The sequence below is a fragment of the Pseudomonas sp. TWP3-2 genome, assembly GCF_049897765.1.
Classification (GTDB): domain Bacteria; phylum Pseudomonadota; class Gammaproteobacteria; order Pseudomonadales; family Pseudomonadaceae; genus Aquipseudomonas.
Genome location: NZ_JAFCWW010000008.1, coordinates 1 through 113317 on the forward strand (window position 1 = coordinate 1; position 113317 = coordinate 113317).

The 113317-nt window shown below is 59.3% G+C and carries 106 protein-coding genes and 4 tRNA genes (1 of these 110 cut by a window edge); 49 read left to right on the forward strand and 61 right to left on the reverse strand.

Annotated elements, in window-relative coordinates:
* The first annotated feature begins 204 nt into the window (after nt 1-204).
* The 5 genes from acs to ACP7EE_RS13750 all read left to right on the forward strand — a co-directional run bounded on the left by acs (nt 205) and on the right by ACP7EE_RS13750 (nt 7491).
* Entirely contained in the window at nt 205-2142 is a 1938-nt protein-coding gene (acs, locus tag ACP7EE_RS13730) for an acetate--CoA ligase (RefSeq protein ID WP_426234913.1), read from the forward strand.
* A 51-nt stretch (nt 2143-2193) separates the two neighbouring features.
* Complete coding sequence (locus ACP7EE_RS13735) at nt 2194-3063, forward strand: oxygenase MpaB family protein (protein WP_426206715.1); 870 nt, start codon at nt 2194-2196, stop codon at nt 3061-3063.
* A 54-nt stretch (nt 3064-3117) separates the two neighbouring features.
* The gene (locus ACP7EE_RS13740) at nt 3118-4134 is read left to right on the forward strand and encodes a class I SAM-dependent rRNA methyltransferase (RefSeq protein ID WP_426234914.1); all 1017 of its coding nucleotides are present in this window, start codon (nt 3118-3120) and stop codon (nt 4132-4134) included.
* 109 nt (nt 4135-4243) lie between these two features.
* Entirely contained in the window at nt 4244-7195 is a 2952-nt protein-coding gene (locus tag ACP7EE_RS13745) for a DUF748 domain-containing protein (RefSeq protein WP_426234915.1), read from the forward strand.
* Nucleotides 7195-7491 carry a DUF2845 domain-containing protein gene (locus ACP7EE_RS13750; RefSeq protein ID WP_426234916.1) on the forward strand — a complete coding sequence of 99 codons (297 nt, stop codon included), beginning with the start codon at nt 7195-7197 and terminating at the stop codon, nt 7489-7491. Before ACP7EE_RS13745 ends, ACP7EE_RS13750 begins: the two co-directional genes overlap by 1 nt.
* Before the next feature lie 179 nt (nt 7492-7670).
* Here the strand turns inward: ACP7EE_RS13750 and ACP7EE_RS13755 are convergent, their stop codons facing one another.
* Both ACP7EE_RS13755 and ACP7EE_RS13760 read right to left on the reverse strand, forming a co-directional pair.
* Entirely contained in the window at nt 7671-8024 is a 354-nt protein-coding gene (locus ACP7EE_RS13755) for a BON domain-containing protein (protein WP_420648417.1), read from the reverse strand.
* Nucleotides 8025-8322: 298 nt separating this feature from the next.
* Nucleotides 8323-8763, reverse strand: a complete 441-nt coding sequence (locus ACP7EE_RS13760; RefSeq protein WP_420648418.1) for a pilin — start codon at nt 8761-8763, stop codon at nt 8323-8325.
* Nucleotides 8764-8991: 228 nt separating this feature from the next.
* Here ACP7EE_RS13760 and pilB point away from each other — a divergent pair, with 228 nt between their 5' ends.
* Genes pilB through yacG form a run of 5 tightly spaced genes read left to right on the forward strand, consistent with a single transcriptional unit; the run spans nt 8992 to nt 13603 of the window.
* Nucleotides 8992-10692 carry a type IV-A pilus assembly ATPase PilB gene (gene pilB / locus ACP7EE_RS13765; RefSeq protein WP_426234917.1) on the forward strand — a complete coding sequence of 567 codons (1701 nt, stop codon included), beginning with the start codon at nt 8992-8994 and terminating at the stop codon, nt 10690-10692.
* 2 nt (nt 10693-10694) lie between these two features.
* Nucleotides 10695-11912: a type II secretion system F family protein gene (locus ACP7EE_RS13770; RefSeq protein ID WP_426234918.1), complete on the forward strand. Its 1218-nt coding sequence runs from the start codon at nt 10695-10697 to the stop codon at nt 11910-11912.
* A 1-nt stretch (nt 11913) separates the two neighbouring features.
* A complete protein-coding gene (locus tag ACP7EE_RS13775) occupies nt 11914-12786 on the forward strand; it encodes a prepilin peptidase (protein WP_426234919.1) in 873 nt (290 codons plus the stop codon).
* Complete coding sequence (gene coaE, locus ACP7EE_RS13780; RefSeq protein ID WP_426234920.1) at nt 12783-13406, forward strand: dephospho-CoA kinase; 624 nt, start codon at nt 12783-12785, stop codon at nt 13404-13406. The genes ACP7EE_RS13775 and coaE overlap by 4 nt, the downstream gene beginning before the upstream one ends.
* On the forward strand, nt 13403-13603 hold the full coding sequence (gene yacG / locus ACP7EE_RS13785) for a DNA gyrase inhibitor YacG (protein ID WP_420648423.1): 201 nt from the start codon (nt 13403-13405) through the stop codon (nt 13601-13603). The genes coaE and yacG overlap by 4 nt, the downstream gene beginning before the upstream one ends.
* A 7-nt stretch (nt 13604-13610) precedes the next feature.
* On the opposite strand, the gene ACP7EE_RS13790 is transcribed toward yacG, so the two are convergent.
* Nucleotides 13611-14300: an energy-coupling factor ABC transporter permease gene (locus ACP7EE_RS13790; protein ID WP_426234921.1), complete on the reverse strand. Its 690-nt coding sequence runs from the start codon at nt 14298-14300 to the stop codon at nt 13611-13613.
* 133 nt (nt 14301-14433) lie between these two features.
* Here ACP7EE_RS13790 and ACP7EE_RS13795 point away from each other — a divergent pair, with 133 nt between their 5' ends.
* The 4 genes from ACP7EE_RS13795 to ACP7EE_RS13810 all read left to right on the forward strand — a co-directional run bounded on the left by ACP7EE_RS13795 (nt 14434) and on the right by ACP7EE_RS13810 (nt 17171).
* A complete protein-coding gene (locus ACP7EE_RS13795; protein WP_007909887.1) occupies nt 14434-15060 on the forward strand; it encodes a DUF1780 domain-containing protein in 627 nt (208 codons plus the stop codon).
* Nucleotides 15057-15584, forward strand: coding sequence for an MOSC domain-containing protein (locus ACP7EE_RS13800; protein ID WP_426206703.1), 528 nt, complete (start codon nt 15057-15059; stop codon nt 15582-15584). Before ACP7EE_RS13795 ends, ACP7EE_RS13800 begins: the two co-directional genes overlap by 4 nt.
* Nucleotides 15585-15635: 51 nt before the next feature.
* Nucleotides 15636-15809 (forward strand): DUF3094 domain-containing protein, encoded by a 174-nt coding sequence (locus ACP7EE_RS13805; RefSeq protein ID WP_060543358.1) that lies wholly within the window; start codon nt 15636-15638, stop codon nt 15807-15809.
* 63 nt (nt 15810-15872) lie between these two features.
* A complete protein-coding gene (locus ACP7EE_RS13810; RefSeq protein ID WP_420648426.1) occupies nt 15873-17171 on the forward strand; it encodes an NAD(P)/FAD-dependent oxidoreductase in 1299 nt (432 codons plus the stop codon).
* 142 nt (nt 17172-17313) lie between these two features.
* On the opposite strand, the gene ACP7EE_RS13815 is transcribed toward ACP7EE_RS13810, so the two are convergent.
* The 7 genes from ACP7EE_RS13815 to rluD all read right to left on the reverse strand — a co-directional run bounded on the left by ACP7EE_RS13815 (nt 17314) and on the right by rluD (nt 22403).
* Nucleotides 17314-17390: transfer RNA gene (locus ACP7EE_RS13815), tRNA-Pro, on the reverse strand.
* A 94-nt stretch (nt 17391-17484) separates the two neighbouring features.
* A tRNA-Lys gene (locus ACP7EE_RS13820) sits at nt 17485-17560 on the reverse strand.
* 5 nt (nt 17561-17565) lie between these two features.
* Nucleotides 17566-17642: transfer RNA gene (locus ACP7EE_RS13825), tRNA-Pro, on the reverse strand.
* Nucleotides 17643-17651: 9 nt separating this feature from the next.
* Nucleotides 17652-17727 (reverse strand) — tRNA-Asn (locus ACP7EE_RS13830).
* Between the two features lie 298 nt (nt 17728-18025).
* Nucleotides 18026-20590 (reverse strand): ATP-dependent chaperone ClpB, encoded by a 2565-nt coding sequence (gene clpB / locus ACP7EE_RS13835; protein ID WP_426234922.1) that lies wholly within the window; start codon nt 20588-20590, stop codon nt 18026-18028.
* Between the two features lie 131 nt (nt 20591-20721).
* On the reverse strand, nt 20722-21444 hold the full coding sequence (gene pgeF / locus ACP7EE_RS13840; RefSeq protein ID WP_426234923.1) for a peptidoglycan editing factor PgeF: 723 nt from the start codon (nt 21442-21444) through the stop codon (nt 20722-20724).
* A complete protein-coding gene (gene rluD / locus ACP7EE_RS13845) occupies nt 21441-22403 on the reverse strand; it encodes a 23S rRNA pseudouridine(1911/1915/1917) synthase RluD (RefSeq protein ID WP_420648429.1) in 963 nt (320 codons plus the stop codon). The genes pgeF and rluD overlap by 4 nt, the downstream gene beginning before the upstream one ends.
* 151 nt (nt 22404-22554) lie before the next feature.
* Between rluD and ACP7EE_RS13850 the strand changes: the two genes are divergently transcribed.
* From ACP7EE_RS13850 to ACP7EE_RS13865, 4 genes are all read left to right on the forward strand, one after another.
* The gene (locus ACP7EE_RS13850; protein ID WP_420648430.1) at nt 22555-23571 is read left to right on the forward strand and encodes an outer membrane protein assembly factor BamD; all 1017 of its coding nucleotides are present in this window, start codon (nt 22555-22557) and stop codon (nt 23569-23571) included.
* Between the two features lie 126 nt (nt 23572-23697).
* Entirely contained in the window at nt 23698-23931 is a 234-nt protein-coding gene (locus ACP7EE_RS13855) for a PP0621 family protein (protein WP_420648431.1), read from the forward strand.
* A complete protein-coding gene (locus ACP7EE_RS13860) occupies nt 23921-25510 on the forward strand; it encodes a sensor histidine kinase (protein ID WP_426235044.1) in 1590 nt (529 codons plus the stop codon). Before ACP7EE_RS13855 ends, ACP7EE_RS13860 begins: the two co-directional genes overlap by 11 nt.
* Complete coding sequence (locus ACP7EE_RS13865; RefSeq protein WP_426234924.1) at nt 25507-26853, forward strand: sigma-54-dependent transcriptional regulator; 1347 nt, start codon at nt 25507-25509, stop codon at nt 26851-26853. The genes ACP7EE_RS13860 and ACP7EE_RS13865 overlap by 4 nt, the downstream gene beginning before the upstream one ends.
* Before the next feature lie 112 nt (nt 26854-26965).
* Here the strand turns inward: ACP7EE_RS13865 and thiO are convergent, their stop codons facing one another.
* The 7 genes from thiO to ACP7EE_RS13900 are packed head-to-tail and all read right to left on the reverse strand — an operon-like array spanning nt 26966 to nt 33743.
* The gene (gene thiO, locus ACP7EE_RS13870; RefSeq protein ID WP_426234925.1) at nt 26966-28066 is read right to left on the reverse strand and encodes a glycine oxidase ThiO; all 1101 of its coding nucleotides are present in this window, start codon (nt 28064-28066) and stop codon (nt 26966-26968) included.
* A 56-nt stretch (nt 28067-28122) separates the two neighbouring features.
* Nucleotides 28123-28524: a type IV pilin protein gene (locus ACP7EE_RS13875; protein ID WP_420648434.1), complete on the reverse strand. Its 402-nt coding sequence runs from the start codon at nt 28522-28524 to the stop codon at nt 28123-28125.
* A gap of 14 nt (nt 28525-28538) precedes the next feature.
* Nucleotides 28539-31637, reverse strand: coding sequence for a pilus assembly protein (locus ACP7EE_RS13880; protein WP_426234926.1), 3099 nt, complete (start codon nt 31635-31637; stop codon nt 28539-28541).
* Entirely contained in the window at nt 31624-32103 is a 480-nt protein-coding gene (locus tag ACP7EE_RS13885; RefSeq protein ID WP_426234927.1) for a pilus assembly PilX family protein, read from the reverse strand. Before ACP7EE_RS13885 ends, ACP7EE_RS13880 begins: the two co-directional genes overlap by 14 nt.
* A 10-nt stretch (nt 32104-32113) precedes the next feature.
* Entirely contained in the window at nt 32114-32827 is a 714-nt protein-coding gene (locus ACP7EE_RS13890; protein ID WP_426234928.1) for a PilW family protein, read from the reverse strand.
* A complete protein-coding gene (gene pilV, locus ACP7EE_RS13895; protein WP_426234929.1) occupies nt 32824-33273 on the reverse strand; it encodes a type IV pilus modification protein PilV in 450 nt (149 codons plus the stop codon). The genes ACP7EE_RS13890 and pilV overlap by 4 nt, the downstream gene beginning before the upstream one ends.
* Nucleotides 33270-33743, reverse strand: coding sequence for a GspH/FimT family pseudopilin (locus ACP7EE_RS13900; protein ID WP_426234930.1), 474 nt, complete (start codon nt 33741-33743; stop codon nt 33270-33272). Before ACP7EE_RS13900 ends, pilV begins: the two co-directional genes overlap by 4 nt.
* Nucleotides 33744-33873: 130 nt before the next feature.
* On the opposite strand from ACP7EE_RS13900, the gene ACP7EE_RS13905 reads away from it, so the two are divergent.
* Nucleotides 33874-34431 (forward strand): GspH/FimT family pseudopilin, encoded by a 558-nt coding sequence (locus tag ACP7EE_RS13905; RefSeq protein ID WP_426234931.1) that lies wholly within the window; start codon nt 33874-33876, stop codon nt 34429-34431.
* Here the strand turns inward: ACP7EE_RS13905 and ispH are convergent.
* The 6 genes from ispH to murJ form a co-directional block, all read right to left on the reverse strand.
* On the reverse strand, nt 34400-35347 hold the full coding sequence (gene ispH, locus ACP7EE_RS13910) for a 4-hydroxy-3-methylbut-2-enyl diphosphate reductase (RefSeq protein ID WP_426234932.1): 948 nt from the start codon (nt 35345-35347) through the stop codon (nt 34400-34402). The genes ACP7EE_RS13905 and ispH overlap by 32 nt on opposite strands.
* A 94-nt stretch (nt 35348-35441) precedes the next feature.
* A complete protein-coding gene (gene fkpB, locus ACP7EE_RS13915; RefSeq protein WP_191627789.1) occupies nt 35442-35879 on the reverse strand; it encodes an FKBP-type peptidyl-prolyl cis-trans isomerase in 438 nt (145 codons plus the stop codon).
* Nucleotides 35880-35886: 7 nt separating this feature from the next.
* Complete coding sequence (gene lspA, locus ACP7EE_RS13920; RefSeq protein WP_426234933.1) at nt 35887-36399, reverse strand: signal peptidase II; 513 nt, start codon at nt 36397-36399, stop codon at nt 35887-35889.
* Nucleotides 36392-39223 carry an isoleucine--tRNA ligase gene (gene ileS, locus ACP7EE_RS13925; RefSeq protein ID WP_426234934.1) on the reverse strand — a complete coding sequence of 944 codons (2832 nt, stop codon included), beginning with the start codon at nt 39221-39223 and terminating at the stop codon, nt 36392-36394. Before ileS ends, lspA begins: the two co-directional genes overlap by 8 nt.
* A gap of 13 nt (nt 39224-39236) precedes the next feature.
* A complete protein-coding gene (gene ribF, locus ACP7EE_RS13930; RefSeq protein ID WP_420648444.1) occupies nt 39237-40175 on the reverse strand; it encodes a bifunctional riboflavin kinase/FAD synthetase in 939 nt (312 codons plus the stop codon).
* A 129-nt stretch (nt 40176-40304) separates the two neighbouring features.
* Nucleotides 40305-41843, reverse strand: coding sequence for a murein biosynthesis integral membrane protein MurJ (gene murJ / locus ACP7EE_RS13935; protein ID WP_426204556.1), 1539 nt, complete (start codon nt 41841-41843; stop codon nt 40305-40307).
* 252 nt (nt 41844-42095) lie between these two features.
* Here murJ and rpsT point away from each other — a divergent pair, with 252 nt between their 5' ends.
* Nucleotides 42096-42374 (forward strand): 30S ribosomal protein S20, encoded by a 279-nt coding sequence (gene rpsT / locus ACP7EE_RS13940; protein WP_003185593.1) that lies wholly within the window; start codon nt 42096-42098, stop codon nt 42372-42374.
* 113 nt (nt 42375-42487) lie between these two features.
* On the opposite strand, the gene ACP7EE_RS13945 is transcribed toward rpsT, so the two are convergent.
* The 5 genes from ACP7EE_RS13945 to rplU form a co-directional block, all read right to left on the reverse strand.
* The gene (locus ACP7EE_RS13945) at nt 42488-42952 is read right to left on the reverse strand and encodes a CreA family protein (RefSeq protein ID WP_426234935.1); all 465 of its coding nucleotides are present in this window, start codon (nt 42950-42952) and stop codon (nt 42488-42490) included.
* Between the two features lie 10 nt (nt 42953-42962).
* Nucleotides 42963-44081 (reverse strand): glutamate 5-kinase, encoded by a 1119-nt coding sequence (gene proB, locus ACP7EE_RS13950; RefSeq protein WP_420648621.1) that lies wholly within the window; start codon nt 44079-44081, stop codon nt 42963-42965.
* 137 nt (nt 44082-44218) lie between these two features.
* Nucleotides 44219-45442 carry an Obg family GTPase CgtA gene (cgtA, locus tag ACP7EE_RS13955; RefSeq protein ID WP_420648447.1) on the reverse strand — a complete coding sequence of 408 codons (1224 nt, stop codon included), beginning with the start codon at nt 45440-45442 and terminating at the stop codon, nt 44219-44221.
* A gap of 193 nt (nt 45443-45635) precedes the next feature.
* Nucleotides 45636-45893: a 50S ribosomal protein L27 gene (gene rpmA / locus ACP7EE_RS13960; RefSeq protein WP_003176049.1), complete on the reverse strand. Its 258-nt coding sequence runs from the start codon at nt 45891-45893 to the stop codon at nt 45636-45638.
* Nucleotides 45894-45926: 33 nt separating this feature from the next.
* On the reverse strand, nt 45927-46241 hold the full coding sequence (rplU, locus tag ACP7EE_RS13965; protein WP_003176051.1) for a 50S ribosomal protein L21: 315 nt from the start codon (nt 46239-46241) through the stop codon (nt 45927-45929).
* A gap of 239 nt (nt 46242-46480) precedes the next feature.
* Here rplU and ACP7EE_RS13970 point away from each other — a divergent pair, with 239 nt between their 5' ends.
* The 3 genes from ACP7EE_RS13970 to ACP7EE_RS13980 all read left to right on the forward strand — a co-directional run bounded on the left by ACP7EE_RS13970 (nt 46481) and on the right by ACP7EE_RS13980 (nt 48376).
* The gene (locus ACP7EE_RS13970; RefSeq protein WP_426204561.1) at nt 46481-47449 is read left to right on the forward strand and encodes a polyprenyl synthetase family protein; all 969 of its coding nucleotides are present in this window, start codon (nt 46481-46483) and stop codon (nt 47447-47449) included.
* A gap of 122 nt (nt 47450-47571) precedes the next feature.
* The gene (locus ACP7EE_RS13975) at nt 47572-47913 is read left to right on the forward strand and encodes a zinc ribbon domain-containing protein YjdM (RefSeq protein WP_426234936.1); all 342 of its coding nucleotides are present in this window, start codon (nt 47572-47574) and stop codon (nt 47911-47913) included.
* A 205-nt stretch (nt 47914-48118) separates the two neighbouring features.
* Nucleotides 48119-48376, forward strand: a complete 258-nt coding sequence (locus ACP7EE_RS13980; RefSeq protein ID WP_420648450.1) for a hypothetical protein — start codon at nt 48119-48121, stop codon at nt 48374-48376.
* Nucleotides 48377-48425: 49 nt separating this feature from the next.
* On the opposite strand, the gene ACP7EE_RS13985 is transcribed toward ACP7EE_RS13980, so the two are convergent.
* The 3 genes from ACP7EE_RS13985 to ACP7EE_RS13995 form a co-directional block, all read right to left on the reverse strand.
* Nucleotides 48426-49043, reverse strand: a complete 618-nt coding sequence (locus ACP7EE_RS13985; protein WP_420648451.1) for an FKBP-type peptidyl-prolyl cis-trans isomerase — start codon at nt 49041-49043, stop codon at nt 48426-48428.
* Between the two features lie 126 nt (nt 49044-49169).
* Complete coding sequence (locus tag ACP7EE_RS13990) at nt 49170-49475, reverse strand: DUF6482 family protein (protein WP_426204564.1); 306 nt, start codon at nt 49473-49475, stop codon at nt 49170-49172.
* A 185-nt stretch (nt 49476-49660) separates the two neighbouring features.
* Complete coding sequence (locus tag ACP7EE_RS13995; RefSeq protein WP_420648453.1) at nt 49661-50149, reverse strand: TIGR00645 family protein; 489 nt, start codon at nt 50147-50149, stop codon at nt 49661-49663.
* 160 nt (nt 50150-50309) lie between these two features.
* Here ACP7EE_RS13995 and ACP7EE_RS14000 point away from each other — a divergent pair, with 160 nt between their 5' ends.
* A complete protein-coding gene (locus tag ACP7EE_RS14000; protein WP_426234937.1) occupies nt 50310-52139 on the forward strand; it encodes a hypothetical protein in 1830 nt (609 codons plus the stop codon).
* A 6-nt stretch (nt 52140-52145) separates the two neighbouring features.
* On the opposite strand, the gene ACP7EE_RS14005 is transcribed toward ACP7EE_RS14000, so the two are convergent.
* Together ACP7EE_RS14005 and ACP7EE_RS14010 are read right to left on the reverse strand one after the other, a co-directional pair.
* Entirely contained in the window at nt 52146-52475 is a 330-nt protein-coding gene (locus ACP7EE_RS14005; RefSeq protein ID WP_420648455.1) for a hypothetical protein, read from the reverse strand.
* Between the two features lie 312 nt (nt 52476-52787).
* Complete coding sequence (locus tag ACP7EE_RS14010) at nt 52788-55226, reverse strand: Lon protease family protein (RefSeq protein ID WP_426234938.1); 2439 nt, start codon at nt 55224-55226, stop codon at nt 52788-52790.
* Nucleotides 55227-55505: 279 nt separating this feature from the next.
* Here ACP7EE_RS14010 and ACP7EE_RS14015 point away from each other — a divergent pair, with 279 nt between their 5' ends.
* The 4 genes from ACP7EE_RS14015 to ACP7EE_RS14030 all read left to right on the forward strand — a co-directional run bounded on the left by ACP7EE_RS14015 (nt 55506) and on the right by ACP7EE_RS14030 (nt 58948).
* Nucleotides 55506-55994, forward strand: a complete 489-nt coding sequence (locus ACP7EE_RS14015; protein ID WP_420648457.1) for a DUF3015 domain-containing protein — start codon at nt 55506-55508, stop codon at nt 55992-55994.
* Between the two features lie 94 nt (nt 55995-56088).
* The gene (locus tag ACP7EE_RS14020; RefSeq protein ID WP_426234939.1) at nt 56089-57942 is read left to right on the forward strand and encodes a DUF4105 domain-containing protein; all 1854 of its coding nucleotides are present in this window, start codon (nt 56089-56091) and stop codon (nt 57940-57942) included.
* An 84-nt stretch (nt 57943-58026) separates the two neighbouring features.
* Nucleotides 58027-58383, forward strand: coding sequence for a hypothetical protein (locus ACP7EE_RS14025; protein ID WP_426204572.1), 357 nt, complete (start codon nt 58027-58029; stop codon nt 58381-58383).
* A 70-nt stretch (nt 58384-58453) separates the two neighbouring features.
* On the forward strand, nt 58454-58948 hold the full coding sequence (locus ACP7EE_RS14030) for a GreA/GreB family elongation factor (RefSeq protein ID WP_426234940.1): 495 nt from the start codon (nt 58454-58456) through the stop codon (nt 58946-58948).
* On the opposite strand, the gene gdhA is transcribed toward ACP7EE_RS14030, so the two are convergent.
* Nucleotides 58945-60282: an NADP-specific glutamate dehydrogenase gene (gene gdhA, locus ACP7EE_RS14035; RefSeq protein WP_426234941.1), complete on the reverse strand. Its 1338-nt coding sequence runs from the start codon at nt 60280-60282 to the stop codon at nt 58945-58947. The two genes, ACP7EE_RS14030 and gdhA, sit on opposite strands and share 4 nt — an antisense overlap.
* 362 nt (nt 60283-60644) lie before the next feature.
* Nucleotides 60645-62309 carry an energy-dependent translational throttle protein EttA gene (gene ettA, locus ACP7EE_RS14040; protein WP_187679258.1) on the reverse strand — a complete coding sequence of 555 codons (1665 nt, stop codon included), beginning with the start codon at nt 62307-62309 and terminating at the stop codon, nt 60645-60647.
* Nucleotides 62310-62593: 284 nt separating this feature from the next.
* On the opposite strand from ettA, the gene ACP7EE_RS14045 reads away from it, so the two are divergent.
* The 5 genes from ACP7EE_RS14045 to ACP7EE_RS14065 all read left to right on the forward strand — a co-directional run bounded on the left by ACP7EE_RS14045 (nt 62594) and on the right by ACP7EE_RS14065 (nt 71436).
* Nucleotides 62594-66442 (forward strand): sensor domain-containing protein, encoded by a 3849-nt coding sequence (locus ACP7EE_RS14045; RefSeq protein WP_426204575.1) that lies wholly within the window; start codon nt 62594-62596, stop codon nt 66440-66442.
* 703 nt (nt 66443-67145) lie between these two features.
* Nucleotides 67146-68399 (forward strand): serine hydroxymethyltransferase, encoded by a 1254-nt coding sequence (gene glyA, locus ACP7EE_RS14050; RefSeq protein WP_426234942.1) that lies wholly within the window; start codon nt 67146-67148, stop codon nt 68397-68399.
* A gap of 233 nt (nt 68400-68632) precedes the next feature.
* Nucleotides 68633-69946 carry a C4-dicarboxylate transporter DctA gene (locus ACP7EE_RS14055; RefSeq protein ID WP_426234943.1) on the forward strand — a complete coding sequence of 438 codons (1314 nt, stop codon included), beginning with the start codon at nt 68633-68635 and terminating at the stop codon, nt 69944-69946.
* Nucleotides 69947-69995: 49 nt separating this feature from the next.
* The gene (locus ACP7EE_RS14060) at nt 69996-70700 is read left to right on the forward strand and encodes a FadR/GntR family transcriptional regulator (protein ID WP_426234944.1); all 705 of its coding nucleotides are present in this window, start codon (nt 69996-69998) and stop codon (nt 70698-70700) included.
* A 25-nt stretch (nt 70701-70725) separates the two neighbouring features.
* Nucleotides 70726-71436: a GntR family transcriptional regulator gene (locus ACP7EE_RS14065; RefSeq protein ID WP_426234945.1), complete on the forward strand. Its 711-nt coding sequence runs from the start codon at nt 70726-70728 to the stop codon at nt 71434-71436.
* A gap of 124 nt (nt 71437-71560) precedes the next feature.
* Here ACP7EE_RS14065 and yjiA read toward each other — a convergent pair whose 3' ends face one another.
* From yjiA to ACP7EE_RS14080, 3 genes are all read right to left on the reverse strand, one after another.
* Complete coding sequence (yjiA, locus tag ACP7EE_RS14070; RefSeq protein ID WP_426234946.1) at nt 71561-72532, reverse strand: GTPase; 972 nt, start codon at nt 72530-72532, stop codon at nt 71561-71563.
* Nucleotides 72533-72622: 90 nt separating this feature from the next.
* Nucleotides 72623-72820 (reverse strand): YbdD/YjiX family protein, encoded by a 198-nt coding sequence (locus ACP7EE_RS14075; RefSeq protein ID WP_042561171.1) that lies wholly within the window; start codon nt 72818-72820, stop codon nt 72623-72625.
* Between the two features lie 15 nt (nt 72821-72835).
* Nucleotides 72836-74902 (reverse strand): carbon starvation CstA family protein, encoded by a 2067-nt coding sequence (locus ACP7EE_RS14080; protein ID WP_426234947.1) that lies wholly within the window; start codon nt 74900-74902, stop codon nt 72836-72838.
* Nucleotides 74903-75042: 140 nt separating this feature from the next.
* Here ACP7EE_RS14080 and ACP7EE_RS14085 point away from each other — a divergent pair, with 140 nt between their 5' ends.
* Nucleotides 75043-75411, forward strand: coding sequence for a PilZ domain-containing protein (locus ACP7EE_RS14085; protein ID WP_426204581.1), 369 nt, complete (start codon nt 75043-75045; stop codon nt 75409-75411).
* Nucleotides 75412-75418: 7 nt separating this feature from the next.
* Here the strand turns inward: ACP7EE_RS14085 and radA are convergent, their stop codons facing one another.
* Together radA and ACP7EE_RS14095 are read right to left on the reverse strand one after the other, a co-directional pair.
* Nucleotides 75419-76786: a DNA repair protein RadA gene (gene radA / locus ACP7EE_RS14090; RefSeq protein WP_420648470.1), complete on the reverse strand. Its 1368-nt coding sequence runs from the start codon at nt 76784-76786 to the stop codon at nt 75419-75421.
* Between the two features lie 105 nt (nt 76787-76891).
* Nucleotides 76892-78433: a catalase gene (locus ACP7EE_RS14095; protein ID WP_426234948.1), complete on the reverse strand. Its 1542-nt coding sequence runs from the start codon at nt 78431-78433 to the stop codon at nt 76892-76894.
* Between the two features lie 283 nt (nt 78434-78716).
* On the opposite strand from ACP7EE_RS14095, the gene mscL reads away from it, so the two are divergent.
* Nucleotides 78717-79142, forward strand: coding sequence for a large-conductance mechanosensitive channel protein MscL (mscL, locus tag ACP7EE_RS14100; RefSeq protein WP_426204585.1), 426 nt, complete (start codon nt 78717-78719; stop codon nt 79140-79142).
* A gap of 32 nt (nt 79143-79174) precedes the next feature.
* Here the strand turns inward: mscL and ACP7EE_RS14105 are convergent, their stop codons facing one another.
* Nucleotides 79175-79951: a ferredoxin--NADP reductase gene (locus ACP7EE_RS14105; protein ID WP_426234949.1), complete on the reverse strand. Its 777-nt coding sequence runs from the start codon at nt 79949-79951 to the stop codon at nt 79175-79177.
* A gap of 300 nt (nt 79952-80251) precedes the next feature.
* Between ACP7EE_RS14105 and ACP7EE_RS14110 the strand changes: the two genes are divergently transcribed.
* Together ACP7EE_RS14110 and ACP7EE_RS14115 are read left to right on the forward strand one after the other, a co-directional pair.
* Nucleotides 80252-80962: a helix-turn-helix transcriptional regulator gene (locus ACP7EE_RS14110; RefSeq protein ID WP_426234950.1), complete on the forward strand. Its 711-nt coding sequence runs from the start codon at nt 80252-80254 to the stop codon at nt 80960-80962.
* Nucleotides 80963-81132: 170 nt separating this feature from the next.
* Nucleotides 81133-82257 carry a methyltransferase gene (locus tag ACP7EE_RS14115; protein WP_426234951.1) on the forward strand — a complete coding sequence of 375 codons (1125 nt, stop codon included), beginning with the start codon at nt 81133-81135 and terminating at the stop codon, nt 82255-82257.
* Nucleotides 82258-82296: 39 nt separating this feature from the next.
* On the opposite strand, the gene ACP7EE_RS14120 is transcribed toward ACP7EE_RS14115, so the two are convergent.
* From ACP7EE_RS14120 to ACP7EE_RS14130, 3 genes are all read right to left on the reverse strand, one after another.
* Complete coding sequence (locus ACP7EE_RS14120; protein WP_420648476.1) at nt 82297-82464, reverse strand: DUF2474 domain-containing protein; 168 nt, start codon at nt 82462-82464, stop codon at nt 82297-82299.
* 75 nt (nt 82465-82539) lie between these two features.
* Nucleotides 82540-83547: a cytochrome d ubiquinol oxidase subunit II gene (gene cydB, locus ACP7EE_RS14125; RefSeq protein ID WP_420648477.1), complete on the reverse strand. Its 1008-nt coding sequence runs from the start codon at nt 83545-83547 to the stop codon at nt 82540-82542.
* Nucleotides 83548-83550: 3 nt separating this feature from the next.
* A complete protein-coding gene (locus tag ACP7EE_RS14130) occupies nt 83551-84993 on the reverse strand; it encodes a cytochrome ubiquinol oxidase subunit I (protein ID WP_420648478.1) in 1443 nt (480 codons plus the stop codon).
* 405 nt (nt 84994-85398) lie between these two features.
* On the opposite strand from ACP7EE_RS14130, the gene ACP7EE_RS14135 reads away from it, so the two are divergent.
* Nucleotides 85399-86637, forward strand: coding sequence for an MFS transporter (locus ACP7EE_RS14135; RefSeq protein ID WP_426234952.1), 1239 nt, complete (start codon nt 85399-85401; stop codon nt 86635-86637).
* A gap of 5 nt (nt 86638-86642) precedes the next feature.
* On the opposite strand, the gene ACP7EE_RS14140 is transcribed toward ACP7EE_RS14135, so the two are convergent.
* Nucleotides 86643-87194: a DJ-1 family glyoxalase III gene (locus ACP7EE_RS14140; protein ID WP_426234953.1), complete on the reverse strand. Its 552-nt coding sequence runs from the start codon at nt 87192-87194 to the stop codon at nt 86643-86645.
* A gap of 67 nt (nt 87195-87261) precedes the next feature.
* Nucleotides 87262-87711: a DUF4879 domain-containing protein gene (locus tag ACP7EE_RS14145; RefSeq protein WP_426234954.1), complete on the reverse strand. Its 450-nt coding sequence runs from the start codon at nt 87709-87711 to the stop codon at nt 87262-87264.
* Nucleotides 87712-87931: 220 nt separating this feature from the next.
* Between ACP7EE_RS14145 and ACP7EE_RS14150 the strand changes: the two genes are divergently transcribed.
* Both ACP7EE_RS14150 and trmA read left to right on the forward strand, forming a co-directional pair.
* On the forward strand, nt 87932-89227 hold the full coding sequence (locus tag ACP7EE_RS14150; RefSeq protein ID WP_426234955.1) for an NCS2 family permease: 1296 nt from the start codon (nt 87932-87934) through the stop codon (nt 89225-89227).
* Nucleotides 89224-90303: a tRNA (uridine(54)-C5)-methyltransferase TrmA gene (trmA, locus tag ACP7EE_RS14155; RefSeq protein ID WP_426234956.1), complete on the forward strand. Its 1080-nt coding sequence runs from the start codon at nt 89224-89226 to the stop codon at nt 90301-90303. The genes ACP7EE_RS14150 and trmA overlap by 4 nt, the downstream gene beginning before the upstream one ends.
* A gap of 53 nt (nt 90304-90356) precedes the next feature.
* Here trmA and ACP7EE_RS14160 read toward each other — a convergent pair whose 3' ends face one another.
* Both ACP7EE_RS14160 and ACP7EE_RS14165 read right to left on the reverse strand, forming a co-directional pair.
* Nucleotides 90357-90803, reverse strand: coding sequence for a DUF2442 domain-containing protein (locus ACP7EE_RS14160; protein WP_426234957.1), 447 nt, complete (start codon nt 90801-90803; stop codon nt 90357-90359).
* Nucleotides 90800-91228 (reverse strand): DUF4160 domain-containing protein, encoded by a 429-nt coding sequence (locus ACP7EE_RS14165; protein WP_420648485.1) that lies wholly within the window; start codon nt 91226-91228, stop codon nt 90800-90802. Before ACP7EE_RS14165 ends, ACP7EE_RS14160 begins: the two co-directional genes overlap by 4 nt.
* Nucleotides 91229-91521: 293 nt before the next feature.
* Here ACP7EE_RS14165 and aroQ point away from each other — a divergent pair, with 293 nt between their 5' ends.
* Together aroQ and ACP7EE_RS14175 are read left to right on the forward strand one after the other, a co-directional pair.
* Nucleotides 91522-91971 (forward strand): type II 3-dehydroquinate dehydratase, encoded by a 450-nt coding sequence (gene aroQ / locus ACP7EE_RS14170; protein WP_426234958.1) that lies wholly within the window; start codon nt 91522-91524, stop codon nt 91969-91971.
* A complete protein-coding gene (locus ACP7EE_RS14175; RefSeq protein WP_426234959.1) occupies nt 91968-92822 on the forward strand; it encodes a shikimate dehydrogenase in 855 nt (284 codons plus the stop codon). The genes aroQ and ACP7EE_RS14175 overlap by 4 nt, the downstream gene beginning before the upstream one ends.
* A 37-nt stretch (nt 92823-92859) precedes the next feature.
* Here ACP7EE_RS14175 and ACP7EE_RS14180 read toward each other — a convergent pair whose 3' ends face one another.
* On the reverse strand, nt 92860-93546 hold the full coding sequence (locus ACP7EE_RS14180) for a TetR family transcriptional regulator (protein ID WP_426204612.1): 687 nt from the start codon (nt 93544-93546) through the stop codon (nt 92860-92862).
* A gap of 102 nt (nt 93547-93648) precedes the next feature.
* Complete coding sequence (gene quiC, locus ACP7EE_RS14185; protein WP_426234960.1) at nt 93649-95550, reverse strand: 3-dehydroshikimate dehydratase QuiC; 1902 nt, start codon at nt 95548-95550, stop codon at nt 93649-93651.
* A gap of 273 nt (nt 95551-95823) precedes the next feature.
* Between quiC and ACP7EE_RS14190 the strand changes: the two genes are divergently transcribed.
* A complete protein-coding gene (locus ACP7EE_RS14190) occupies nt 95824-97161 on the forward strand; it encodes an MFS transporter (RefSeq protein ID WP_420648490.1) in 1338 nt (445 codons plus the stop codon).
* Nucleotides 97162-97221: 60 nt separating this feature from the next.
* On the opposite strand, the gene ACP7EE_RS14195 is transcribed toward ACP7EE_RS14190, so the two are convergent.
* Nucleotides 97222-98100: a DMT family transporter gene (locus ACP7EE_RS14195; RefSeq protein ID WP_426234961.1), complete on the reverse strand. Its 879-nt coding sequence runs from the start codon at nt 98098-98100 to the stop codon at nt 97222-97224.
* Nucleotides 98101-98425: 325 nt separating this feature from the next.
* Here ACP7EE_RS14195 and ypfJ point away from each other — a divergent pair, with 325 nt between their 5' ends.
* Together ypfJ and ACP7EE_RS14205 are read left to right on the forward strand one after the other, a co-directional pair.
* Entirely contained in the window at nt 98426-99313 is an 888-nt protein-coding gene (gene ypfJ, locus ACP7EE_RS14200) for a KPN_02809 family neutral zinc metallopeptidase (protein WP_420648492.1), read from the forward strand.
* On the forward strand, nt 99314-100261 hold the full coding sequence (locus ACP7EE_RS14205; protein ID WP_426234962.1) for an alpha/beta fold hydrolase: 948 nt from the start codon (nt 99314-99316) through the stop codon (nt 100259-100261).
* A 148-nt stretch (nt 100262-100409) separates the two neighbouring features.
* Here the strand turns inward: ACP7EE_RS14205 and ACP7EE_RS14210 are convergent, their stop codons facing one another.
* The 3 genes from ACP7EE_RS14210 to ACP7EE_RS14220 all read right to left on the reverse strand — a co-directional run bounded on the left by ACP7EE_RS14210 (nt 100410) and on the right by ACP7EE_RS14220 (nt 102548).
* On the reverse strand, nt 100410-101003 hold the full coding sequence (locus tag ACP7EE_RS14210) for an HAD family hydrolase (RefSeq protein ID WP_426234963.1): 594 nt from the start codon (nt 101001-101003) through the stop codon (nt 100410-100412).
* Complete coding sequence (gene tesB, locus ACP7EE_RS14215) at nt 101000-101869, reverse strand: acyl-CoA thioesterase II (protein WP_420648495.1); 870 nt, start codon at nt 101867-101869, stop codon at nt 101000-101002. Before tesB ends, ACP7EE_RS14210 begins: the two co-directional genes overlap by 4 nt.
* A gap of 109 nt (nt 101870-101978) precedes the next feature.
* The gene (locus ACP7EE_RS14220; protein ID WP_420648496.1) at nt 101979-102548 is read right to left on the reverse strand and encodes a GNAT family N-acetyltransferase; all 570 of its coding nucleotides are present in this window, start codon (nt 102546-102548) and stop codon (nt 101979-101981) included.
* Between the two features lie 83 nt (nt 102549-102631).
* Here ACP7EE_RS14220 and ACP7EE_RS14225 point away from each other — a divergent pair, with 83 nt between their 5' ends.
* Together ACP7EE_RS14225 and ACP7EE_RS14230 are read left to right on the forward strand one after the other, a co-directional pair.
* Nucleotides 102632-103552 carry a histone deacetylase family protein gene (locus ACP7EE_RS14225; protein ID WP_426234964.1) on the forward strand — a complete coding sequence of 307 codons (921 nt, stop codon included), beginning with the start codon at nt 102632-102634 and terminating at the stop codon, nt 103550-103552.
* 175 nt (nt 103553-103727) lie between these two features.
* Nucleotides 103728-104969, forward strand: coding sequence for a TIGR03862 family flavoprotein (locus ACP7EE_RS14230; RefSeq protein WP_426234965.1), 1242 nt, complete (start codon nt 103728-103730; stop codon nt 104967-104969).
* Nucleotides 104970-105181: 212 nt separating this feature from the next.
* Here the strand turns inward: ACP7EE_RS14230 and ACP7EE_RS14235 are convergent, their stop codons facing one another.
* Together ACP7EE_RS14235 and yedA are read right to left on the reverse strand one after the other, a co-directional pair.
* Nucleotides 105182-106516 carry a DEAD/DEAH box helicase gene (locus ACP7EE_RS14235; RefSeq protein WP_420648500.1) on the reverse strand — a complete coding sequence of 445 codons (1335 nt, stop codon included), beginning with the start codon at nt 106514-106516 and terminating at the stop codon, nt 105182-105184.
* Between the two features lie 65 nt (nt 106517-106581).
* Nucleotides 106582-107520: a drug/metabolite exporter YedA gene (gene yedA, locus ACP7EE_RS14240; RefSeq protein ID WP_426234966.1), complete on the reverse strand. Its 939-nt coding sequence runs from the start codon at nt 107518-107520 to the stop codon at nt 106582-106584.
* A gap of 162 nt (nt 107521-107682) precedes the next feature.
* Here yedA and ACP7EE_RS14245 point away from each other — a divergent pair, with 162 nt between their 5' ends.
* Nucleotides 107683-108123, forward strand: coding sequence for an Lrp/AsnC family transcriptional regulator (locus ACP7EE_RS14245; RefSeq protein ID WP_426234967.1), 441 nt, complete (start codon nt 107683-107685; stop codon nt 108121-108123).
* Nucleotides 108124-108188: 65 nt separating this feature from the next.
* Here the strand turns inward: ACP7EE_RS14245 and ACP7EE_RS14250 are convergent, their stop codons facing one another.
* The 5 genes from ACP7EE_RS14250 to ACP7EE_RS14270 form a co-directional block, all read right to left on the reverse strand.
* Nucleotides 108189-108830: a hypothetical protein gene (locus tag ACP7EE_RS14250; RefSeq protein WP_426234968.1), complete on the reverse strand. Its 642-nt coding sequence runs from the start codon at nt 108828-108830 to the stop codon at nt 108189-108191.
* A gap of 18 nt (nt 108831-108848) precedes the next feature.
* Nucleotides 108849-110231 carry an AAA family ATPase gene (locus ACP7EE_RS14255; protein WP_426234969.1) on the reverse strand — a complete coding sequence of 461 codons (1383 nt, stop codon included), beginning with the start codon at nt 110229-110231 and terminating at the stop codon, nt 108849-108851.
* 145 nt (nt 110232-110376) lie between these two features.
* Nucleotides 110377-110991, reverse strand: a complete 615-nt coding sequence (locus ACP7EE_RS14260; protein WP_426234970.1) for a 3'-5' exonuclease — start codon at nt 110989-110991, stop codon at nt 110377-110379.
* A gap of 18 nt (nt 110992-111009) precedes the next feature.
* A complete protein-coding gene (locus ACP7EE_RS14265) occupies nt 111010-111489 on the reverse strand; it encodes an NYN domain-containing protein (RefSeq protein WP_042561201.1) in 480 nt (159 codons plus the stop codon).
* 275 nt (nt 111490-111764) lie between these two features.
* Nucleotides 111765-112493 carry a DUF2076 domain-containing protein gene (locus tag ACP7EE_RS14270; RefSeq protein WP_426234971.1) on the reverse strand — a complete coding sequence of 243 codons (729 nt, stop codon included), beginning with the start codon at nt 112491-112493 and terminating at the stop codon, nt 111765-111767.
* A gap of 177 nt (nt 112494-112670) precedes the next feature.
* On the opposite strand from ACP7EE_RS14270, the gene ACP7EE_RS14275 reads away from it, so the two are divergent.
* On the forward strand, nt 112671-113317 hold the 5' portion of the coding sequence (locus tag ACP7EE_RS14275) for a YciC family protein (protein ID WP_420648505.1). Its footprint extends 28 nt past the window's final position; only the first 647 of its 675 coding nucleotides appear in the window; the start codon lies at nt 112671-112673; its stop codon lies off the right edge, out of view.

Here is a 113317-nt window from a genome sequence, read left to right on the forward strand (position 1 = left end):
GGGTTTTACAACAACGAACGGCTGCACTCGAAACTGGGATATCTGCCACCGACCGTTTATGAGCGGGCGATGGCGTCAAAACCACCTATCGAGGTGCCCGGAATTAGTTGACCACTGCAGCTCTTGGCTTTGCTGCAGCGCTTGAACCCTTTCCTTCATCGGCGCATCTTTGTCCTTGTCGCAAAACAAGAATAAGGAACCGTCATGTTCGATATCAGCACGTTCCCGCAAGCCGATGCCGTCCGCCGGGCTGCGCAGTTGAGTCAGGACGACTACCGGCGTCTGTACCGCCAATCGATCGAGCACCCCACTGAATTCTGGGCCGAGCAGGCCACGCGTTTTCTCGCCTGGAGCGCACCATGGAAAACCGTCCAGCGCTATGACCTGAAAACCGGTGAAGCCGCATGGTTTGCCGGGGGCAAGCTGAACGTCAGCTACAACTGCATCGACCGCCACCTCGAACAGCGCGGCGATCAGACTGCCTTCATCTGGGAAGGCGACGACCCCGCCGAATCGGCGCAAATCACCTACAAAAAACTCCATCACCACGTCTGCCGTCTGGCCAACGTGCTGAAAAGCCGTGGTGTGAAGAAAGGCGACCGGGTGTGCATCTACATGCCGATGATTCCCGAAGCCGCCTACGCCATGCTCGCCTGCGCGCGAATCGGGGCGATTCATTCGGTGGTGTTCGGCGGTTTCTCTCCGGACTCGTTACGCGACCGGATTCTCGATGCCGACTGCCGCACCGTGATCACCGCTGACCAAGGCGTGCGCGGCGGCAAGTTCGTGCCACTGAAACAGAATGTCGACAAAGCGCTGCAAAGTTGCCCGGACGTCAGCACGGTGGTGGTAGTCGAGCGCACGCAAGGCGAGGTTGATTGGGTCGAGGGCCGCGACCTCTGGTATCACCAGGCCGTGCGCGATGTCAGCGACGATTGCCCGCCGGAACCGATGGACGCCGAAGACCCGCTGTTCATCCTTTACACCTCCGGCAGCACTGGCAAACCCAAAGGCGTGCTGCACACCACCGGCGGCTACTTGCTGCAAGCGGCGATGACTTTCAAATACGTACTCGATTACCGCGACGGTGAAGTGTTCTGGTGCACCGCCGACGTCGGCTGGGTCACCGGCCACAGCTACATCGTTTACGGGCCGCTGGCGAATGGCGCGACCACGCTGATGTTTGAGGGTGTGCCGAGCTATCCGAGTTCGTCGCGCTTCTGGGAGGTGATCGATAAACACAAGGTCAACATCTTCTACACGGCACCGACCGCCCTGCGCGCGCTGATGCGCGAAGGTCCTGGACCGTTGCAGGAAACGTCCCGACAAAGCCTCAGATTGCTCGGCAGCGTCGGTGAGCCGATCAACCCGGAAGCGTGGGAATGGTATTTCAACGTGGTCGGCGAGCAGCGTTGCCCGATTGTCGATACGTGGTGGCAGACCGAAACCGGCGGCATCATGCTCAGCCCTTTGGTCAGCGCCCAGCGGATCAAACCGGGCTGCGCCACGCAACCGATGTTCGGCGTGCAACCAGTGTTGCTCGATGAACAGGGCAAGGAAATCAAAGGCGCCGGCAGCGGCGTACTGGCGATCAAGTCCAGTTGGCCGGCGCAGATCCGCAGCGTCTACGGCGATCCGCAACGAATGATCGATACCTATTTCAAACCCTACCCCGGCTACTACTTCACCGGTGACGGCGCACGCCGCGACGAGGACGGCGATTACTGGATTACCGGGCGCATCGACGACGTGATCAATGTCTCCGGCCACCGCATCGGCACCGCCGAAGTGGAAAGCGCGCTGGTGCTGCACGACAGCATCGCCGAGGCCGCCGTGGTCGGTTACCCGCACGACGTCAAAGGTCAGGGTATCTATGCTTTCGTCACCCCCATGAACGGCGCCGAACCAAACGACGCCCTGAAAAAACAACTGCTCGAACACGTCAGCAAGGAAATCGGCAGCTTCGCCAAACCGGATCTGATCCAGTGGGCGCCGGCCTTGCCGAAAACCCGTTCAGGCAAGATCATGCGCCGCATCCTGCGCAAGATTGCCTGCAATGAACTCGACAGCCTTGGCGACACTTCGACCCTGGCCGATCCGAGCGTGGTTCAAGGGCTGATCGACACGCGCCTCAACCAGTAAACTGCCCGGCGCGGTCATCCGGCCGCGCCCGCCCTTCACCAATGAGTGGTCATGGAATTCATCCGCAGCCGTATCGAAAACCAACTCATGAGCCTGACCGGTCTGTCTCTCGGTCAGCTCGACCTGGAAAACCCCAAGGGCGATCCGGGCCTGTTCGGCCCGGACTCGATCAGTTGGCAAGTGCACGGCGACTTCAGCAGCATGTTGATTGGCGGCATCAGTGCCTTGCTGCTGCAAGCCTTGCATCCGCTGGCATTGGCCGGGGTCTGGGATCACTCGAATTTCCGTCAGGACATGCTCGGGCGTTTGCGCCGCACCAGTCAGTTCGTATCCGGCACCACGTTCGGCTCGCGCCGCGACGCCGACTGGCTGATCGAGAAAGTGCGCACCATTCACCTGCAAGTGGTCGGCACTGCGCCAGACGGCCGCGCGTATGCGGCCAGCGACCCGGATCTGCTGACCTGGGTGCATGTGGCTGAAGTCAGCAACTTTCTCGCCGCTCATTTGCGCTATCGCAACCCGCAGTTGTCGCTGACGGATCAGGATCGCTATTACGCGGAGATTGCCGTCATCGCCGAACGCCTGGGTGCGCGCGATGTGCCGAAATCCCGCCAGGAAGTCGCCGACTATCTGCAACGCATGCGCCCGCAATTGCTGTGCGACGAACGCAGTCGCGAAGTGCTGCGGCTGTTGCTCGATGCGCCGGCGCCGAGCCGGATGGCGCGGCCGTTTGGCGACTTGATGATGAAGGCCGGCATCGACCTCTTGCCGGACTGGGCCAGCGACATGCTCGATGTGCGCCAGAACCCGTTGCAGCGGCAACTGATCCGCGCCAGCGTCAAGCGCAGTGCGCCAATGCTGCGCTGGGCGATGCGCAATGGCTCAGTGCAGCGGGCCAAGCGGCGGATGGGGCTGAGCTGAGGCGCAGTAACTGCTAAACTCCCGCGCCCCGATTCCCACCAGCAAGGCGCAAGCATGTCTTCCCTGAATCAGGCGCTGCGCGCCGCCCTCGATCAACGCCAGGATCTGCTCGCCGAGCTGCACAGCCAGGGCACCGATTGCTATCGGCTGTTCCATGGCAGCCAGGAAGGCGCCGGTGGCCTGACCATCGACCGTTACGGCCCGCAATTGCTGGTGCAAAGTTTCCACCAGACGCTGGAGCTCGCCGACCTGCTGCAACTCCACGCGACGGTGAATGACGTGTTGGGGCTGCAAACCCTGCTGGTTTACAACGACCGCTCGCGTGGCAATTCGCGCATCGACCGTGAAGACAGCGTCTACCGCGCCGAAGATGCCGCACTGGTGGATATGGTCGGGCACGAATGGGGCTTGAACTATCGTGTACGCGGACGGCATGCCGGGCAGGATCCGTTGCTGTTCCTTGATCTGCGCAACACCCGCGGCTGGGTCAAGGACCACGCCAAAGGCAAAAGCGTGCTCAACCTGTTTGCCTATACCTGCGGCGTTGGCCTGAGCGCTGCGGCCGGCGGCGCCAGCGAGGTGTGCAACCTGGATTTCGCCGAGGGCAATCTGGCGGTCGGCCGTGAGAACGGTCTGCTCAACCCGCAACTGCCGAGCATGCAATTCGTGCAGTCCGACTACTTCCCGGCGATTCGCCAACTGGCCGGCCTGCCGATCAGCCAGCGCCGCGGGCAGAAACTGCCGAGCTATCCGCGCCTCGAACAGCGCCAATATGATCTGGTGCTGCTCGACCCACCGGCCTGGGCCAAGAGCGCGTTCGGCACCGTCGATTTGCTGCGCGACTATCAAAGCCTGCTCAAACCCGCCCTGCTGAGCACCGCCGACAACGGCGTGCTGATTTGCTGCAACAATCTGGCGAAAGTCAGCATGGACGATTGGCGCGATCAGGTGCTGCGCTGCGCGGAGAAGGCCGGGCGCCCGGTGCGTGAGTGCAGCGTGATGACGCCGGGACGCGACTTCCCCTCGCTGGATCAGCAGCCGCCGCTGAAAACCCTGATCCTGCAGCTCTGAGGCAGATCCCGGAACTTTGCGACCGAACAATCTGAACAATCCTGTCTACCGTCGGGTACTTCGGAACCGGAATGGCGTGCCATACTCCAAGGCACTCCGATTCAGACAGATGAAGCCGCACATGCCCAAAGGATTGATTCGCGCGATTGGCGCACTGTTGACCGCTCTGGCCCTCTACAGCCTGCTGGGGTTTCTGATTTTGCCGGGCATTGCACTACGGGTGGCCAACCAGCAATTGGCCAACTACGCCACGGTACCTGCGCATATCCAGCGCATCGAACTCAACCCGTTCAGCCTTGAGGTCACCCTCTGGGGGCTGGTCATCGGCGAGCCGGGCAAGGAACAGGTCGGCTTCGAACGCCTGTACGCCAACCTGCAACTCGACAGCCTGTGGACCAAAGCGCTGCACCTGTCCGATATCGAACTGGACAAACCCAAGACCGAAATTCTCTTCGCCAAAGACGGCAAGCTCAACCTGCTGGGGCTGTTCAAGATCCCGGCGAGCGAGCCGACCCCGGTTGACCCGAACGCCAAACCGTTCCCGCTGCGCATCGAGCGCATCAAGCTGACCAGCGGCAACGTGCATTTCCAGGACGCGCGTCCGAGCGAACCGATCGAATTTCTCTACGACAAACTCGACTTCGAGCTGAAAAACCTCAGCACCCTGCCCGATGACAACGCCGACATGACGCTGGTCGCCGCCGGCCCCGCTGGCGGCCAGATCGACTGGACCGGCAATTTCAGCCTGATCCCGATCGCCTCCGAAGGTAAGTTGAAAATCACCGACGGCCAGATGAAAGTCTGGTGGCCGTACGTCCGCGACTCGCTGCCGCTGGTGCTGGAAAACGGCGTGCTGAACCTGAGTACCGACTACAAGCTCAACCTGTCGAAACAAACCGAACTGCTGCTGAGCAATGTCGCGGTCAGCGTCGCGCCGTTTGCGATTAAAGCTCCGGACGGTCGGAAGTTGGCGAAGCTTGAGCGCCTCGACATCAGTGAAACCTCGATCGATCTGGCCAAGCAGCAAGTGGTGGTCGGCAAGATCCGCAGCCAGAAACTCGAAACCTGGGCTGCGCTGGAGGCCGACGGCCAACTCGACTGGCAGAAACTGTTCGCCAGCCAGCCGTCGAAGCCTGCCGCCAAAGCCGCCGCCGAACCCAAGAGCACGCCAGCCGCCGCCGACTCGCCGAAGCCCGAGCCAACTGCACCGAGCAAACCGTGGCAAGTGCTGCTCAAGGACGTGCAACTGCGCAATTACCAAGTGCACCTCGCCGACCGCAAGGCACAGCCGCCGGTAGCGTTGGAAGTCGGTCCACTGAACGTCGATCTGCAGAATTTCGACAACCTCAATGGCTCGCCTTTCAACCTCAAGCTCGATACGGGCCTGGGCAAGCAAGGCAAGATCAGCGCCGACGGCGTGGTCAATCTGGCGCCAGTGACTGCTCAGCTCAATGTGAAAACCCAAGACATCGACCTGCGTGTCGCCCAGTCCTACATCAACCCGTTCATCAAACTCGAACTGCGCAGCGGCATGCTCGGCAGTGACTTGAAGGTCAATCTGAAAAGCACCGATCCGCTGGCACTCAGCGTCACCGGCCGCGCGCAGATCGATCAACTGCACACCCTCGACACCCTGAAGACCCGTGACTTCCTCAAATGGCAGCAAGTGGTGCTCGAAGGCTTGAATTATCAACATGGCGACAGCCTGTCGATCGACAAGGTCAACCTGTTCCAGCCCTACGTGCGCTTCATGATCAACGACGACCGCAGCACCAACGTCGACGATCTGCTGATCCCGCAGCCTGCGGATTCCGCAGTGAAACCGGCGGCAGCGAAAACCGCCAGCAATGAAAAACCACTGGGCATCCATATCGGTGGAGTCGCGATCAATGACGGCTCGGCGAACTTCGCCGACTTCAGCCTGACGCCGAATTTCGCCACTGCGGTTCAGCAGCTCAACGGCCAGATCGGCACCATCGACAGCCGCCAGGTGAAACCGGCCACTGTCGATATCAAAGGCAAGGTTGACCGTTATGCGCCGGTGACCATCAAAGGTGCGGTGAACCCGTTCGACCCGATGGCCAGCCTCGACATCACCACCAGTTTCAAACGAGTAGAGCTGACCACGTTGACGCCCTACTCCGGCAAATTCGCCGGGTATCGCATCCGCAAGGGCCGGCTCAATCTCGATCTGCATTACCTGATCACCAAGGGTCAGCTCAAGGCCGAAAACAAAGTGGTGGTCGAGCAACTGCAACTGGGTGAGAGAGTCGACAGCCCGGATGCCGTGAGCCTGCCGCTGAAACTTGCAGTCGCCTTGCTCAAGGACGTCGATGGCAAGATTTCCATCGAGCTGCCGGTCACGGGTGACCTGAACAACCCGCAGTTCAGCGTGATGCCGATTGTCTGGCAGACCCTGCGCAACTTGATCGTCAAAGCTGCCGCCGCACCGTTCAAGATGATTGGCGGGCTGGTCAGTGGTGGCGGTTCGCAAGACCTCGGCACCGTCTCGTTTGCACCGGGTTCAAGTGACCTGAGCAAAGACGCCGAAGCGGCGCTGGTGAAGCTCTCGCAAGCACTGAAGGAACGTCCGGCCCTGCGTCTGGAAATTGAAGGCACCGCAGCGAAAAGCAGCGATGGCCCCTTGCTCGCCGAACAGCGTCTGGAACGCGAATACCAGTACAACTATTACAAAATGCTCCAGCGCCGTGGCGACAAGGTACCGGCGCAGGCTTCGTTGATTGAGGTGCCGGACGGCGAGAAAGGTCCGCTGCTCGAAGGCATCTACCGCACTCGCCTGAAAACCCAGCCTCCGGCAGAATGGAAGGACCTGGGCAAGGAAGAACGTACCGCCAAGATGCGCGCCGGGATCATCGAGTTCTGGAGTTCCAGCGAAGTATTGCTGCGCCAACTCGGCCAGGATCGCGCCAGCAGCATCAAAGACTATCTGGTCGACAAAGGCCAGTTGGCGGACGACCGCGTGTATTTCATCGACACCACACTCGGCGAAGCTGAAAGCGACGGTCGGGTGGTCACGCAAATGCATCTGGATGCCGAGTGATGAATTGCAAATGGTTGGCTGCAATGGCGCTGACACTGGCTACAGGCGAGGCGTCGGCGTCAGATACCTTGCGTTGCGGCAGTCAACTGGTAAGCCTCGGCGACCGCTCCAGTGAAGTGCTGCAGAAATGCGGGGAGCCGGTCAGCCGCGATCCGCTTGGCTACAAGCGCAGTGCCAATCGGCGTGAGGAATTTCAGGTCGAGGAATGGACCTACGGCCCGAACAACGGCATGTACCAATACTTGCGCTTCGAAGGTAATCGTCTGCGACAGATCAACAGCAAACGCGGAAATTGAAAAAAGCTCGCAGGCTGCGAGCTTTTTTGTTTCGCCAATAGAACAGGCCCCGACACAAGTGTCGGGGCCTGCAATGACCACATTCCATGTGGCCGTTCGCATGAACTCTAAAGGTGCGACAGACGTATTGCTCGGCCCGGCTGTCGCGTCTTCTCCCGGTTCAGGCGAGAAGTCTTGCCTTACTCGGCTTTCAGGCCGTCAGCGGCGACCGCTTTAACGCCTTTGATTTTCTTGGCGATAGCTACAGCCACGTCTTTCTGCGATTCAGTGACAGCAGTAGTCGAGGAGAGCGAAACAACGCCTTTGTTGGTTTCTACTTTGATGTCGGTACCAGGAATGCCTTTTTCGGTAACCAGGTCGGCTTTGACCTTGGTGGTGATCCAGGTGTCGGAGGTGTCTTGTTTCATTTCAGTAACTTCGCCAGCCGCGAGAGTCATTGGAGCCTGGGTGGCTTGAGTCTGGGCAAATGCACCGGAAGCCATGGTCAGGGTCAGCGCGGTAGCAGCAGCGGCAGTGATAGCGAACTTCTTCATACGAGTAACTCCTGTTTTTCTGGAAAGTCTGCTGCGTGTCTTGTCAGCAGGGTTACGGTAGATATTGCGAAGGCTGTGCCAACTTTTCAAAAGACAAAATATTCATATAAATCAATGCGTTAACAAAACAGTAAATTTTCGGAATCATGCAAATTGCATGAGACTCGATAAAACGACATGCAAGTTGCAGGTTTTGGGAAAGTTCCTAAGACGCTGAAATTATTGAAGCTTTTGTTAAGTGCTGCACAAATCAAAATGCCCCGCAACGCGGGGCATTTGTTTTACCAGACCTGGCGGATTACGCGCCGCTGGCAGTGCAGCCTTTAGGGGAGTATTCCGCGTTCACTGTCGTTGCACAGGTCCACACGCCTGATGTGGCCCCAGTGGCCGCGCCGGAGCGGCTGAGTGTGATCGTTTTACCCAGCACCGGACCGGGTGCGTTGAGCAACGTGCAAGTGATCGAGCCGGCTCCCGTAGAAGCTGTGCCGGTAGCCGCGAGTGTGCAGTTGGAGGTCGTCGCCGCAGCACCACCCGCTACCAGCGTCAGCGTCGGATCAGTGCCCTGATTGATGGTGTCTTCAAATGGCACTTTCAAAGCGCTGATCTCTGCCAGACCCGCCGTCACCTTGGAGCGCGCCTGATACTTGGAATACTGTGGCAGGGCGATGGTCGCCAGAATGCCGATGATCGCCACTACGATCAGCAGCTCGATCAGCGTGAAACCTTTTTGGTTGTTCATAGACAGGCTCTCCATGCATGAGTCGAAGTCTCATGATCTGACAAGGACTCAGCACAGCCCATGCCAACCGCCGCAAGGCCCCGAACGCAGGGGGCGAAGGCGCTGCAAGGCGCCGTCCTACAACTCGTAACCGCACTATCTGACGCTTTTTGTCACCTGCACCCACCGTGTTTTGTGCTGTCACTTGACTAGGCTATAAGTCATGAACTGCAAGCGCACGGAATCCCCATGAACGACATCGCTCTGAGCGGTCTGGCCAAACAACTGGTACAGGCCGAACTGCTCACGGAAAAAAGCGCCCAGCACGCCTGGCAACAGGCCCAGCGCAATCGACTGTCGCTGGTCAGCTATCTGGTGCAAAACAAACTGGTGAAGAGTTACCAGGTCGCCGAGATCGCCTCCGAGCACTTCGGCATGGCCTTCATGGACCTCAGCTGTCTGGACAAGGAAACCCAGCCCAAAGGCCTGGTCAGTGAAAAACTGGTGCGTCAACACCATGCCCTGCCCCTGTGGCGACGCGGTAACAAACTGTTTGTGGGGATTTCCGATCCGAGCAATTATCAGGCAATCAATGACATCCAGTTCAGCACCGGGCTGAGCACCGAAGCGATCCTGGTCGAGGACGACAAGCTCAGTGATGCCATCGAGAAATTCTTCGACACTCACACCAGCGGTCTGGAAGACATGGCCGATGTCGACCTTGACGGGCTGGACGTCGAATCCATTGATGAAAACAAGCAGGACGCCATCGGCGGGATGGACGCCGACGATGCGCCCGTGGTGCGCTTCGTGCACAAGATGCTGCTCGATGCGATCAAAAGCGGCTCTTCCGACCTGCACTTCGAACCCTACGAGAAATCCTACCGGGTTCGCGTGCGCACCGACGGCATCCTGCGCGAAGTGGCCAAGCCACCGATTCAACTGGCGGGACGGATCGCCGCGCGGCTGAAGGTCATGGCCAGCCTCGACATCTCGGAACGGCGCAAACCACAGGACGGCCGGATCAAGCTGCGTCTGTCGAAATCCAAATCGATCGATTTCCGGGTCAACACCCTGCCGACCCTGTGGGGCGAAAAAGTCGTGATCCGGATCCTCGATCCGTCCAGCGCGCAGATGGGCATCGACGCCCTCGGCTACGAGCCGGAGCAAAAAGACTTGTACATGGCCGCGCTCAAGCAGCCACAAGGGATGATTCTGGTGACCGGCCCGACCGGTTCAGGCAAAACCGTTTCGCTGTATACCGGGATCAACATCCTCAATACCGTCGACATCAATATCTCCACCGCCGAAGACCCGGTGGAGATCAACATGGAAGGCGTCAATCAGGTCAACGTCAATCCGCGCCAAGGGCTGGATTTCGCCCAGGCGCTGCGCTCGTTTCTGCGTCAGGACCCGGACGTGATCATGGTCGGCGAGATTCGTGACCTCGAAACTGCAGAGATCGCCATCAAAGCGGCGCAGACCGGGCACCTTGTGTTGTCCACGCTGCACACCAACAGCGCCGCCGAAACCCTGACCCGTCTGCACAACATGGGCATTCCCGGCTTCAACATCGCCACCTCGGTCAGCCTGATCATCGCCCAGCGTCTGGCGCGCAAGCTGTGCAGCCACTGCAAGAAACCCATCGAAATTCCGCGCGAAACCCTGATCAAGGAAGGCTTCCCCGCGGAACGCATCGGCAGTTTTACCCTCTATGAGCCCGTCGGATGCGATCTCTGCAACAACGGCTACAAGGGCCGTATCGGCATTTATGAAGTAGTGAAGAACACCCCCGAGCTGCAACGGCTGATCATGGCCTCGGGCAACTCGCTGGAAATCGACGCGCAGATGCGCCGCGACGGCTTCAACGATCTGCGCACCTCGGGCCTGATCAAAGCCATGCAAGGCATCACCAGCCTTGAAGAAATCAACCGGGTCACCAAGGACTGAACATGGCGGTCAAGGCAGCAAAAATCAGCGTCTATTCCTGGGAAGGCATGGACAAGAAAGGCAGTAAAGTCACCGGGGAGTTGAGCGGGCACAACCCCGCGCTGATCAAGGCACAACTGCGCAAGCAAGGGATCAACCCGGGCAAGGTGCGCAAGAAATCCGCGTCCTGGCTGAGCCTGGGCAAACGCATCAAGGCGCAGGACATCGCGCTGTTCACCCGGCAGATGGCGACCATGATGAAGGCCGGCGTGCCGTTGTTGCAGTCGTTCGACATCATCGGCGAAGGGTTCGATAACCCGGCCATGCGCAAATTGGTGGACGAGGTGAAACAGGAAGTCGCCGCGGGCAACAGCTTCGCCGCCGCGCTGCGCAAAAAGCCGCAATATTTCGATGAGCTGTATTGCAACCTGGTGGATGCCGGCGAGCAATCCGGCGCCCTCGACACCCTGTTGGAGCGGGTCGCCACCTACAAGGAAAAGACCGAACGGCTCAAGGCCAAAATCAAGAAAGCCATGACCTACCCCACTGCCGTAGTGCTGGTGGCAGCGGTGGTCACCGGAATTCTGTTGGTGAAAGTAGTGCCGCAGTTTCAGTCGGTTTTTTCCGGTTTCGGCGCTGAGCTGCCGGCATTCACCGTGATGGTGATCAGCCTGTCGGAGTTCATGCAGCAATGGTGGTGGGCAATTCTGGGCGTACTGATCGCGGCGTTCTTCGGCACGCGTCATGCGCTGAAAACCTCGCAGACTTTTCGCGACAAGCGCGACACCTGGCTGCTGAAGCTGCCGCTGGTCGGCACACTGATGTACAAATCGGCGGTGGCGCGCTTTGCCCGCACTCTCTCGACCACTTTCGCCGCCGGGGTGCCGTTGGTGGAGGCGCTGGATTCGGTGGCCGGTGCCGCCGGTAACGTGGTGTTCAAGCGTGCGATATTGCGCATTCGTCAGGACGTATCCACCGGCATGCAGCTGAATTTTTCGATGCGCAGCACCGGGGTGTTCCCGAACATGGCGGTGCAGATGACGGCCATCGGCGAGGAGTCCGGCGCGCTGGATGAAATGCTCGACAAGGTCGCCGGATTCTACGAGGAGGAAGTGGATAATATGGTCGACAACCTCACCAGCCTGATGGAGCCGTTCATCATGGTGGTGCTCGGGGTCATCGTCGGCGGTCTGGTAGTGGCGATGTATCTGCCGATCTTCCAACTCGGTTCAGCGATCTGACATGCCCATCGACGAATTCCTCAGCCTGTATCCGCTGGCCTTCACCCTCACTGCTCTGGTGCTGGGGCTGGTGGTCGGCAGCTTCCTCAACGTGGTGATCTGGCGCCTGCCGAAAATGCTTGAGCGCGAATGGCGCCAGCAGGCCCATGACGTACTCGGCTTGCCCGGCGAAACACCGCTGCCGACCTACAACCTGATGCTGCCGCATTCACAATGCCCGCACTGCGGCCACCGCATCCGCGCCTGGGAAAATATTCCTGTGCTCAGTTACGTGTTGTTGCGTGGACGCTGCTCAAGTTGCGCAGCACCGATCAGCAAGCGCTATCCACTGACCGAACTGGCTTGCGGCCTGCTCTCGGCCTTCATCGCCTGGCATTTGGGTTTTGGCTGGCCGGCCGGTTGGTTGATCGTGCTCACTTGGGGCTTGCTGGCGATGAGTCTGATCGACACCGAGCACCAACTTTTACCGGATGTGCTGGTATTGCCGCTGTTGTGGCTGGGGCTGATCGTCAACAGCTTCGGGCTGTTCGCTTCGCTGCACGATGCGCTGTGGGGCGCGGTGGCCGGTTACATGGCGCTGTGGTCGGTGTTCTGGCTGTTCAAACTGATCACCGGCAGGGACGGCATCGGTCATGGCGATTTCAAGTTGCTGGCGTTGATTGGCGCTTGGGGTGGCTGGCAGATTCTGCCGCTGACCATCCTCCTGTCATCGCTGGTCGGCGCGGTGATCGGCGTGATTTTTCTGCGCCTGCGCGAGCAAAAAACCTCGACACCGATCCCCTTCGGGCCGTTTCTGGCAATTGCCGGCTGGATCGCTTTGCTCTGGGGTGGTCAAATAACCGGCTTCTATTGGCAGTTTGTCGGTTTGCAATGAACACCTCTGTGAAACAACCCTGGATTCTCGGCCTGACCGGCGGCATCGGCAGCGGCAAAAGCGCGGCGGCCCAGCACTTCATCGACCTCGGCATCCATGTAGTGGATGCCGATCACGCGGCGCGCTGGGTGGTCGAACCGGGGCGCCCGGCTCTGGCGAAGATTGCCGAGCATTTCGGCGCTGGCGTATTACAGGCGGATGGCACGCTGGATCGCGCGGCGCTGCGCATACTTATCTTTGAAGTCCCAGAGGAACGGCGCTGGCTCGAAGCCTTGCTGCATCCGCTGATCGGCGAAGAGATCGCACATCATCTGGCGCTGGCAAAATCGCCCTACGCGATTCTGGTATCGCCGCTGCTCATCGAGTCCGGGCAATACGCGATGACTCAGCGCATCCTGGTGATCGACGCCCCGCAACAACTGCAGATCGAACGCACCTTGCAGCGTGACCAGACCAGCGAGCAGCAGGTTCAGGCAATCCTCAAGGCCCAATCCAGCCGCGAAGACCGCGTGAACCGTGCCGACGACGTGGTGGTCAACGACCGCGACCTCGCCTGGCTGCACAGCGAGGTCGAACGCCTGCATCACCTTTACCTGACTTTATCCGGAGGCCAAGCATGAGCCAGATCCCAACCGTAGAATGCCCGACCTGTGGCGCCCCCGTGGAATTTACTCCAGCGAACAAAGCCCGCCCGTTCTGCTCGGATCGCTGCAAGCTGATCGACCTCGGCGCCTGGGCGTCGGAAGAGCACAAAATCCCGGTTGCGCCGGATGCCGAAGATGAATTGTTTTCCGGCGATTTCGATCCGCGTCACTGAACCCGGATCAAGACTTCGGATCGTCATCCTTCCACGGCGCCGACAGGTAGCGCGTGCGGTTGAAGGTTTCCAGCCATTCCGGGCTGAACACCACCAGCGCGCTGACCACCATGCCATTGATGAAGGCCTCGGGGAAAATGATCAGCCACAGGTAACCGATGAAATCTTCCAGCCACTCCGGCATGGCGAAAATGCCGTCGTACCAGAGCAATGTCAGGCTGAGCAGCAGGCACAGCAGCGCCGATAGCGCGGCGGCGAGAAACCCCGAGCAGAAGATATACACAAACGGATTACGCGGCTGGGCGCGCTCGACGAGGATCGCCACGCACTCGGTGATCAGCACCGGCAGCAGAATAAACAACGCACCGTTGACCCCGAGCGCCGCCAGATCCTGACGCCCGAGCAGCACCAGACCGATCTGCGCCACCAGCCCGCCGACAATTGCCAACGGCCAATCGAGCAGCAATGTGACGGCGGTCATGCCGATGAAGTGGTATGACACGCCAGTATCGAAATCCCTGCGCACCAGCCACAGCAGAAACAACGCGAACACCGTGCCGAACAGCAAATGCTGCCGGCGACTGTCGCTGAACAGCTCGACCCACGGCGCACGCCAGATCGCCCACAGCAGCACCGGCAGATAAATCAGCCAGCCAAGTGTCAGGCTTGTGGATAACAGCAGTTCGGCACCGATCATGACGACATCACCTTGACTCGCACCGCATCCTCCATGGATTTGCGTCCTGTGCCGAAGTCTACACCGCCACCGGCGCGTCATCAGCCCAAGCAAAGCTTTCTGCTTGTCGCATTTGAACGCTAAGCTTGGGCCTATGGATGACTCAGATTACCTACGCCTGCTGACCATCGCGGCCGAGCAAGCCAACGCGTTCCTGTCCAATGCCCGCAAATGGGAGCGTGAGCGTTGGGTCTGCCAACGCCTGCTGCAAGGCTTGAACATTCCGTATCGCGCCGACGAATTCGCCCCGGCCGGGGAGCCACCGGACGTGCTGTTTCGCGATGCCAACTTCGAAGTATTCTTCGTGCTCGACGAGGGCCGCAGGCTCAACGACGAATGGCGCGATGAATTGCAACGGCGGCGTAGCGCGTTCTCCCTGAGCCAACTGGTACGCCGCGAAGCCAAACCCAAACGGATTCCGGCCAACGAATTCCTGCTGCGCCTGGCACCGACCCTGCGCAAGAAGGCGCACAACTACAAGGAACGCGGGATGGATCTGGGCGAGCTGGACATCATTGCTTTCGCCAGCCTCAAGCGTGAAGTGCTGGATTTGAACAGCCACTTTCCACCGCCGACCGAATATCTGCGTCAGGGCTGGCGCTCGCTGTCGCTGGTCGGGCCGACTTTTGCCCGCGTGCTGTTCGCGCATCCGGATGCACCGGACTTTCTGCGCAGCAACCTCGGACGCAGCATCGTGTTCGATGTCGGGATCAGCCTGTGACACCACTTCAACAATTGATCGCTGATGTTCCACAGACTGGCCGGGTGCGCTGGATCGGCGTGCGTCCCGAATCGCGTGGGCCAATGATCGAACTCGATGCAGTCGAAGCTCGGCTGGAGGCAGGACTGACCGGTGACCACGCGCGCCCCGGCGTACGCAATGCGCGGCAGGTGACGTTGATTCAGTGGGAACACCTGGCAGTGATCAGCGCTTTGATGGGCCGCCCGAGCGAGCAACCCGTCAAACCTGAAGATCTGCGGCGCAATCTGGTCATAAGTGGCATTAACCTGTTCAGCCTCAAGGGCCGGCGCTTTCGCATTGGCCAGGCGATTTTCGAAACCACCGGCTGGTGCCAGCCCTGCGCACGCCTGCAAAACAACCTCGGCCCCGGCACCTTTCAAGCGGTGCGCGGGCATGGCGGAATCACCGCGCGAGTGTTACAAAGCGGGATCATTCGCCTCGACGATAGCGTGCTCGTCGAACCGCTGCCGGACAGCGGCTATGCTCCGTTCAACCCCGGTTGAAAACCGCTGTAGCTTCTGCACATTCAGCAACGTCTACCTGACGAGGCCTTTATGACCAGCCGCCTGAACCCCGATGACCAAAAGCATGTCGAAGAGTACCTGCATCTGTCCCAACACCGAGTCGAGCGCCGGCCTTTCCGGCCGTGGATGCTCCTGGTGCTGGTGCTGGCAGTGACCATTGGTCTGGGCTTGTTGAGCCGATTTATCAGTTACCTGACGCTATGAGCTGCCTCGCGCTCGCTTGGGTAACCGCACCGATTTCCTTTAAAAACCTTGCGAGTTATCCCTATGTCCCATCGTATTGTTATTGTCGGCGGCGGCGCCGGCGGTCTGGAGTTGGCTACCCGTCTGGGTAAGACTCTGGGCAAACGCGGCACGGCCAGCGTGATGCTGGTCGACGCGAACCTGACGCACATCTGGAAACCACTGCTGCACGAAGTGGCCGCCGGATCGCTGAACTCTTCCGAAGACGAACTCAACTATGTTGCCCAGGCCAAATGGAACCACTTCGAGTTTCAGCTGGGGCGCATGAGCGGGCTTGATCGCGCCTCGAAGAAAATTCAGCTAGCGGCCACTTACGACGAAAACGGCGTCGAACTGGTGCCCGCGCGTGAAGTGGCTTATGACTCGCTGGTGATCGCAGTCGGCAGCACCACCAACGATTTCGGCACGCAGGGCGCGGCGCAGCATTGCCTGTTCCTCGACACGCGCAAACAGGCCGAGCGTTTCCATCAGCAGTTGCTGAATCACTACCTGCGCGCGCATGCCGGACAGACCGATACGGTCGAGCAGATCAGCGTGGCCATCGTCGGCGCTGGCGCCACGGGCGTCGAGCTGGCGGCCGAACTGCACAACGCTGCCCATGAACTGGCGGCTTACGGTCTGGACCGGATCAAACCGGAAAACATGCACATCACCCTGATCGAAGCCGGGCCACGGGTGCTGCCTGCCCTGCCGGAACGTATCGGCGGGCCAGTGCACAAAACCCTGGAGAAGCTGGGCGTCAACGTGATGACCAACGCTTCGGTCAGCGAAGTCACCGCCGACAGCCTGATCACCGCCGATGGCAACGAGATCAAGGCCAGCCTGAAAGTCTGGGCGGCCGGTATTCGTGCGCCGGGCTTCCTCAAGGACATCGACGGTCTGGAAACCAACCGCATCAACCAGCTGCAAGTGCTGCCGACTTTGCAGACCACCCGTGATGAAAACATCTTCGCCTTCGGTGACTGCGCCGCTTGCCCGCAACCGGGCACCGACCGCAACGTGCCGCCGCGCGCTCAGGCTGCGCACCAACAGGCGTCGTTGCTGGCCAAATCGCTGAAACTGCGCATCGAAGGCAAGACACTGCCGGAGTACAAGTACACCGACTACGGTTCACTGATTTCGCTGTCGCGTTTTTCCGCTGTGGGTAACTTGATGGGCAACCTGACCGGCAGCGTGATGCTCGAGGGCTGGCTGGCGCGGATGTTTTACGTGTCGCTGTACCGCATGCACCAGGTGGCGCTGTATGGGCCGTTCCGCACGGCGATGCTGATGCTTGGCAGCAAGATCGGGCGCGGCACCGAGCCACGTTTGAAACTGCATTGATGTAAAACCAGCTGTATGAAAAAGCCGCGCTTTCCTTTTGAAAAGCGCGGCTTTTTTCATGTCTGCAGAACAGCGCCATAGTCTGTTCATAAACGAAACACAAAAAAAATCCCCGTATCTTTCGATACGAGGATTTTTAATATGGTCGGGGTAAGGGGATTCGAACTCCTGACATCCTGCTCCCAAAGCAGGCGCGCTACCGGACTGCGCTATACCCCGGTAAAAAAAAGGCGACCTTTCGATCGCCTTCTTCGATCAGCGCTTTTGGCGTCTGATCTTAAGATTCGATCCCAGCGTTAACTGGTTTCAAAAATGGTGGGTCGTGTGGGATTCGAACCTACGACCAATTGGTTAAAAGCCAACTGCTCTACCAACTGAGCTAACGACCCAAAAATGGTCGGGGTAAGGGGATTCGAACTCCTGACATCCTGCTCCCAAAGCAGGCGCGCTACCGGACTGCGCTATACCCCGGTTTGAAATTGGCTCCGTGACCAGGACTCGAACCTGGGACCCAATGATTAACAGTCATTTGCTCTACCGACTGAGCTATCACGGAACTACATATTTCAATTTACAACGGTGAAACTTGCAGCTTCTCGACACCGCTTTCGCATCGCTGCGTTAGTGTGTCTGAGGCGCGCTATTCTACAACCTAGAACACCTCTGTCAACCCCCTAAATCGCTTTCAAGTTAATGATTTGCAACTTATTTCAGATTCCTGCTCGGTGAGCTGAAACCCTTGTGGGTGACTGACTGCGGGGCGCACTTTACAAGCCTTTTCCTTAGAGTTCAACAGCCTGGCGAAAAAAAGGCCTCGCAATGCGAGGCCTTGATTACATCGACAGCATAAAGCGTCAGTCGAAGGTGATCTCGTCGTTGGTCACAACGCCGGTAGCGGTCTCGCCCGGCATGAAACGACCCGACAGGATCAATTGCGCCAGCGGGTTCTCGATCCAGCGTTGAATCGCGCGTTTCAACGGCCGTGCGCCATACACCGGGTCGTAACCGACGGCGATCAGCTTGTCCATCGCCTCCGGGCTCAGTTCCAGTTTCAGCTCACGCTCGGCCAGACGGCTGCGCAGACGCCCCAACTGGATCTCGGTAATACCCGCGATCTGATCCCGCGCCAGCGGCTCGAAGATCACTACTTCGTCGACCCGGTTGATGAATTCCGGGCGGAAGTGCGTGGTCAGTGCGTCCATTACCGCTGCACGTTGCGCCTCACGATCACCAACCAGCTCCTGAATCTGCACCGAACCGAGGTTCGAGGTCATGACGATCACGGTATTGCGGAAGTCCACTGTACGGCCGTGGCTGTCAGTCAGGCGACCATCCTCGAGCACTTGCAGCAGGATGTTGAACACATCCGGATGCGCCTTCTCGACTTCGTCCAGCAGGATCACCGAGTAAGGCTTGCGGCGTACCGCTTCGGTCAGGTAACCGCCCTCTTCGTAGCCGACGTATCCCGGTGGCGCACCGATCAAGCGAGCCACGGAATGTTTCTCCATGAACTCGGACATATCGATCCGCACCATCGCCTCTTCGGTATCAAAGAGGAATTCGGCCAGCGCCTTGCACAGCTCGGTTTTACCGACACCGGTCGGGCCGAGGAACATGAACGAGCCGCTCGGGCGATTCGGATCGGACAACCCGGCGCGCGAACGCCGCACCGCATTGGAAACGGCGACGACCGCTTCTTCCTGACCGATCACGCGCTTGTGCAACAGGCTTTCCATCTTCATCAGCTTGTCGCGCTCGCCTTCGAGCATTTTCGATACCGGAATGCCGGTCCACTTCGAAACGACTTCAGCGATTTCCTCTTCGGTCACCTTGCTGCGCAGCAACTGGTTTTCGCTTTTGCCGTGCTGATCGACCATTTGCAGGCTGCGCTCCAGATCCGGGATCACCCCGTACTGCAACTCGGCCATGCGGTTCAGGTCGCCTTTACGGCGGGCCGCTTCCAGTTCCTGACGCGACTGTTCGATCTTTTGCTGAATCTGTGCAGAACCCTGTACCTCGGCTTTTTCCGAGTTCCAGATTTCTTCCAGATCGGAGTACTCGCGCTCAAGCCGGACGATTTCCTCCTGGAGTTTTTCCAGACGTTTCATCGCCGCTTCGTCGCTTTCTTTCTTCAGCGCCTGGGATTCCACCTTCAACTGAATCAGACGTCGTTCCAGACGATCGAGTACTTCCGGCTTGGAGTCGATCTCCATGCGGATGCGGCTGGCGGCCTCGTCGATCAGGTCGATGGCCTTGTCCGGCAGCTGCCGATCAGTGATGTAGCGATGGCTGAGCTTGGCTGCCGCTATGATCGCGCCGTCGGTGATAGCCACCTTGTGGTGAACCTCGTAACGCTCTTTGAGGCCACGCAGGATCGCGATGGTGTCTTCTTCGCTCGGTTCTTCCACCAGCACTTTCTGGAAACGCCGTTCGAGGGCCGCGTCCTTCTCTATATATTGGCGGTACTCGTTGAGCGTGGTCGCGCCGACGCAGTGCAGCTCGCCGCGGGCCAGTGCCGGTTTGAGCATGTTGCCGGCATCCATCGAGCCTTCGCCTTTACCGGCGCCGACCATGGTGTGCAGCTCGTCGATGAACAGAATGATCTGCCCTTCCTGTTTCGACAGCTCGTTGAGCAGTGATTTCAGGCGCTCTTCGAACTCGCCGCGATACTTGGCACCGGCAATCAGCGCGCCCATATCGAGGGACAACAGACGCTTGCCCTTGAGGCCATCCGGCACTTCGCCGTTGATGATGCGCTGCGCCAGACCTTCGGCAATCGCGGTTTTACCCACGCCAGGCTCGCCGATCAGCACCGGGTTGTTCTTGGTGCGGCGCTGCAGAACCTGAATCGTGCGGCGGATTTCGTCGTCACGGCCGATTACCGGATCGAGTTTGCCTTCCTCGGCGCGCTTGGTCAGGTCGACAGTGTATTTATCCAACGCCTGACGCGACTCTTCGTGGTTGGCGTCATTCACCGCCTCGCCACCGCGCAGATTGTTGATGGCGTTTTCCAGAGCTTTCTTGCTCACGCCCTGGCCGAGCAGCAACTTGCCGAGCTTGCTGTTCTCATCCATCGCCGCCAGCAACACCAGCTCGCTGGAAATGAACTGGTCGCCCTTCTGCTGGGCCAGACGGTCAGCCTGGTTAAGCAGGCGCGCCAGATCCTGCGACATGTTCACATCGCCAGTCGGGTTCTGGATTTTCGGTAATTGGTCGAGCTCTTTGGTCAGCTCTTTGCGCAGGCTGTTGACGTCGAAGCCCACCTGCATCAGCAGGGGTTTGATCGAACCACCCTGCTGTTCGAGCATCGCCTGCATCAAATGTGCTGGCTCAATGCCCGGATGATCATGACCGACCGCCAAAGACTGGGCGTCGGACAAGGCTAACTGCAATTTACTGGTTAAACGGTCTATACGCATGGGTCACCTTCCTTTTGAGCAGGCCGGACCTAAGAAACCATCCTGAATAAAGAAACCTGCCAGATACCGCTATAGATGCGGTCGATTCTGCAAGATTCAAGCGTCGGAGAGTTGATGCAAGTCAGACAAGCTTAGCGGGTGAGCCAAACCAGAGAGGCAAATCGACCGGTGCGCGAAGCACGGCGATAGGAAAAGAAGCGCGGATCGCTGACGGTGCAGAAACCGCCGCCATAAACAGCAGTGACACCACGCACAGCTAAACGCAAACGCGCCAGCGTATAGATGTCGGCCATGAACTTGCCGGCGTTATGACTCGGGACAAAGGCCGTCGCCGCTTCAGGCAATTGATTGACGAAGACTTCCCGGACTTCCGCGCCGACTTCAAAGGCTTGCGGGCCGATCGCCGGACCGAGCCAGACGAGGATTTCTTCAGGAGCAACATCCAGGCTGTCGAGCGTGGCTTCCAGCACACCAGCCGCCAGACCGCGCCAACCGGCATGGGCTGCGGCAACGCGAGTGCCGGCACGGTTGCAGAACAATGCCGGCAGGCAATCCGCCGTCATCGCCGTGCAGGCAATGCCGGGCGTATCGGTCCAACTGGCGTCAGCGGTCGCGACCACACCCGGATCGGCATGGGCCACGGCAATTCCGTGGACCTGCTGCAACCAGGCAGGCTTGATCGAAAAGTGCTCAGTCAGGCGTCGACGGTTTTCAGCGACAGCTGCGGGGCTGTCCTCGACATGATCGCCAAGGTTGAGGCTGTCGAACGGCGCCAGACTGACGCCGCCCTCGCGGGTGGTGACACAGGCTTTGACGCTGGCCGGCGCGGGCCAGTCCGGCGTCAGCCACTTCATCCGATGAACGCCTCGCGATCCTGCTTGAGCAAGGTCAGCAGCCACACCAGGTCTTCTGGCAATGGCGATTCCCAGCTCATGCGCTTACCGGTCGTCGGATGATCCAGCTCCAGGAAGCGTGCGTGCAGTGCCTGGCGCGGGAATGCCTTCAGGGTTTCAACCATGTTCACGTTGGCCGCTGGCGGAATGCGGAAACGGCCGCCGTACGCCGGATCGCCAACCAACGGGAAGTTGATGTGCGCCATGTGTACGCGAATCTGGTGCGTACGACCGGTTTCCAGTTTGACCCGCACATGAGTGTGGGAACGGAAACGCTCCAGCACGCGGTAGTGGCTGACGGCAGGCTTGCCGCCTTCCATCACCGCCATGCGCTGGCGCTGCTGGCCGTGACGACCGATCGGGGCGTTGATCTTGCCACCGGCAGTGACCACGCCGATCACGATGCACTCGTAGATCCGGCTGACGCTGCGACTTTGCAACTGGGTGACCAGTTGGGTCTGCGCCTGAATGGTCTTGGCCACTACCATCAGACCGGTGGTGTCCTTGTCCAGACGATGCACGATACCGGCGCGCGGAACATTGATGATGTCCGGCACGTGGTGCAGCAAGGCGTTGAGCAAGGTGCCATCGGCGTGACCGGCAGCCGGGTGCACCACCAGGCCCGCAGGCTTGTTGATCACCAGAATGTCGTCATCTTCGTAAACGATGTCGAGTTCGATGTCTTGAGCGATCCATTCGCCCTGAGCTTCCTGCTCGGCAGTCAACTCAAGAATGGCGCCACCGTGAACGATGTCTCGCGGGCGGATAACCGCCCCATCCACAGTCAGGCGGCCGTCTTTGATCCAGGCGGAAAGGCGCGAGCGCGAGTGCTCAGCGAAGAGTTGGGCGGCGACTTGATCGAGGCGTTGGCCGCCCAAATCGGACGGCACCTCTGCGCGAAGTTCAATTTTATCGGACATGCTCTGACTGTGCGTCGGCACAGCTTTTGGTTTCGGCTGCGCGCTTGTGGTTAAATACGGCGTCTTTTGCCCCGAGGCTTTTCAACGGGGCGCTCATCATAACAGGACGGCCCCGCCCAAGACAGCGGCCGTCATAGGGACGCAAGCCGCCATGCAAGTGAAACACCTGCTGCTGATCGCCATCCTCGCATTGACCGCTGCTTGCTCATCGAAGGAAGTCGTAGACGAAAACCTGAGTGAAGCCGAGCTGTACCAGCAGGCTCAGCAGGACCTGGACAACAATAGCTACACCAGTGCCACAGCCAAGCTGAAGGCCCTGGAGTCGCGTTATCCGTTCGGTCGCTACGCTGACCAGGCACAACTCGAGCTGATCTACGCCAACTACAAGAACGCCGAGCCGGAAGCTGCCAAGTCCGCCGCCGAGCGCTTCATTCGTTTGCACCCACAGCATCCGAACGTGGATTACGCGTATTACCTCAAGGGTCTGACCTCGTTCGACCAGGACGTCGGCCTGTTGGCGCGTTTCCTGCCGCTGGACATGACCAAGCGTGACCCGGGCGCTGCCCGCGACTCCTACAACGAGTTCGCCCAGCTCACCAGCCGCTACCCGAACAGCCGCTACGCGCCGGACGCCAAGCAGCGCATGATTTATCTGCGCAACCTGCTGGCGGCCTACGAAATCCACGTGGCCGACTACTACCTGACCCGTCAGGCCTATGTAGCCGCTGCCAACCGTGGTCGTTATGTGGTTGAAAACTTCCAGGAAACCCCATCGGTCGGTGACGGCCTGGCGGTGATGACCGAGGCTTACCAGCGTCTGCACCTCGACGAACTGGCTGCCACCAGTCTGGAAACCCTTAAGCTCAACTACCCGAATCACCGCACCCTGCAAGACGGTCAGTTCGTGCCAACGGTCGCCGAAGCCGACAACCGTTCGTTCCTGAGCAAGGCGACTCTGGGCCTGATCGAATCGCGTCCACCGCTGCCGCCGGGCGAAACCCGCGCCAACCAGGACGTGCAGAAGCAGTACCAGGACGCGAAAGACGCGATTCCGAACGATCTCAAGCCTAAAGACGAGAACGGCGACGTGATCGAAGAGCCTGAGCCGGAATCGAGCGACACTGACCGCTCGATCTTCAGCTACATGACCTTTGGTCTGTTCGACTGATTACATCGGCGGTACGAAAAAGGGAGATCTGCGGATCTCCCTTTTTTATTGCCGCGATTTAATCCGCTGTGCGCCCGCCAAGACCTTGGCTAAACTGCCGATTCATCCGTCGAAAAGCCGCCCATCATGCTTCGTTTACTGTTCTGGATCGCCCTGATTGCCGCCGCGCTGTGGCTGTGGCGCAAATTCAAAGCGCCTGCCGCGTCCGCACAATCGCCGCGTGAGCAAGACGCCGCGCCCATGGTACGCTGCGCCCACTGCGGCGTGCACCTGCCGCGTGACCGCGCGCTGAACCTGCAACAACAGTGGTATTGCAGCCAGGCTCACCTTGAGCAAGGCCCGGGTGCCAGTGATCGCTGAGGCCGCCAACGCCGACAGCAAACAGGCTCAGCGACTGCTGCGCCTCTATCACCTTTACCGTTTAAGCATCGGCATCACGTTAGTGCTGCTGATTTCCAGCAACATGGACAACCGCCTGCTGACCTCCGCCAACGACGAGTTGCTGCGCAATGGCAGCTGGTTGTATCTGGTGCTGAATATTCTGCTGGTGGTGTTCCTCGAAAACATCCGCCGACCGACGCAGCTATTCGCCCTCGCACTGGTCGACGTGCTGTTGCTGTGCGGTTTGTTCTATGCCGCTGGCGGTGTGGCCAGCGCCATCGGCAATCTGCTGATTGTCTCGGTGGCGATCAGCAATACTTTGCTGCGGCGGCGCATCGGCCTGCTGATTGCGGCGATTGGCGCCATCGGCATTGTCGTCCTGAGCTTTCTGCTGAGTTTCAGCCATCCGCTGAGCGCCAACGATTATCTGCAAGCGGGCACGCTTGGCGCACTGTGTTTTGCCGCAGCGTTGCTGGTGCAGGGCTTGGTCCGCCGACTTGAAGTCAGTGAAACCCTGGCCGAGCAACGCGCCAGCGAAGTGGTCGGCCTTGAAGCACTCAACGCGCTGATCCTGCAACGCATGCGCACCGGGATTCTGGTGCTCGACGAGCAACGTCGGGTGCAACTGGCCAACCACAGTGCGAAAAGCCTGATCGGCCAGCCTCATCTAGAAGGCCTGTTGATCGACGATTACTCGACCGCGCTGGTCGAACGACTGCAACTGTGGCTGAACAATCCAAGCCTGCGCCCGCAAAGCCTGAAGATGGCTGGCAACGGTCTGGAGCTGCAACCGAACTTCATCGCGCTAAAACACAGCCCGAACCGGCAGACGCTGGTTTTCCTCGAAGATCTGGCGCAAATCGCCCAACAAGCGCAGCAATTGAAGCTCGCCGCACTTGGGCGACTGACCGCCGGTATCGCCCACGAAATCCGTAATCCGCTGGGCGCCATCAGTCACGCCGCGCAGTTGCTGCAGGAATCCGAGGAACTCGATGGCGCGGATCGGCGTCTGACGCAGATTATTCAAGACCACTCCCAGCGCATGAATCGAGTCATCGAAAACGTCCTGCAACTGTCCCGCCGCCAGCACAGCGCCCCGCAACGCCTTGATCTCAAGCCGTGGCTGGAGCAGTTCGTCGCTGAAAGTCGCGAGCAAGCCAGCGAACGCCAGCAGATTCATCTGCGCATCGATGCGGGAGACTTCGGCACGCTGATGGACCCCAACCAATTGACGCAAATTCTCGACAATCTGTTACGCAACGGCTGGCGCCACAGCGCCCTGTTGCACGATTCCGCCGAGGTCTGGCTGGCACTGTTCATCGACCCCGACAGCCAGCTGGCAGTGCTCGAAGTGCAGGACAACGGCCCCGGCGTGCCACCTGATCAGCAGGCCCATCTGTTCGAACCGTTTTTCACCACCAGTCATCAAGGCACCGGCCTTGGGCTTTATCTGTCCCGTGAGCTGTGCGAAAGCAATCAAGCGCGCCTAGACTTCAAACCACGCCAAGGCGGCGGCTGCTTTCGCATCACCTTTGCTCACGGACGGAAACAAAGTTGAATACGAGCTCACGGCAAAAAATTCTCATCGTTGATGACGAACCGGATATCCGCGAACTCCTGGAAATCACCCTGGGACGGATGAAACTCGATACTTTCAGCGCACGTAATCTCAGCGAGGCCCAGGCTTTATTGCATCGCGAGACTTTCGAGCTGTGCCTGACCGACATGCGCCTGCCGGACGGCACCGGCCTGGATCTGGTGCAGCACATCCAGCAACGTTATCCACAACTGCCGGTGGCGATGATCACCGCCTACGGCAGCCTGGAAACCGCGATCAACGCGCTGAAGGCCGGCGCCTTCGACTTCCTCACCAAACCTGTGGATCTGACGCGCCTGCGCGAACTGGTCAGCACTGCCCTGCGTATGCCGGCAGCCGGCGGTGTGTGCACGTCCATCGAGCGGCGATTGCTTGGCGATTCGCTGCCGATGCGCAACTTGCGCAAACAGATCGACAAACTCGCCCGCAGTCAGGCGCCGGTGTATATCAGCGGCGAATCCGGCAGCGGCAAGGAACTGGTCGCACGGCTGATTCACGAACAAGGGCCACGCACCAGCCAGCCGTTTGTGCCGGTGAACTGCGGGGCGATTCCCTCAGAATTGATGGAGAGCGAGTTCTTCGGCCACCGCAAAGGCAGTTTCACCGGCGCCATGGAGGACAAGCCAGGGCTGTTTCAGACAGCGCATGGCGGCACGTTGTTTCTCGATGAGGTGGCGGATTTGCCGCTGTCGATGCAGGTCAAATTGCTGCGGGCGATTCAGGAAAAAGCCGTACGCAGCGTCGGCGGCCAGCAGGAAAGCGTGGTCGATGTGCGCATTCTGTGCGCCACGCACAAGGATCTCGACGCCGAGGTTGCGGCCGAGCGCTTTCGTCAGGATCTGTATTACCGCTTGAATGTGATCGAACTGCGCGTGCCGTCCCTGCGCGAACGTCGCGATGACATCGAAACCCTCGCCAGCCACATGCTCAAACGCTTGGCCAATGGCAGCGGGCAACCCGCGGCGCGCCTGCATCCGCAAGCCTTGGAGGCGCTGAAGAATTACCGCTTCCCGGGCAATGTGCGTGAACTGGAGAACGTACTGGAGCGGGCGCACACCCTGTGTGAGCAGCGCACGATCGAGGCGCAGGATCTGCGTCTGAGCGAGGGCAATTGTGCGGCCGAGGGTGGTATTGCCGATCTGACGCAGATCGACAATCTCGAGGATTATCTGGAGAACGTCGAACGCAAACTGATTTTGCAGGCGCTGGAGGAAACGCGCTGGAATCGGACGGCGGCGGCGCAGCGGTTGAATCTGTCGTTTCGCTCGATGCGCTATCGACTGAAAAAACTCGGTCTGGATTGAGGGCCTCATCGCGGGCAAGCCCGCTCCCACAGGGATCTATGGCGTTATACAAATCCCTGTGGGAGCGGGCTTGCCCGCGATGGCGATCCAACAGATGCGTAGAAATTTGAAATTAAATACGGCCCTCAGGTGCATACGGCGCCGGATCAATGATCGGCTTGCGCCCAAGCATCACATCGGCAAACAACTGACACGACGCCGGCGCCAGCACCAGCCCATTGCGGTAATGCCCGCAGTTCAGCCATAAGCCATCGAACCCCGGTACCCGGCCAATGTACGGAATGCCTTCCGGCGACCCCGGACGCAACCCGGCCCAATGCCCCACCACTTCAGCCTCGGCCAGCGCCGGCAGCAACTCCACCGCCGACGCCTTCAGACTTTCCAGCGCCACATCGGTCGGGGTCTTGTCGAAGCCTTCATGCTCCAGCGTACTGCCGATCAGAATGTGCCCATCGCGGCGCGGGATCGCATAACGCCCCTTGGCCAGCACCATGCTCGGCAGAAAGTCCGCCGCACACTTGTAGAGAATCATCTGGCCCTTGACCGGTTCGACCGGCAACGTCAGCTCCAGCGTCTTGAGCAACTCGCCGCTCCAGGCACCGGCAGTCAGCACCACCTGATCCCCGGCAATCACGCCGTTGGACGTCTGCACGCCCACAACCTGATCGCCCTCACGAACGAATCCGCTGACTTCGCATTGCTCGTGAATCGTCACGTTGGGCAGCGCCAGCAAGGCCGCTTTCAACGATTTGACCAGACGCGGATTGCGCACGTTAGCCACGTCCGCCATGTAGATCGCCCGCGAGAATCCACTGCCAAGCACCGGCACCGCATCGTGCGCGGCCGAGATATCCACAGCCCGCAGCGGACGATTTTCCCGCGCTGCCCAGGCCAGCGCCTCGGCTTCGTCCTCCAGATCCAGCCAATACAGGCCAGTGACGTGTACTTCGGGATCGACCCCGGTCGCCGCAAGCAAACGCTCACCGAGTTGTGGATAAAAATCCTGCGACCAATGCGCCAGCGCGGTAACCGCCGGGCTGTAGCGCCAAGGATAGAGCGGCGAAACGATGCCGCCCCCGGCCCAGGACGACTCCTGACCGAGATTCGAACGATCCATCAGCACCACGCTGCGCACTTCGGAGGCGAGGTTGTATGCGGTGAGCAGGCCAATCACGCCGCCACCGACAATCACCACTTGCTGTTGCCTGGTCATGTTTGATCCAACCGTAAAAAAGACGTGGGCGCAAAAGGCGCCCGAAGAAAAACGGCTCAGCGACCCCAGCAATCTTTGGTGGTCAGCCCGGTTGTTGCGTTGTTCATGCTTCTGACGCCGGTGTTGGTCAGGGTGAAATCCCCGCACTTGTCGGTGGCCATCGCCGTGCCGGTCTTGCGCATTGCAGTCAGCAGGAAGGTCTGGTCAGTGATGGTCGGCGTGATGGTGTAGAAATCGTTGCCGGTGCTCAACCCGGTGATACCGGTGTAGATATTGTTCTTCGAGTAGAAGCGTTCGAGGATCTGCGATTGTTCCGAGAGCAGCGAGACCACTTCAGCGCGACGGCCCTTTTTCACGTATTCGGTCAAACTCGGTGCGGCAATGGTAATGACGATCCCGATGATCGCAATCACGATCATGATTTCGATCAGGGTGAATCCGCGGTTGGATCTGCGCATGCCTCAAGTCTCACTTACTGTATTTGTCGCCACATTATGCGGCGGCTGCCGCCGCCGCCCTTTTCCACCAGAGTGGTGATGTTGCCACTGGAGTCGGTGCCGATCTTGCCCCTCCCCGCGTTGACGATGGCGTTCAAGGTCGGGATGCCGCCGGTGAATATCACTCCGCTGGAGATCGTGTCGCTGCTGTTGACCACGCCATCAGCGTTGGTATCGAGCACCGCGTAGTTGAGCATCTTACCGCTGAACGCGTCGAGTTCGACCAGTTTGCCTGTCCCGAAACTCGCACAGGGGTCGGTGGTGTCGACACTTGCGGTAGTAAACACGATGCGCCCGAGGACGATGCTGGCCTGATTGATCACCCGCTCACCCGTGAGCACGTTGTTATACACCAGCGGCAGATACCAGCCCTTCTCCGCCGGATACGTCGTGTCATTCTGAGTGGTGGTGAGGAACTGCCCGGAACTACCGGAGAATGATCCGTTAATTGCCTGAGGCTGCAAGCTGCTGACCGTCAATTGCCCCGAACCACCGTCGGCATCCCACACCGAATAGAACGCCTGCAAATCCTTGTTGGTCTTGTCGGCGGTCTCGTTGAATTTACCGGTGCCGACGAAGACCTGTTTGCCGCCGAGGGCATTGTCCGCGAGCAATGGCTGTGCCGTGATCGGCTGCGTCGCCCCGCCCGCCGTGGTGAATAACGGCTTGCCGGAAAACGCCACGCCCCAGCTGTCACTCGATGTAGCGCTCAGATCAAACTTCCACAAGCGCCCTTTCACGTCGCCGCCATAGGCAGCCTGCACCACGTTCTGCGAATTGACCTTGAGCTTCACTGACGACAGGCCGTTGGTGGTTTCCGTGCTGTCGATCACGATCTTCCTGATCAGCGAACCATCGCGCACATCCAGTACATACAGCGCCGCAACCCCGGAGTTACTGCCGTACCCATTGGAAATAAATGCCGCCCAGCGACCATCGGCCAAGCGTGCCACTTCCGGGCGCGCGTAGGCATAACCCAGATCATTGAAAACGTTCGCCGTGCTGGCAGTGGCCGGCGCGCTGACTTCCCACAATGCCTTGATCACATTGCCCGCCGAGGCATCGAACAGCTGCAGCCCGTAGAAGGTCTTTCCGCCAGCGCCGGTACCGCCAATGGCCAGAGTTTTCCAGGCCGTGCCGAACTGCGCGTCGAACACTCCAAGCTGACCATCCACCAGAAACTTGTGGCTGACACCGTTGACGTAGTTGGTATCGGCGATCAGTCGTAACGACGGCAACACACTGGATGGCATGTACGCAAAACGTCGGGTGCCGTTCGCCGAGTTGATCACGCTGACAAAACCGTCGTTGGCATTCACCAGCAGATTGGCGTTCATGTTCGTCGCCTTGGTGGTCAGGTAGCTGCTGTAAGTCGTGTCCCCGGACAGATCAGATGCGGTTTTGTCAGTGGGCGAAGCCAGCACCAGTGGTGAATTGATGATGTCGCCGAGCAACACGCTGCGCACTTTGAGGCCGGCCTTGTTGACGCCTTTGCTCCACTCCACCAGATCAATGCCGCTGATGCCGGTGGGCAGGCCCTGACTGAGCGTGGTTTGCTGAGCCGCAGAAAAGTTACCGTAGGCCAGCGTTACCGCCGCGTTACTCAGGGTATTCCAGGATTGGTAAGTCGGTGCAGTGGCGGATGGCACGATGGTGGTGTCGGTCGTCCACTTCGCGGCAGACGTATTTACCGCACCGGCCGATGTGAAACCGAAAGACTTGATAGTGCCGCGCCAATCCTTCGGGTCGTAGGTGGTTTGAAAAAAACTGCTGCTACTGGTCAGCGTGGTGCCGCTGGTCACGCCCGCACCGCCGGAGCCAGCCTTGGAGGTGATGTCGCTCAACGCCGAAGAGAGTGCGTTATTCAGGCCCGTACTGTCCGTCGCTTGGTAATACTTGCCTTGTCCGTAATCGGCGGCGTCCGAAAGCATGTCGTTGGAGGCGGTGAAGCCAACGGTGTAGGTGTTCATGTTCTGCCTTGGAAAATCCACCGCATTCCAGCTCTTGCCGGCTGCGTCGGTACCGGTTGAACGCATGTCGATATCGAAGGCGAATTTGGCGATGTCGTCCAGATACAGAGTGTCGCCCTCACCATCCCCACTGAGGTTGTCGCCGTCATTATTGACGCCGTCCCAGTTCGGCAAGCGCGTGCCGCCCAAAGGATCATTAGTGGGAAATGTCCGGTCAAAGGTCGGCAATCCGTCGGTGATGACCACACCATAGTTTTTTTGGCAGCGGTACTGGATCGGGCTGGTGTAAGACGCCGGCGTGCTGTTGTAGTACGGCGCCATCCCGCGCATGTAACGGGTGACTTCGTAATAGGCTTCCGCCAGCGGCGTGTTGGCCACGCCGCTCAGGCCGTTGATCGACGAGATCAGCGCGTTGTAGTTGCTGTCGGCCTGGGCTTGCGTGACGTTGCCACTGACCGGCGCCAGATCGCTGATCGCCCGGGCGATAAATCCACCGTTGCCCGAGTTATTGCTGGTGGCAGGGTTGAAAGTCGCCAGCCCCATGCGCAGCGTGCGGTTGCTGGTGACCAATGCGCTGGAGACATTGCGCGCGACGTTGATCCGGTAGTCGTTGGGAATCGCACCGGAGGTGAAATCGCGGGTACCGTTGCTGATGGCCAGTCCGACCAGATATGAGATGTAATCGGCCGAATAACGGGTGTCCTCGCCACCCACCGGGTCCGGTAACTTCAGGCACAACGGTGCGACGCTGTTGTTGTAAAAAGCGTACGCCCCGCCGGAGCAGCCAGAGGTCGGCAAACTCGACAAGAACACGGTATCGCCGGTAATCGCCGGGGCATTCAGCGCCGAGCACAACCCGAGGAATGCATTGCATTGCCGAGCCGGCGTGCGATTGATGGTCGGGTCAAATCCTGCGGCATAAATGATGCTGTTCATGCTCCCGGAGTCGTCGATCAGCAACATGACGTTCGGCGGCACTGCCGCTGCACTCAACAGCGGCGACTCGGACGGTGTGAAGGCGTACGCCGGGGCAGACAGGTAAAGGCTGAGCAGCATGCCGACCAGCCGCGAACGCCAGATCGAACCGCGCTCAATACTTCGCATAGACACTCTCCACCACGCTGCGCGAACTGCCGGCCAGGCCGACCGCGGTGACCCGGTACAACGTCGCCGAGGTGTTGCTCGGAACGTTGACCGCCGTCAGGGTGATGCCGATATTTTGCACGCCGTAAAAGCCGCTGCCAGCAGCGATCCAGGTCACCCCAGAAGTTGAGTTGAGCCCCGCTGCCGCGACCACCGACGACTCTGCCGGCGGTGCGCATTGCGTGGTGCTGGCGCAAACCGGCAGCGTGTAGGTGTCGAGTTGCACCGCGCTTTCACCAATACGCAACGCCGCTTCTGCAGTCTGGAACGACTGATTGCGCAGACTCACGCTGCCAGCCATTTTTTCCTGGAGGTTGGCACTTTGCATCGATGACAGGCCGATCAGCGTCAGCACCAGCAGAAACACCAGGCTGATCAACAAGACCATGCCGCGCTGAGCCTGACGCTGATGGAGGGTAATTCTCATCGTCCGCCCCTCACTGCAAGCGGTTGCGCAAAGCGGCAACCACGTTGAAGGTTTGATTGCGTACCCGACTGTTCGGGTCAGTGAGGGTCAGGCTCAGGCGCACACTGCGGATGCGCGCTGGATCGCCAGGGTTTGCGCTGTAGGTTGAGGCTGCAACATCCGTGGCTGAGCTGGCCAAACCAAACATGACAGTGAACGCACTGACGTTATTAACCAACACCTGCTGAGCGGGCGTGCCACTACCGGTGCCCATGAGTATCTGGTTGTTGCTGAAACTGTAAATCAGCCGGCGGATCGGAAAGGCAATTTGCCCGCTCGCCGCGGCCCGCAGCCCGGTGTAGGCCGTTGAGCTGTTGCGACAGTCGGAAACTACAGTCCATGTCGGCGTGCCACCGCTGCTGCCCACATCGGCAGTGACCAGGGTCAATTTGAGGTTGGCGTTGTCCCAACTGATCGGTGCGAGCTGAGCCGCATAGAAATCCCCCGTCGAGCTCGAATCGGTGATGGTGCCCAGGCAACCAAACATCCCGACCATGCGAATTTCCTGAATCATCTTGCTCAGCACGAACCGCGCGTCTTCCTGCATCGCGGCAGCGCTGTTCTGGCTGATATAGGTGTTTTTCGCCGCGATGAAAATCTGCACCACGCCCAGCACCACGATCAGCCCCAGCGCCAGAGTGATCAGCAATTCGATCAGACCAAACCCACGTTGATTGCGCTTCATGGCGTGGCCACCGGATCGACGGTGGCTCGGCTGGTCAGCACGAAACTGCGCCGCGCGCTGGCGGTATTGGCGGCGCGGGCGTCATCCCAGGTGATGGTGATGGTGTAAACCCGTTGGTTGAGGGTGATGCTGCCAGTGGCGGTGGGGCCGCCGAAGGCGATGATGTTGGTGCTGAAATCGTAGAGATCCTGATCCCGCGCAACGCTCAGATTGCCGGCAGTCGGCGGTGTGCCGGTGTAGTCGGCGCCGGAGTTGGCGCGGATGCGGTCCATCATGTCGTAGGCGATGAAACTCGCCTGGCTGGTCATACGCGAGCTGTCGGTGTACTTCAGCGCGTTCAACTGCACGGCCGCCGCGCCCAGCATCCCGACCGTCAGAATCAGCAACGCGACCAACACTTCAATCAGCGTCATGCCCTCCTGTGCGCTTTTGCTCCCTGCCCTCATCCGCAACTTCCACCCAATTGAATTCGTCCGTTCAGACACACGTTCAGCGTCCTGCTTTGCGTGCCCAGGGTATAGCTGATGACCACCGCCGTAGACGGGGCCGCCAGACCGCCGAGATTGTTGAAATCCAGCGCGGTCACTCCAGAGGGTAGCGTCAGAGTCGCGCCGCTGCTCATCGCTGGAACAACCCGCAATACATTGGCCGGAGTGCCAGTACTGTCGTAGACCGCCAATTCGCCGGTCCAGACGCTGCCGCCGGCGCTCGGCCGCAAGCGCGTAGTCACACCCCGGTTAATGGCCTCCATACGAGCGTAGTTGAGCGCTCGTTGCAGGTCGCCGACTTCGGTGTCGGCCTTGCTGCCCTGGATTGAACGCGTAAAGGACGGCACCGCAATCGTGATCATGATCAGGAACACCGCGACCGCCACCATCAGCTCGATCAGCGTGAAACCTTTTGTACGATGATCCATCGATGCCCTCCGTAGCCTTCGGCTATACCTGCTTCTACACGCTAGAACATTCGACCGGTGCGTGCCGGTTGATTTGCCACGACTGACGCACGGATTGCCTCGGTCAACCGACCCCATGGAGGGAAGACGCATGCCGCAAACAGGTTTCACGCTGGTCGAACTGCTTATGGGACTGGCGATTGGCGCAATTGTTCTGTCGCTGGTCAGTCCGGCGTTTGCTGCCTTTACCGAATCGAACCGTCGCGAACAAGCGGCGCAGTCACTGCTTGATGGCATTCGCAACGCACGGACGATGGCCATCACGCGCAATCAGAGCGTGGTGATTCATGGCATCAACGGCGATTGGAGTCAGGGCTGGCGGATCATTCTGGATATCAGCGGCAAGGGGCCGCAGGACAATGCCAATCCGCTGCTGATCGAACACGCCAGTGACGGGCGGATTCCGATTGCCGGTAATTGGTCGGTCAGTCGCTACATAAGGTTCAGCAGTCTGGGACAACCGCTGATGCCCGGTCGGGCATTTCAGGCAGGCACATTACATATCTGCTCGGCACGCGAGCCGGTCAGCCAGCTGCAATTGGTGCTGGCGGCGACCGGTCGCGTACGCCTGGCCAGCGAAAAAGCTGAACAGGCGCTGTGTACCAAGGCGCAGAGTGTTAAAGCAATGAACGCACGCGCAGCTCTTTAGGCATGGAGAAGGTGATGTTCTCTTCACGCCCGGCCAGTTCATCGGCGCCGGTCGCGCCCCAGGCCTGCAATTGCTGAATCACGCCGCGCACCAATACTTCCGGCGCGGAGGCACCAGCCGTGATGCCGATGCGCTGGACACCATCGAACCAGCTTTTTTGCAGGTCTTCGGCGCCGTCGATCAGGTACGCCGGAGTGGCCATACGCTCGGCCAGCTCGCGCAGACGGTTGGAGTTGGAGCTGTTCGGGCTGCCGACCACCAACACCACGTCGCATTCATCGGCCAATTGCTTGACTGCATCCTGACGGTTTTGCGTGGCGTAGCAGATGTCGTCCTTGCGCGGGCCGCCGATGGCCGGGAAGCGCGTACGCAGGGCATCGATGACGCGACTGGTGTCGTCCATCGACAGCGTGGTCTGGGTAACGAAGGCGAGTTTTTCCGGGTCGTGCACTTGCAGCTCGGCAACGTCTTTTTCGTCTTCGACCAGGTAGATCGCGCCACCATTGCCGGCGTCGTACTGACCCATGGTGCCTTCGACTTCCGGGTGACCGGCGTGGCCAATCAGGATGCATTCACGGCCGTCGCGGCTGTATTTCGCGACTTCGATGTGCACCTTGGTAACCAGCGGGCAAGTGGCATCGAACACTTTCAAACCACGGCCGGCGGCTTCGCTACGCACCGCTTGCGATACGCCGTGAGCACTGAAGATCACGATGACGTCGTCCGGCACCTGATCCAGCTCTTCGACGAAGATCGCGCCACGACTGCGCAGGTCTTCAACCACGAACTTGTTGTGCACCACTTCGTGACGCACATAGATCGGCGGCCCGAAGACTTCCAGGGCGCGGTTGACGATTTCGATCGCCCGGTCCACACCGGCGCAGAAGCCACGGGGATTGGCGAGTTTGATTTGCATGCTGTGCCTCGTGTCTTGCGCGCGAAAAATTGGATCATCAGCAATCACTGTGGGAACAAGCAAGCCTGCTCCCACAGTGGTTGTGCTGTGCTACTTAGAGCGCTTTGACGGAGAAAATTTCCACGTCAAAGATCAGCGTCTTGCCGGCCAGCGGGTGGTTGAAGTCGATGGTCACTTGCGCGTCATCGAATTCTTTCACCACGCCCGGCAGTTCAGTATTGGCCGCATCGTTGAAGATCACCAGCAAACCGGGCGACAGTTCCATGTCGGCAAACTGCGAACGCGGAATGATCTGCACATTTTGCGGGTTCGGCTGGCCGAACGCGTTTTCCGGCTCGACGGTCAGGGTGCGCTTGTCGCCCGCCTTGAAGCCGAACAACGCGGCTTCAAAACCCGGCAGCAGGTTGCCGTCACCGACCTTGAAGGTTGCCGGGGCCTTGTCGAACGTACTGTCGACGGTGTCGCCGTTCTCCAGGCGCAATGCAAAGTGCAAGGTGACTTCCGTGTTCTGGCCGATGCGTTGCTCAGCCAATACCTGATCAGTCATGAGCGGCTTCTCCGGTTTTTTTACTTTTGAACATGTCCAGTGCCAGCATCACTGCGCCTACGCTGATTGCGCTGTCGGCGATGTTGAAGGCCGGGAAGTACCAGCGGTTCTGCCAGTGCACCAGAATGAAATCGATCACATGGCCCAAGGCAATCCGGTCATACAGATTGCCCAGCGCACCGCCCAGCACCAGCGCCAAAGCGACGGCCAGCCAGGTTTCGTTTCGGCCCAGACGCTTGAGCCAGACCACCAGCACCGCACTGACCACAATGGCGATCAGGGCGAACAGCCAGCGCTGCCAGCCGGAGCTGTCAGCCAGGAAGCTGAACGCAGCGCCGGTGTTGTAGGCCAGGGTCCAGCTGAAGTAATCGGGAATGATCACGATCTGCTGGAACATTTCGAGCTTGTTTTCGAAGTAGAACTTGCTGGCCTGGTCGATGACCAGTACCAGCAAACTCAACCAGAGCCAGCTCAACCGTCCGAAACGGCCAATGGCATTAGGCATAGTGACGAACCTCGCCCGCGCCGCTGATGTTGTCTACGCAGCGACCGCAGATTTCCGGGTGCTCCGGGTTCACGCCGACGTCTTCACGGCAGTGCCAGCAACGGGCGCACTTCGGGAAGGCCGATTTGACGATCTGCAGCTTCAAGCCGCTGACTTCGGTGACCACGGAATCGGCCGGCGCCTGCACGAATGGTGCAACGCTGGCGGTGGAGGTGATCAACACGAAGCGCAATTCGTTGCTCAGCTTGGCCAGGTCGGCGCTCAGCGCCTCTTCGGCAAACAGCGTCACTTCGGCTTGCAGGTTGCCACCGACGGCTTTGGCCGCGCGCTGGATTTCCATTTCCTTGTTGACCGCGACCTTGACGGCCATGATCCGCTCCCAGTAATCGCGGCCCAGTTCGAAGTTGGCCGGCAGTTCGGTCAGACCTTCGTACCAGGTGTTGAGCATCACCGATTCGTTGCGCTCGCCCGGCAGGTATTCCCACAGTTCGTCGGCGGTGAAAGCGAGGATCGGCGCGATCCAGCGCACCAGCGCTTCGGAGATGTGATACAGCGCGGTTTGCGCCGAACGGCGGGCCTTGCTGTTGGCGCCAGTGGTGTACTGACGGTCCTTGATGATGTCGAGGTAGAAACCACCCAGCTCCTGCACGCAGAAGTTGTGGATCTTCGAGTAGACGTTCCAGAAACGGTACTCGCCGTAGTTCTCTTGCAGTTCGCGTTGCAGCAGCAAGGTGCGATCCACCGCCCAACGATCCAGCGCGAGCATTTCTTCGGCCGGCAGGATGTCGGTGGCCGGATTGAAACCGGTCAGGTTGGAAAGCATGAAGCGCGCGGTGTTACGGATCCGCCGGTAGGCATCGGCACTGCGAGCCAGGATCTGCTCGGACACCGCGATTTCGCCGGAGTAGTCAGTCGATGCAACCCACAGACGCATGATGTCGGCGCCGAGGGTGTCGTTGACTTTCTGCGGCGCGATCACGTTGCCCAGGGATTTGGACATCTTGCGGCCGGACTCATCGACGGTGAAGCCGTGGGTCAACAGTTCGCGGTACGGCGCGTGGTTGTCGATGGCGCAACCGGTCAGCAAGGACGAGTGGAACCAGCCACGATGTTGGTCCGAACCTTCCAGGTACAGGTCGGCGCGTGGACCGGTTTCGTGGCCCATCGGATGCGAACCGCGCAGCACGTGCCAGTGCGTGGTACCCGAGTCGAACCAGACGTCGAGGGTGTCGCTGATCTTGTCGTACAGCGGCGCTTCATCGCCCAGCAGTTCGGCGGCGTCCATCTTGAACCAGGCTTCGATGCCTTCGACTTCAACGCGCTTGGCCACTTCTTCCATCAGCTCGACGGTACGTGGGTGCAGCTCGCCGCTTTCCTTGTTCAGGAAGAACGGGATCGGCACGCCCCAGTTGCGCTGACGCGAGATGCACCAGTCCGGACGGTTGGCGATCATCGAGTGCAGACGCGCCTGGCCCCAGGCCGGAACGAACTTGGTTTCTTCGATGGCTTTGAGCGAGCGGATACGGAGGGTGTCGCCGCTGACTGGCTCTTTGTCCATGCCGATGAACCACTGCGCGGTGGCGCGGTAGATCAGCGGAGTCTTGTGGCGCCAGCAGTGCATGTAGCTGTGTTCGATGACGGTGGTGTGCAACAGCGCACCGACTTCGGTCAGTTTGTCGACGATGGCCGGGTTGGCTTTCCAGATGAACTGGCCGCCGAAGAACTCCAGCGTCGGTACATAAACGCCGTTGCTCTGCACTGGATTGAGGATGTCGTCGTTGACCATGCCGTATTTCTTGCAGGTCACGAAGTCGTCCACGCCATAGGCCGGAGCGGAGTGAACCACGCCAGTGCCGGCGCCCAGTTCCACGTAGTCAGCCAGGTACACCGGCGACAGACGGTCGTAGAACGGATGACGGAAGTTGATCAGCTCCAGCGCTTTACCGGTGGTGGTCGCGATGACCGAACCTTCCAGGCTATAACGAACGAGGCAGGATTCGACCAGCTCTTCAGCCAGCACCAGCAGCTTGTCGCCGACATCAACCAATGCGTAGTTGAATTCCGGGTGAACGTTCAGCGCCTGGTTGGCCGGGATGGTCCACGGAGTGGTGGTCCAGATCACGATCGAAGCCGGTTTGCTCAGCGCTGGCAGACCGAATGCGCTGGCCAGTTTGGCCTCGTCGGCAATCGGGAACGCCACGTCGATGGTCGACGACTTCTTGTTTTCGTATTCGACTTCGGCTTCGGCCAGCGCCGAGCCGCAATCGAAGCACCAGTTCACAGGCTTCAGACCTTTGAACACGAAACCGCCCTTGACGATTTCGGCTAGGGCGCGGATTTCACCGGCCTCGTTGGTAAAATTCATGGTTTTGTACGGGTTGGCGAAGTCGCCGATCACGCCGAGACGGATGAATTCGGACTTCTGCCCTTCGATCTGCTCGGTGGCGTAGGCACGGCACAGTTCACGGGTCTTGTCCGCGCCCAGGTTCTTGCCGTGAGTCACTTCAACCTTGTGCTCGATCGGCAGGCCGTGGCAGTCCCAACCTGGAACGTACGGCGCGTCGAAACCCGAAAGGGTTTTCGAGCGGATGATCATGTCCTTGAGAATCTTGTTCAGAGCGTGACCGATGTGGATCGTGCCGTTGGCGTACGGAGGGCCGTCGTGCAGGACGAACTTCGGACGATCCTTGCCAATCTCGCGCAACTTTCCGTACAGGCCAATACTGTCCCAGCGCTGCAGGATCTGCGGTTCGCGCTGTGGCAGGCCGGCCTTCATTGGGAAGGCGGTGTCCGGAAGGTTTAACGTGGCTTTATAGTCGGTCATTTAAGGCTCTTCATTAGCGGTGGGCGCTAGGTGCGGCTAGTGCACGGGCGGCGGCGACATCCGCGTTGATCGCCGTTTTCAGCGCCTCCAGGGAGGCGAAACGCTGCTCTTCACGCAGCTTTTGGTGGAAAACCACCGTCAAACGCCGGTCATACAGATCGCCGGCAAAATCTAAAAGATGCACTTCAAGGTGGGCCTTGCCATCACCTTGCACCGTGGGCCGTACGCCGATATTGGCGACGCCGGGCCAGGTCTTGCCGTCGATGTCGACGTCGACCAGGTAAACCCCGGTGAACGGCACGCGACGACGTTTCAGTTGAACATTGGCAGTGGGCGTGCCCAGTTGCCGAGCGAGCTTCTGCCCGTGCAGCACGCGACCGGCGATGCGGTACGGGCGGCCGAGCAGGCTTTCAGCCAGCGCAAAATCGGCGGCGGCCAACGCATTGCGCACCTGGGTGCTGCTGACACGAATGCCATCCAGCTCGACGGTTTGCGCCGCTTCGACGGTAAAGCCCCGAACCTGCCCAGCCTGCAACAGGAAATCGAAATCGCCGAGGCGGTCGCAACCGAAGCGGAAGTCGTCACCGACCTCAAGATGTTGCACGCCGAGGCCGTCCACCAGAATCGTGTCGACGAATTCACTGGCGCTGAGCTTGCTCAAACGCTGGTTGAAGGCCAGGCACAACACCCGGTCAACGCCTTCAGCGGCGAGCAACTGCAGCTTGTCGCGCAATCGGGCCAGACGCGCAGGCGCGGTGTCCGGAGCAAAGAATTCCCGTGGCTGCGGCTCGAAAATCACCACGCAGCTGGGTACGCCCAACTCGAGCGCACGCTCACGCAGTCGGGCCAGGATTGCCTGGTGACCACGGTGAACACCGTCAAAGTTGCCAATAGTGGCGACGCAGCCCCGATGCTGGGGGCGCAAGTTGTGGAGGCCTCGAACCAGCTGCATAACGCGCTTCTTGCTCATAAAGTGGCCGATTATAACCACACCCGGCGGCAGACGACAGGCAACACCGTAACCCAAAGTGATCGAGCCGACAAAACTGCCGGCCCGAGCGTCCCGAAGCGGGCCGAAACCCTAGCTCAGCGCCTTGCGATTGAAGTCGCGCAGACGAAAGCCCATCAACAGCAACATACCGAAATAGCTCACCACGCCAGCCGCCACGAGAGCGCCCAGACGCAAGAAGCGCTCAAGCATGCCGCCCTGCTCCCAGGCCGGCATGAAATGCATGCCGACCAGCAACACCACTGACATCACCGCAACCGCCACCAGCAGCTTGAAGCCAAACTTCGCCCAACCCGGTTGCGGCTGATACATCTGCTGCTTGCGCAGTTGATAGAACAGCAGCCCGGCGTTGAGGCAGGCGCCGGCACTGATCGCCAACGCCAGACCGGCGTGCGCCAGCGGGCCGATCAACACCAGGTTGAACAGCTGGGTGACGATCAGGGTGAAGATTGCGATTTTTACCGGTGTACGGATGTTCTGTTGCGCATAAAAGCCCGGCGCCAGCACTTTGATCACGATAATGCCCAGCAGGCCAACAGAATAGGCAATCAACGCCCGTTGCGTCATCGACGCATCGAACGCACTGAACTGGCCGTACTGGAACAGCGAAACCGTCAGCGGCTCGGCCAGAATTCCCAGTGCCAGCGCACACGGCAGCACCAGGATGAAACACAGGCGCAGGCCCCAGTCGAGAATCCGCGAATACTCGTGGCGATCCTTGCTGGCGTAAGTCTTGGCCAGTGTCGGCAGCAGAATCGTGCCGAGCGCCACGCCGAGCACGCCGGACGGCAACTCCATCAAGCGGTCGGCGTAATACATCCACGACACCGAACCGGCCACCAGAAACGAGGCGAAAATGGTGTTGATGATCAGCGAAATCTGGCTGACCGAAACGCCGAGGATCGCCGGCAGCATCTGCTTCATCACGCGCCAGACGCCGGTATCGCGCAGGTTCAGGCGTGGCAGCACCAGCATGCCGATCTTTTTCAGGTGCGGCAGTTGATAGAGCAGCTGCGCCAGACCACCGACCAATACTGCCCAACCGAGGGCCATGACCGGCGGATCGAAGTACGGCGTGAGGAACAGCGAAAACACGATCATGCTCACGTTAAGCAAGGTCGGCACGAAGGCCGGCACCGAGAATCGGTTCCAGGTGTTGAGAATCGCCCCGGCCAGCGAGGACAGGGAAATGAGCAATATATAGGGGAAGGTCACCCGTAGCAGATCGGAGGTCAGCTGGAATTTTTCCGGTGTATCGGCAAAACCCGGCGCGGTGGCCCAGATCACCCAGGGCGCAGCGATCATGCCCAGCGCAGTCACCAGCGCCAGAACAAGGGTCAGCAGGCCCGTCACATAAGCAACGAACGTGCGAGTCGCCTCTTCCCCCTGCTGACTTTTGTATTCCGCCAGAATCGGCACGAAGGCTTGGGAAAATGCGCCCTCGGCGAAAATTCGCCGCAGCAGATTGGGCAGTTTGAAGGCGATAAAGAAGGCGTCGGTCGCCATCCCGGCACCGAACGTGCGTGCGATGAGCGTGTCACGAACGAACCCGAGAATCCGGGAAAGCATGGTGATAGAGCTGACGGCGGCCAACGATTTGAGCAGGTTCATTGAGGGAATTAGTGCCTGTCGATAAACAGCAGGCGAACAATGCGCCTACTTGTGCGATACTCCGCGCCGCAACAGCACAGAGCCAAAGCTCGCGAGTTTACAGGTCACACGCCGGAAAGAAATATCCCGTCGCAGTACACCTACCACTTAGCGGAACGTTTCAAGCGCCCTTGACAAGACTTCAACTCATCGGCATGATTCGCGGCCTATTTTGTTTGCTATTTCCTAAAAAGTCTTTCGAGGAGCTCGACGGTGGCCAACACACCTTCCGCCAAAAAACGTGCAAAACAGGCTGAGAAGCGTCGCAGCCACAACGCCAGCCTGCGTTCCATGGTTCGCACCTACATCAAGAATGTAGTTAAAGCCATCGACGCAAAAGACGCTGAAAAAGCTCAAGCTGCATACGTTCTGGCTGTGCCAGTTATCGACCGTATGGCCGATAAAGGCATCATCCACAAGAACAAGGCTGCTCGCCATAAGAGCCGTTTGAATGGCCACGTAAAGGCCCTGAACGTTGCCGCCGCTGCCTAAGCGAAGCGTTCGTTAAAAAACCGACCTCCGGGTCGGTTTTTTATTGCCTGCGATTCAGTAAAAACACAGCAAAAAAAAGAGGAGCACCTGGCTCCTCCGTTTTTAATTGCGAATTACTTGACTGGAACCCACGGCAAAATCGGGATCGCGGTCACCGCATTCTGCGGGCTGCCTTCGATCACGCGGTCGCTGTAGACCAGATACACCAGGGTATTGCGCTTCTTGTCGAGGAAACGCACCACCTGCATGGTCTTGAACACCAGCGACGTGCGCTCCTTGAACACCTCGTCTCCGTCCTTCAACTCACCCTTGAAGCTGATTGGCCCGACCTGACGGCAAGCGATGGAAGCCTCGGCACGATCTTCGGCCAGACCCAGACCACCCTTCACGCCGCCAGTCTTGGCGCGCGACAGGTAGCACGTCACACCCTCGACCTTCGGATCATCAAACGCTTCGACAACGATCCGGTCATTCGGCCCGACCAACTTGAACACTGTCGACACCTGACCGATTTCCTCGGCCGAGGCCAGCAATGGCAGCACCACCAACAGACCCAACAATCCTTTTACTACGCGCATCGAATTTTCCTTAAACCAGAATCAGGTTGTCACGGTGAACCAGTTCCGGCTCAGCCATGTAGCCCAGCAAGCCGACAATTGCATCTGACGACTGACCAATGATTTTTTGCGCCTCGAGCGCACTGTAGTTGGCCAGGCCGCGGGCGATCTCGCGACCATCCGGCGCCACGCACACGACCATCTCGCCGCGACGGAAGCTGCCCTGCACAAGTTTGACGCCAACCGGCAGCAGGCTTTTGTTGCCTTGAGACAGCGCCGAAACCGCACCATCATCCAGCACCAGCGTGCCACGGGTTTGCAAATGCCCGGCCAGCCACTGCTTGCGCGCCGCGAGCATGCCGCGCTCGGGCGACAGCAGCGTGCCGATGCGCTCGCCAGCCTTCAGACGATCAAGCACGCGCTCAAGACGCCCACCGACAATGATCGTATGCGCACCAGAACGTGCCGCCAGACGCGCCGCACGCAGTTTGGTCTGCATGCCGCCGCGACCCAATGCACCACCCGTGCCGCCCGCCACTGCATCCAGCGACGGATCATCGGCGCGCGCTTCGTAAATAAGCTGCGCATCAGGGTTGTTGCGCGGATCAGCATCGAACATGCCGTCGCGATCCGTAAGGATCACCAGCAGATCAGCTTCGACCAGATTCGCCACCAGCGCCGCCAGCGTGTCGTTATCGCCGAAACGGATTTCATCAGTAACCACGGTGTCGTTTTCGTTGATGACCGGGATGACCTTCAGCTCGACCAGCGCACGCAAGGTGCTGCGAGCGTTCAGGTAGCGCTTGCGGTCGGACAAGTCGTCGTGGGTCAGGAGAATCTGCGCAGTGTGCAGACCATGCTCGCCGAAGCTCGATTCCCAGGCCTGCACCAGGCCCATCTGGCCGATTGCCGCAGCGGCCTGAAGCTCGTGCATCGCGCTGGGTCGAGTGCTCCAGCCCAAGCGGCTCATGCCGGCCGCCACTGCCCCGGAGGACACCAGCACCAACTCGACGCCGGCTTCATGCAGGGCCACCATCTGCTCGACCCAAACACCCATTGCCGCACGATCCAGCCCTTTGCCATCCGCTGTCAGCAAAGCGCTGCCGATCTTCACGACCCAACGCTGCGCACCTGTCACCTTGCTCCGCATCATCTTCAACCTTAGCTTGAGGACAGCGCGACCCGGCGCTGCCCGTGACGTTAATCGTGGCTATTGGCGACCAACGATCGATTTCCAGATACTAAAACGCCGCTCGATTGAGCGGCGTTCAAGTTTATCGCAACAGATCAGTCACGCACGTAAATGATTTCCGGACCGTCTTCATCATCCACATCTTCTTCATCCCAGTCATCGTCGCCGATGTCGTGGACCGACTTCACGCCGCTGCGACGCAGGGCACGCTTGTCATCCAGCGCCTGCAATTGCGCACGGGCTTCGTCTTCGATGCGCTGATCGAGATCAGCCAACTCTTCCTTATAAGCAGGATCTGCAGCCAGACGATCGGCACGATCTTCCATGTAGCGCATGATGTCGCGGCACAGACGCTCGGTACCGAGCTTGGAAATAGCCGAGATCACGTACACCGGCCCCGTCCATTCAAGGCGATCAACGATTTCCTTGACGCGAGCATCGTGCTCTTCTTCAAGAATCTGGTCGCACTTGTTCAGCACCAGCCAGCGATCACGCTCGGCCAGCGACGGGCTGAATTTGATCAGCTCGTTGACGATCACTTCAGCAGCGTCCGGGGCGCTGGCGTCATCCAGCGGCGCCATATCCACGAGGTGCAGCAGCAGACGCGTACGCGCCAAGTGCTTGAGGAAGCGAATGCCCAGGCCGGCACCGTCGGAAGCACCTTCGATCAGCCCCGGAATATCCGCGACGACGAAGCTTTTCCAGCGATCGACGCTGACCACACCGAGGTTTGGCACCAACGTGGTGAACGGGTAGTCAGCAACTTTCGGCTTGGCAGCCGAGACCGAACGGATAAAGGTACTTTTACCGGCGTTCGGCAAGCCCAGCAGACCTACGTCGGCCAGTACTTTCATTTCCAGTTTCAGGTCGCGTTGCTCACCCGGTTTACCCGGAGTGGTCTGACGCGGCGCGCGGTTGGTACTGGATTTGAAACGGGTGTTGCCCAGACCGTGCCAGCCGCCCTGCACCACCATCAACTTCTGACCCGCTTTGGTCAGGTCGCCGATAACTTCCTGGGTAGCCGAGTCAATGATGGTTGTGCCGACCGGCACGCGCAGCACCAGATCTTCACCTTTCTTGCCGGTGCAGTCGGTGCTGCCGCCGTTGGAGCCACGCTCGGCATCGAAGTGCCGGGTGTAACGGTAGTCGACCAGGGTGTTGAGGTTTTCGTCGGCCATCATATAGATGGAACCGCCGTCACCGCCGTCACCGCCGTTCGGGCCACCGTTTTCAATGAATTTTTCCCGGCGGAAACTCATGGCACCATTGCCACCGTCGCCAGCTTTTACGCGAATCGATACTTCATCTACAAACTTCATAACCAACGCCTCTCGCCATACGGACGAGCCGAAAAACAATCAAGACATAAGACTCTTGCAAAAATGAGCGCAGCGACCCCAATCCACGACCTACATCGTACGCCGACAGCCCATACAAACAGTTTTGCAAGAGACTCACCCCACAAACGAAAAAGCCCCGTCGCGAGACAGGGCTTTTCCAGCGATCGCGCAATTAAGCGGCGACAACGCTCACGTAACGGCGGTTGAACGCGCCCTTTACTTCAAACTTGATCACGCCTTCGATTTTCGCGAAGAGGGTGTGATCTTTACCCATGCCAACACCGTAACCGGCGTGGAATTGGGTGCCGCGCTGACGCACGATGATGTTGCCCGGAATAATCTTCTGGCCGCCATACATCTTCACGCCAAGGCGTTTGGCTTCTGAGTCGCGACCGTTACGGGTACTACCACCAGCTTTTTTGTGTGCCATGAGTCAATTCTCCTAGTGAGGATTAGGCTGAAATTAAGCCTGAATACCGGTGATTTTGATCTCGGTGTACCACTGGCGGTGGCCCATACGCTTCATGTGGTGCTTACGACGACGGAACTTGATGATGCGGACTTTATCGTGACGACCTTGGGAGATCACTTCAGCCACAACGGTAGCGCCAGCAACAACTGGAGCGCCGATGTTCACGTCATCGCCATTGGCGACCAACAGAACGCGATCAAAAGTAACGGATTCGCCGGTAGCGATTTCCAGTTTTTCGATCTTCAGGTATTCACCTGGGGCGACCTTGTATTGCTTGCCACCAGTAACAATTACTGCGTACGACATGGTATTTCTCCGATAATCCTGCTCACCCAGCTCTTTATAAGAAGAGGTATTGGCTGGCATGGCTGCATTGGGCTGGAGGCCCGATTGCAATTGCGTAAGGCAGGTGCTGCCCAGGAAGTTCAGGGTGCGCGATTGTACGCAAGCTTCGGGAGTCACGCAAGAGGCCATCCATCGCGCCTTGACACCTGCCGATGTGGGTCCTAGCATGCCGCGCAACCCTTCTGGAGCAACTGTCGCTGATGCAACCCCAAGCTTTCTACCGCGCGGTGGCGGACGATTTTAGCGCCGTCGACGGCATCATCAAGAAGCAGCTGACTTCCCGCGTGCCGCTGGTATCGAAAATCGGCGATTACATCACTTCGGCCGGCGGAAAACGCCTGCGTCCGTTGCTGGTTCTGTTGTGCGGCAAGGCCCTGGGCCGTGAAGGCGATGACATGCGCCTGCTGGCCGCCACCATCGAATTCCTGCACACCGCAACCCTGCTGCATGACGACGTGGTCGACATGTCCGGCATGCGCCGTGGCCGCTCGACCGCCAACGCCATGTGGGGCAACGCCCCGAGTGTGCTGGTCGGCGACTTCCTGTATTCGCGCTCGTTCGAAATGATGGTCGAACTCGGTTCGATGCAGGTGATGAAGATCCTGTCCCAGGCCACGCGCATCATCGCCGAAGGCGAAGTGCTGCAGTTGTCCAAGGTGCGCGATGCCAGCACCACCGAAGAAACCTATATGGAAGTCATCCGCGGCAAGACTGCGATGCTGTTCGAGGCTTCGACCCACAGCGCCGCCGCACTCGCCGGTGCCAGCGCCGAGCAGAGAGAAGCCCTGCGCACCTTCGGTGATCACCTTGGCGTGGCGTTCCAGCTGGTCGACGATTTGCTCGACTACAAGGGCGACGCGGCAACCCTGGGCAAGAACGTCGGTGACGATCTGGCCGAAGGCAAGCCGACGCTGCCGCTGATCTACACCATGCGCGAAGGCACGCCTGAGCAGGCCGCTCTGGTGCGCCAGGCGATCCAGAAAGGCGGGATCGAAGACCTCGAAAGCATCCGCATTGCCGTGGAAGCCTCGGGCTCGCTGGAGTACACCGCACAGTTGGCACGCGATTACGTGGCCCGTGCGATCAAGTGCCTCGATGCGCTGCCGGCCAGTGAGTATCGCGATGCGTTGGTTGAGCTGAGTGAATTTGCGGTTGCCCGTACGCACTGATCAGCACTGCAGTACCACGAAACCGCAGCCTCCATTGGAGCCTGCGGTTTTTTGTTGACTGCCCATTCAGTTAAAACCCTATACAATGTGCGACTTTTAGCGATCCCTACCAAGGAGCCTTAGTGAGCACGTTGCCACCCTGCCCGAAATGCAATTCCGAATACACCTACGAAGACGGTGCCCAACTGATCTGCCCTGAGTGTGCCCACGAGTGGGCTGCCGGCGGCGAAGCCGAAGTGGCGTCCGATGATGCCGTGAAGAAAGATTCGGTCGGCAACGTCCTGCAGGACGGCGACACCATCACCGTGATCAAGGATCTGAAGGTCAAGGGCACTTCGCTGGTGGTCAAGGTCGGCACCAAGGTCAAGAACATCCGCCTGTGCGATGGCGACCACGACATCGACTGCAAGATCGACGGCATCGGCCCGATGAAGCTCAAATCCGAGTTTGTCAGAAAAGTCTGATTCTGCTGTCAGCCCTCCTCCGCGCCCGGCGTGGGAGGGTGCATCACCCTCTCCGCTTTGCCCTCGCAAACCCTCGCAATAGCCAAACGCCAGCCTTTTTGACCTTACGCAATCTTTACCCACGAAAAATCACAATCCGCCAATAGGCGCTTGCTATTTGATGAATAAGAATTATTCTCATTGAAACCTTTCAAGGAGAACAACCATGACTTATTTGATCGACGCCTGGCTGGATCGCCCACACCCTTACCTCAGGATCCTCCATCGGGAAACCGGGGAAGTCTGTGCGGTGCTTGAAGAAGAAGCCCTGCATGAATTGCAGGATCAGGGCGATCTGGATGTCAGTGGCCTGAGTTCCAGCGAACCGATGGTGCTCAAGGAGCTGGTACGCAATCTGTTCCTGTTCTGCTACGCCCGGGCATTGCGCCCGACCAGTGAACTGCAGCACAAGATCGAAGTATGAGAAAGGCTGAGAAACCCTGCACAAGCAATGCTTGTGCAGGGTAACCGGATTACAGAACGTCGAGCAGCTCGACGTCGAATACCAGAACGCTGTGCGGCGGGATGCTGCCAACGCCTTGAGCGCCGTAAGCCAGTTCGCTCGGCACATACAGACGCCATTTGCTGCCGGCATTCATCAGTTGCAGCGCTTCGGTCCAGCCAGCGATCACGCCGCCAACCGGGAATTCTGCAGGCTGACCACGATCGTAGGAGCTGTCAAACACAGTGCCGTCGATCAGGGTGCCGTGGTAGTGAGTGCGCACTTGATCTTCACGGGTCGGCTTGGCGCCTTCGCCTTGAGTCAGCACTTCGAATTGCAGGCCGGAAGCCAGAGTGGTGATGCCGTCTTTCTTGGCGTTTTCAGCCAGGAATGCCAAGCCTTCACCAGCAGCCGCTTCAGCTTTGGCAGCGGCTTCGGCTTGCATGATTTCGCGGATAACCTTGAAGCTGGCGGACATTTCTTCCTGACCGACACGGCTTTCCTTACCGGCGAAAGCATCGGTCAGGCCAGCCAGAATTGCGTCCAGGCTCACACCCGGTGGCGGGTTGTCGCGCAGCTGGTCACCCAACTGACGGCCAATGCCGTAGCTGACGCGGGTTTCGTCGGTGGACAGATTTACTTCGGACATGACACTGCTCCGCTGTGCGGACGGCCGCAAGACATGCCGTGCGTGCACAGCGCGTCCCGGCGCGCCCGGAACCAAAAGGGCGAGCAGACTAGCACAGATGCTCCGGCATTGATCAGCGGGGCAGATCTACAGTGCTGAACGCCAGGCGATCGGTACTTTCAGGCTTTCCTCGGCGCTGGCGCCGAGCCCGCACATTTCATCGTGCACCGAGGTGTGCACCAGGTTAAGCGGCAATACCGGAAAGGTGTGCAATACGTCCCGCGCATGTTCGACCGAGCGCAGTTTGAGCATCTGCCCCTTGGGATCGCTGAGCGGATACGCCGCTCCATGCATCCGTGCCTCAAGCAGATAAATCCCGCCCTCCAGTGAGATCAGATTCAACTCCTGGACCTTCCCGGCGACGGCAAACGCATTCAACTCTTGCAGATTCATGGACACACCCCACGCAGTGGCGAGACTGGACTCTTACAGGGATATGCCTCGGCGCGCAAAAGTACAACCCACAAACGAAGCCGCCCGTCTGTTTCGCAACAGACGGGCGGCTTCGCGTTGAAGGGATCGCTACGCGATCCAGCGGGAGCAAGCTCCCTCGCCACAGATATTTGACGCAATACAAATCAGTGCTTGGTGATCTTGTCCAGATAACCCATGGCGCAAGCCGAAACCACGAAAGTCATGTGGATGATCACGTACCACTTCAGATGCTCGGGATCGACATTCTTGGCGTCCATGAAGATCCGCAGCAAGTGAATCGAAGAGATCGCCACGATGGATGCCGCGACTTTCATTTTCAGCGACGACGAGTCCATGGTGCCCAGCCAGCTGAGCTTCTCCTTGCCCTCGTCGATGTCCAGTTCAGAGACGAAGTTCTCGTAGCCGGAAATCATCACCATCACCAACAGGCCGCCAACCAGCGCCATGTCGATCAGCGACAGCAGCACCAGAATCAGATCCGACTCGGCCATCGCGAAAACATTGGGGATAACGTGGAACACTTCCTGGAAGAATTTCAGCGCCAGCGCCAGCAATCCCAGTGACAGACCGAAGTAGATCGGCGCCAGCAGCCAGCGCGAAGCGTACATTGCATTTTCAATAAAGCGTTCCATCGTTACTCACACAAGGGGCTGGAAATGGCCGCGAGTATATCAGCCCCTAATGACAGCCAGAAATAGCCCGAAATACCTCCGCCCACGCGTATGTATCAAAGGTTTTCTGCTAGTGTCGAAAACATTGCCAGCCCGGCGACAGTGGACAGGACAACTGGAAATGCATGTGCGATTACCATTAGCGACGACCGCAATTTGCCTGGCCCTGCTCCTCGGTGGCTGCTCGCCCGACGACGAGAAACACCCGCAGACTCTCGAACAGAAGACTGCACAGTTCGAACAATCGCTGGATACCATCAGCGACCCCAAGCTCAAGGACGCCGTCACCGAGCTCGGCGGCTCGCTGCTGTTGCTCGAACGTGCGCAGCAACGGCTCGACGATAAACCGGCGACAACCGAATACGGCGAAGACGCCCTCGGCGTGCTCAAGCACTACCCTTCGCCGCAGGTACTGGTCGATACCTTCATCAACGGTCTGTTTGTGCTGCACAAGGATTCCAGTTCCGACTACCTGACCGACCTGCAACCGGTGTTCCCCTTCAACCTGAACATTCCCGGCGGCTTCCTGTTCCCGCATGGCGTGGAATGGAAGTCGGTGACCCTGAGCGACAAACGCGTGATCGCCTTCCAGCCGGAATGGTCGGAAACCGACCCCGGAATCCAGCTCAGCCCATCCAGCTCGAATGTGACCAACCCCGATGACCTGACCGTGACTTACCCGTTCATCGACGGTCTGGACCGGGACAAGGACAAACAGCCGCAACCGGTCAGCCTGCAAGGCCAGGTTGAAGTCATAGCGCCGAAGCGCCTGCACACTTTCAACCTGAGCAAGAACGACATCGGCCAGACCCGCACCGATGACAACCTCAGCGTCACCCTGCTCAAACTTGAGAAGAACTACGCCGAAGTCGAATTCAGCAACAGCTCGCCGCTCGCCGAGGAGGTCCGCGAAACCCCGCTCAACCCGCTGATCGTCCAGGCGCGCGACAGCACTGGCCAGTATCTGGTGCGTGCCGGTTCGATCAACGAAAGCCCGGCGCAAGTTGCGTTCTACCAGAAACAACTGGCGCAGTTGCAACAGGCAACGACCTGGAGTGACACCCTGGAAAAACAGCTGAACGACGAGCAACACGCCTTCGAACAGCAGCATCCGCGCCGCTACAACAAGGTCTATTTCAATGGCCCGGTCGAGAGTCTTGAAGTCAGCGTGCTGGATTTCTCAGAAGCGACGGTAACGCGCAAAACCCTTGATCTGCCGATCCGCGAATTTGACGCGCACACCACAGCCAAAGCCGTGCAGCCGCTCGATCTGCCAATCACCGCCTATGACGATCGGGCGGTGAACTGGCTCAAAGGCGCCAGCCTCACCGAAGATCAGTTGAAAGCCAGTGTGCATATCCGCCAGTCGGTGGAAGATCCCAGCGCGGCGCGCATCGAGTTCGATCACCGTAAAACCTTCAATGACGAATTGCTCGGTGATGACCTGAGTCCCGGCGTCAGTCCGGTAACGTTCTTCACCGAAAAACGCGGCGGCAAACTTGATGAGCCGATTGAGCTGCCGCCCGAGGCGTATCAGGTCGATCCGCTGCAAGCGACCATCACCTACGACCTGAACCTGTTCCCGGAAACCCCGGCGATTGCCGTCGGTTCGATCCCGTTGTTCCTGGCGAAGGTTGCCAAGCAGTCGTTCGACGCCAAGTCCCTGCCCAAGGGCCTGGAGGTCAGGAACAACACGTTGGTGGTGGATTTGAAGACCTTCCCCGCCGATGAATGGCGATTCTTCGTCAAAGACGCCAGTGGCAACTACCTCAAGCAGATTCTTTCGGTCAGCCACGACGCGAGCGCAGAAGGTCCGGCGGTGTTCGGCGTGCATTACTTCTATGGGCGCCCCACTCACGTCGAAACCTACCAGCGCACCGACCTCGCCACCGTGCCATACGGCTTTGAGGTCAAACTCGACAAGGCGCAGACCCAGAGTGCTGCGCCGTGATCATGCCTAGTGGTCGAAAACGCCAACAGGACGCCCGCGCCCACCGTTGATCTGGCGCAGTTGCGCTTGCAGATGCAACGACCAGATCTGCGGATCGCTGGCCAGCTCGTAGCCGTGCATCGTCAGGCTTTCAACGATGGTGTCGAGGATTGATTCGGCGGCGATCGGCCCATGAAACGGGCCTTGAGCCTTGATGGCGGAAGGTTGTTCACCGGCCATGCCGGCGGCGAAGAGCAGCGTCCACATGCCGTTATCACCGGCCAACGGCTTGATGGCGCATTCGATACGGGTCACAAGACCCAGGCACTGACGGGTGAGACAGAGGTTGCGCGACATGGCGGCGACCCTCGGTAAAGTCGTTATTCAGCCCTTGCTGAAGAGCTGTTTCGATCCACTGATCCTGTCCTTATCCTTGAGCTGAGAATAGAAGAAAAGTTCGCCTCGCAAGCCGGACGGAACCAGAAGGCGCCGAATGGTCATTGTGTGAATATTGGCGCCAGAGTGATGGCACTTTTCTCGACATGCAATCCAAGTAACTGTGGGAGCGGGCTTGCCCGCGATGGCGTCGTGTCAGTCAACATTTCAGTCAACTGACACTCAGTCATCGCGGGCAAGCCCGCTCCCACAGTGTTTTGCGGTGCGAATGGGTTACGCAGGTTTTGCTTCGGCCAGTGCCTCCAGCGCCAGCTCTTTCTCGGCTTCTTTCAGATCCTCTTCGCTGATCATCTCGGCAATTACCCGCAAGCGCTCCACCACCCGCGCGTTGACGCTGCCTTCAGGAAACTCGCCATCCTCATTCGGCGCACCCGCCGGCTCGCCGACCAACAGGCTCAGCGCCTCGTCGGCCTGACGCACGGCGTAAACGTGGAACTGCCCGGCACGCACCGCCGCCAGCACTTTCTCATCGAGCATCAGCGTCGCAACGTTGGCCTGCGGAATGATCGCGCCCTGCTCGCCGGTCAGCCCGCGTGCCTCGCAGAGACGGAAGAAACCTTCAATCTTCTCGTTGACCCCGCCAACCGCCTGCACTTCGCCGAACTGGTTGATCGAACCGGTGATCGCGAAGCACTGCTTGAGCGGGGTTTTCGACAACGCCGAAATCAGCGTGCACGCCTCGCCCAGCGACGCGCTGTCGCCGTCCACGTAACCGTAGGATTGCTCCAGCGCGATGCTCGCGGAGATCGCCAGCGGGAATTCCTGCGCGTAACGGCTGCCCAGATACCCGGTCAGAATCATCACGCCTTTGGAGTGAATCGGCTGGCCCAGGTTAACCTCGCGCTCGATGTCGACAATGCCGCTGCCGCCCGGATACACCGTGGCGGAAATCCGCGCCGGCACACCAAACGCCGAGTCGCCGACTTCCAGCACGGTCAGCCCGTTGCACTTGCCGACCGCTGCGCCATCGGTGTCGATCAGGATAATCCCGGCGAGCATGTCGTCGAGAATCCGCGCCGACACGCGACCGGTGCGCGTGGCCTTGGCCTTCAACGCGCGTTCGATGTGGCCGGCATCGGTCATTTCATCGTTGGCCAGATGCCGGATGAAATCCGCCTCGCTGACCAGTTGAAACAGATCGCCGATACGCGCCGACAACCGCCCCTGATGCTCGGCCAGCCGTGCGCTGTAAGTCGCCAGACGCGCCACCGCATCGGCGGTCAGCGGCGCCATACCTTCTTCCGAAGTGCGGGTTTTCAGCAACTGGGCGAATTGCTCGAGGCTTTCGTCGACCATCGGAATGTCTTCGTCGAAGTCCACCAGAACGCGAAACATCTCCTGGAAGTCCGGATCGAGGTCTTGCAGCGTGTAATACAGCGACCGCGCCCCGATGATGATGACTTTGACGTTCAACGGAATGAACTGCGGGCTGAGGGTCATGGTGGCGAACCGTCCCATCTCGCCCAGCGGCGATTCCATTTTCAGCTTGCGCGATTGCAGGGCGCGTTTGAGCGCATCCCACACGAACGGCTCGCCGAGCATCTTCTCCGCTTCAAGGATCAGAAAACCACCGTTGGCGCGATGCAGCGCACCCGGACGCAACTGGCGATACGTGGTGTAGAGCGCGCCCTGATCGGTGGCGTATTCGATGCGTCCGAAAAGATTTTCGTAGGTCGGATGCGGCTCGAACACCACCGGCGCACCGCCGCTGGACGGGTGACCGACCACCAGACTCGGGGCGTATTGCTCTTCCAGCAGCTTGCGCGCGACCGCGTCGGTCTTGCTGTCGTCGACCAGTTGCTCGACCACGGTTTTCAGCAGATAGACCTGCACCGCTTGCAGATAACCGCACACGGCAGCGTTCTCGGCGTACTTTTCCGAGAGCGGCGCGAGCAGTGGCTGCAAGGCCAAGGTGATGGTTTCTTCGTTGAGGTGACGCAGTTGATTGCTCGACTCGCGCTTCCACTGCGGCAGGCTCGCGAGTTCTTCGTTCAGGCGTTCTTCCAGCCAGGAAATGTCGTCGTGGAAACGCTCGCGGTCGACTTCCGGCAACTGGGCGAATTCGGCTTCGTCCAGCGCCTTGCCGTCGAGCATCGGCGTGAACGCGATGTTGCTGCTGTCGCGGTACAGCGCGACGTCTTTTTCCAGCGCCAGACGCTCGATGATGTCCAGCGCCTTGTCGTAGCGCTGATTGAAAGCGCGGTCGATGGCGCTTTTCTTTTGCTGGTAGGACGGATGCTCGAACACCGCCGGAAACGTCGCCAGCAAGTTATCGATAAGACCGTTGATATCAGCGATGAACGCACCGGCAGTGCCGGCTGGCAATTCGAGCGCGCGCGGCTCGCGCGGCTCGTCGAAATTGTTCACGTAAACCCAGTCCGCCGGGGTTTGCAGGCGTTTGCCTTCGGCTTTCAGGTAGCGTTTGACGAACGAGAACCGGCCGGTGCCGGGCTCGCCCATGACGAACACGTTGTAACCGGGGCGTGGCATGGCCACACCGAACTGCAAAGCTTCGACCGCGCGTTCCTGGCCGAGCACACCGCGAAAGGGCTCCAGATCATTGGTGGTAGTGAAGCTGAACTGTTCAGCGGAAAACGGACGGGTCAGCGCTTCGGGCGCTAGACGCAAGCTGGCAGCAACAGGATCAGGCATCGGGCTTCCTTAACAATCAGGCGGGGCAGATAGCGGCATTCTGGCGCCGCCCGTACCCCACTGGCAAGGCGCGCCACACGACTAAGCATAGACAACAGGCTAACCCGAGGTCCGGCCTCGGGAAACCAGTGTTTATTCCAAATATTGTGCAAAAAATCACGGAACCCTCGGAATGTGCCTAAACTCCAAACTGCGCGGCTGGAACTAATAACCGGCCCACTGGCACCGTAAGGCGCCAGAACCCCTGTCCATTGGTATGCACATAAAGAGAACAAAGCTATGAAACGGATTCTTCTCGGTACTCTCTTCACCGTTGTATCCCTCAACGCCATGGCTCAAGCGCCAGGCGGCCCGGATTGCGGTTGGGGCAACATGCTGTTCGAAGGTCAGCGTGGCACCCCGGCTCACTTCCTGGCATCCACCACCAACGGCACATCCGGTAACGCAACGTTTGGTATGACCTCCGGCACCAACGGTTGCTCGACCAACGCGTCGCTGACCTATGGCGGCAAATCCTGGATTGCCATGAATGGCATGATGAACGAGCTGTCCGAAGACATGGCCAAAGGCAACGGCGAAGCGCTGACGACTTATGCCGTGGTACTGGGCGTGGCGCCGGAAGATCGCGCGCATTTCGCTGCCGTGACTCACGAGCACTTCCAGCAGATCTTCAGCAAGGCTGACGTGACCGCCGAAGACGTGCATACCAACACCCTGTCCGTTCTGAAGTCAGACGCACGTCTGGCCAAGTACGCAACTCAGGCTTAAGCTCGACCCCGCCCGCTTCCTTCGGGAAGCGGGTTTTGTTTTTTCGGCCCGCCCCTCTTTGGGCTTTATTTCTTTTCGACTTAAGTTGCCACTTATGCTCAAACGCCTTGCCTGGCTGGCGCTGTGTGTCTGCGCCCCGCTGTCCGCCGCGCCGCACATCGATCCTCAACGTTTGCAGCAACTGGCCAACGACCGCTTCTGGATTTCCCTCGGTCACTACGAAACCGCCAAGCTTGGCGGCTGGCGCAGCTATGTCAGCGACAAGAAATTCTTTCTCGCACCTGATGGCAACGAACATCCCGATCATGAACTCGCGGCCACCGTGCAGGCGTTGTACGCTCCAGCCAGCACTGGCGAACAGCATGCACAATGCGTCTACCCGGCACGTACGCGCTGGTTGAAAGATCAACTCAAGCTGACCGATCTGCCTGCGCCCGATTGCGCCGAATTCAAGAAATGGTTCAAAGACGTCTCGCCGCACAGCGCGGTGATGATCTTCCCGGCAGCCTATCTCAACAGCCCTTCGTCGATGTTCGGCCATACCCTGCTACGCATCGATCAGGCCGATGTGCAGAGCGACAAGACGTCGCTGCTGAGTTACGCGATCAACTTCGGCGCCTACATCGAAGGCTCGGACAACAGCATTCTGTATGCCTGGAAAGGCTTGATGGGCGGCTATCCGGGATTGTTCGCGCTGGTGCCGTATCAGGAGAAACTCTCCGAGTACCGCAGCCTGGAAAACCGCGATCTGTGGGAATACCGACTGAATCTGACTCAAGCCGAAACCGCACGGATGGTCGAGCATGTGTGGGAGTTGAAACAGATCCAGTTCGACTATTTCTTCTTCGACGAAAACTGCTCGTATCGCCTGCTCGAACTGCTGCAAGTGGCGCGTCCGAGTTTGCGCCTGACCGAGCAATTCCCGATGACCGCGATTCCCACTGACACCGTCAAAGCGGTGAAGGAAGCCGGGCTGGTAGAAAGCATCGAGTATCGTCCGTCGCGCGAGCGTGAATTGCTCAGCCGCGCCGAACCGTTGAGCAGTGAAGAGCAAGACTGGGTGCTGAAGGTCAGCGCCGATCAACAACAGCTGCAAGACCCTGCATTCAAAGCCCTGCCCCGCGCACGTCAGGCGTTGATTATCGACGCGGCGTATCGGTTGGAACGCTACCGCGCCAACGGCCAGGAACGTGATCCGCAACGGGCGCAGCGCAGTTTCGAATTGCTGCGGGCGATCAACAAGAATCCGCCGCCGGAGCTGCAAATTCCGCAACCCGGTCTGCCCGAGGACGGCCACGAGTCACGCACCTGGCAGGCCGGCATCGGCACCCGTGGCGACCGCGCGTTCGGCGAGTACGGTTTGCGCATGGCCTATCACGATCTCAACGACAACGCCGAAAGCTTCCCGCTCGGCGCGCAGATCGAAATCCTCCAGCTGAAACTGCGTCAGTACGAAGGCAACGACTGGCAGGTGCAGCAACTGGATCTGGCGACCATTCGCTCGCTGACTCCGCGCAATGAGCTGTTGCAGCCGCTGTCATGGCAAGTCACCGGTGGCCTCGAACGAGTGCCGGGCAAGCATGATGATGAAAATCTGGTCAGCCACGTCAACGGTGGCGCTGGCGGCACCTGGCAGCTTGGCGAAGATGTACTGGGCTTCGCCCTCGGCACGGTGCGCATCGAGCACAACAACGACTTCGCCGGGTTCATCGCCCCGGCCGCTGGTTTCAACAGCGGCGTGCTGTGGAAAAACCCGCTGGGCAATCTGAGTCTGGAGGCCAAGGGTGATTACTTCACCAACGGCGAAGTGCGCCGTAGCCTGAGTCTGAATCAGCAGTGGGAATTGTCGCGCAACCTCGGTCTGCGCCTGAGTGCGCAGCGCGAATTCAGCCACGTCGCCAGCCCTGAAACGGAAGTCATGCTTGAAGTGAAGTGGTATCACTACTGATCTTTTGATCTTTCTTTCACACCCCATCGACGAATCCACTTCTAGACTCTCCCTGTAAGCCGCAAAACGGCTCGGGAGAGTGAGATGTGGCGGTGCGCAGGTTTGCTGGGGGTTGTGCTGTTGCTGGGCGGATGCCAGTCCACCCATGAAGACTTGATTGCCAAAGGTTATCCACCAGCCTTCGCCGACGGTTTCGATGACGGTTGCATCAGCGGCCGACAAGCCGCCGGTTCGATCAGCGGCGAGTTTCGCAAGAACGTGCCGCGCTATCTCAAGGACAAGCAATACGCCGAAGGCTGGACCGACGGCTTTCGCCAATGCCAGGCGATGCTCGAAAACAAGGATCGCGACGACTATCGCAACAGCCACTTCGACGAACGCGAACGCGCCTGGCAGCAACAGAAAGACCAGGGCGCCGGTCGCGCTTATCGCTCGCAGTGAGTCGCTCCCGGACATCCAGTGAAACCAATGCCCCGCGATCATGGCCCAAGCTTTATAACGGGAGGACACCATGAGCCGCGCATTCGTCAACGAAGACTCCGCCGCCGCACAAGCCGATCAGCCGGTCGAACGGCTGGTCAGTGCGCAACCCAATTACGTCACACCGCAAGGTCTGCAGCAGTTGCAGGACAAGGTTGCCGAACTGCAAACCGAATACGCCGCACAATCGGCCAAAGGCGAGCAGGCCGACAAGCAACGCCAAGCCGATCTGGAACGGGATTTGCGCTACTTCAACCAACGCCTGAGCAGCGCGCAAGTGGTGGCCGCCGCCACCTCGACCGGCAAAGTCCAGATCGGCAGTTGGGTGACTTACGCCGACGAGCACAACAACCAACACCGCGTGCAACTGGTCGGTGAAGATCAGGCCGACGCCGGCAATGGCTTGATCAACTGGGGGTCACCGCTCGGTCGGGCATTGCTCGGGGCACAACTCAACGACGAAGTGCTGTGGCAACGTCCGGCCGGCGATCAACTGATTGAAGTGATCCGCATCGAATCGGCTTAAACCACGCCCTGAGCGAGCATCGCATCGGCGACTTTGACGAAGCCGGCGATGTTCGCACCTTTGACGTAGTTGACCCGTCCGTTCTCTTCGCCGTAATGCACACAAGCATGGTGGATCGACTGCATGATCGCGTGCAACTTGCTGTCCACCTCGCCCGCCGTCCACAGCAGACGCATGGCGTTCTGCGACATCTCCAGGCCGCTGACTGCCACGCCGCCAGCATTCGATGCCTTGCCCGGCGCGAACAAAATCCCGGCCTCGATAAAGATATCCACAGCCTCGAGCGTGGTCGGCATATTCGCGCCTTCCGCTACGCATACGCAGCCGTTGCGCAGCAAGGTGCGGGCGGATTCGCCGTCGAGCTCGTTTTGCGTGGCGCACGGTAGTGCGATGTCGCACGCCAGCGACCATGGCAACTGACCGGCGCGGAATTCCAGACCGAACGCCACTGCCAATTCGCTGATGCGTCCGCGTTTGACGTTTTTCAGTTCCAGCAGCGCCAGCCACTGTTCTTCACTCAGCCCGGCCTCGCAGTACAGCGTGCCTTCGGAGTCGGACAGGGAAATCACCTTGCCACCCAGATCCATCACTTTGCGCGCGGCGTATTGCGCGACGTTGCCGGAACCGGAGATCGCCACGCGTTTGCCTTCAACGGTTTGCCCGCGACGCTTGAGCATTTCTTCAGCGAAATACACGCAGCCGAAACCGGTGGCTTCCGGGCGGATCAGGCTGCCGCCGTAGGTCATGCCCTTGCCGGTAAGAACGCTGGTGAACTGGTTGCTCAGGCGTTTGTATTGACCGAACAGAAAACCGATCTCGCGCGCGCCGACGCCGATATCGCCGGCCGGCACATCAACGTCAGCGCCGATGTGCCGGTACAACTCGCTCATGAACGCCTGGCAGAAACGCATGACTTCGGCGTCACTTTTGCCCTTCGGATCGAAGTCCGAACCGCCCTTGCCGCCGCCCATGGGCAGGGAGGTCAGCGAGTTCTTGAAGGTCTGCTCGAAGGCGAGGAATTTCAACACGCCCATGTTCACCGAAGGATGGAAACGCAAACCGCCCTTGTACGGGCCGATGGCGCTGTTCATCTGAATACGGAAACCGCGATTGACCTGGACCTTGCCCTGATCGTCGACCCACGACACGCGAAACACCACGGCGCGCTCCGGCTCGCAGATGCGCTCGAGAATCCCCGAGGTCAGATAGTGCGGATTGGCTTCGAGAAATGGCCACAAGCTACGCAGGACTTCTTCGACCGCCTGATGAAATTCGGGTTGATCCGGGTCGCGCTGTTTGAGGCGAGCAAGGAAGGATTCGACGGATTCGATCATGGGCAAGAGTCTCGGCAAATTTGTTGTCGTTGGAAGAGATTGAGCCGGACTGTAACAAACCAATTGCACACAGGAACAGCTTGAAATGTCGCATATATGAAATCAAATGGTGCACAGGATATAAAACAGGCTGTTTTGCACCTTGAATGGTGAGATTGAATTTGGGTTATGCACTGGCAGTTATGCCGTCATCGCTGGCAAGCCAGCTCCCACAGTTTTCGTGGTGTTCACACAATCCGGGCACAACGCAAATCATATGGGAGCTGGCTTGCCAGCGATGAATCCACCTCGGTACCCCTGAAAAAACGCGCAAAAAAAACGGAGCCACCAAGGCTCCGTTTTTTCATGCAACCAACCCGATATCAGGCCAGTTTCTTGTGACGTACCCGGTGTGGCTGGGCCGCTGCTTCGCCGAGGCGTTTTTTGCGGTCAGCTTCGTACTCGGTGTAGTTACCTTCGAAGAAGATCGCTTGCGAGTCGTCTTCGTACGCCAGGATGTGGGTCGCGACGCGGTCAAGGAACCACCGATCGTGAGAGATCACAATGGCAGCGCCCGGGAAGTCCAGCAGGGCTTCTTCCAGCGAACGCAGGGTTTCCACGTCGAGGTCGTTGGACGGTTCGTCGAGCAGCAGGACGTTGCCACCCTCCTTCAGGGTCAGCGCCAGGTGCAAGCGGCCGCGCTCACCACCGGACAGGTCCTTGACGAACTTCTGCTGATCGCCGCCCTTGAAGTTGAAGCGACCGACGTAGGTGCGCGACGGGATCTCGTAGTTGCCGATGCGGATCTGATCCGAACCATCGGAAATCTGCTGGAACACAGTCTTGCTGCCGTCGAGGTCTTCGCGGCTCTGATCCACACAGGCGAGCTGCACGGTTTCGCCGACTTCGATGCTGCCCGAGTCTGGCGTTTCCTTGCCCATCAGCATGCGGAACAGGGTCGATTTACCGGCGCCGTTACCGCCGATCACGCCAACGATGGCGCCTTTAGGCATGGAGAACGACAGGTTGTCGATCAACACGCGATCGCCGTAGCCCTTGGTGACGTTCTTGAACTCGATGACCTTGTCGCCCAGGCGCGGACCGGCCGGGATGTAGATCTCGTTGGTTTCCGAACGCTTCTGGAATTCCTGCGATTGCATTTCTTCGAAGCGTTGCAGACGAGCCTTGGATTTCGACTGGCGGGCCTTGGCGCCTTTGCGCACCCACTCCAGTTCTTCCTTCATGGCTTTTTCATGCGCCGACTGCTGCTTGGATTCAGCGGCCAGACGATCGGACTTGGCTTCCAGCCAACCAGAGTAGTTGCCTTCGTACGGAATACCGGCGCCGCGGTCGAGCTCCAGGATCCAGCCAGCGACGTTGTCGAGGAAGTACCGGTCGTGCGTGATCGCGACCACGGTGCCCGGGAAGTCGTGCAGGAAGTGCTCCAGCCAGGCAACGGAATCAGCGTCCAGGTGGTTGGTTGGTTCGTCGAGCAGCAGCATGTCCGGAGCGGACAGCAGCAGACGGCACAGGGCCACACGACGCTTCTCACCACCGGAGAGGAATTCGACCTTGGCGTCCCACGCCGGCAGACGCAGTGCGTCGGCGGCGACTTCCAGTTGACGATCCAGGTTGTGACCGTCGCTGGCTTGCAGGATCGCTTCGAGCTTGGCCTGTTCGGCAGCCAGTTTGTCGAAGTCGGCATCTTCTTCAGCGTAAGCCGCGTAGACCTCGTCCAGGCGCGCCTGGGCGTTCTTGATCACGCTGACCGCTTCCTCGACCACTTCACGCACGGTCTTGGTCGGGTCAAGTTGCGGCTCTTGCGGCAGATAGCCGATGTTCAGGTCCGGCATCGGACGCGCTTCGCCCTCAAACTCGGTATCGACGCCAGCCATGATTTTCAGCAGCGTGGATTTACCCGAACCGTTGAGGCCGAGCACGCCGATCTTGGCGCCCGGGAAGAACGACAGAGAAATGTTTTTCAGGATTTCCCGCTTCGGCGGAACAACTTTGCCCAGCCGATGCATGGTGAATACGTATTGAGCCATGGAGAACCTTGGGTCAGTGACAGATGAATGATGGAGCGCAGGCGAAGCCCGGCCAGACCGTGCGCGTCGTTCACTTGATGGTCATCAATGCGTGCGCGCTGAAAAAGTCTGATTCTAGGAGCTGGAACGCTCCCGCGTAACCGGCAAAGCTACCTTAATGACCGGTGGCAGTCCAGCCGAGCGGGGCTGGCACTTCGCCACAACTCAAGGCATGCTAGCCGCCCTTTGGGCGTCCGGCTTATAGTGCACGTCGCGCCAGTCCAGCCAGACCGCAGGATTACAGCTTGTCGAATGTCACGCCGCCCGTTTCCGTGAGCGCACCTCAGCCTGCGAATGGCTCGCCCCTGCGCGGAACATTAAAGGGCGCACTGGCGACATTGGTCCTGTTGTTGCTGGCCCTGCTGTTCTGGCAGTTGCTCGATCAACTGCGCGAAACCGAGAAAAATCAGCGTCAGTACACCATCGACTACACCGCCGACCTCGCCGCGCAAGTCAGCCTGAACATGGCGCTGAACGCGCAGATCGCCCTGAATCTGCTGCCGATCCTCGAACAACCGCAAACCGCCGACGAACAACAGGCTCTGCTGCGCAAACTGCAGCAATCGCTGCCGGATCTGCGCAGCCTGGCGTTACTAACGCCCTCCGGCAAAGTCCTCAGCGACAGCGACGCGAACAGCCACGATGCCGATTACCTCAGCGAACTGGTAAGGCGCAGTCGCGCACAGGCGCATTACTTCAGCAACGCCGACGACGGCTCAGAGGTGCATCTGTTGCTGCATCAGGCCAGCGGCAGTTCGCGCGGTTACTGGGCGCTGCGCCTGACCCCGACGTTCTTTGCTTCGCTGACCAAGCAAGCGGAAACCGGTATCCGTCCGCTGTGGCTGGTGGAAAACCGCATCAACCATCAGATCATCAGCCGCGACGAAGGCCTGCCATCGGCCAAGACCAGTACGCTGACCCCGGACGACATGGCCAACAGCGTGCTGACCGTACCACTGAGCAGCAGCGACTGGCAGTTGCGTGGTCTGTTCGACCGCCAGCATGTGCTCGAACAATTGCTGCCGGCGTTCATCGGCAAATGCCTGCTCGGTCTGGCGTTCTCGCTGCTGCCATTCATCGCACTGCTGAACATGCGCCGCCGTCAGCGTCAGCTGCATGAAGGTCGGCGGCGTTATCAGGACATTTTCGATGGCACCGGCGTCGCGCTGTGCGTGCTCGACCTGTCGGGGCTCAAGCAGGCGTTCGACAAGGCGCAGTTGCAGACCAGCGACCAGCTCAAGGCCTGGCTCGATCAGCCGCAACAGCGCCAGCAATTGCTCCAGGAACTGCGCATCACCGAGGTCAATCAGGTGGCGTTGCAACTGCTCAACGTCAATTCCTGCGACCACGCCTGGCAACTGCTGATCGACGGCCAGCCGCACAGCCAGTGTGCAATCGGCAATCAAGTGCTCGACGCGGTACTCCAGCAGCAAAAGCAGCTGGAACTGGAAATAAAACTGCCGGACATCAACGGTCGCGACCAGCATCTGTGGCTGGTGCTGCGCCTGCCGCAAGAGCGTCACGATTACCGCGCGGTGATCCTCAGCATCAACGACATCACCAGCCGCAAGCTGATAGAACTGTCGCTGCTGGAGCGCGAAGGCTTCTGGTCGGACGTCGTGCGCACCGTGCCGGATCATCTGTATGTGCAGGACGTGATCAGCCAGCGGATGATTTTCAGCAACCACCACCTTGGCCAGACGCTCGGTTACAACCGTACCGAACTGCATCAGATGGGCGAGTACTTCTGGGAAATCCTCCTGCACCCGGAAGACGCCGATTACTACCATCGCTCGCGCCAGATGCAGCGTCACGCCGGTTACAGCCAGTTGCTGCAATGTCAGTTGCGCTTCCGCCATCGCGACGGCGAGTGGCGACGTTTCGACATTCGTGAACAGGCACTGGCTCGCGACAAGCAGGATCAGGTCACGCGCATCATCGGTGTGGCCAAGGATATCACCGAGCAGATCGAGGCCAGCGAATCGCTGCGCGACAGCGAGCAGCGCTACCGCATGCTCGCGGAAAGTATCAGCGACGTGATTTTCTCCACTGACAGCAAGCTCTCGCTGAACTACGTCAGCCCTTCGGTGCAAGCGGTGCTGGGTTATGACGTCGAGTGGATTTTCCAGAACGGCTGGCAATCGACCATCGCCAACCCGCAGCAACTGAGCGGCATCTATCAGCTGATGGATCGCGTCAGCAAGGCGCTGGACAAACCGGAGCAACTGGCGCTGTTGCGCGATCAGGTTCAGACCCAACTGTTCCTGTTCGATTGCCTCAAGGCCGATGGCCGCAAGATCCCGATCGAACTGCGTCTGGTATTAGTGTGGGATGAACAAGGTGCGTTCGAAGGCGTGCTCGGTGTCGGCCGCGACATCAGCCAGCAGCGCCGCGCCGAGAAAGATCTACGCATGGCCGCCACGGTTTTCGAGCATTCGACTTCGGCGATCCTGATCACCGATCCGGCCGGTTACATCGTGCAGGCCAACGAAGCCTTCAGTCGGGTCAGCGGCTACGCGGTCAGCGAAGTGCTCGACCAGTTGCCAAACATGCTCACCGTCGACGAGCAGCAGGACGCACATCTGCGCTACGTGCTCAAACAATTGCACCAACACAGCACCTGGGAAGGTGAAGTCTGGCTCAAGCGGCGAAACGGCGAGCATTACCCGGCCTGGGTCGGCATTACCGCAGTGCTCGACGACGAGGGCGATCTGGCCAGTTACGTGTGCTTCTTCAGCGACATCAGCGAGCGCAAGGCCAGCGAACAACGCATCCACCGCCTCGCCTATTACGACGCGCTGACGCATTTGCCCAACCGCACGCTGTTCCAGGATCGTCTGCACACGGCGCTGCAATCGGCCGAACGGCAGAAGTCGTGGGTGGTGCTGATGTTCCTCGACCTTGACCGCTTCAAGCCGATCAACGACTCCCTCGGCCACGCCGCCGGCGACCGCATGCTCAAGGAAATGGCCACACGCCTGCTCGGTTGCGTCGACGATGACGACACCGTGGCGCGCATGGGCGGCGATGAATTCACGCTGCTGCTGCAACATCGCGCCAGCCGCGAACTGGCGCTGAACCGCGCGATCCATGTGGCCGAGCAGATTCTCGCGAGCCTGGTGAAACCGTTCGTGCTGGAGGGCCGCGAATTCTTCGTCACCGCGAGTATCGGCATCGCCTTGAGTCCGCAGGATGGCAACGAACTCAGCCAGTTGATGAAGAACGCCGACACCGCGATGTACCACGCCAAGGAGCGCGGCAAAAACAACTTCCAGTTCTATCAGGCCGATATGAACGCAAGTGCCCTCGAACGTCTGGAACTGGAAAGCGACTTGCGCCATGCCTTGGAACAGGACGAATTTGTGCTGTATTACCAGCCACAATTCAGCGGCGACGGCAAACGCCTGACCGGCGCCGAAGCTCTGCTGCGCTGGCGTCATCCGCGTCGTGGACTGGTGCCACCGGGGGATTTCATTCCGGTACTCGAAGAGCTCGGTCTGGTGGTCGACGTCGGCGACTGGGTGATCAGCGAAGCCTGCCGGCAACTGAAGACCTGGCACCAGAATCGCGTACGCGTGCCGAAGGTCTCGGTGAACATCTCGGCGCGGCAGTTCTCCGACGGCCAGCTCGGCACGCGGATCGCCACGATCTTGCGCGAAACCGGGTTGCCACCGGCGTGTCTGGAACTGGAACTGACCGAAAGTATCCTGATGCGCGAAGTCAGCGAGGCGATGCAGATTCTCGCCGGCCTGAAAAATCTCGGCCTGAGCATTGCGGTCGATGACTTTGGCACCGGTTATTCATCGCTGAACTACCTGAAGCAATTCCCGATCGACGTGCTGAAAATCGACCGGACTTTCGTTGATGGCCTGCCGTCTGGCGAACAGGATGCGCAGATTGCCCGGGCGATCATCGCCATGGCGCACAGCCTGAATCTGGCGGTAATCGCCGAGGGCGTGGAAACCCATGAGCAGCTGGATTTCCTGCGCGAGCACGGTTGCGATGAGGTGCAGGGTTATCTGTTCGGACGGCCGATGCCGGCGAGCCGGTTCGAGGCGCAGTTCAGTAATGATGCGTTGTTCATGTTTGACTGAGATTTTGCGGTGCTGCCATCGCCAGCAGGCTGGCTCCCACAGTTGGAACTGGGTACATCTGTTAGAGACTGGTCGGCTATTAGGCCGCCATCGCTGGCAAGCCAGCTCCCACAGTGACGGTGTTCACCATTAGGCCGAGTGTCAGCTCGCCTGCTTTTGACGTTGATCCACCGGCCCGTCGGCAGGCGGAGTGGAGGGATTGATCCGGGGGTGGGAGCGCAGCGACCGTTTGGCGCAGCCAAACACATCGAGAGGAGGTGCAGCGAAGCAAACCGGAGGCGATGCGCCCGGATCAATCCCGCAGCGAAGGAACCCGAGCCTAGGCGAGGGCCGAACGTCAGGGTAAAGCCTTTTGGGTTACCTTTTCGGCGTTTGGAAAAGGTGACCCGCCGTCAGGGCGGAACCCTAAGCGGCCGTTACCGCAGCAACGGATATGTACCCAGCCAGAAACAACCCCACCGCCTGAAAAACAGCCATCGCCAGCAGGCTGTCTCCCACAGGGATTGATGTCAATCAGTGAATCTGCGGACTATCGCGATTACTGTAGGAGCTGCCGAAGGCTGCGAGCTCTCTGCCCAGCACTGATACCTCTTATCCGGTCATGAAAGCCACTTGTCTGCGACATGATGTCCTTTCATATGCCTTCCAAAACCCATTGGGTTAGAATGCCCCCCTTTTCTGCCCCCGATCCTTGAGGACCGCCATGTTCAGCCGTGATTTGACTATTGCCAAGTACGACGCCGATCTTTTTGCCGCCATGGAGCAAGAAGCTCAGCGTCAGGAAGAACACATTGAGCTGATCGCTTCGGAAAACTACACCAGCCCAGCGGTGATGGAGGCTCAAGGCTCGGTTCTGACCAACAAATACGCCGAAGGCTACCCGGGCAAGCGCTACTACGGTGGTTGCGAATACGTCGACATCGTTGAGCAGCTGGCCATCGACCGCGCCAAAGAACTGTTCGGCGCTGATTACGCCAACGTTCAGCCACACGCCGGTTCGCAAGCCAACAGCGCCGTTTACCTGGCTCTGCTGTCGGCCGGTGACACCATCCTGGGCATGAGCCTGGCCCACGGCGGTCACCTGACCCACGGTGCCAGCGTTTCCTCCTCCGGCAAGCTGTACAACGCCGTGCAGTACGGCATCGACGCCAACGGCCTGATCGACTACGACGAAGTCGAGCGTCTGGCGGTTGAGCACAAGCCGAAAATGATCGTGGCCGGTTTCTCTGCCTACTCGCAGATCCTCGACTTCCCGCGCTTCCGCGAAATCGCTGACAAGGTTGGCGCGTACCTGTTCGTCGACATGGCTCACGTGGCCGGTCTGGTTGCCGCTGGCGTTTACCCGAACCCGGTACCTTTCGCTGACGTCGTGACCACCACCACCCACAAGACCCTGCGCGGTCCACGTGGCGGTTTGATCCTGGCTCGCGCCAACGCCGACATCGAGAAGAAACTCAACTCCGCCGTATTCCCGGGCGCCCAGGGTGGCCCGCTGGAGCACGTGATCGCCGCCAAAGCGATCTGCTTCAAGGAAGCGTTGCAGCCTGAGTTCAAGACTTACCAGCAACAAGTGGTGAAAAACGCCCAGGCGATGGCCAGCGTATTCATCGAGCGCGGTTTCGACGTGGTTTCCGGCGGTACTGAAAACCACCTGTTCCTGCTGTCGCTGATCAAGCAGGAAATCTCCGGTAAAGATGCTGACGCCGCTCTGGGCAAAGCTTTCATCACCGTGAACAAGAACTCTGTGCCTAACGATCCACGTTCGCCGTTCGTCACCTCCGGCCTGCGCTTCGGCACCCCGGCTGTGACCACTCGTGGCTTCAAGGAAGCAGAGTGCAAAGAGCTGGCCGGCTGGATCTGCGACATCCTGGCTGACCTGAATAACGAAGCGGTGATCGACGCCGTTCGTGAGAAAGTCAAAGCCATCTGCAAGAAACTGCCGGTATACGGCGCTTGATGCGACGTTAAATCCGCAGCATGAAACCGGCCAGTGATGGCCGGTTTTTTTTCGCCTGTCGAAAGCCACTGGTCAGACCGGTCATGCCAATTTCATTATTTTCACTTGTCATCCGAAAAAAACCGAGCGTAGACTGCACCCGCACTGGACATACCGGTAAGACCACAATAATTAAGTCCTGAATCTGATACGCGCAGCGTACGGCAACCAGGACACCGACCAGGATTCCTCCCATGCTCAGATGGTGCTCGCGTTCAATCTTCCTTCAAGTGGTTCTCGGACTGGTGCTCGGCATCGTCTGCGGGCTGACCCTTCCTGAATACTCGGCCCAGCTCAAACCGCTTGGCGACGGGTTCATCAAACTGATCAAGATGCTCATCGGCCTGATCGTGTTCTGCGTGGTGGTCAGCGGCATCAGCGGCGCGGGCGATCTGAAGAAGGTCGGGCGCATTGGCCTCAAATCGGTGATCTACTTTGAAGTGTTGACCACCATCGCGCTGGTGATCGGCCTGGTATTCGCCTTCACCACCGGGATCGGCAGCGGCGCGAATATCCATCTGGAGCAACTGTCAGTTGCGGACATGGGCGACATCGCCCAGCGCGGCCAGCACATGCATACCACGACGCAATTTCTGATGGACCTGATTCCGACCTCGGTGATCGGCGCCTTTGCCGACAACAACATTCTGCAAGTGCTGCTGTTCTCGGTGCTGTTCGGCAGCGCACTGAATCTGGTCGGCGAAGCCGCTTCGGGGATTTCGCGGCTGATCAACGAATTGAGCCATGTGATCTTCCGCATCATGGGCATGATCGTGCGTCTGGCGCCGATTGGCGTATTCGGCGCCATCGCCTTCACCACCAGCAAATATGGCCTCGACTCGCTGCAACATCTGGGCAGTCTGGTCGGCTTGTTCTACTTGACCTGCGTGGCGTTCGTGTCGTTGATCCTCGGTCTGGTCATGCGCCTGTCCGGGTTGCGCATGTGGCCGCTGCTCAAGTACCTGCGTGAGGAATTGCTGATCGTGATGGGCACCGCGTCCTCCGATGCCGTGCTGCCACAAATCATGCGCAAACTCGAACATCTCGGCATCGGCAGCTCGACGGTCGGCCTGGTAATTCCTACCGGTTACTCGTTCAACCTCGACGGTTTTTCGATCTACCTGACGCTGGCCATCGTGTTTATCGCCAACGCCACCGGCACCCCGCTGGCGATGACCGATCTGCTGACGATTCTACTGGTGTCGCTGATCACCTCGAAAGGCGCGCACGGCATTCCCGGTTCGGCGTTGGTGATTCTCGCCGCGACGCTGACGGCGATTCCGGCAATCCCGGTGGTCGGTCTGGTGTTGGTATTGGCAGTGGACTGGTTCATGGGCATCGGCCGCGCGCTGACCAATCTGATCGGCAACTGCGTCGCTACGGTGGCCATCGCCCGTTGGGAAAAAGACATTGATGTGCAACGGGCGAACAAGGTGCTCGACGGACAGCACGGCTATACCTTTCAACCGAGAAAACCGGCCGGGCAAGCGGCCGCCAAAGAATTTTGAATGAATACCGTGCCTGTATAAAAGCAGGCACGGCTCATGGAGCAAACACGTGATCAGCACTTCAACAGTCGTCAACTCAGTCGTAGAAAAACTCCGCGCCGCATTGGCCCGTGGTCAATGGCGCTCCGGCGAAATGCTGCCGGGCCAGCGCGAACTGGCCGAACAACTGGGCATCAGCCGCCCGAGCCTGCGCGAAGCGGTGATCGTGCTGGAGACCCTTGGCCTGGTCCGCTCAATGCCGGGCAAAGGCGTGGTCGTACTCGACGCGCAACTCAATGACAGCCAAAGCCACAACAGCGCAGTGGCCGGGGCCAGCCTCGAAGACGTGCTGCAACTGCGCTATACGCTGGAGCCGTTTATCGTCGGGCTGGTCGCGCAGTCGATCAGCAGCAAGGAAGTCGGGCAATTGCGCCTGACCCTGATGGACATGCGCGAAGCCCTTGAAGCCGGCGACAGCGAGGCGGGAGTCAGCGCTTACATCGCCTTTCACGAAGAACTGTTCACCCTGACCTCGAACCCGATTTTCCAGAGCGTGGTGCAGCAGACCAGCAACGCCCTCAAGCAAAGCGCCGAGGTGTTGCGTAATTCACCTGAGCATCTGGCCGAGCGGCTGGAAGAAAACGAAGCCGTGGTACGCGCAATCCGCAGTAAGAACAGCGCGCAGGCCAGCGCCGAAATGCGCCGGCACATCTTGCGTGAAGGCCAGCGGATGGGCATCGAACTGAACATCCCGGACGACAACCTCGGTAGCTGAACCCGCCATGCACTGGAGACAGGCCATGAACAGTCTTGCCACACCGTTGCACGATCGCCGGAACTCGGCTGCCCTGCCCTTCTCTCGTTTTGATGCACCGGCGGATGATCTGTATCCACGGCTGTTTGATGCGATTCTCGAACAGCGGATTGATCCGGCGAGCCGCTTTACTGAAGACAGCCTGAAGCAGATGTTCGGGGTCAGCCGTGCGGATGTGCGCCGAGTGCTGACGCAGTTGGCGCATCAGCAGATCATCGTTTTGCGGGTCAATCATCGACCGAAAGTGGCCACGTTGGATCTGGAACACACGCGTCAGGCACTGCACGCACGCCGCCTGACCGAAAGCACGCTGGTGCGGCTGGCCTGCCAGCATGCGCGGCCCGAGGGTTTGCAACGCCTGCGAGCGCTGATCGAGCGCGAGCGCGCGGCGGTGGAACAGGATCGCCGGGGCGCGGCGATTCGCTTGTCCGGGGAGTTTCATCTGCGCTTGGCGCAAATGGCGGGGAATGCACCGTTAGCGCATTTTCTCTCGACGTTGGTGCCGCTGACCTCACTGGCGATTGCGCGCTCAGCTGAAAGTACGCACGGCTGTTGCGCGTGGCAGGAACATTTGGCGATTGTCGAGGCGGTGGAGCGTAGGGATGCGGCGAGAGCTGGGATGCTGATGAATCAACATCTGGATCATCTTGAGCAGACTCTCCTGAGTTCATCCCTTGAGCATTGTGCCGTCGGTTAGATCGCCATCGCGGGCAAGCCCGCTCCCACAGTGATTGAGGGTGGACACAGATTAGGTGTTCAACCCAAAACCCTGTGGGAGCGGGCTTGCCCGCGATGGCGTCATCACTGACGCCGAAGAAACATCAGGCCGCAGCCACCTTGGCAAACCCCGCCCGAATTTTCTCTTCCGGCAAATCATCGGCAACAAACACAATCACACTTTCCCGCGCCTCACCCTCGGCCCATTCAGTGTCCCAGTCGAAACCATAGAGTTTCAACACCCCCTGAAACACCAACCGCCGATCCTCACCCGCAATGTTCAGCACGCCTTTGTAGCGCAGCAGTTGTTTGCCGTGCTCTTCCAGCAGCTCGTTCATGAACTCGCTGAGCTGATCGATATCCAGCGGCTGATCGGTGCGCAGCACCAGGCTGGAAATGCGGTCGATGGAAGGCGCTTTGCTCACCGGACGCAGACTCAGGCCGCCGCCGAGATCGGCATTCAGGTTGAAGCCGCGCACATCCAGCAGCTCGGCCAGATCAATGCTGCCGTGTTCGACCACGCGGATCGGCGCGCGGCGGTTGATGCGAGTCAGGCGTTCGCTGAGCGCGGTAAACGTAGCCTCATCCACCAGATCGGTTTTGCTCACCAGCAGGCGGTCGGCGAAACCGATCTGTGCCTGGGCGATGGTCTGGGTCAGGTGTACATCGGCGTGGGCCGCATCGACCAGCGTGATGATGCCGTCGAGCAGGTAACGCTCGCGCAGCTCTTCATCGATGAAAAAGGTTTGCGCGACTGGCGCCGGATCGGCCAGCCCGGTGCACTCGATCACCAGGCGGTCGAAGGCGATTTCGCCGCTGTCCAGACGTTCGAGCAGCAGATAGAGCGCTTTGGTCAGATCGGTGTGAATGGTGCAGCACACGCAGCCATTGGCCAGGGTCATGACTTGCACCGGCTCATCACCGAGTAACTGGGTGTCGATGCCGGCGTCACTGAATTCGTTTTCGATCACGGCGATTTTCAGGCCGTGCTCGGCTTTGAGCAGGTGGCGTAACAATGTGGTCTTGCCGGCGCCGAGGAAACCGCTGAGCACCGTGACCGGGATGGGAGAGGACAAAACACGATCTCCTTTTAAAAACACAAAACAAATGTGGGAGCTAGCAGGCTAGCTCCCACAGGGGGATTGCATCGACTTCAGGCTGTCAGATCAACAGCACTTCGGCCCACCCTTGCCACCGTAGCGAGCTTCCTGACGTTCCCTGAAGAACATCTCGTAGCTCATCACCGGTTTGTCCGGGTGTTTGTTCTGCATATGCTCGACGTAGGTGTCGTAGTCGGGCATGCCGACCATCAGGCGCGCGGCCTGACCGAGGTATTTACCGAGGCGACTCAGGTCATTGAACATGCTGCAATCCTCTGGTTACGCATCCGGCAGCGCCTGGAATGGCGATTCTTTATCCGTACGCTCTTTTTTGCCCCAGGCGGCGATGCCGACTTTGAGCGCATAGAACAGGATGCTGAATACCACGAACAGGAACAGCGCGGTCAGCGTTGCGTTGGTGTAAGCGTTGAAGATCACGTGCTGCATCTGTTCTACGCTTTTTGCCGGAGCCAGCACCTGACCATTGGCCAGCGCATCGCTGTATTTCTTGGCCAGCGACAGGAAGCCGATCGCCGGGTTGGCGTCGAACAGCTTGATGAAGCCCGCAGTCGTGGTGCAGATCAGCAGCCAGGTGGCTGGCAGCAAGGTGACCCAAATGTAGCGCTGGCGCTTCATTTTGATCAGGACCACGGTGGCGAGCATCAGCGCGATACCGGCCAGCATCTGGTTGGAGATACCGAACAGCGGCCACAAGGTATTGATACCGCCCAGTGGATCGATCACGCCCTGATACAGCAACCAGCCCCACATCGCCACACAACCGGCGGTGGCGATCAGGTTGGCGGTCCAGGATTCAGTACGTTTGAGGGCCGGAACGAAGGAGCCGAGCAGATCCTGCAGCATGAAACGTCCGGCACGGGTACCGGCGTCTACTGCGGTGAGGATGAACAGCGCTTCGAACAGGATCGCGAAGTGGTACCAGAACGCCATGGTGTTTTCACCCGGCAGGACACTGTGCAGGATCTGCGCGATACCGACCGCCAGCGTCGGCGCACCACCGGCACGCGCCAGAATGGTGGTTTCGCCGATGTCGTGCGCCACGGCTTGCAACGCCTCAGGCGTGATCGCGAAGCCCCAACTGCTGACCACTTGTGCAACCGACACCACATCACTGCCGACGACTGCCGCCGGGCTGTTCATGGCGAAGTACACGCCTGGCTCGATCACCGAGGCGGCGACCATGGCCATGATCGCTACGAACGACTCCATCAACATGCCGCCGTAACCGATGTAACGGGCGTTGGTTTCGTTATCCAGCAGCTTCGGCGTGGTGCCGGAGGAGATCAGTGCATGGAAACCCGAGACCGCACCGCAAGCGATGGTGATGAACAGGAACGGGAACAGACCGCCCTTCCACACCGGCCCGGTGCCGTCGACGAACTGGGTCAGCGCGGGCATTTTCAGCTCGGGCATGGTTACCAGGATGCCGATCGCCAGAGCGATGATGGTACCGATCTTGAGGAACGTGGAGAGGTAGTCGCGCGGCGCCAGAATCAGCCACACCGGCAACGAAGCGGCAACAAAACCGTAGCCAACCAGCATCCAGGTAATCTGCACACCGGTGAAGGTGAACGCCTTGGCCCACACCGGATCGGCAGCAATCTGCCCGCCAAGCCAGATCGAACCCAGCAGCAGCAACACGCCGACCACCGAGATCTCGCCAATGCGGCCCGGACGGATGTAGCGCATGTAAATGCCCATGAACATCGCGATCGGGATGGTCGCCATCACCGTAAAGATGCCCCACGGACTTTCGGCCAGAGCTTTGACCACGATCAGCGCCAGCACCGCAAGGATGATGATCATGATCAGGAAGCAGCCAAACAGCGCGATGGTGCCGGGCACACGGCCCATTTCTTCACGCACCATGTCGCCCAAGGAGCGGCCATTGCGCCGGGTCGACATGAACAGCACCATGAAGTCCTGCACCGCACCCGCCAGCACCACGCCGGCAATCAGCCACAGCGTACCGGGCAGATAGCCCATTTGCGCAGCCAGTACCGGGCCGACCAAAGGCCCTGCGCCGGCAATTGCCGCGAAGTGGTGACCGAACAGAATGTGTTTGTTGGTCGGAACGTAGTCCAGACCGTCGTTGTTGAGCACGGCGGGGGTGGCCCGACGCGGATCGAGTTGCATCACATGGTTAGCGATGAACAGACTGTAATAGCGGTACGCAACCAGATAAATGGCCACCGCGGCGACCACAATCCACAAGGCGTTGATCGCCTCGCCTCGGCGCAATGCCACTACGCCCAGGGCGCACGCTCCTACGATTGCCAGCAGCAGCCAGGGTAAGTGGCGTAGCAGGCTATTATTATTTTTCATTTTTTTATTCCAGCCAGGGTGGACAAGAAAGACAGCCATCCCGAGTTTAGCGCTACTGGCGCCAAAGGCCATACCCCGACATTGGTCTAGACGGTTCAAAGGTTGGTCTATAGTCAGCAGACCTTCGTGAGGATAGCGCCATGAGCGAGCACCCAGCAGAGCGTCGCCGCTTCAAACGTATCGCGTTCGATGCCCGGACCGAATTGAGTCAGGGTGAATTCATCTGGCCGGTCAAGCTGATCGACCTGTCGCTCAAGGGGCTGTTGATCGAGAAGCCCGAGCCATGGCTGGGCAATCCGGATTGGCATTTTCTGGTCGACATCCATCTCAACGACGAGGTCGGAATCAAGATGGACGTGCTGCTGACCCACGATGACCATGGTCAGCTCGGCTTCGTCTGCAAGCACATCAGCCTCGAATCGATTGAACGCCTGCGGCGCGTGATCGAGTTCAATCTGGGCGATCCGCAGGAGCTCGAGCGGGAATTGGGCGCATTGATCCAGCTGTAGCGCGGCGTTACTCGAACAACGAGTCCAGCGCCTGCTCCAGACGGGTCACGGCGATGATCGTCAGACCCGGCGGCGCTTCTTTCGGTGCGTTGCCCTTGGGCACGATGGCGCGTTTGAAGCCGTGTTTCGCGGCTTCTTTCAAACGCTCCTGACCGCTCGGCACCGGACGCACTTCGCCGGACAGGCCGACCTCGCCGAAGACCAGCAGATCGTGCGGCAACGGCCGGTTACGCAGGCTCGACATCACCGCTGCCATCAATGCCAGGTCGGAGGCGGTTTCCAGCACCTTGACCCCGCCGACCACGTTGAGAAACACGTCCTGATCGTGAGTCGGAATCCCGCCGTGGCGATGCAGCACCGCCAGCAACATCGCCAGACGATTTTGATCCAGGCCCAAGGTGACTCGGCGCGGATTGGCCAGATGACTGTCATCGACCAACGCCTGCACTTCGACCAGCATCGGCCGCGTGCCTTCCCACGTCGCCATCACCACGCTGCCCGGGACTTCTTCCTGAGCGCGTGTGAGAAAAATCGCCGAAGGGTTGGAGACTTCTTTCAGGCCCTTGTCGGTCATGCCGAACACGCCCAATTCATTGACCGCGCCGAAACGGTTCTTCACCGCGCGCAGCAAACGCAGGCGACCATCCGACTCGCCTTCGAAATACAGCACGGTGTCGACCATGTGTTCCAGCACGCGCGGCCCGGCCAAGGCGCCTTCCTTGGTGACGTGACCAACCAGGAAAATCGCTGTGCCGCTCTGCTTCGCGTAACGCACCAGCAACGCTGCGCTTTCGCGCACTTGCGACACGCCACCCGGTGCCGATTGCAGCTGCTCGGTGAAGATCGTCTGGATCGAGTCGATCACCATCACCTTGGGCTTTTCCAGGCGGGCGGTGGCGATGATGGTTTCGATGCAGGTTTCAGTCATGACGCGCAGTTTGTCCTGCGGCAACCCGAGACGACGGGCACGCATGGCGACTTGCTGCTGGGATTCTTCGCCGGTGACGTACAGCGCCGGCATGGTTTTGGCGAGATTGCACAGGGTCTGCAAGAGGATCGTCGATTTGCCGATGCCGGGGTCGCCGCCGATCAGCACCACCGAGCCGTCCACCAGTCCGCCGCCGAGTACCCGATCCAGCTCACTGGAGGCTGTGGAAAAACGCGGGATTTCTTCGACGCTGACTTCAGCCAGCGTCTTGATCTGCGCCTGCTGCCCGGTCCAACCGGTGCGCCCGCTCGGCGCTGCTGCGCCGCCACTCTCGACCATGGTTTCGGTCAGGGTATTCCAGGCGCCGCATTCGCCGCACTGGCCGGCCCACTTGGGAAAGGTTGCGCCGCACTCGGTGCAGCCGTACATGCGCTTGGCCTTGGCCATGAGAACCCCCGACAAAAACGCCGATGATAACGCAGCTGTCGTGGATCAGTGCGGCACAACTATGGACTTATGGATGAATCGGGGTCTGACTCAGACCCCGATTTTTCAGTCGACCAGTTTGGCTGCCAGCGCCTCGACGCGACTGAGATCACCTTTGGCGACCTTGGTCACACCGCTGCCGTATTCCGGATCGGCCTTATAAAGGAAGGACAGAATGATGTGCTTGCTCTCGTCATCGGCACCCGCCAGCGAGCCACCGAAGCTGTCGATCAGATCCTGACGTTCGCTTTTGCTTAGCGAGCGATACAGATCCCCGGCCTGTTTGAAGTTCTGCTCGCGCTGGATCTTCGCCTGCTGGGTGCTGCCTTGCAGCGCCGACTGACTGTAGCGGGCACTTTGCGTTTCTTCGCGCGGTTGCAGGCGACTTGGCTGGTAGTTCACGCCAGAGGTGCTGGCGCCAGCGTTCATCGCGCCATCCTGATTGCCATTGTTGACGGCGACTTTAGGCGCGTTGACTGGCAGTTGCAGCGCATTGGCACCCAGGCGATACATCTGCGTATCGGCGTACGAGAAGATCCGACCTTGCAATAACCGGTCTTCCGAAGGCTCGATACCTGGCACGACATTAGACGGCGCCATGGCAACTTGCTCGGTTTCCTGGAACACATTGGCTGGATTACGATTCAACACCATTTGTCCAACTTTACGTTCCGGGATACCCGGCCATATCTTGGTGGCGTCCAATGGATCGAAATCAAACTTGGACAAGTCTTGCGGTTTCATCGCCTGGATGTACAAGTCCCACTTAGGGAAATTGCCTTGGTTAATGTTCGTCACCAAGTCATTGGTCATATGGCTGTAATCTTTTCCTTGAACCTCTGAAACTTGTTTCGGAGTCAGGTTTTTAATTCCCTGCTGACTCTTCCAGTGAAACTTGACATAAGTGACTTCGCCTTTGGCGTTTATCAACTTATAGGCATGCACACTGTTGCCATCCATTTCCCGGTAACTGGCTGGCGTTCCCGAGTTGGAGTACAGCTCGGTCAAAGTGCGAGTGGCTTCCGGCACGTGGGAGAAGAAGTCAAAACGGCGCGAATCATCGTCGAGGTTAGTTCGCGGATCGGGTTTGAAGGCATGCACCATGTCCGGAAACTTGATCGCATCACGGATGAAGAACGTCGGGAAGTTGTTGCCAACCAGGTCCCAGTTGCCATCCGCGGTGTAGAACTTGGTGGCGAAGCCGCGCGGATCACGCAGGGCTTCCGGGGAGTGGTTGCCGTGTACAACGGCGGAAAAGCGCACGAACACTGGAGTGACCTGACCGACAGCGAATACCTTGGCTTTGCTCAGGTCGCTCAGGTCATTGGTTGCGGTGAAGCTGCCGTGGGCGCCAGTCCCGCGCGCGTGAACCACACGCTCGGGGATGCGTTCGCGGTCGAAGCGCTGCATTTTCTGGATCAGTTGCACATCTTGCAGCAGCACCGGGCCATTAGGGCCGGCGGTTTGCGAGTTCTGGTTATCACCGACGGCCGCACCATTATCGCGGGTCAGAGGTTCAGCGTTCACGGAGAAGGTCAGCAAGCTGGCGGCGAGCACGCCGAGCGTACGGCCGTAGGAGCAAGCTCCCAGCCCAAGAGTCGAGTTCATATCAGATTCCTCTGTTTTATTGAGCGCATCCAGGTGCGCCCAACAGAGGCTAGAGCTCACGCTCGCAGAACATAAATAGAAAGATCGAAACCCGACGATTGATAAAAATAGCTTCCAGATCAGCGCTTTACGGAGTATTTCGCGCGCGATTGCTGGCACTTTGCAAACTAATCGCGGATTGATGTGTCGATAAAAAGTGCTTTGTAAGAAGGTGTTGCGCGCAGGACGCGTTTTGCTGATTTACACTGCGCACACCAAACTCATCTGTAACAAGGAAATAACTATGGGCGTGCTTAGCGAGTTCAAGGCCTTCGCGGTCAAAGGCAATGTGGTCGACATGGCCGTCGGTATCATCATCGGTGCGGCGTTCGGCAAGATCGTTTCGTCGTTTGTCGGTGATGTGATCATGCCGCCAATCGGGCTGCTGATCGGCGGCGTCGACTTCAGCGATCTGGTCATCACACTCAAGGCGGCCCAGGGTGATATCCCTGCCGTGGTGATGGCATACGGCAAATTCCTGCAGACCGTGCTCGACTTCGTGATCGTCGCCTTCGCGATTTTCATGGGCGTGAAAGCCATCAATCGCCTCAAGCGCGAAGAAGCTGTGGCCCCGACTCTGCCACCGGTGCCGACCAAAGAAGAAGAACTGCTGGGTGAGATCCGTGATCTGCTCAAAGCGCAGAACACTCGACCTGGTGATCTGCAGTAATTGAAAACGGCGCCTGCGGGGCGCCGTTTTTTTTACCAGTAATTTTCTACCGCTACCTGTCCGGGTCGCCGGCTCAGGCTCAGATTCATGCCGCGCTGCTTGAGCAGCGCCCGGGTGTCATCGATCATCTGTGGATTGCCACAGAGCATCACCCGCGAATGCGCGGCGGTCAACTGCAACCCGGCAGTACGCTCCAGTTCGCCGTTCTCGAGCAGCGTAGTGATCCGCCCGTTCAGTGCACCGGGATGAAGCTCACGGGTAACCGTCGGGATGAATTGCAGTTTATGCGCATGTTCGGCCAGATAATCGCGCTGCGTCAGCTCGGCAATCAGTTGCAGATAGGCCAGTTCCCGCGCTTCGCGCACGCTGTACACCAAGACGATCCGCTCGAATTTTTCCCAGACTTCAAAATCCTGGAGAATCGACAGGAAGGGCGCGACCCCTGTGCCAGTGGACAACAACCACAGGTCGCGACCGTCGACGAAGCGATCCAGCGTCAGATAGCCGAAGGCCTGGCGCTCGACCAGCAAGGTATCGTCCACTTTCAACCGGCTCAGCTCGCTGGTGAACTCCCCGCCCGGAACCACGATGGAAAAAAACTCGAGAAACTCGTCGAAGGGTGAAGACACCATCGAATAGGCGCGCCACACGGTGCTGCCATCCTCTCGAGTTACGCCGAGGCGCGCGAACTGCCCTGCACGAAAGCGGAATCCCGGGTCGCGCGTGGTGCGCAAGGTGAACAGGCTCTCGGTTAGCGGTTGCACATCAAGCAGCGTCTGTTGAGTGAATTTCTCTGCACTGGCGGTCATTACGTCACTCCATCAACAATAAATGCAGTCTCGCGCACTGCCGGCCATTAAACCACCGACAAACAGTAGTGGCCTTTCACTAGCATCAAAAAATCTTTAACCATCCCGTACATAAGTTGTATTGAATGATTAGCTAAATATAACGACCGTCTGCACTAAGTTCCGATATTCCAGATTTCGATACTGTTCAAGAACAAAAAAGTTCAAACATTTTGTAGGAAGCATCCTACACTCGTCTTCGTGCCGGGCAATTGGATCCAAGCACGGCAACCCCGCGAGACAATCAGGAGATCTAATGAAATGGAACAATGGAAGGAGTTGCAGCTAAAGCAGCTGACCCGCGCGAAGGGAATCGATTCGCTCTATCCGATTCTGGCGACATTCGCGAAAAACATCGGCTTCAATTACTGCGGAGTTTCAGTCACTTCCCAACATCAGGATTCGTCGTTCAAGGCTTTTCATATCAATAACTTCCCTCTCGGATGGAACCGGCTGATTGACGACAGTTATTGCGAAAACAACCCGATAAGGGCGCATTGCAATCAATCCATGCTGCCCATCGTGTGGAGCCAGGAAGCTTTTTCGAAAACACCCCGCTTATGGGACGCGCTGCTGGACCAAGGCCTGCAATTTGGCTGGTCGCAGTCATTCCACCACGAGGAAAGCGGCCTGTGCTGCATGCTCAGCGTGGTGCGGCCCCACTGCGAGGTGAGCCAGATTGAACTGTACGAACACTTCGGATGCCTGTTCTACATTTCCAACCATCTGAGTGAGCTGTTTGCCCGTACCCTCCCTCCCCGGCCAGCGAAGATTCCCCAAGTGCGGTTGTCGAGGTGTGAAATCGAGATTCTGAAATTATGCGCGATCGGCAAAACCGCCTACGAAATCGGGATAATCACTGCCAAAGCCGAACGCACCGTGCAATATCACGTGGCGAACGTGATCCGCAAGCTGAACGTTTGCAACAAGATGTCCGCTGTGATGGCTGCCTCGAAAATGGGGGTTATCTAGTAGAGCCCGTGGCGAATCAGCGCAAAACGGCCGGGTAATGCGGGCCAAAAAAACGTAACATCTGCAACCTTCCTGAGTGATGGCGTGATCTTTTACGTCGCAGTCCACTCGGATGGTTCTGCCGCCCCAGAGGCTGCTGGACACCCGTTGATTATCCAGAGTCCCGCCCCATGCCTTTGCTAGATACACCCTTCGCCCAACTCGACCTGATCCGCCAGCCCGACCAGCAGAATGAACCGCTGCAAGCTTTCGATGCGGCCGATGAATACCTGCTCAACCATCTGGCCGAGCAACAGCCGGCGGCAGATACGCGGGTGCTGGTGCTCAATGATAGTTTCGGCGCTCTGGCCATCAGCCTGGCAGGCAAGGTTCAGGTGAGCAGCAGCGGCGACTCGTTTCTGGCCTTTCAGGGGCTGGAAAAGAACCTGCTGCGCAATGGCCATGCATTCGATGCCATACAAGGCATCGCAGCAAGCGAACCATTGAATGGCCCGTTCGACCGGGTGCTGATCCGCGTGCCGAAAACCCTGGCGCTGCTGGAAGAACAGCTGATTCGCCTGCAAGGGCAACTGGCACCCGGCGCGCAAGTGGTCGCGGCGGCGATGGTCAAGCATTTGCCGCGCGCCGCCGGTGATCTGCTGGAACGTTACATCGGCCCGGTACAAGCATCGCTGGCGGTGAAGAAGGCGCGATTGCTGATCGCCACACCTGAAGCCAAAGCGCCAGCCGTCTCGCCGTATCCGACCCGCTACAACCTCGACGAACCCGCGATCGAACTGCTCAATCACGCCAACGTGTTCTGTCGCGAAGGCCTGGATATCGGCACTCGCGCGTTTCTTCCGCATTTGCCGAAAAACCTTGGCGTCGCCCGAGTTGCCGATCTCGGTTGCGGCAATGGTGTGCTGGCCATCGCCAGTGCTCTGCAAAACCCGGACGCGCATTACACGCTGGTGGATGAGTCGTTCATGGCCGTGCAGTCCGCCGCCGAAAACTGGCGCGCAGCACTGGGTGAGCGTGAAGTGATCGTGCGTGCCGGGGACGGATTGGCCGGGCAAGAGCCGCAGTCGCTGGACGTGGTGCTGTGCAATCCGCCGTTCCATCAGCAACAGGTGGTCGGCGACTTTCTCGCCTGGCGGATGTTCCAGCAGGCCCGCGAGGCGCTGGTGGTCGGCGGTGCGCTGTACATTGTCGGCAACCGTCACCTGGGTTATCACACCAAACTGGCGCGGCTGTTCCGCGGTGTCGAGCAAGTGGCGACCACACCGAAATTCGTGATTCTCAAAGCGCGCAAATAGTCAGTGCAAAAAAAACCTCCAGACGGAGGTTTTTTTGCTTCAGTGCGTACTCAAGCCCGCGGCATTCATGAACATGCGCATCAGGCTCGCAACGATGAAAAGTGCGCCGACGCTGCCGACCCAGATCATCGCCAACCAGCCAAGCCGCTGCCACAGCGGCTTTTTTTCGGCTTCTTCAATGTCGTGCAGGGAATGTTTGCCGTTCATTTGCTTTGATCCTCAGTAGATCGATGGCGCCGCAACCGACGCCATCGCGGGCGAACCCGCTCCCACAATTCAACTCTAGTGATAACCGTCTTCGTGGGTGACCTTGCCGCGGAACACGTAGTAGCTCCAGAAGGTATAACCCAGGATGAACGGGATGATGAACAGCGTGCCGACCAGCATGAAGCCCTGGCTTTGCGGCGGTGCCGCGGCGTCCCAGATCGAGATCGACGGCGGCACGATATTCGGCCACAGGCTGATACCCAGTCCGCTGTAGCCAAGGAAGATCAGCACCAGCGTCAGCAGGAACGGCGTGTAGTTGGCATTACGCGCAACGGCACGGATCAAGCCATACATTGTCACCAGCACCAGGATCGGCACTGGCAGGAACCAGAACAGATTCGGCAGCGTGAACCAGCGCGCAGCGATGTCCGTGTGCGCCAGCGGCGTCCAGATACTCACTACACCGATCACCGCCAGCAGCACGAAGGCCAGTGGGCGCGCGAGGTTGTGCATCTGTTCCTGCAGCTTGCCCTCGGTTTTCATGATCAGCCAGGTGCAGCCGAGCAAGGCATACGCCACCACCAGTGCCGCGCCACAGAACAGGGTGAACGGCGTCAGCCAGTCCAGCGAGCCACCGGCGTATTGCCGATTGACCACTGGAAAGCCGTCGATGAACGCTCCGAGCGCCACCCCCTGAAAGAACGTTGCCGCCACCGAACCGCCGATGAACGCCTTGTCCCACAGATGACGCTTGTCGTCCTTGGCCTTGAAGCGGAACTCGAACGCCACTCCGCGAAAAATCAGCCCGATCAGCATGAAGATCAGCGGTAGGTACAACGCCGAGAGCACCACCGAATACGCTAGCGGGAATGCGCCAAACAACGCCGCGCCACCCAGTACCAGCCAGGTTTCGTTGCCGTCCCAGACCGGGGCGACGGTGTTCATCATTACGTCACGGTCGACTTTGCCCGGGATGAACGGGAAGAGAATCCCGATACCGAGGTCGAAGCCGTCCATGACCACGTACATCATGATGCCGAAGATGATGATCACGGCCCAGATCAGCGGAAGATCGATACCCATGATTCAAATCTCCTTGGTCAGGCTGCGGGTGTTGTCAGCCTCGGTGTCATCGTCGTCAGCAGCGGACAACGGACGCGCCGGGGTGCGTTGCTGGCCTGGACCACCGTCAGTGGTCTCCTTGCCTTCGTCGATCTTCGGCCCTTTGCGCACCAGACGCATCATGTAACCGAGACCGGCACCGAACAGCGCGAAGTACACCACCACAAACATGATCAGCGTGATGCTCATCTGCAAGAAGCTGTGATTGGAAGACGCATCCGCCGTGCGCATCAGCCCGTAGACCACCCACGGCTGACGACCGATTTCGGTAGTGAACCAGCCGGCGAGGATCGCGATCAGACCGGACGGCCCCATCCACAACGTCAGATACAGGAACGGTCGCGAGGTATACAGCTTGTCGCGTTTGCGCAGCCAGAGACTCCACAAACCGGTGAAGATCATCAGGAAGCCCAGGCCGACCATGATCCGGAACGACCAGAACACGATGGTCGAATTCGGCCGGTCTTCCGGCGGAAACTCCTTGAGCGCCGGGACTTGTTTGTCCAGCGAGTGCGTCAGGATCAGACTGCCGAGGTACGGAATTTCCACGGCAAACTTGGTGCGCTCTTCCTTCATGTCCGGCCAGCCGAACAGGATCAGCGGCGTCGGCTCGTCACCATGGTTTTCCCAGTGCCCTTCGATCGCGGCGATTTTCGCCGGCTGATGCTTGAGCGTGTTGAGTCCGTGGAAGTCACCGATCACTGCCTGGATCGGCGCGACGATCAGCGCCATCCACATCGCCATCGACAGCATCGTGCGAATCGCCGGATTGTCCTTGCCGCGCAGCAAGTGCCAGGCCGCCGACGAACCGACGAAGAACGCCGTCGCGACGAACGCTGCGGTGGCCATGTGGGCCAGACGGTACGGGAATGACGGGTTGAAGATGATCGCGAACCAGTCGGTCGGAATCACCTGACCGTTGACGATTTCGAAGCCCTGCGGCGTCTGCATCCAGCTGTTGGAGGCGAGAATCCAGAACGTCGAGATCAGCGTGCCGACGGCCACCATGACCGTGGCGAAGAAGTGCAGCTTGCGTCCGACCTTGTTCCAGCCAAACAGCATCACGCCGAGGAATCCGGCCTCAAGGAAGAATGCCGTGAGCACTTCATAGGTCAGCAGCGGCCCGGTCACGGAACCGGCAAAGTCCGAGAAGCGGCTCCAGTTGGTGCCGAACTGATAGGCCATGACCAGACCGGAGACCACGCCCATGCCGAAGTTGACGGCAAAGATCTTCGACCAGAAATGGTAGAGGTCGCGGTAGGTGTCGTTGTGCGTCTTCAGCCACAACCCCTCGAGCACTGCCAGGTAACTCGCCAGGCCGATGGTGATGGCCGGGAACAGGATGTGGAACGAGATGGTGAATGCGAACTGAATTCGGGCGAGATCTAGTGCCTCTAAACCGAACATAAGTCTTCCTCTGTCAGGTAATACCGGCTGCAAGGCTTGTGGCCTGCACCCACTGCCCCCACGGATATGGAGTGCGGCGAATTTGTATTCGTTCTTTTTTTTACAGGCATCGCAACGCAGGGAGTCTGGCCATTTGGCCGCCGGATCAATTCCGTTAAGGGCCTTGATCTGGATCAATCAACGTTGAAAGAGTAGTCCCATTTTTGCCGACGGTTGCTGTGGTCGTTTGCCGCGTGACAGGTTGCCTCAGCGCTGCGGCAATGCTCTGCAATACATTGTCGTGAGGGATTGCCGTGGGAGCGCCGGAATATCGGTGTCTAGCTAACTAAATTTTTCCGCCTAGCAACTTCTCGTTACATTCTGGTGATAATCTCGGGAATCTCCTCGCTCAAGAACCGCCCTCAGATGCCCAGCCAAGAGCCTTTGCTGCTACGTCACCATCGTCCGTTCCTGGCGTTCTGGATGGCCCGCGTTTTTACTGCCAGCGGTTTTCAAATGCTGACGGTGGCGATCGGTTGGAATCTCTACCAACTGACCGGCAACGTGCTCGATCTGGGACTGGTGGGACTGGTGGAGTTTGCCCCGCGCGTGCTGTTCATGCTGCACACCGGGCATGTGGCCGACCGCTATGACCGACGCAGGGTCGCGGCGATTTGCCAGTCGTTGCAGGCATTGATCGCCCTGGCGTTGGCAATTGGCAGTGCTACTGATCATGTCACGCGGGAAATGATCTTCATCCTCGCGTTTCTGCTTGGCGCCGCGCGTTCGTTTGAAATGCCGACCACCCAAGCCCTGTTGCCGAGCATCGTGCCCACGGCGCTGTTTCCACGAGCGGTCGCGGCGGCGCAGTCCGCGCAGCAATCAGCAACCATCGTCGCGCCGGCCCTCGGCGGTTTGCTCTATGCGTTCGGCAGCGTCTGGGTCTACGGGCCGACCGTCATTCTGTATGTAATCGCCTGCACCCTGATGCTCAACCTGCCCGCGCGGCAGACGCCGCTGAATAAAGGCAAAGCCACGCTGGATTCCTTGCTGGCCGGGATTCGCTTCATCCGCAGCCGACCGGACATCCTCGGGGCAATTTCGCTGGATCTGTTCGCAGTGCTGCTCGGCGGCGCCACGGCGCTGTTGCCGGTGTTCGCCAAAGACATTCTGTTGACCGGGCCGTGGGGCCTGGGCCTGCTGCGCTCGGCACCAGCGGTCGGCGCGTTGCTGATGTCACTGTATCTGGCGCGATTTGCGGTGGAACGCAACGTTGGCCGGGTGATGTTTACCGCAGTCGGCATATTCGGCGTCGCGACCATTGCCTTCGGTCTGTCGACTTCGTTCTGGTTCTCGCTGGCGGTGCTGGTGGTGCTCGGCGCGGCGGACATGATCAGCATGGTCATCCGCGCCTCCTTCGTTCAACTGGAAACCCCGGACGAAATGCGTGGCCGCGTCAGCGCGGTCAACGGCCTGTTCATCGGCGCCTCGAACCAGTTGGGCGAATTCGAATCCGGCGTCACCGCTCACTGGTTCGGCACTGTGCCGGCGGTGGTCATGGGCGGGATCGGCACGCTGCTGGTGACGGGGACATGGATCAAACTGTTCCCGACCCTGGCCAACCGCGACCGGATGCATGTGCTGGTGGAAGAGGTGAAGGTCTGAACGCTTCAGGCCAACAAATCCACCGCCACTTTCGCTCTGACGGCTTTACCCGCCAGTTGCTCGACCAGCGTCAGCGCAAATGCCAGCGCGGCGCCCGAGCCTTGGGCGGTGATGCAATTGCCGTCGACCACCACTGACTGATCAACAAACGTACAACCGGACAGTTGATGGCTCGCGCTCGGCAAGCAGGTCATGCGCCGTTGGCGCAGTACGCCGAAGGATTGCAGTGCTACCGCCGGGGCTTCGGCGATGGCGGCAAACAGTCGGCCGGCGCTGGCTTGATCCTTGAGCAATTGTTGCAGAGGCTGATGCGCCGCCAAGTGTTGCGCACCGACGGCACCGCCGGGCAGGACGATCAGGTCGAACGTCTGCGCCAGCACATCGACCAGCATGCCATCGGCGGTGATTCGGGTACCACGGGCGCAAGTCAGCATGCGTCGGCCTTCGATGCTCGCCGCCAGCACTTCGATGCCGGCGCGGCGCAACACATCGATCAGGGTCACGCTTTGCAGATCATCGATGCCCTCGGCGAGGGTGATCAGAGCTCTAAAGGTCATGGGCGCTATCCGCTGAGTGATCTTTAAAGCGTAGTCAGCTTTGCCGCGCACCGTTCGGTGCGAGGCGTTACTTGATGTAAAGCTGGGTAGACAAAGTGTTGCGCGGGGCGTTGATCGAGGTGTTGCTGAAGGTAAACGTGCCCTGCTGCTTCCCCGCCAGATCGAAGCTATATAGAGAGCCGACGGTTTTGCGGCCCGGCGAGCACTCGGTCAGATTACCGTTATCGAAGGCACAGACCGGGCTGCGGCTGCCGTTGACTTCAAAACCATCCAGTGTGGCTTGCGGTTGATTCTGTCCGTAGCCGATTTCCAGCACATACACCTTGATGCTCGACCCGCCGTGATTGCAACCGGTCTGCGCCTGACCGTCGCTAATGTCTTCCAGCCCGCAGGAGGCCGATTGCACCTTGATCACTTTGACCTCTGACAGCGGCGGTGCCGACGCCGCAAATGCTGCCGGCACCCCGCTCAGCAGCGATATCATCAGCCCGCAACCCTTCATCCAACCCTTGTTCATGCAATCGATCCCCCGAAAAATCAGCGCGCAGTATGGCGCAGTTGGCCGCGAGGCAAAACTTCGCCGACGATCGCCTCCAACATCCGCCCAATTGCTCACGCTGCTGGTATGATGCGCGGCTTTTTCCGGCCCAGCAAAAATCCCAGGCGCATCCGACGGTCTGTGCTTTGCTGTTGAGGTCGATACATTCACGGCGCCACGCGCGCCACGGGGAGCAGACATGCTGGAAAGGCTGTTTCAACTCAAGGCACACAACACCAATGTGCGCACCGAGATTCTGGCGGGCGTCACGACCTTCTTGGCCATGGCCTACATTCTGTTCGTCAACCCGAGCATTCTCGGCGAGACCGGCATGGACAAAGGTGCGGTGTTCGTCGCTACCTGTCTGGCAGCCGCCATTGGCTCGACGGTCATGGGCCTGATCGCCAACTACCCGATCGCCCTCGCGCCGGGCATGGGCCTGAATGCTTTCTTCACTTACACCGTGGTGCTGCACATGGGCCACACCTGGCAAGTGGCGCTGGGCGCGGTGTTCATTTCGGCGGTGTGCTTCTTCCTGCTGTCGATCTTTCGCATCCGTGAATGGATCATCAACAGCATTCCGCTGCCGCTGCGTTCGGCGATTGCCGCCGGTATCGGCCTGTTCCTGGCGCTGATCGCCCTGCACAACGCCGGGATCGTGGTCAGCAACCCGGCGACCATGGTCGGCCTCGGCGACCTGAAACAACCGGCACCGATCCTCGCCACCCTCGGTTTCGCCCTGATCGTTGCCCTTGAAGCCTTGAAAGTTCGCGGCGCGGTGCTGATCGGCATCCTCGCGGTGACCATCGTCTCGATCGCTTTCGGCTTCACTCCGTTCGCCGGCGTGACCTCGATGCCGCCATCGCTGGCCCCGACCTTCATGCAACTGGACATCAAAGGCGCACTGGACATCGGTCTGGTCAGCGTGATTTTCGCCTTCCTGTTCGTCGACCTGTTCGACAACTCCGGCACCTTGATCGGCGTCGCCAAACGCGCCGGCCTGATGGGCAAGGACGGCCACATGCCGAAAATGGGCCGTGCCCTGATCGCTGACAGTACTGCGGCAATGGCGGGTTCCCTGCTGGGCACCTCGACCACCACCAGCTACATCGAATCTGCAGCCGGCGTGAGTGCCGGCGGTCGCACCGGCCTGACCGCCGTCGTGGTCGCGATTCTGTTCCTGCTGGCGTTGTTTTTCTCGCCATTGGCCTCCAGCGTTCCGGCATTCGCTACCGCGCCAGCTCTGCTGTTCGTCGCCGTGCTGATGACTTCCGGCCTGGCAGAAATAGACTGGGACGACATTACCGTTGCCGCGCCCGTGGTGGTCACCGCGCTGGCGATGCCATTCACCTATTCCATCGCCAACGGCATCGCTTTCGGTTTCATCGCCTGGACCGGCATCAAGCTGCTGTCCGGCCGCGGCCGTGAGCTGAACCCGGCGCTGGTGATTCTGTCGATTCTGTTCGTGATCAAGTTGGGTTGGTTCAACGCATGACTTTTGATTCCCAGGCCTACGCCGCACAGCTCGAAGACAAGGTCACGCGCCTGCGTGACCTGCTGGCCCCGTTCGATGCGCCCGAGCCGACCGTATTTGACTCGCCGTTGCAGAACTTCCGCCTGCGCGCCGAATTCCGCCTGTGGCGCGAAGGTGGTGAGCGTCACTACGCGATGTTCGCGCAAGACGACAAACGCACGCCGATCCTGATCGAAGAATTCCCGATCGCCAGCCTGCGCATCAACCAGTTGATGCCGCAATTGAAAGCCGCGTGGCAGGCCAGCGCAGCGCTGAGCCATAAGCTGTTTCAGGTGGAGTTTCTGACCACGCTGGCTGGCGACGCGATGATCACGCTGTGCTATCACCGTCCGCTGGACGCGCACTGGCATACGGCAGCGAGCAAACTGGCGGCGGATCTCGGCGTGAGCATCATTGGTCGCTCGAAGGGCAAACGCGAAGTGCTCGGCCTGGATTACGTGGTCGAAAAACTTGAAGTCGGCGGGCGTACTTTCAGCTACCGCCAGCCGGAAGGCGCGTTCACCCAGCCCAACGGCACGGTGAACCAGAAGATGCTCAACTGGGCATACGAAGCGCTGGGCGATCGTACTGACGATTTGCTCGAGCTGTATTGCGGCAACGGCAATTTCACCCTGCCATTGGCCACCCGCGTGCGCAAAGTGCTGGCCACCGAAATCAGCAAGACTTCGGTTAACGCTGCACTGAGCAACCTCAGCGAAAACGCTGTGGATAACGTCACCCTGGTGCGCCTGTCCGCCGAAGAGTTGACCGAAGCACTGAACGAAGTGCGTCCGTTCCGTCGCCTGCACGGCATCGACCTGAAAAGCTACGAATTCGGTAGCGTGTTCGTCGACCCGCCGCGTGCCGGCATGGACCCGGACACCTGCGAGCTGACGCGGCGTTTCGATAACATCCTGTACATCTCGTGCAACCCGGAAACGCTGGCGGCGAACATCGCGCAACTGCACGACACGCACCGCATTTCCAGCTGTGCGCTGTTTGACCAGTTCCCGTGGACGCACCACATGGAATCCGGCGTGATGCTGACCCGGCGTTGATTGCAACTGCCTGACACAACAAAGCCGTCGTGATTGACGGCTTTTTTGTGCGCTCACAATGCAGGATCAACCTTGCGCGGGCGCCCGCCCTTCTTGCCATTGGCGCGTGCGGCGTCAGCCTTGGCGGTGCTGCTCTGACGACCATTGCGCGAGGCGATTACCGACGCCGCCATCGACATCAATGGCTGACTGGCCGAAATCATCCCGGCGATGGAAATCTGCAGATCCTTAGCGTCATGGCACAGGGCGGTACCGGCGAAACCGAGTTTCACTCCGGCAAAATCTTCCGGCTGGAAATCAGCCAGTTCCGGATACAGATTCACCGGCAGCAGTACACCGCTGTCGTCTTCGAAATGGATCACCAGACACGGCGGGTGAAAGCTCACTGACACGGCTTGCAAGCTGCTGCGCCGCCGCACGCCGCCACGATCGACAGCCTCGTCGAGGCGGTTTTCCGTAACCGGTCGGTCCGCCTGCAACCCGGCCTTGACTGTTTTCATAATTCGATCTCTATGCCTTCCTGAGCGCCAACCAGCGCGAGCAGGGTTTTGTTCACTTCAGGTTCGTAATACGCCGAAGCGATTCTGAACGTCGTGCTGGTCACTTGCCGCAGTACCGCGACTTCGTTCGCCTGCTCGTCCCACCATTGATTGTCGAGGCACGCCGTACGTAAACGACTCCACCAGATCCCGCGCGCGCGGCGCAGATGATCCGTTTGCCGCAGCGCCTGGCGCAGCCCTTCGAGTACCGCAACCGGCGGCCGCCGCGACAGCGGAATCACATCCCACAATTCGACGCCGTTGTGCCAGAAGCTGAATTTGAACCGCGCGCTCCATGCGCCGGCATCCACATGGGCATGGGGCGGGCAGTGCTCGTCGCGCAACATGATCACCACTGACAATCCTTTGTAACCACACACTTTCATGCTAACCCATCCGTTAGGTTAAAGAGTTTGTCGATTTGCCGTTCCCTGACAAATCCGACCATCGGCGCCAATGCCTGAAATGGCCGCCAGGTTCCGAGCCTAGTGCGGGATGCAGAAAAGCCGCGCGCAAAACCGTAACTAATCCTTTCGCCACCTAGGTGATGTTCGATCATCGAACACAAAACGCAGCGCCGACCGCTGAGCAATTGCTTAAAGTAACCGGCTAGTACAATTTATATCCACAGGCCGAAACACTCGGCCGATGCCAAAAACAATAAGTGGAGTTTGTACCCATGGCCCCTATCGTTCTGGTGCTTAACGGCCCGAACCTGAACCTGCTCGGTACCCGTGAACCGGCGACCTACGGCCACGAAACCCTGGCAGACATCTCCGCCCTGTGCCTGCGCGCCGCAGAAGAATTCGGCCTGGCGGTGGAGTTTCGCCAGACCAACCACGAAGGCGAACTGCTCGACTGGATTCACGCCGCGCGTGGCCGCTGCGCCGGGATCGTGATCAATCCGGCAGCCTGGACACACACCTCAGTGGCGATTCGCGACGCATTGGTCGCCAGCGAACTGCCGGTGATCGAGGTGCACCTGTCCAACGTCCACGCCCGCGAACCGTTCCGTCATCAGTCATTCGTTTCCGCCATCGCCACCGCGGTGATGTGCGGTTTTGGCAGCCACGGCTATCGACTGGCCCTGGAACATTTCAGCCAGCGACTGACCGGGAGAAGCGCATGAGCCGCGCCAACGTGATACTCGCCGGACTGATCGGCGCCGGCATTCAGGCATCGCGCACCCCGGCGCTGCACGAGCACGAAGGTGACGAACAAGGCCTGCGTTACCTGTACCGGTTGATCGATCTCGATCAGCTGAAACTCGACAGCAGCGCCCTGCCCGACCTGTTGCTGGCCGCCGAGCGCATGAACTACACCGGGCTGAACATCACCTTCCCGTGCAAGCAGGCGATCATTCCGCTGCTCGATGAGTTATCGCCAGAAGCGCGCGGCATCGGCGCGGTCAACACCGTGGTGCTGAAAGACGGCAAACGTGTAGGACACAACACCGATTGCCTGGGATTCGCCGAAGGTTTTCGTCGTGGCCTACAAGACGCTGCCCGCGAACGTGTAGTCCAGATGGGCGCAGGTGGCGCCGGGGCGGCAGTCGCCCACGCGCTGTTGAGCGAAGGCGTACAGCAACTGAGTATTTTTGATGTGGACGCCGAGCGCGCGCAAAGCCTGGCGCACAACCTTAACCAGCATTTCGGCGCGGCTCGCGCGGTGGCCGGACAGGATCTGCCGGGCACGCTGAATCAGGCTGATGGTTTGGTGAACACCACGCCAATGGGCATGGCTAAACTGCCAGGCACACCAGTGCCGGTCGAGCTGCTGCGGCGCGAGTTGTGGGTAGCGGAGATTGTGTATTTCCCGCTGGAAACCGAGTTGCTGCGCGCCGCCCGCGCCTTGGGTTGCCGCACGCTGGACGGCGGCAACATGGCGGTGTTTCAGGCGGTGAAAGCGTTCGAGTTGTTCAGCGGCGTGGTGCCGGATGCGCAGCGCATGCTCGCGCATTTTCAAAGCATGAATGGTTGAAAACGTTGAGGGAGGCCTAGGCCTCCCTCAATGCGTGTCACGTCTGCAAATAGCGCAAAACCGACTCGCAAATCATCTCGCGATGGCGCTGCTTGATGCCTTCATCCGGCAGATCAACCTGAAAGATCGCACCCAGCGTATGGCGGTTCGACACGCGATAGAAGCAGAACGAACTGATCAACAAATGCACATCCAGCGCGTCGAGTCCGGCGCGAAACAAGCCTTCAGCAGCACCGCGTCGCAGGATCTCGCTGAGCGAATCGAGGATCGTGTTGTTCATTGCCTTGATCGCATCCGAACGCTTCACGTACTCGGCGTTGTGGATGTTTTCGATGCTGACGATGCGCACGAAATCGACGTTGCGATCATGGTGATCAAAGGTGAACTCGACCAGGCGGCGGATCGCTTCCACCGGTGGCAACTCAGCCAGGTGCAGACGGTTTTCCGTGGTGCGGATGTCGCCGTAAAGTTTCTCCAGCACCTCGACGTACAGCTGTTCCTTACTGCCGAAGTAGTAATAGATCATGCGTTTGGAGGTGTGGATGCGCTCGGCAATCGAATCGACGCGAGCACCGGACAGGCCCTGCTGGACGAACTCGACGATCGCCTCTTGCAGAATATTTTCGCGGGTTTTTTCCGGGTTGTTCTTGCGACTTTTGCGCGGCTCGACGTGGGCTACAGCTGGTGCGGCGTCGGCGGCGGAAAGTTCTGAATTGATTGTCATCGCGGGCTCACGGCCATCACTGCACAGGCTGGCGATTATGGGCTGCGCGCCACAGTGAAGGAAGCCGCGCAGCTCGTGTTTAACGCCGCGTTTACGAAATACCTACAACTTCGCCTGGCGAACTGCGCCACTGCGTGCTTTGGCCATTGCCGCCAGCCGCACCGCCACGTTGGCCGCGCCATAACCGGCGTAGCCGTGCTTGCGCTGGATGATTTCGAAGAAGAAACGTCCTTCGAACGCTTCGGTGTAAACGTGGAACAGCTCGCCACCCTGCGCATCGCGGTCGTACAACACGTTGTAGTAGGCCAGCTCGCTGAGGAATTCGTCGTCGAAATCAAAGCGCGCGGCGAGGTCGTCGTAATAGTTGAGCGGGATATCGAGCAGCGGCACGCCGGCCTCTTTGGCGCGGCTGACTTCAGCGAAGATGTCGTCGCAATCGAAAGCGATGTGATGCACCCCGGAGCCGCGATAACTCGACAGTGCGTGTGAGATTGCGGTGTTGCGGTTCTCGGAAATGTTCAGCGGCAAACGGATCGAACTGTCCCGACTGCGCAGCGCGCGACTCTTCACCAGACCGTAGGGATCGGGCAGCACCACTTCGTCATCGGCGACGAAATCCAGCAGGCTCTTGTAGAACAATACCCAGCTGTCGAGGCTGTCGGCCGGCAGCGCCATGGCCATGTGATCGATGCGTTTAAGACCACCACCGGCGACCGCACCCGAGAGCATATTGAAATCGGTGCCATAGACATCCGCCTCCTCATCCACCAGGTAAATCAGGCTGCCGTCCGGTGCACGCACCGCGCCCAGCTCCAACTCATTGGGGCCGACCAGGCCGCGATATGGCTGACCTTTATAGGCCACCGCACGCGCCAGGGCTTTCGCACTGTCCTTGACCCGCACCGCCGTGGCACACAGCGACGGGCCATGGGCTTCGAAAAAACTGTTGGCGAACGAATAGGGTTCGGAGTTGAGGATCAGGTTGATATCGCCCTGACGCAGCAGACTCACACTCTTCGAGCGGTGCTGCCCGGCCTTGACGAACCCCAGCCGCTCAAGCCAGTTCGACAGCTTGGCGCCGAGGCTTTCATCCACGGCGAATTCCAGAAATTCGATGCCGTTGTACTCGCTGGCCTTCGGCGTTTCGAAGAGGATTTCGCGGTTATCCACAGGTCGGACATCTTGTTCCAGACGCTGGCGGGTCTTCTCTTCCAGATACAGCAGCGAACGCAACCCATCGGCCGCATTGGCTCGCGGTGGCGCGGCGCGAAAACCGTCGTTGAAGATCTCCAGCGACAGCGGCCCGGTGTAACCGCTCTGAATGATCGGCGCGAGAAAGCCTGGCAGATCGAATTCGCCCTGGCCGGGGAAGCAGCGGAAATGCCGGCTCCATTCGAGCACGTCCATCACGAGGATCGGCGCGTCGGCCATTTGTACGAAGAAGATCTTGTCGCCGGGAATCTCGGCAATCGCGCGTGGATCGCCCTTGAGCGACAGGGTATGGAAACTGTCGAGCAGCACGCCGAGGCTCGGATGATCAGCCTGACGCACGATGTCCCAGACCTGTTGATAAGTATTGACGTGACGCCCCCAGGCCAGCGCTTCGTAGCCGATACGCAAGCCACGGGCACCAGCATGTTCGGCCAGCAGGCGCAGGTCGTCGATGAGGATTTGTTGATCGCCGATGCTGTCCGGCGAGGCGTTGCTGCACACCAGCACCAGGTCCGTACCGAGTTCCTGCATCAGGTCGAATTTGCGTTCAGCACGTTCCAGATTGCGCGCAAGGCGATCACGGCGGCAGCCTTCGAAATCGCGGAACGGCTGAAACAACGTGATGGCGATCCCGAGGTCGGCGCACATCTGTTTAATTTCACGCGGGCTGCCGTCGTAGTACAGGAGGTCGTTCTCGAAAATCTCCACCCCGTCGAACCCGGCGGCCGCGATGGCTTCGAGTTTTTCCGGCAGGGTTCCGCTCAAGGACACGGTGGCAATGGATCGCTGCATGTTTCAACTCCCGATGGAGACGTCGGCTACGTGGATTGCGCCGGTTTTATCATTGGGGGAAATTATTGGCTGCATGCCAGCGCACAGCAATTTAAAGTGTACTACCCGGTTAGTTTTGCGTGCGATTATCGAACACTAAGCCGTTTTGACGAATTGACGATTTTTCGTCCACTGCCCACCATCGACCCCTCATTGAGTCCGGACGTGAACCATCGGTCGCAGTGTTAATGAGAAAACAACACCACATAACAAATTCAAAAACGGGTGGAACACATGATTCCTTCACAGACTTCCCGCATGGCTCCGGCCATGAGCACTGCCACCGGTGGCATCGGCGACAAGATCCGTGGCGCCATGGCCGTCGGCAAGACCCGTTGGGGCATGCTGGCGCTGGTGTTTTTCGCCACCACCCTGAACTACATCGACCGCGCCGCTCTTGGCGTCATGCAGCCCATCCTCGCCAAGGAAATGAGCTGGACGGCGATGGACTACGCCAATATCAACTTCTGGTTTCAGGTCGGCTACGCCATCGGCTTCGTGCTGCAAGGGCGGCTGATCGACCGGGTCGGCGTCAAACGCGTGTTCTTCTGCGCCGTACTGTTGTGGAGCCTGGCCACCGGCGCACACGGTCTGGCGACTTCAGCGGTCGGCTTCATGGTCTGCCGGTTTATCCTCGGCCTGACCGAAGCAGCGAACTACCCGGCCTGCGTGAAAACCACGCGCCTGTGGTTCCCGGCCGGCGAACGCGCAGTGGCCACCGGCATCTTCAACGCCGGCACCAACGTCGGCGCGATGTTTACCCCGATGCTGTTGCCGCTGGTGCTGCATGTGTGGGGCTGGCAAGCCGCGTTCCTGTGCATGGCGGCACTTGGCGGCATCTGGCTGCTGTTCTGGGGTCTGAAGTATTTCAACCCGGAAGATCACCCGAGCGTTAAACAGTCAGAGCTGGATTACATCCAGCAAGAGGCCGAACCGGAACAGCCCGCCGTGCCATTCTCGAAAATCCTGCGCATGCGCGGCACCTGGGCCTTCGCTATTGCCTATGCGCTAACCGCGCCGGTGTTCTGGTTTTATCTGTACTGGCTGCCGCCGTTTCTCAATCAGCAATACAACCTGGGCATCAACGTGACCCAGATGGGTATTCCGCTGATCATCATCTATGTCACGGCTGACTTCGGCAGTGTCGGTGGCGGGATTCTGTCTTCGTTCCTGATCGGACGCGGCATGAACGCGATCAAGGCGCGGCTGCTGTCGATGCTGCTGTTTGCCTGCTGCATCATCGGCGTGGTGATGGCGGCCGGTTCGAGCAATCTGTGGGTCGCGGTCGCTGCAATCTCGCTGGCGATTGGCGCGCATCAGGCGTGGACGGCGAACATCTGGAGTCTGGTCATGGACTACACGCCCAAGCACATGATGAGCACGGTGTTCGGTTTCGGCGGCATGTGCGCAGCGATTGGCGGGATGTTCATGACGCAGATCGTCGGCCATATCCTGACCGTCACCCATAACAACTACACGGTGCTGTTCACGCTGATTCCGGCGATGTACTTCCTCGCGCTGACCTGGATGTACTTCATGGCGCCACGCAAAATCCCGACGATTACCGAGTAACCGGCCTACACAAACCACTGTGGGAGCTAGCTGGCTAGCTCCCACAAATATCGGTTCCTTTCAGCGCCGACTCTGTTGCCACGCTGCCGCCAGTCCGCTGCAACAGATCACCGCGATCCCGACCACTGTCAGCAAGGTCGGTGTGTGATCGAACAGCAACCAGCCCAACAACCCCGCGAACACGATCTGGCAATAACCGAACGGTGCCAGCAGCGCCGGTGCCGCATGGCGGAACGCCTGGGTCAGAAACAGATGCGCGGTCATCCCGCAACTGCCCAGCGCCAGCATCAACAACCCGTGGCCAAGACTCGGCACTTGCCAGAAGAACGGCACAATCGCGCTCATCACCAGCGTGTTGCACAGCCCGGCGAAAAAGTTACTGGTGGTCGGGCTGTCGATCTCGCTGAGCTTGCGCGTCAGCAGTTGATAGAAGCAGAAAAACAGTGCCGAGCAGAACGGCAACAGGATCGCGGCCGTAAACAGTTCGCCGCCGGGATGGACGATGATCAGCACGCCGACAAATCCGCAAATCACCGCAATCCATTGCCCGCGCGTTACGCGTTCCTTGAGCAACGGCACCGACAGCGCCGTGACCAGCACCGGCGCAAGAAAGTTGACCGCCGTGGCCTCGGCCAACGGGATGTACAGCAGCGCCGTGGTGAAAAACAGGCTGGTGCCGAGCAGGCACAACGCCCGCGCCAACTGCCATAACGGGCGCTTGGTGCGCAGGACGCGCAACCCGGACTGCGGCAGAAAAATCCCCGCCATCAATAACGTGTGCACCACATAGCGCGCCCAGACCACCATCACGATCGGATAGAAACCCGAGAGGTATTTCGACAACGCGTCGTGGCTGGAAAACAGAAAAGTCGCGACGACAATCAGCAAGATCCCTTTGAAGGGTTGGTTGACACCTGATAACGGGGTGCTGACGGTCATTGGCGGTCTCTGAAAAAACGAAATGAGGAAAGAGCCTCAGTGACAATTTACAACTCACTTCCAAGTTAGCACGCGCATCTATCCTGAACCGGTGCGAACAGCGCACACTTTCAATTGCGCCATGAATACCTGAGGGAGCGAGCCTGCTTACTCCTGCAAAAAACCGCTTCAAGGGAATTTGCTGCGCGCTCAGGGTTCTTACCCGTCAGCAGGAGCAGTGTGCCATGCCCGGCAATAGACGGACGACCGGACTGGCGCCACACTCACACACCAGCAACACTCATCACCAAACACTTTTCACCACCAACAATCAGAGGATTCCCACATGCTATGGAAAAAAGGCCGACGCAGTGACAACGTCGTCGACGCCCGTGGTGATGGCGGGGGCGGTGGTGGCGGCATGCGCTTCGGTGGCGGCAAAGGCCTGAGCCTGGGGGCGATCCTGCTGATTGTCGGCATCGGCTGGATCACCGGGCAGGATCCGCTGCAGATCCTCGGTCAGCTCACCGGCCAAGGCACGCAGCAAGCGGCGCCGACTTCGCAGACTCGCCAGGCGCCGCCGGCCAATGACCAACAAGCCGAATTCGTGCGTTCGATCCTCGGTGATACCGAAGACACCTGGGGCGCTATTTTCCAGCAGGCCGGTCGCCAATATAAAGAGCCGACGCTGGTGCTGTTCAGCAGCCGAGTGAATTCCGCCTGCGGTCTGGCCACTTCGGCCACCGGCCCGTTCTATTGCCCGGCGGATCAGAAAGTCTATCTGGACATGGCGTTCTTCCAGGAAATGTCCCAGCGTTTCGAGGCTGCAGGCGACTTCGCTCAGGCCTACGTGATCGCTCACGAAGTCGGCCACCATGTGCAGACCCTGCTCGGCGTCTCGGCGAAGATTCAGGCCGCGCGTCAGCAAGGTCGGCAGATGGAAGGCGACGGTGGTTTGCTAGTGCGTCAGGAACTGCAAGCCGACTGTCTGGCCGGCGTCTGGGCCAACAATGCTCAGAAGCGCCTGAACTGGCTGGAACCGGGTGACATCGAGGAAGCCATGAACGCAGCCAACGCCATCGGTGATGATCGCTTGCAACAACAGGGTCAGGGTCGCGTGGTGCCGGACTCGTTCACCCACGGTACGTCGGCGCAAAGGGTGCGCTGGTTCAAAACCGGATTCGCGCAAGGCCAGGTCGGCCAGTGCGACACCTTTGCGGCGAAAAACCTGTAAATGCATAAGTGGCTGTTGGCTTTCCTGTTCATTGCCGGTACCGCGCAAGCGGCCGGCGTCGATGCGATCAGCCCCGGACGCCTGCAACTGCAGGCCGGGGAAATGGCCGTGGGCATCGGCCCGGCACCGACGAAAATCGAGCGTGTGCTGATCGTCATTCATGGCCGATTGCGCAACGCCGAGACCTATCGCAAGAGCGCCGAAAGCGCGGCGGAACTGGCCGGGCAATCGGCCAACACGCTGGTGATCGCCCCGCAGTTTCTCAATGAAAGTGACGTCGCGCTGTATTCGTTGCCGGCCAGTGTTTTGCGCTGGAGCGGCAATGAATGGATGGGTGGCGGCTTATCCACCGGGCCGAATCCGCTGAGTTCCTACGCGGCGCTGGATGAAATCGTCGCGCGCCTGGCCGACCGCAAGCAGTTTCCGGATGTGAAACAGGTGGTGATTTTCGGTCATTCCGGCGGTGGTCAAGTTGTGCAGCGCTACGCCCTGCTCGCCCGTGAACAACCGGCGCTCAAAGCCAACGGCATTCGGCTGCGCTATGTGGTGGCCAATCCATCTTCTTATGCGTACTTCAACGAACAGCGGCCGGTGGCGTTCGATCATGCCAAGTGCGCAGGTTTCAATCGCTGGAAGTACGGTCTGGCGGATGCGCCGATCTACGCCGGTGGGCAATCGCCCGCGCAGCTTGAAAGCAGTTATGTGAAACGCGAGGTGATTTATCTGTTGGGTCAGCAGGACACCGACCCGCAGCATCCGGCGCTGGACAAGAGTTGTGCGGCCAAGGCGCAGGGAGCATTCCGACTGGAGCGCGGGAAGCTGTTTTTCAGCTATCTGCTGCGCCGGCATCCGGAAGGGGTCAATCAACGGCTGATTGAAGTGCCTGGTGTCGGGCATGACGGCGATGGGATGTTGACCTCGCCTGAGGGGCAGAAAGCTTTGTTTTAATAGTGAGATTTGTGGTGGCTGATGTGCCGCCATCGCTGGCAAGCCAGCTCCCACAGGGGAATCGTGTCGGACACAAATTTTGCACCCACTGAAAATCCCTGTGGGAGCTGGCTTGCCAGCGATGAGGCCCTGACAGACCACAAAAATTTCAGGCCAAAAGCATCCGCCGCAACTCCACACAATCCCTCGCATGCCAATCTGTGAGCTCCGGCCACGGATTCTCCGGCAGATTCACCAGCACCGTCCGCGCACCAGCGGCACGACCGCAATCCAGATCAAAGCGGTAATCGCCAACCATCACCATCTCACTGGCCGGCACCGCCCAGGCATCCGCCAATTTCAGCAATCCGCCCGGATGCGGCTTGGGCGGCGCATCATCCCGCCCCAGCACATCCTCCACCGCGAAACAGTCCGCAAGGCCGATAGCTTCAAGCGTCACATGCGCCAACTCCCGCGCATTGCGGGTCAGAATCCCGAGGCGATAACCGCGCTGATGCAGATCGCGCACCAATTCCACCGCGCCTTGTGCCGGCGTAGAACCGAGCGCCAGATCGCGCTCGTGCTCCAGCAGCCACGCATGTTTCGCCGCCGCTTCGTCGGCAGGCAGCGCGGCCAGATGCGTAAGAATGTCGTCCTCGGCCGGGATCGCCAACGCCACCCGGATCGCCGCGAAATCATGCACGGCAACGGTCAGGGTGCCGTCCATGTCGAACACCCAATGCCGCACATCCGCCAGACTCATGCCCAATCCTTGCGATGGCGGATCAGACCTTCCTGAGTGACCGATGCCACCAGTTGCCCGGCGCGGTTGTACACGCTGCCACGGGAGAACCCGCGGGAATTGCCGGCCCACGGACTGTCCATTGCGTAGAGCAACCAGTCATCGGCGCGCAGGTCATTGTGGAACCACAGCGCGTGGTCGAGGCTGGCGACCTGCATGTCTTTCTGCCAGACCGATTTGCCGTGCGGCAGCATCGACGTGGTCAGCAGACCGAAGTCCGAAGCGTAAGCCAGCAGGTATTTGTGCAGCGCCGGCAAATCAGCCAACGCGCCATCCGCCCGGAACCACACGTATTTGACCGGATCCGCCGGTTGCGGGTTGTACGGATCTTTTTCGGTGACCGGACGCACTTCGATCGGCTTCGGGCACAGCAGCTTTTCGCGCATGTGCTCCGGAATCAAGTGTGCGCGCTGCTGGAACAACTCCAGCTCGGAGGGCAGGTTTTCCGGGCCGACCACTTGCGGCATCTGGCTCTGGTGCTCGAAGCCTTCTTCATCGTATTGAAACGACGCACTGCAGGTAAAAATCGGGTGACCCTTCTGGATCGCCGTGACCCGGCGCGTGCTGAAACTGCCGCCGTCACGCACGCGATCAACCGAGTACACCACCGGCAACTTGGCGTCGCCCGGACGCAAAAAATAGCCGTGCATCGAGTGCACATGCCGCGCTTCTTCAACGGTCTGACTGGCCGCCGACAGCGACTGGCCGAGTACCTGGCCGCCGAACAACTGGCGGAAACCCAGGTCCTGACTGCGGCCACGGAACAGGTTTTCCTCGATCGGTTCAAGGGTCAGCAGATCCACCAGATCTTCCAGCACTTGGCTCATTCAGACTCTCCTCACACAAAGCAATGCCGCGCAGTCTTGGCTGCGGCGGGCGATTCAGGTTCTGGCCGACGCCATGATGATGGCGGCCATTGTAAACGTCCGCGCCTGCTTATCCATGCAAGGTTTGTAGCCACTGTTCCCTTGTGATGCGGTACAGCACATGCCGTCGTAACGGGTGATCGACGGCAAGTTTCGGGTGTTCAAAATCATCGTCCGGCGCGTGATGCATGCCAATGGCCTGCATGACTTTTTGTGACGGCAGATTTGTCGCACTGGTGAACGACACCACTTCCTTCAGCGCGACCCGGTCAAAGCCGCAACGCAGAGCGGTCCACGCCGCTTCACTGGCATAACCCAGGCCCCAATGTTCCTTGGCCAGCCGCCAGCCGATCTCCACTGCCGGCGTAAACGGTGCGTCGAAACCAACTACGCCGAGGCCGGTGAAACCGATGAACTGGCCAGTGTCCTTGCGCTCCAGCGCCCACAAACCGTAACCGTGCTCGGAGAAATGCCCGCGCACGCGACCGATCAGCGCGGCGCTTTCCAGTCGGCTCAAGCGTGCAGGAAAGTAGCGCATCACCTGCGGATCGGCGCACATCGCCGCAAACTCGGGCAAATCCTCGTCCTGCCATTGGCGCAGCAACAGCCTCGCGCTTTCCAGCTCCAGTATCGGTTCCATCCCGCCCCTCCGCTTGATGCCGCCAGTCTACATCGCTGGTAGGCTTTGCACTCTTTCCTACAGCCTTTGTGAATAGTCCTGCCATGCCGTTGCCGCTGATCTACCACGAAGACTACAGCCCCGAATTTCCGGCGGATCACCGCTTCCCGATGGACAAATTCCGCCTGCTGCGTGATCACCTGGTGGACAGCGGCCTGACCCGTGACGAACAACTGCTGCGCCCGGAGCTGTGCCCGAACGACATCCTCGCCCTCGCCCATGACCGTAGCTATATCGAACGCTACATGAGCGGTGAGTTGTCCCGCGAAGACCAGCGGCGCCTCGGCCTGCCGTGGAGCGAAGCGCTGGCGCGGCGTACGGTGCGCGCAGTTGGTGGCTCGTTGCTGGCGGCGGAACAAGCCTTGGAGCATGGCCTCGCCTGTCACCTCGCCGGCGGCACGCATCACGCGCATTACGACTACCCGGCCGGGTTCTGCATCTTCAACGACCTGGCGATCATCAGTCAGTACCTGTTGCAAAGCGGTCGGGTCAACCGCGTGCTGATCTTCGATTGCGACGTGCATCAAGGCGACGGCACCGCACGGATTCTGCACAACACGCCCGAAGCGATCACCGTTTCCCTGCACTGCGAGAAGAATTTTCCTGCACGCAAAGCGGAAAGTGACTGGGATATTCCACTGCCCAAAGGCATGGGCGATGCCGACTACCTGAAAGTCGTCGACGATGCGCTCAACTATTTGCTGCCGCTGTATCAACCGGATCTGGTGCTGTACGACGCGGGGGTCGACGTACACAAGGACGATGCCCTCGGTTATCTGCAACTGACCGACGCAGGTGTCGCCGCCCGCGATGAAAGCGTCATGCGCCATTGCCTGGGCCGCGATATTCCGCTGATCGGCGTGATCGGTGGCGGTTACAGCAAGGATCGCCAGGCCCTCGCCCGCCGCCACGGCATCCTGCATCACAGCGCGCAACGGGTGTGGCAGTCATCCGGTTGTCATTGAGTTGTGCTGCGTTACCCACAATCGCTGTGGAACGGCCTGTGGATAACCTGAGTGAAAGGGACTACAGGCCTTACTGGCCATAGCTCACGACGCACTGGTTGTTTTTTGATCAGGCCCGGCAATCGGCGGTGCTGCTAGAATGCGCGGCTTATTCCGCACTGCCGAAAATCCCGCCATGACTCAGACTCCCGCCGCCCTTCCCGCTCACGTCGCCATCATTGGTGCTGGCCCCGCTGGCCTGATGGCGGCCGAAGTGTTGAGTCAGGCTGGCGTAAACGTCGATCTGTACGACGGCATGCCCTCGGTCGGTCGCAAGTTCCTGCTCGCTGGCGTCGGCGGTATGAACATCACCCATTCCGAAGCGTATCCGGCGTTCCTCGCGCGCTACGCCGAACGCGCCCCGCAAATCGCCCCGCTGCTGCGCGCGTTCGACGCCGATGCGTTGTGCCGCTGGATTCACGATCTGGGCATCGAAACCTTCATCGGCAGCTCGGGCCGCGTGTTCCCCACCGACATGAAAGCCGCGCCCCTCCTGCGCGCTTGGCTCAAACGCCTGCGCGACAGCGGCGTAGTTATCCACACCCGCCACCGCTGGCTCGGTTGGGATGAACACGGCGCGCTGCGCATCGACAGCCCGGACGGCGAGAAAACCCTGAAGCCCGACGCCACCCTGCTCGCCCTCGGTGGCGGCAGTTGGTCACGGCTGGGTTCCGACGGTGCGTGGATGTTGCCACTGGAGCAACGCGGTGTAGGACTGGCGCCGTTGCAGCCGAGTAATTGTGGCTTCGAAGTGCAGGCCTGGAGCGAATTGCTGGTGAGTAAATTCGCCGGCGCGCCGCTGAAAAATATTGCCATTGGTTTGAACGACGACATCCCGCGTCTGGGTGAATGCGTGATCACCGCGACCGGGATTGAAGGCAGTCTGATTTACGCCTTGTCGGCGCCGATGCGTGAGGCGATCAATCAGCATGGCTCGGCGACGATCCATATTGATCTGCTGCCGGGCCGACCTGTGGATAAGGTTCAGGCTGCGTTGAGCAAACCGCGTGGCTCGCGCTCGATGGCCAAGCATCTGCACAGTCAGTTGGGGATTGATGGGGTGAAAGCGGCGTTGTTGCGTGAGTTGACTGATGCGGCGACCTTTGCCGATCCGGCGCTCTTGGCGCGGGCGATCAAGGCATTACCGCTGACGGTAGTGAAAACCCGGCCGCTGGATGAGGCGATCAGCAGTGCGGGCGGGGTGACGTTTGAAGCGATGGATGAGCGGTTGATGCTTAAGGCGTTGCCGGGGGTGTTTTGTGCGGGGGAGATGATTGATTGGGAGGCGCCGACTGGCGGGTATTTGCTGACGGGGTGTTTTGCCAGTGGGCGGGCGGCGGGTTTTGGAATGCTGGAGTGGTTACGGCGCGGGAATTGAGTGTACCCATTGCCCTCACCCCAGCCCTCTCCCCCAGGAGAGGGAGCCGACCGAGGTGTCTGGCGTCATACATCGACCTGAATGACCAAGTCGATTATGGATTCGGTAAAGCAGGGTCAGGTCGATGGATTTCTGAGGCATCCCCCAATCAGTCCCCTCTCCCTCCGGGAGAGGGTTAGGGTGAGGGGCTCTTCGCCTTTGACCTTAAACCCTTAAGGCTTACGCTTACGCGGCCCAGTATTGAACACCGGCACCTTGCGCACAGGCTTCACCGCCACCTCAGGCGCCGGCGTATCCCCGCTGTCCACCCACTTACCCAGATTGCGCTTGCCGCCACCGGAAACCTTGGGCTTTTTCGGTTTCTTCGGCTTTTTGATCACCTGACCGCTGGCATCCGTCTCCGGCACCCGATGCTCAGGCACGAAGTCTGGCTCGATCTCGCGCTTCAAGGTGCTGCGAGTCAGCGTTTCAATCGCCGACAACATGTTTACTTCGTCAGCACACACCAGCGAGATCGCCTCGCCAGTCGCGCCCGCACGGCCAGTGCGGCCAATACGGTGGATGTAATCCTCGGCCACGATCGGCAGATCGAAGTTGACCACCAGCGGCAGGTCTTCGATGTCCAGACCACGGGCGGCAACATCGGTCGCCACCAGAATCTGCACTTCACTCGCCTTGAAGCGGTCCAGCGCGCGCTGACGGGTCGCTTGCGGTTTGTCGCCGTGGATACCGTCGGCATTCACGCCCAGGCCCTGGAGTTTTTCCACCAGCGCGTCCACACCGTTGCGGGTCTTGGCGAACACCAGCACTTGTTTCCACTTGCTCTTGCGCATCAGGTGCACGAACAGTTCAGCCTTGCGCTTTTTGTCCACCGTCACCACCCACTGCTTGACGGTATTGGCGGCAACGTTGCGCGGGCTGACTTCGATGCTCAGCGGATCGTTGAGCATCTGCCCGGCCAGCAGGCGGATGTCATCGGAGAAGGTCGCGGAGAACAACAGCGTCTGACGTTTCTTCGGCAGCGCGCGGTAGATGTTGCCCAGTTCTTCGGAGAAACCGAGGTCGAGCATGCGGTCGGCTTCATCCAGCACCAGGGTTTGCAGCTGATTGAATTTCAGCGCCTTCTGACGGTACAGGTCGAGTAAGCGACCCGGCGTTGCCACCAGCACATCGACGCCGCCGCGCAGCTTCATCATTTGCGGATTGATGCTGACGCCGCCGTATACCGCGTAGGTGCGCAGTGGCAGGTTCTCGGCGTACTGGCGCACGGCTTCGTGAACCTGCTCGGCCAGTTCGCGGGTCGGCACCAGAATCAGCGCGCGCGCCGAGTTGGCAGCGACTTTCGGCCCTTCCATGCTCAGCAACTGCAACAGCGGCAAGGCGAAACCGGCGGTCTTGCCGGTGCCGGTCTGGGCCGCAGCCATCAGGTCGCGACCGGCCAGCACCGCAGGGATGGCTTGCGCCTGCACCGGCGTCGGGGTCTGGTAGCCGAGCGTCTCGAGGGAGCGCAGCAAGGGTTCGATCAGGCCAAGGGAGGCGAAAGTCATGGAAGTACCGTAGGAAAATTCAGCGCGATTGTGCAAAACGAATGCGTAATGACGCGCAGTTTACCCTAATTCACAGTCGATTCTTGCGCCACGGCCACAGGCTTGGTCGCCACGGGCTGCGGCGGCGTGCGACGCCACTGCGGCAGACTGATCAGCACCACAGCGCTGATGATCACCAGCATCGCCAGTGCTTCTTCTATACCAATGGTCTCGCCGACAAACACGATCCCCAGCAACACCGCCACCGCCGGATTGACGTAGGCATAACTCGTAGCCGCCGCTGGTCGCACGTTTTTCAACAGATACATATAAGCGTTGAAGGCAATGATCGAGCCGAAGAAGATCAGATACGCCAGCGCCAGCCAGCCTTCCAGCGGCGGCACAGCTTGCAAGTGTTCGCCGCTGAGCGCGCTGCCGATCAACAGCACCACGCCGCCAACGAGCATTTCCGCCGCGCTGGCCATCGCGCCCTGCGGCAGCGGCAGGTGCTTGCTCCACACCGAACCGAAGGCCCAGGCAGCCGCCGCGAAGATCAGCAACGCCGCGCCAGTCGGACTCGATTGCAGATTCGAACCCATGTTGAGCATGGCGATGCCGATAATGCCCAGCACCACTCCAGCCCATTCAAGACGGGTATTGCGCGCGCCCCAGAAATAGCCGCACAGCAGCGTAAACAGCGGCACCGTCGCCACCGCCAACGCCGCAACGCCCGAAGCCACCCCGCTGTGCTCGGCCAGGGTCACCGCGCCGTTGCCGCAACTCAGCAACAAAATCCCGATCATCCCCGCCGCTTTCCACTGCGTCCACGTCGGCGCCGGCACCCCGCGCCAGCGCAGGAACGCATACATCAGGCTGCCGGCAATCACGAAGCGCACACCACCGAGCATCAGCGGCGGCCAGTATTCGACGCCGATGCGGATCACCAGATAGGTCGAGCCCCAGATCACATACAACGCGAAAAACGCGGCGATCAGCGGCAAGGAAAAACGGCGCAGGGCGGACATGGGCAGCTCGAATGTCAGAGACAGGGATTGGTTATTCTAAAAAGGCCAGCGGGCAAAAATAAGTTACAAAACCTGTTTATCACGCCGGTACACTTTTGAAATCACGGAGATCAGCGGCGTTTACCGCGATTTCGAAGGATTGGCATTTTCGGGAATTTCATCATGGACAAATACGACCGCATGCTACTCAGCGCCCTGCTCGAAAACGGCCGTGCGTCCTATGCCGACCTTGCGCGCAAAGTGAACCTCTCCGCGCCCGCTGTTGCCGAGCGCGTGGCCAAACTTGAAGCCAGCGGCGTGATCACCGGGTATCAGGCGAACATCGACCTGTCGAAAATCGGCTTGCCGATCCAGTGCGTGATCGAACTGCGCCTGAACCAGCACGGCAGTCAGAAGGTGTACGACGAACTGGTGAAAATTCCGCAACTGACCGAGTGCTTTCGAGTGACGGGCGATCCGTGCGTGATCATGAAAGCCGCAGTGGGTTCGATGCCCGAGCTGGAGGATCTGATCAATCGGGTAGCGAAATTCGGATTCAGCAAGACGTCGATTGTGTTGTCGAGTGCGATAGAGAAACGCGTGCCGTTGGGGCAACTCGAATAGCCGGAAAGTGTAAACCCAGCTGTCCTCACCCCCGCGACTAAATGAGGACAGCTAAAATAAAGTCCTTAAGTATTCAGAAAACTTTGTGAAAAGGTGCTCACTTTCCTACGAAAATCTTGATAAGAAGGCAGCTCTTGAACAGGCCCCTCTGGATTCAGGTCGATCGTCAACCTGGCTCGCATTTCAGAGAAACGCTTTCTGAATTTAGCCAGACGAGCCCCTTGAGTTTCGCTAGCTTCACAGAGAGCAGTCATCAAAACCTGTTTTGTATCCCGGGCAGCTTCGAGTCGCCGTATAGGAGGAATGCAATTTAATGCACCGCGGTAGCCCGAATTTCCTGCAACTAACTTGATGGCATCTACATCTGCCAACAACCAAGTTTCCAACATACTAACGGGTATAACCGGGACTATGCGCGAGAAATCGACTATTCCATGACTAGCAGCAACCATCTCTTGCTCGCGAACAACTGCACCAACATTATCAGAGTCTCTATGTACAAATATTACGTCGGCATGCGGATAATATCTTACTAATGCCTGAAGCTTTTCTCGCACTGAACGCCCCACAGGGGGAGAAAACAACCCTAAATCCGGAACCTCACCACTTACCTCAGAAAAACCTTCGCCAATCAAAATAGTTTGTATATGCTCAACCAAACGAAGATCAGATGAGCCTTCCCCTGTAAGAACAAATCTTATTTTCATGCATTGGCGCCCTTGATCTTATTCGTCGAATTCCATTGATATCTGACTGTCTGGCGGCAAGGCTAGATAAGCAATGATTGATCCTTTATCAATACACTCCGACCCGGCTTTAAATCGCCAGCTTTCCCGCAAACTTTTACAACGAATAGTTGAAGCAGGCATCCCATCAGGACCCCGTACTTTAACTACATCTGCATAAATAAGATCATCGGGAGACTCAAGCTTTACCAATACTGGAGAGTGAGTAGCTATGAGTATCTGCCGCATTGGATTATCCTCACCCACTGGATACTCTGTATCAACAGCCAATTCTTTCAAAAGCGAAAGCATCGCGCCCATTTTCGCTGGATGGATACCGTTCTCTGGTTCTTCGAAACACAATAGGCCTTTAAAATCAGGATCCTCAGCCATGATGCATAGAGCCATGAAACGTAGTGTGCCATCTGAAAGTGCGCGAGCAGGCAAGAACGCTCCGGAACGTTCTTTCACTTCAACGGTTAGCAACTGCCTCACCTGATCCACGTCGACTCGAACGTCAGACGTCGGTACTATTTCAGATAAACGGCTAGCGATACGCGAGTAAACGTTGGCATCTTTACGATATAGCTTGTGAAGAGCAGCTGCTAGCTTCCCCCCATCAGCACCTACGCTTGTTTCTTCATGCATCTTATTCGAGCGCCTCATCGCGCTCGGCTCCAACGATAAAAATCGCCACGACTGCATTTCACGTCGAGCAGCTAAAATAGTTGGCCACACGGCACTGTTAGTATTAGCCACTACAGTTTTCGGAATATATCTAGCAGGAATTTTTTGCGGCTGCCCGCTACTTCCACCGTCTTGATGTAGATGTATCTCGACAACACCATCATCAACTTTTTGCGTAGATATGAACCCCGCTCCCTTTCGCTTATTCAGTACGACCTGATCGCGAAACTGAGAAACGCTAAGCGGAAAATGTAATGAGTTACTAGCCTCGCCTTTATTAATATGGACAAGCGTCTCGCGAGATAAATACAACCCAAGAGATCCGGATTTCTCCTCAGAGGGATCTCTTGCGATTTCGACTTCATAACGTAAAAAAGTTGAGGTGGCTTGAGCTTTACGGCCAAAGTCGTCGATGATATCTAGAGGCACTATCATCTCAACCGCAAGTTTAAGACTCTCCACACGATAATCACCATTCGTCCAAAAGACATCAAGTGGATCAGTAGATTCAGAATCTCTCACGGCCAATGCAGCTTCAACAATTGTCTTATCGCTCAAAAGCGAAAGAAATTTAATCGCATCAAATATATTTGATTTGCCAACGCCGTTCAGCCCAGCAATGCAATTAAACGGACCTAGAGACACTGAAAAATCAAGAAGATTTTTAAACCCATGCGCTTCAAGCTTGGTAAGCATAGTAGCTCTCTATTATCGAGCAGCGGTTAAATGCTGTTGGAGTATCTTAGAAGTGACAATCTGATTCAAGCGGGGGACGGAAAAGTTTTTATTTCGTCAGTTTGCGAAAAACAGGTTGATCGCGTTGTTTAAAATCGCCGCATCGCTAGGCCGCACCGATCAAACGCTGCAAATGCTCGCCAACCTTCGCCGCCGGGACTTTCTGCAATTTGCACAGCAGGTCGTGAGTCAACTCTCGCACGCCGTGCTTGTGCCGCAACTCTTCCGCGAGGTGCGCCATCAGGTTGGCCGCCATTTCGGCGTCGGCCATGGCCCGGTGAGCCTGGCCGGTGTGGGGCAGGCGGGCGAAGGTGGTGAGGGTGCCGAGTTTGTGATTCGGTGCGGCGGGCATCAGGCGGCGGGCGAGTAGCAGCGAGCAGGCGAAGTTTTGCAGGCGGGTGCGTTTGATGCGGCCGAGTTCGAAGTCCCAGAACTTCTGGTCGAACGAGGCGTTGTGGGCGAGCAATGGCGTGCAGCCGACGAATTCGTTGACCTCGTTCATCACCTGCTCGGCCGATGGCGCGGTGCGCAGCATGGCGTTGCTGATGCCGGTCAGTTGCTCGATGAACGCCGGGACGCGCACGCCAGCGTTCATCAGGCTCTGGTAGCGCTCGACGATGCGGCCGTTTTCCAGCATGACCACGGCGATTTCCGTGGCCCGGCAACTGCTGTTCGGCGAGAGGCCGGTGGTTTCAAAGTCGATGACTGCAATGCGTTCCAAACCGGATTCAACTCCAAATCAATTCTTGAGCAACAGCGCGCCTTCGATCGGCACGTAACGGCTGGCAGCGCGGATCAGCGAGTTGGCGGTCAGGCCGGGCACGCCGTAGGCGACGGCTTGCACCCCGTGTTTGCTGATGATGCGTTCGAGCAGCATGTCGAAATCACCGTCGCCGGAGGCCAGCACCACTTCGTCGACGTGATCGGCGGCGTCCATGATGTCGAGGGTGATGCCCACGTCCCAGTCGCCCTTGGCCGAGCCGTCGCTGCGCTGGATGTAGGGCTTGAGCTTCACGATGAAACCGAGGTTGCGCAGGATCTGCTGAAACTGCTGCTGCTTGCTGTCGCCACGGTCGATGGCGTAGGCGTAGGCCTCGACGATCTGCCCGTCCTTGCTGATGTCCGCCCACAGCGCCGCATAGTTGAAGTGGCAACCATAGGCCTGACGCACGGTGTAATAGAGGTTCTGTACATCGGCGAACACTGCGATTTTTTTCACCGGAGTTCCTCTGGGCGCGCAAGCGCATGAGCGGGATCAGGCGCGGGCGGCCTGAAAAAGGCGCTCAGTATGCCAGCCCGAAGGAAGGTGGCGCGAATAATCACCGGCAGGCACTAAGGTGGTACTGACGAGTGGTGAATGTGGCGAGGGGATTTAGCGAAACGTCGCACCGCCCCGTTGGGCAGCGGAGCGGCCCCAGTTTTTGGGACTGCTGCGCAGTCCAACGGGGATAAATCCCCTCGCCACAGGTTCGGCGTAAGGACTAAGGGGGTGAATCAGACGAAGGAATCGTCGTCGCTGAAGAACGATGAGTTGTCATCGCTGTAGTCGGTGTCGGTGAACCCGCCCTGGCTATCGTTATTGGCCATGTGCTCATCATCGCCCCAGCCGTTGTTGCTCTGGTCGCTGACCTGGGCCGGCTCTTCCTTGATCACTTCAACGATTTCTTCCGGCTGCTGATTGTGATGGAACAGGCTGCTGATGCCTTGCGCCAGCATCACGCCACCGGCTACACCCGCAGCAGTTTTCAGCGCGCCACCGAGGAAACTGCTGCCGCCTGCTTGCTGCCCCGGAAAGTTTGGCTGCGCTGCGCCGAAATTCTGTTGCGGCGGTGGCGCACCGAAGTTCTGTTGCTGTGCCGGCTCACGCCAGCCGCCCGTTGAGGCCGGTGCAGTTGGGGCCGGGCGTGAATTGCCGCCAAAAATACTCGACAGAAACCCGCCGCCACTCGCCGCCGGAGCAGCACCCTGGCCCTTGGCCGATTGCAACTCAGCCTGCAAACGTTGAACTTGCTGGGTCAGCTGTTTGTTCTGTTCATCAAGACTCTTGAGCGCAGCTTCTTGCACCAGAATCGCCTGGGTCATGAAATAACCTGCCGCCGGCTGGCGAGTCAGGTGTTCCTTGATCCGCGTCTCGGCCTGGGCGTCGCGCGGGGCTGCCTCCGTTTCGGCCTGTTGCAGCCGGGAAAACAGTCCATCGATCAGGGTTTGTTCTTCGCTGTTCATGGCGACCTCGTAGATTGCCGGAGATAACGTTGCCCTCGCCCGATCCGAGCAAGGCGCCCTTCCGTAATGGAGGCAGTGACAAGATGTTTCAATGACCTTTACCGAACGTTTACGTTTGCGCAGCAAAAGCCATCATCGGTTAAAGTGAGCCACTGTTTTCGACCTGCGATCCGACCGATGAATGCCTTCGATGTACTGCGTGACTCTCTGTATTTCTTCAAACGCCATTTGGGCCGGATCGTCCAGTTGTGCCTGCCGCTGGTGATCTTCGAAGCGGTGCTGCAGCAGGTGGTCGATCACGCTGACGTGTCGCAGGACTACTCGGCGATCAGCATCATCGTCGGCCTGCTGGTGTATCCGCTGTACACCGCCGCGCTGATTCTGTTTCTCGATGCGCGCAGCCGTGGCGAGTCGCCGCGCAACCGCGACTTGCTGGCGATGGCCGCCACGTTGTGGCCACGTTTCGCCCTGCTCACCGCACTCAATACCTTGCTGATTCTGCTCGGCCTGTCGCTGTATTTCCTGCCGGGGCTGTGGCTGATGGTCACCCTGGCATTTGGCGAATACCTGCTGGTGCTGCGCGGCTTCAGCCCGTTGCAGGCGATGAAGGAAAGTCTGCGCCTGAGCCGTGGGCATTTTCTGCGGATCCTGGTGTGCATCTTGTGCGTGATGGCGCCGCTGTGGCTGCTCAAGGGGTTGACGCTGGAGGTGTATCCGGACCCGCAGAATCCGTTGATCGCGATCCTCATCGACAGCGCCCACAGCTTCCTGCAACTGTTCACCAGCGTGGTGCTGTTTCGCCTGTTCATGCTGATCAGTGAATC

Bases quoted from the DNA above. Each gene is read 5' to 3' on its own strand.
- acs (WP_426234913.1), top strand. From the start codon at position 205: ATGTTCGATATCAGCACGTTCCCGCAAGCCGATGCCGTCCGCCGGGCT.
- ACP7EE_RS13735 (WP_426206715.1), top strand. From the start codon at position 2,194: ATGGAATTCATCCGCAGCCGTATCGAAAACCAACTCATGAGCCTGACC.
- ACP7EE_RS13740 (WP_426234914.1), top strand. From the start codon at position 3,118: ATGTCTTCCCTGAATCAGGCGCTGCGCGCCGCCCTCGATCAACGCCAG.
- ACP7EE_RS13745 (WP_426234915.1), top strand. From the start codon at position 4,244: ATGAAGCCGCACATGCCCAAAGGATTGATTCGCGCGATTGGCGCACTG.
- ACP7EE_RS13750 (WP_426234916.1), top strand. From the start codon at position 7,195: ATGAATTGCAAATGGTTGGCTGCAATGGCGCTGACACTGGCTACAGGC.
- ACP7EE_RS13755 (WP_420648417.1), bottom strand. From the start codon at position 8,024: ATGAAGAAGTTCGCTATCACTGCCGCTGCTGCTACCGCGCTGACCCTG.
- ACP7EE_RS13760 (WP_420648418.1), bottom strand. From the start codon at position 8,763: ATGAACAACCAAAAAGGTTTCACGCTGATCGAGCTGCTGATCGTAGTG.
- pilB (WP_426234917.1), top strand. From the start codon at position 8,992: ATGAACGACATCGCTCTGAGCGGTCTGGCCAAACAACTGGTACAGGCC.
- ACP7EE_RS13770 (WP_426234918.1), top strand. From the start codon at position 10,695: ATGGCGGTCAAGGCAGCAAAAATCAGCGTCTATTCCTGGGAAGGCATG.
- ACP7EE_RS13775 (WP_426234919.1), top strand. From the start codon at position 11,914: ATGCCCATCGACGAATTCCTCAGCCTGTATCCGCTGGCCTTCACCCTC.
- coaE (WP_426234920.1), top strand. From the start codon at position 12,783: ATGAACACCTCTGTGAAACAACCCTGGATTCTCGGCCTGACCGGCGGC.
- yacG (WP_420648423.1), top strand. From the start codon at position 13,403: ATGAGCCAGATCCCAACCGTAGAATGCCCGACCTGTGGCGCCCCCGTG.
- ACP7EE_RS13790 (WP_426234921.1), bottom strand. From the start codon at position 14,300: ATGATCGGTGCCGAACTGCTGTTATCCACAAGCCTGACACTTGGCTGG.
- ACP7EE_RS13795 (WP_007909887.1), top strand. From the start codon at position 14,434: ATGGATGACTCAGATTACCTACGCCTGCTGACCATCGCGGCCGAGCAA.
- ACP7EE_RS13805 (WP_060543358.1), top strand. From the start codon at position 15,636: ATGACCAGCCGCCTGAACCCCGATGACCAAAAGCATGTCGAAGAGTAC.
- ACP7EE_RS13810 (WP_420648426.1), top strand. From the start codon at position 15,873: ATGTCCCATCGTATTGTTATTGTCGGCGGCGGCGCCGGCGGTCTGGAG.
- clpB (WP_426234922.1), bottom strand. From the start codon at position 20,590: ATGCGTATAGACCGTTTAACCAGTAAATTGCAGTTAGCCTTGTCCGAC.
- pgeF (WP_426234923.1), bottom strand. From the start codon at position 21,444: ATGAAGTGGCTGACGCCGGACTGGCCCGCGCCGGCCAGCGTCAAAGCC.
- rluD (WP_420648429.1), bottom strand. From the start codon at position 22,403: ATGTCCGATAAAATTGAACTTCGCGCAGAGGTGCCGTCCGATTTGGGC.
- ACP7EE_RS13850 (WP_420648430.1), top strand. From the start codon at position 22,555: ATGCAAGTGAAACACCTGCTGCTGATCGCCATCCTCGCATTGACCGCT.
- ACP7EE_RS13855 (WP_420648431.1), top strand. From the start codon at position 23,698: ATGCTTCGTTTACTGTTCTGGATCGCCCTGATTGCCGCCGCGCTGTGG.
- thiO (WP_426234925.1), bottom strand. From the start codon at position 28,066: ATGACCAGGCAACAGCAAGTGGTGATTGTCGGTGGCGGCGTGATTGGC.
- ACP7EE_RS13875 (WP_420648434.1), bottom strand. From the start codon at position 28,524: ATGCGCAGATCCAACCGCGGATTCACCCTGATCGAAATCATGATCGTG.
- ACP7EE_RS13880 (WP_426234926.1), bottom strand. From the start codon at position 31,637: ATGCGAAGTATTGAGCGCGGTTCGATCTGGCGTTCGCGGCTGGTCGGC.
- ACP7EE_RS13885 (WP_426234927.1), bottom strand. From the start codon at position 32,103: ATGAGAATTACCCTCCATCAGCGTCAGGCTCAGCGCGGCATGGTCTTG.
- ACP7EE_RS13890 (WP_426234928.1), bottom strand. From the start codon at position 32,827: ATGAAGCGCAATCAACGTGGGTTTGGTCTGATCGAATTGCTGATCACT.
- pilV (WP_426234929.1), bottom strand. From the start codon at position 33,273: ATGAGGGCAGGGAGCAAAAGCGCACAGGAGGGCATGACGCTGATTGAA.
- ACP7EE_RS13900 (WP_426234930.1), bottom strand. From the start codon at position 33,743: ATGGATCATCGTACAAAAGGTTTCACGCTGATCGAGCTGATGGTGGCG.
- ACP7EE_RS13905 (WP_426234931.1), top strand. From the start codon at position 33,874: ATGCCGCAAACAGGTTTCACGCTGGTCGAACTGCTTATGGGACTGGCG.
- ispH (WP_426234932.1), bottom strand. From the start codon at position 35,347: ATGCAAATCAAACTCGCCAATCCCCGTGGCTTCTGCGCCGGTGTGGAC.
- lspA (WP_426234933.1), bottom strand. From the start codon at position 36,399: ATGCCTAATGCCATTGGCCGTTTCGGACGGTTGAGCTGGCTCTGGTTG.
- ileS (WP_426234934.1), bottom strand. From the start codon at position 39,223: ATGACCGACTATAAAGCCACGTTAAACCTTCCGGACACCGCCTTCCCA.
- ribF (WP_420648444.1), bottom strand. From the start codon at position 40,175: ATGCAGCTGGTTCGAGGCCTCCACAACTTGCGCCCCCAGCATCGGGGC.
- murJ (WP_426204556.1), bottom strand. From the start codon at position 41,843: ATGAACCTGCTCAAATCGTTGGCCGCCGTCAGCTCTATCACCATGCTT.
- ACP7EE_RS13945 (WP_426234935.1), bottom strand. From the start codon at position 42,952: ATGCGCGTAGTAAAAGGATTGTTGGGTCTGTTGGTGGTGCTGCCATTG.
- proB (WP_420648621.1), bottom strand. From the start codon at position 44,081: ATGCGGAGCAAGGTGACAGGTGCGCAGCGTTGGGTCGTGAAGATCGGC.
- cgtA (WP_420648447.1), bottom strand. From the start codon at position 45,442: ATGAAGTTTGTAGATGAAGTATCGATTCGCGTAAAAGCTGGCGACGGT.
- rpmA (WP_003176049.1), bottom strand. From the start codon at position 45,893: ATGGCACACAAAAAAGCTGGTGGTAGTACCCGTAACGGTCGCGACTCA.
- rplU (WP_003176051.1), bottom strand. From the start codon at position 46,241: ATGTCGTACGCAGTAATTGTTACTGGTGGCAAGCAATACAAGGTCGCC.
- ACP7EE_RS13970 (WP_426204561.1), top strand. From the start codon at position 46,481: ATGCAACCCCAAGCTTTCTACCGCGCGGTGGCGGACGATTTTAGCGCC.
- ACP7EE_RS13980 (WP_420648450.1), top strand. From the start codon at position 48,119: ATGACTTATTTGATCGACGCCTGGCTGGATCGCCCACACCCTTACCTC.
- ACP7EE_RS13985 (WP_420648451.1), bottom strand. From the start codon at position 49,043: ATGTCCGAAGTAAATCTGTCCACCGACGAAACCCGCGTCAGCTACGGC.
- ACP7EE_RS13990 (WP_426204564.1), bottom strand. From the start codon at position 49,475: ATGAATCTGCAAGAGTTGAATGCGTTTGCCGTCGCCGGGAAGGTCCAG.
- ACP7EE_RS13995 (WP_420648453.1), bottom strand. From the start codon at position 50,149: ATGGAACGCTTTATTGAAAATGCAATGTACGCTTCGCGCTGGCTGCTG.
- ACP7EE_RS14000 (WP_426234937.1), top strand. From the start codon at position 50,310: ATGCATGTGCGATTACCATTAGCGACGACCGCAATTTGCCTGGCCCTG.
- ACP7EE_RS14005 (WP_420648455.1), bottom strand. From the start codon at position 52,475: ATGTCGCGCAACCTCTGTCTCACCCGTCAGTGCCTGGGTCTTGTGACC.
- ACP7EE_RS14010 (WP_426234938.1), bottom strand. From the start codon at position 55,226: ATGCCTGATCCTGTTGCTGCCAGCTTGCGTCTAGCGCCCGAAGCGCTG.
- ACP7EE_RS14015 (WP_420648457.1), top strand. From the start codon at position 55,506: ATGAAACGGATTCTTCTCGGTACTCTCTTCACCGTTGTATCCCTCAAC.
- ACP7EE_RS14020 (WP_426234939.1), top strand. From the start codon at position 56,089: ATGCTCAAACGCCTTGCCTGGCTGGCGCTGTGTGTCTGCGCCCCGCTG.
- ACP7EE_RS14025 (WP_426204572.1), top strand. From the start codon at position 58,027: ATGTGGCGGTGCGCAGGTTTGCTGGGGGTTGTGCTGTTGCTGGGCGGA.
- ACP7EE_RS14030 (WP_426234940.1), top strand. From the start codon at position 58,454: ATGAGCCGCGCATTCGTCAACGAAGACTCCGCCGCCGCACAAGCCGAT.
- gdhA (WP_426234941.1), bottom strand. From the start codon at position 60,282: ATGATCGAATCCGTCGAATCCTTCCTTGCTCGCCTCAAACAGCGCGAC.
- ettA (WP_187679258.1), bottom strand. From the start codon at position 62,309: ATGGCTCAATACGTATTCACCATGCATCGGCTGGGCAAAGTTGTTCCG.
- glyA (WP_426234942.1), top strand. From the start codon at position 67,146: ATGTTCAGCCGTGATTTGACTATTGCCAAGTACGACGCCGATCTTTTT.
- ACP7EE_RS14055 (WP_426234943.1), top strand. From the start codon at position 68,633: ATGCTCAGATGGTGCTCGCGTTCAATCTTCCTTCAAGTGGTTCTCGGA.
- ACP7EE_RS14065 (WP_426234945.1), top strand. From the start codon at position 70,726: ATGAACAGTCTTGCCACACCGTTGCACGATCGCCGGAACTCGGCTGCC.
- ACP7EE_RS14075 (WP_042561171.1), bottom strand. From the start codon at position 72,820: ATGTTCAATGACCTGAGTCGCCTCGGTAAATACCTCGGTCAGGCCGCG.
- ACP7EE_RS14080 (WP_426234947.1), bottom strand. From the start codon at position 74,902: ATGAAAAATAATAATAGCCTGCTACGCCACTTACCCTGGCTGCTGCTG.
- ACP7EE_RS14085 (WP_426204581.1), top strand. From the start codon at position 75,043: ATGAGCGAGCACCCAGCAGAGCGTCGCCGCTTCAAACGTATCGCGTTC.
- radA (WP_420648470.1), bottom strand. From the start codon at position 76,786: ATGGCCAAGGCCAAGCGCATGTACGGCTGCACCGAGTGCGGCGCAACC.
- ACP7EE_RS14095 (WP_426234948.1), bottom strand. From the start codon at position 78,433: ATGAACTCGACTCTTGGGCTGGGAGCTTGCTCCTACGGCCGTACGCTC.
- mscL (WP_426204585.1), top strand. From the start codon at position 78,717: ATGGGCGTGCTTAGCGAGTTCAAGGCCTTCGCGGTCAAAGGCAATGTG.
- ACP7EE_RS14105 (WP_426234949.1), bottom strand. From the start codon at position 79,951: ATGACCGCCAGTGCAGAGAAATTCACTCAACAGACGCTGCTTGATGTG.
- ACP7EE_RS14110 (WP_426234950.1), top strand. From the start codon at position 80,252: ATGGAACAATGGAAGGAGTTGCAGCTAAAGCAGCTGACCCGCGCGAAG.
- ACP7EE_RS14115 (WP_426234951.1), top strand. From the start codon at position 81,133: ATGCCTTTGCTAGATACACCCTTCGCCCAACTCGACCTGATCCGCCAG.
- ACP7EE_RS14120 (WP_420648476.1), bottom strand. From the start codon at position 82,464: ATGAACGGCAAACATTCCCTGCACGACATTGAAGAAGCCGAAAAAAAG.
- cydB (WP_420648477.1), bottom strand. From the start codon at position 83,547: ATGGGTATCGATCTTCCGCTGATCTGGGCCGTGATCATCATCTTCGGC.
- ACP7EE_RS14130 (WP_420648478.1), bottom strand. From the start codon at position 84,993: ATGTTCGGTTTAGAGGCACTAGATCTCGCCCGAATTCAGTTCGCATTC.
- ACP7EE_RS14135 (WP_426234952.1), top strand. From the start codon at position 85,399: ATGCCCAGCCAAGAGCCTTTGCTGCTACGTCACCATCGTCCGTTCCTG.
- ACP7EE_RS14140 (WP_426234953.1), bottom strand. From the start codon at position 87,194: ATGACCTTTAGAGCTCTGATCACCCTCGCCGAGGGCATCGATGATCTG.
- ACP7EE_RS14145 (WP_426234954.1), bottom strand. From the start codon at position 87,711: ATGAACAAGGGTTGGATGAAGGGTTGCGGGCTGATGATATCGCTGCTG.
- ACP7EE_RS14150 (WP_426234955.1), top strand. From the start codon at position 87,932: ATGCTGGAAAGGCTGTTTCAACTCAAGGCACACAACACCAATGTGCGC.
- trmA (WP_426234956.1), top strand. From the start codon at position 89,224: ATGACTTTTGATTCCCAGGCCTACGCCGCACAGCTCGAAGACAAGGTC.
- ACP7EE_RS14160 (WP_426234957.1), bottom strand. From the start codon at position 90,803: ATGAAAACAGTCAAGGCCGGGTTGCAGGCGGACCGACCGGTTACGGAA.
- ACP7EE_RS14165 (WP_420648485.1), bottom strand. From the start codon at position 91,228: ATGAAAGTGTGTGGTTACAAAGGATTGTCAGTGGTGATCATGTTGCGC.
- aroQ (WP_426234958.1), top strand. From the start codon at position 91,522: ATGGCCCCTATCGTTCTGGTGCTTAACGGCCCGAACCTGAACCTGCTC.
- ACP7EE_RS14175 (WP_426234959.1), top strand. From the start codon at position 91,968: ATGAGCCGCGCCAACGTGATACTCGCCGGACTGATCGGCGCCGGCATT.
- ACP7EE_RS14180 (WP_426204612.1), bottom strand. From the start codon at position 93,546: ATGACAATCAATTCAGAACTTTCCGCCGCCGACGCCGCACCAGCTGTA.
- quiC (WP_426234960.1), bottom strand. From the start codon at position 95,550: ATGCAGCGATCCATTGCCACCGTGTCCTTGAGCGGAACCCTGCCGGAA.
- ACP7EE_RS14190 (WP_420648490.1), top strand. From the start codon at position 95,824: ATGATTCCTTCACAGACTTCCCGCATGGCTCCGGCCATGAGCACTGCC.
- ACP7EE_RS14195 (WP_426234961.1), bottom strand. From the start codon at position 98,100: ATGACCGTCAGCACCCCGTTATCAGGTGTCAACCAACCCTTCAAAGGG.
- ypfJ (WP_420648492.1), top strand. From the start codon at position 98,426: ATGCTATGGAAAAAAGGCCGACGCAGTGACAACGTCGTCGACGCCCGT.
- ACP7EE_RS14205 (WP_426234962.1), top strand. From the start codon at position 99,314: ATGCATAAGTGGCTGTTGGCTTTCCTGTTCATTGCCGGTACCGCGCAA.
- ACP7EE_RS14210 (WP_426234963.1), bottom strand. From the start codon at position 101,003: ATGAGTCTGGCGGATGTGCGGCATTGGGTGTTCGACATGGACGGCACC.
- tesB (WP_420648495.1), bottom strand. From the start codon at position 101,869: ATGAGCCAAGTGCTGGAAGATCTGGTGGATCTGCTGACCCTTGAACCG.
- ACP7EE_RS14220 (WP_420648496.1), bottom strand. From the start codon at position 102,548: ATGGAACCGATACTGGAGCTGGAAAGCGCGAGGCTGTTGCTGCGCCAA.
- ACP7EE_RS14225 (WP_426234964.1), top strand. From the start codon at position 102,632: ATGCCGTTGCCGCTGATCTACCACGAAGACTACAGCCCCGAATTTCCG.
- ACP7EE_RS14230 (WP_426234965.1), top strand. From the start codon at position 103,728: ATGACTCAGACTCCCGCCGCCCTTCCCGCTCACGTCGCCATCATTGGT.
- ACP7EE_RS14235 (WP_420648500.1), bottom strand. From the start codon at position 106,516: ATGACTTTCGCCTCCCTTGGCCTGATCGAACCCTTGCTGCGCTCCCTC.
- yedA (WP_426234966.1), bottom strand. From the start codon at position 107,520: ATGTCCGCCCTGCGCCGTTTTTCCTTGCCGCTGATCGCCGCGTTTTTC.
- ACP7EE_RS14245 (WP_426234967.1), top strand. From the start codon at position 107,683: ATGGACAAATACGACCGCATGCTACTCAGCGCCCTGCTCGAAAACGGC.
- ACP7EE_RS14250 (WP_426234968.1), bottom strand. From the start codon at position 108,830: ATGAAAATAAGATTTGTTCTTACAGGGGAAGGCTCATCTGATCTTCGT.
- ACP7EE_RS14255 (WP_426234969.1), bottom strand. From the start codon at position 110,231: ATGCTTACCAAGCTTGAAGCGCATGGGTTTAAAAATCTTCTTGATTTT.
- ACP7EE_RS14270 (WP_426234971.1), bottom strand. From the start codon at position 112,493: ATGAACAGCGAAGAACAAACCCTGATCGATGGACTGTTTTCCCGGCTG.